Raw genomic sequence first — 82,418 nt, 5'->3', positions numbered from 1 at the left:
GCCGGCGCCTGGCTGCACGGGCACGCCGCGCGCATCGCCGCGGGGGTGGGGGAGGGTGGCACGGGCCACCCGATCGTCGCGCTGGACGTGGCGGAGGCGCTGCCCCTCGCGATCGCGGACGTCCTGTCGTGACCCGGCGCGTGCCCGCCCGGACGATCGCGCTGTGGGCCGCGTTCCTCCTGGTGCATCTGCTCACCGCGCTCGCGGGGTGGATCTACCCGAGCCAGCCGATGGGCGACGTCGTGCTGGTGTACGAGCCCTGGTCGTCGGCGGCGCTCGGTGGCGGCCCGGTCGTGGGCGTCACCGAACCGTGGGTGTACCCCCAGCTCGCGCTGCTGCCGATGCTGCTCGCCGGGCTCTTGGCCACCCCGCTCGTGCCCCTGCTCGGCGTCTCGTCCGCGTACCTCGTCGCCTGGGCGGTGCTGGTGGGCGTGCTCGACGCTGTCGCGTTCGCCGTGCTGGTCGGGCGTCGTCCGGGCCGGGCGCGCACGGCCGCGGCGTGGTTCTGGTGCGCCGCGCTCCTGCTGCTCGGACCCATCGCGCTGTACCGGATCGACGCGGTCACCGTGCCGATCGCGGTCGTCGCCGGCCTGTGGCTGCTGTCGCGGCCCGCGCTCGCCGCTGCCCTCCTGACGGTCGGCGCGTGGATCAAGATCTGGCCGGGCGCGCTGCTGCTCGCGGCGGTGGTGGCCGGGCGCCGGCGGTGGCGGCAGCTCCTGGCGGCGCTGGTGGTCACGGCCGTCGTGCTCGGGGGGCTCGTGCTGCTCGGTGCCCGGTCGGAGATCCTCGGGTTCCTCACCGCGCAGACCGGTCGCGGCCTGCAGATCGAGGCGGTCGCGGCGACGCCGTTCCTGTGGCTCGCGGTGGCCGGTGCCGCCCGCATCGAGTACAGCTTCGACATCCTCACGTTCCAGATCACCGCGCCGGGCGTCGATGCGGTCGCCGCGGTCCTCACGCCGCTGATGGCCGTGGCGGTCGTCGCGGTCACCGCCCTCGGGGCGGTCAAGGCCACGCGCGGTGCGGTGTTCGGCCGGTTGTTCCCGCCGCTCGCGCTCGCGCTCGTGACGGTGCTGATCGTCGGCAACAAGGTGGGGTCGCCGCAGTTCCAGACCTGGCTTCTCGCGCCCGTGATCCTCTGGATCGTGTGGGACAGGGCGCGCGCGACGGTGCCCGCCGTGCTGGTGCTGGCGCTGTGCCTGGTCACCTGCCTGATCTACCCGCTCACCTACGACGCGCTGCTGCGGGCCGAGCCCGTGCCCGTGCTGCTGCTCACGCTGCGCAACGTGCTGCTCATCGTCCTGACCGTCGTGAGCTTGCGCGCCGTCCTGCGTGTTCCCGCCGTCCGTCCCCCTCGAATCAAGGAGTGAACCCATGCTGATCGCCTTCTCCGTCGCCCCCAGCGGCACACCGGCCGACGGTGCCGTCGACCGCTCCGACGCCTCTGTCCACGACGCGGTGGCCGCCGCCGTGCGCGTGGTGCGCGCCTCCGGACTCCCGCACCGCACCACGAGCATGTTCACCGAGATCGAGGGCCCCGACTGGGACACCGTGATGGACGTGGTCAAGCGTGCGACCGAGGCGGTCATGCCGTTCGGCTCCCGCGTGTCCCTCGTGCTCAAGGCCGACATCCGTCCGGGGTACTCGGGCGAGCTCGACGCGAAGGTCGAGCGCCTGGAGGCGGCGATCGACGAGACCGACGACCGCTAAGCTGAACCGGTGAATCCCTCGACCGCATCGAGGGGTGCGGCGAAGAGGGCGCTCCTCTCTCTCGCCATCGGCAGCTTCGGCATCGGCATGACCGAATTCGTCGTGATGGGGCTGCTCCCGAACATCGCCGCCGACCTGCTGCCGTCCGTCTGGGCGACCAGCCAGGAGGAGGCGCTGAGCCAGGCCGGCTGGCTGATCTCGCTCTACGCGCTCGGCGTGGTGATCGGCGCGCCGACGATCGCGGGTTTCGTCGCCCGGTTCCCGCGCCACCGCGTGATGATCGTGCTGGCCCTCGCGCTCACCGTGTTCAACGCGCTGACCGTCGTGCTGCCCACGTTCGAGCTGGTCGGTGCATCGCGGTTCCTGGCGGGCCTGCCGCACGGCGCCTACTTCGGGATCGGCGCGCTCGTGGCCGCCGAGGTGATGGGTCCGGGCAACCGCGCGAAGGGCGTCGCCTTCATCCTCACCGGGCTCACGGTCGCGAACGTCGTGGGGGTGCCGCTGGGCACGTTCCTCGGGCAGCAGTGGGGCTGGCGTGCCGCGTTCGCCGTGGTCGCGCTGGTGTTCGCCCTCGCCACGCTCTGCATCGCCCTGTTCGTGCCCGCGCACCCGGGCGACCCCGGTCGCACGATGCGCGCGGAGCTCGGGGTGTTCCGCATCGGACAGGTGTGGTTCACGCTCGGCGTCGGCGCGATCGGCTTCGGCGGCTTCTTCGCCGTCTACAGCTACATCGCGCCGCTGGTCACCGAGGTCGCGGGGTCGCCCGAGTGGGCGGTGCCGATCGTGCTGGTGCTGATGGGGCTGGGTATGACCGCGGGCAACCTGGTCGGCGGGCACCTCGCCGACATCGACCTCCGGCGCACGCTGCTGGGCGGCCTGGCCGCGATGGGCGTCGTGTTCGCGCTGCTGGCGGTGCTGTCGTTCTGGATCGTGAGCCTCGGCCTGCTGGTGGTGCTGGTCGGCTTCGTCTCGTCCGTGCTCAGCCCCACCATCCAGACGCGGCTCATGGACGTCGCGGGCGACAACCAGTCGATCGCCGCGGCCATGAACCACTCCGCGCTGAACGTCGGCAACAGCCTCGGCGCGTTCCTGGGCGGCGTCGTGATCGCACTCGGCTGGGGCTTCACCGCTCCCGCGTGGACCGGCGCCGCGCTCGCGGTCGCCGGACTGCTCATCGCGCTGCTGTCGTACCGGGTGGAGGCGCGTCGCGCCCCAGCGGTCGTCGTACTCGCGTCGTAGAGTGACGGGGTGACGATCCCCGACGACGAGCTGCCGCTGGCGGGGACGGCCGTGCTGCTGCGACCCGCCGACGAGGGCTTCCGCGTGCTGCTGCTGCGGCGACCGGAGCGCGGCTCGTTCGCCGGAGCCTGGGTTTTCCCCGGCGGCAAGGTCGAGCAGGGCGACCGCCGCGACGGCGCCGAGCGCGTGGACGATGCGCGGCGGGCGGCGGTGCGCGAGACCGCGGAGGAGGTGGGCCTCGTGATCGACGGGCTCGTGCCCCTGTCGGAGTGGCGGCCGCCCGCGGAGGCTCCCGTCCGCATCCGCACCTGGTTCTTCCTCGCCGAGGCTCCGCGGGCCGAGGCCGTGCCGTCCGAGGCGGAGGTCGCGGAACTCGCCTGGGTCACCCCGGCGGAGGCCCTCGGCCGACACGCGTCGGGGGAGTGGACGCTGTTCCCGCCCACCTGGGTCACGCTGCACCGGCTGTCGATGCACGACCGGGTGTCCGCGGCGCTCGCGTCGGCCGGGGCGGCGGAGCTGTTCCAGACGCGTGTGCTCGACGGCGGGCGGGCCTTCGCGTGGGAGCAGGGCACGCTGCACGCCGCGGCACGTCCGTGGAGCTTCGCCCCGGCGTGAGCTCAGGCGTCGAGGAGGCGTCGCAGCTGCGTGCCGACCGCGTCGGTCTCGATCAGGAAGCCGTCGTGGCCGAAGTCGCTCACCACCACCACCGCGTCGTCGTCGAGCACGGTGGGGATGCTGCGGGCGATACGCTGCTGGCCGTCGACGGGGAACAACCGGTCGCTGTCGATGCCGAGCACGAGGGTCGTGGCCGTCACCGCGCGCAGCGCCTCCTCCACACCACCGCGACCGCGCCCCACGTCGTGAGAGTTCATGGCCTCGACCAGGGTGATGTAGCTGTTGGCGTCGAACCGGCGCGTGAACTTGTTGCCGTGGAAGTCGAGGTACGACTCCACTGCGAAGCGCCCGCCGTGCCCGAGCGGCGACACGTCGGACTGCCACGACCGCTGGAACCGCTGGTTGAGCTCGATCGGGCTGCGGTAATTCAGCAGGGCCATGCGCCGGGCGAGGGCGAGGCCGCGGTGGGGGCCGTCGCCGTCGGAGAGGTCGTAGTACTCGCCGCCCTGGAAGCGCGGGTCCATGCGGATGGTCTCGAGCTGCACCGTGTTCAGGGCGATCTGGTCGGCCGTCGTCACCGGTGGCGAGGACAGCACGGCGAGCCGCTCGACGCGGGCGGGATGGGTGACCGCCCACTCCAGCGCGTGCATGCCGCCCATCGAGCCGCCGATCACCGCCGCCCAGGTGTCGATGCCGAGCGCGTCGGCCAGGCGCACCTGCGCGGCCACCTGATCGCGGATCGTGAGGTAGGGGAAGCGCGACGCCCACTCGTAGCCGTCGGGGGCGATGCTCGCCGGTCCGGTCGAGCCCTGGCAGCCGCCGAGCATGTTCGGCGCGATCACGAACCACCGGTCGGTGTCGAGCGCCGCGCCCGGCCCGACGATGTCCTCCCACCAGCCGGCCGTGGGGTGTCCGGCTCCTGCCTCGCCGCGCACGTGGCTGTCGCCGGTGAGCGCGTGGAGCACGAGCACGGCGTTGTCCCGTGCGGCGTTCAGCTCGCCCCAGGTCTCGTACGCCAGCCGGATGCCGGGGAGCTCGGCCCCGCTCTCGGTGCGGAACGACCCGAAGGCGGCGAAGCGGCGCCCGCCCACGGGGTCTCCGTCGCGCCATGCGCCGGTCGCGGGCGGTCGGGCACGGAGCAGACGGACGTCGGCCTCCGTCACGGGTGCCGACGGCACCGTGTCCTCGGAGGTCGTCTGCCAGTCCATTCCCCCATTCTCGCCTGGCGGGCGGCGCTCCGGCGGCAGGTTACGCGGCGGGGACGACGGATGCCCCGGACCGCGTGGTCCGGGGCATCCGTGCGAGACGGTCCGCTCAGGCGCGGGCGGCCTCCGAGACGGCGCGCGCGGCGGCGAGCGCCTGGTCGAGGTCGGCCTTCAGGTCGTCGATGTTCTCGAGCCCCACCGACAGACGCACGAGGCCCGGCGTCACACCCGCCGTGAGCTGCTGCTCGGGCGTGAGCTGCGCGTGCGTCGTGGAGGCGGGGTGGATGACGAGCGAGCGCACGTCGCCGATGTTGGCGAGGTGGCTGAACAGCGACAGGCTGTTGACGAACTCGCGACCGGCCTCCACGCCGCCCTTGAGCTCGAACGACAGCACCGCGCCGACGCCCTTCGGCGCGTACTCGTTCGCCTTGGCGTACCACGGCGAGGAGGGCAGACCCGAGTAGTTGACCGACGCGACGTCGTCGCGGCCGTCCAGCCACTCGGCGATCTCCTGGGCGTTCTGCACGTGGCGCTCGATGCGCAGCGACAGGGTCTCCACGCCCTGGATGAGGTTCCAGGCGCTCTGCGGCGAGATGGAGGAGCCGAGGTCGCGCAGCAGCTGCACGCGGGCCTTGATGATGTAGGCGAGCGCGTCGCCGACCGCGGCCGTGTAGCTGGCGCCGTGGTACGAGGGGTCGGGCTCGGTGAGGCCGGGGAACTTCTCGACGTTCTCCGACCACGCGAAACGGCCGCCGTCGATCACGACGCCGCCGATGGTCGTGCCGTGGCCGCCGAGGAACTTGGTGATCGAGTGGACGACGATGTCGGCGCCGTGCTCGAACGGGCGGATGAGGTAGGGCGTCGCGATCGTGTTGTCGACGATCAGCGGGACGCCGTTCTCGTGCGCGATGTCGGCGACCGCGCGGATGTCGAGCACGTTGATCTGCGGGTTGCCGATGGTCTCGGCGAAGAACAGCTTGGTGTTCGGGCGGACGGCGCGGCGCCACTCCTCGGGGTCGTCCTGGTTCTCGACGAACGTGACCTCGATGCCGAGCTTGGCGAGCGTGTACTTGAAGAGGTTGTAGGTGCCGCCGTAGATCGAGCTGGAGGCGACGAAGTGGTCGCCGGCCTGGGCGATGTTGAGGATCGCGAAGGTCGAGGCGGCCTGGCCGCTGGACAGGACGAGGGCGCCGGTGCCCCCTTCGAGGGCCGCGAGGCGCTGCTCGAGCACATCCTGGGTCGGGTTCTGGATGCGGGTGTAGATGTTGCCGAACTCGGCCAGCGCGAACAGGTTCGCGGCGTGGTCGGCGTTGTCGAACACGTACGACGTGGTCTGGTAGATCGGCGTCGCACGCGCCTTCGTGACCGGGTCGGGTGCGGCGCCCGAGTGGATCTGCTTGGTCTCGAAACGCCAGGTCTCGGGTGCGGACATGTGTTCCCCCTGGAACGGTCGGAAGTCGGATGGCGTGTGCCCTTGCAGCGAGAGTACGGAACTTCCCCCGGTGTCAACAGCGGCCGGGAAATGTGACGTAACACAGCGCTCCTCACCTCGAGCGGAGGACGCAGGTCTTCCGCCCGGCCGCGGTGCCGGATACCGTACCTGCCAGGCGCGGCCGACGGGCCGGCGGACAGGAGACCCCATGGCTGTCGACGATCTCGGTGCGGGCGCACACGATGACGAACCCCGGGGCCTGCCCCGCCGGACCGTGCTGGCGGGCGCGGTCTGGTCCGTGCCGGTGATCGCGCTGGTGACCGCCGCGCCGGCCGCGGCGGCGTCGGCCGAAGGGCTGGGCCGATTCGTGATCGAGACCATGCAGGGCGGCACCTGGGTGGACCCGCAGTACTACGGCGCATCGATCCAGCTGCGCAACGACGACACGCAGGCGGCCACGATCCCGGTGGCGGACATCACCAGCGGCACGGTCACCGTCACCATGAATCGAGCCGACGTCGGCGCGCTGCAACCGGTCGTCATCGCGAACGCCGGCGGGTCGAGCCCGTCCGTTCCCGCGCTCCCGGCGACCGACCCGACCTGGACCGCGGGGGGCGTGACCGACAACGGCGACGGCACCGTGACGTACACACTGGCGTACGTGGGCAGCGTCGCGGGGCAGGGGGTCACCCACGTCACGTTCGGCATCCTCGGTCCGACGCCGCTGAACTCGGGTATCCCCGTGACGGTCACCTCGACCGGGAGCCCCAGCGACGGCACCGTGCACACGCGCACCGCCACGCTGTTCTGACGTTCGCGGCACCGCGGCGATCGTCGCTCGGGAATCGGGTGAGGACATCGTACGGTGGAGGGCATGGCGAACAGACGTGCAGTGGTGACAGGGGCGAGTTCCGGGATCGGCGCGGCGACGGTGCGCGCGCTGCGGGGGCGGGGATGGGACGTGGTCGGCGTCGCCCGCCGGGAGGACCGCCTGCGGGCCCTGGCCGCGGAGACCGGGGCCTCGGTGATCGCGTGCGACCTGACCGACGGTGCCGCCGTGTCGGCCCTGGTCGGAGAGCTCGAGCGTTCGGGTCCGCTGCACGCGCTGGTGCAGGTCGCCGGGGGCGCGCGCGGGACGGACCGCGTGGAGGATGCCGCGATCGACGACTGGCAGTGGATGTTCGACGCGAACGTGCTGGCCACGCAGCGCCTGGTCGCGGGGCTCCTGCCCCTCCTGCGGGCGACGGCCGAGGTGGACGGGCACGCGGACACGGTGTTCGTGACCTCGACCGCCGCGCAGACGGCGTATCCGGGCGGGGCGGGGTACAACGCGGCGAAGGCGGCCGAGGGCATGCTGGTGCGGGCCCTGCGCCAGGAGCTCAACGGCGAGCCCATCCGGGTCGTGGAGGTCGCGCCGGGGATGGTGCACACGGAGGAGTTCACGCTCAACCGTCTCGGCGGCGACGCGGTCGCGGCGGAGGCGGTGTACGCCGGGGTCGAGGCGCCCCTCCTGGCCGACGACGTCGCCGATGTGATCGCCTACGCGCTGGGGGCTCCCGCACACGTCAATCTCGACCTGATCACGATGCGCCCGGTGGCGCAGTCCGCCCAGCACCTGCTCGCGCGGGGTCCGCTGCGCGTGCGGACCGCGGAGTGATGGCGGGCCGCGGCCTCGCCGAGCTCGCGCGCGACGGACTGATCGATCCGGGCTGGGCGGAGGCTCTGGCTCCCGCGCAGGAGCGGATCACCGCGCTCGGCGAGCGGCTCCGTGCGGAACAGGCGGCCGGTCGCGGCTACCTTCCCGCGGGCGAGAACGTGCTGCGGGCGTTCCAGCGGCCGCTGTCGGAGGTGCGGGTGCTCATCACGGGGCAGGACCCGTACCCCACGCCGGGGCATCCGATCGGGCTGTCGTTCGCGGTGGACCGCCACGTGCGACCGCTGCCGCGGAGTCTGACGAACATCTACAAGGAGCGCGAGAGCGACCTCGGCCTCCCGCCCGCGCCGCACGGCGACCTCACCGCGTGGAGCGACCAGGGCGTGCTGCTGCTCAACCGGGTGCTCACCGTGCAGCCGGGCGCGGCGGGGTCGCACCGCCGCTGGGGCTGGGAGGAGGTGACAGAGCTCGCGATCCGTGCGCTCGTCGCGCGGGACCAGCCGCTCGTCGCCGTGCTGTGGGGCAGGGACGCCGCGAACCTCCGTCCGCTGCTCGGCGACACGCCGGTGATCGAATCCGCGCACCCGTCGCCGCTCTCGGCGAGCCGCGGCTTCTTCGGTTCGCGGCCCTTCTCCCGCGCCAACGCGCTGCTGGCGGAGGCGGGCGGCGACCCGGTGGACTGGCGGGTGGAGGGCGAGGCGGAGGCCTCCCTAAGCTGAGCGCATGCAGTTCGAGCCGGGGGACCGTCGCCGGGTGCTGCCGCGCCATCTGCGACCGGCACCGGCTCCCGAGGTCTTCGCGTATGCCATCCGGCCCGCGCGTCCCGCCGACCTCCCTCACGTGCGCGAGATCTACAACCACTTCGTGAGCAACTCGGCGGTCACGCTCGACGAGCGCCGCAGCACGATCCCGTCCTGGCGGGAGAAGTATGCGCTGCTCGACCGTCTCGGGCTCCCGTTCCTGGTGGCGGTGTCGCCATCGGGGGCCGTGCTGGGCTACGCGGTGGCGCAGCCGTGGGCGGGTAAGAACGCGTACCGCTACACGGTCGAGGACTCGATCTACCTCGGCCCGGGGGCGGGCGGGAAGGGGCTGGGGTCGGCGCTCCTGCAGGCGCTCATCGACGCGTGCGAGCAGCGCGGCATCCGCGAGATGGTCGCGGTGATCAGCGACCGTGGGGCCGAGGCGTCGATCCGGTTGCACGAGAAGCTCGGCTTCGTCGAGGCGGGGCGGATGGGACGCGTCGGACACAAGTTCGGCCGTGACCTCGGCACCGTGTATCTGCGCCGGGCGCTGCGCCCGTCCCGTCCGCGTCGCGGCGCGCTGTTCGGCCGCTCCCGCTGAGCCTCAGCCCTCCGCAGGCCCGGGGATGACCGGGATCGCCGCCAGCAGCGCCCGCGTGTAGTCGTGCGCGGGGTGCAGCAGCACGTCCGCCGTCGCACCGCGCTCGACGATGCGGCCGTCCTTCATCACCACGACCGTGTCGCACAGATTCTGCACCACGCCGATGTCGTGCGAGACGAGCAGCAGCGTCAGCTCGGAGGTCGCCTTGAGCTCGCGCAGCAGGTCGAGGATCTGCGCGCGCACCGTGACGTCGAGGGCGGACAGCGGCTCGTCGCCCACGAGGATGCGCGGACGATGCACGATCGCGCGGGCGAGGGCGATGCGCTGCCGCTGCCCGCCGGAGAACTCGTGCGGGTAGCGGTCGCCCATGTCCGGCTCGAGCCCGACCTGGGCGAGCACTTCCCGTACGCGTGCCCGGTGGTCGCCCTCGATGCCCAGGGCCCACAGGGGCTCCCGCACGATCTGGCCGGCGGTCATGCGGGGGTCGAGCGAGGCGTACGGGTCCTGGAACACGAGCCCGGTCTGCCGTCGCAGCCAGTGCAGCGCCCGGGCGGAAGCCGCGGCGTCGACCGCACGACCGTCCACCGCGACCGTTCCGGCGGTCGGGCGGTCTAGCCCGAGGAGCAGCCGCACCAGGGTGGACTTGCCCGACCCCGACTCGCCGATGATGCCGACCGACGACCCCTCGACCACGTCGAGGTCGGTGGGCTCCAGCGCGGTCTGCCGCCGCGTGCGCTCGAAGGTCGTGCGCTTCGGTACCACGAAGTCCCGCCGCAGGCCGCGCGCCTCGATCAGGCTCATGCCGCACCGCCTTCCGGCCGCCACAGGGTGGCGGTCGCATCGCGCAGCAGCCCCTGCGTCACGGGGGAGGCGGGGGTGCTGAGCAGGGTCGACACGGGTGCGGCCTCGACGACCCTGCCGTGTTCGAGCACCACGCCCTCGGTCGCCACCTGGGCCAGCACCGCGAGGTCGTGCGTGATGAACACGAGCGACATGCCCTCGTCTTCCACGAGCCCCAGCAGCAGGGACAGGATCTCCGCCTGGATCGTCACGTCGAGCGCCGTGGTGGGTTCGTCGGCGATGAGCAGCCGAGGGCGGCAGGCGAGGGCCATCGCGATCGCCACCCGCTGCCGCTGCCCGCCCGAGAGCTGGTGCGGGTAGCGGTCGACGATGGTCTCGGGGTCGGGGAGCCGCACGCGTGCTGCCTGGGCGATCGCGCGCTCCCTGGCCTCGCGCTTCCCGAGACCCTGGTGGATGCGGATCGACTCGGCGATCTGCCGCCCCACGGTGCGGATCGGGTTCAGGGCCGTACGCGGCTCCTGGAACACGATGCCGATGTCGTCGCCGCGCAGCCGCGCGAGCTCCCGGTCGGGAAGGCCGATCAGCTCGGTGCCGTCCCAGCGGATGCTGCCGTGCGCGGTCGCCCCGTCCGCGAGCAGCCCGAGCACTGCAAGCGCCGTGAGCGACTTTCCGGAGCCGGATTCGCCGATCAGCCCGACCCTGGCGCCATCGGGCACCTCGAACGACACGCCGTCGACCAGGCGTCGCCCGTCGAGCTCGACGACCAGGTCCTCCACCACCAGGCTCACGCGACCACCGCCGGGGTGTGCGTCTCGGCGGCGCGGTGCCGCAGGGTCGGGTCGGTCGCCTCGCGCAGTCCGTCGCCCAGCAGGTTGAGCGCCAGCACCGTGAGGGTGATGGTCAGTCCCGGCCAGATGACCGTGAGCGGGTGCACGCCGATGTAGCGCTGCAGATCGGCGAGCAGCAGGCCCCAGCTCGGCTCGACCACCGAGGCGCCGAAGCCGAGGTAGGACAGGCCGGCCTCGGCGAGCACGGCCACCGCCATCGACCACGACAGCTGCACGATGAACACCGGGGCCACGTTCGGCAGCAGGTGGCGCACGAGCGTCTGCGCCGGTGTCAGCCCCGAGGCGCGGGCGGCGAGGATGAAGTCGCTCTGCTGCACGCGGCGCAGCTCGGGGCGCGTGACCCGGGCGATGTTCACGCCGAACCCGATGCCGACCGCCCAGATGACGACCCACAGCGACCCGCCCCAGACCGACGAGATCATCATGGCGATGAGCAGCACCGGGAACGCGATCAGGATGTCGACGAGCACGGCCACGGTCTCGCGCACGAGCCGCGTGGTGAGCGCTCCGAGGGCCGCGAGCGCGATGCCGACGAGCGTGGCGATGAGGCCGGCGCCGACACTGACGAACACGGTCGTGCGGGCACCGGCCATCAGCAGACTGAGGATGTCGCGCCCGGTGTCGTCGGTGCCCAGCAGGTGGGGGAGGCCCGGCGGCAGCCAACGGTCGCCGATGTCGGAGGCGCGCGGGTCGAACGGCGTCCAGAACAGCGATACGAGGGCCGCGAGCGCGATGACGGCGACCACGATCAGGCCGAAGCGTCCGGTCGCCGTCTGCCACAGCCGGTGCAGCCAGCGGGGGGTCATGCGGCCTCCCGCTGTCTCGGGTCGATCGCGCGATGCAGCAGGTCGACCACGAAGCCCACGACCAGGACGAACCCGGTGAGCACGAGCAGCTCGCTCTGCACCTTGATCAGGTCGCGCGTGCCCACGTCGGCCACCAGCATCCGGCCGATGCCGGGCAGGGTGAACAGCTGCTCGATCACGACGGAGCCGACGATGATCCCGGCGACCTGGAGCCCGAGCACCGTCACGATCGACAGCCCGACCGCCGGGATGCCGTGCTGGATCAGGGCGCGCGTGCGGGTGAGCCCTTTGGCCGCGGCCGTGCGCACGAAATCCTGACCGGCGGCCTGGAGCGTGGCGCTGCGCACGAACCGCATGAGCATCGCGCCCTCCACGATCCCGATGGTCAGCGCGGGAAGCAGCAGCGCCTCGATGGCCCGGCCCGGTGTCGACCAGCCGGTGCGCGGAAAGCCCTGCGGCGGGAGCCAGCCGAGCCACACGGAGAACACCACGATCAGCATCATGCCCGCCCAGACCACCGGAACGGCCGCGAGCGCCTGCGCACCGACGCTGAGCGCCGTCCCGCCGCGCCGGCCGCGCAGAAGGGCCGCGAGGATCCCGAACGGCACGGCGATGAGCACCGCGATCAGCAGCGACAGCAGGCCGAGCGGCACCGTGACCTGCGCCTTGAGCAGCAGCTCCTCGCCGACGGACGCGCCGGAGAGGAGGGAGGTGCCGAGGTCGCCGCGGAAGATGCCGCCGATCCAGTCGGTGTACTGCGCGAGCAGGGGACGGTTCAGGCCGAGCGACTCCCGGAGGGCTTCGACCTCGGAGGGCGACGCCTGGGTCCCGGCGATGAGCTGGGCGACGTCACCGGGGAACACCCGGAGGGTCAGGAAGATGAGCGCGCTCGACACGAGGAGCCCTGCGATGAGCAGGGCCCCTCGGACGAGCGCGTAGCGCAGCACGGGGTCGGAACCGGGCGCTCAGTCGGCGCTGCTGACGGTGACGTCCGCCAGGTTGATGCGCGAGTTGATCGAGTCCTCCGGGAAGCCCGAGACGATCGGGCTGACCGCGGTGATGGTCTCGCCGTTGTACAGCCAGTCGGCCGCGTGGTCCTCCGACACGATGCGGGCGGCCTGGGCGAGCAGCTTCGCCGACGCGTCGGGGTCGACCTCGGCCAGCGCCTGGGCGTACAGGTCCTGCACCTCGGCGTTGTCGTAGCCGAAGTAGTAGTCCGGGTTGGCGAAGTTGCCGAAGTCGCGCGGCTCGACGTGCAGCACGAAGCTGAGGTCGTAGTCCTTGTTGGTGTAGACGTCTTCGAGCCAGGTCGGGAACTCCACCGAGTCGACCTCGAGGTTCACGCCGACCTTGTCGAAGTCGGAGATGAGCACCTTCGGGACGGTCGTGCCGTAGAACGAGGGGATCGTGAGCGTGAGGTCGAGGTCCTCCTGCCCCGCCTCGGCCAGCAGCTCCTTCGCGCGCTCCGGGTCGTAGGAGATCACGTCGGAGAGGTCCTCGTAGCCCGGGTCGAGCTCGGGGATCGGCCCGTACAGCGGGGTGCCGGCTCCGACGGCCTCGATCAGCGCCTCGTGGTCGATCGCCAGGCGCAGCGCCTCACGCACGCGCACGTCGTCGAGCGGCGCCTTCTTGTTGTTGAACGCGAGCGTGGCCTTGTCGGTCGTGCGGCCCTTCGTGAGGGTGAAGTCGCCGGAGTCCTCCAGCTGCGATGCGAGGTTCGGGTCGACGGCGGTGAGCACGTCGACGTCGCCGGCGAGCGCCGCGTTCACGCCGGCGGTGAAGTCGGGGATGTACTGGAACTCGACCTCGGCGACGCTCACCGGGTCGCCCCAGTACTCGTCGTTGCGCGCGAACGTGATGGTGCTGCCCTTGTTCCAGCGCGAGAGCGTGAACGGGCCGGTGCCGTTCTCCGCGGTCTTCAGATCGGTCGTGTCGCCGGTCTTGAACACGAGTCCGGCCGGGCCCGTGAGTGCGAACAGGAAGTTCTGGTTCGGCGCGGACAGCACGATCTGCACGGTGGTCGGGTCGGGGGCGGTGATCGAGGCGACCGACGCGAACTCGGCGTTGCCCTGCACGGTGGCGTCGGTGCGCACGGTCTCGTACGACGAGACGACGTCGGCGGAGGTCAGGGGAGTGCCGTCGTGGAAGACGACCCCGTCGTTCAGCGTGAACGTGTAGGTCAGCCCGTCGTCCGACACCTCGTAGTCCGAGGCCAGACGCCCCTCGATCTCGTTCTCCTGCGTGCGGCTGACGAGGCCCTCGTAGATGTTGTCGATGAGGATCTGCTCGAGGGCGGCGCCGCTCGTGTGGCGGATGTCGAGGTTGGTGGGCTCGAGCACGAGCCCCACGTGCAGCGTCGCGTTCGAATCGGGCTCGCCGGTCCCGGTGGAGGGTCCGGGCTCTGCGGAGCCGGAGCAGGCGCTGAGCACGACGGCGGTGGCCGCGAGTGCGGAGATCAGCGCGAGGCGTCGGTGACGAAAGAACATGGGTGTTTCCTCTCGGTGCGGCAGGTGCTGTGTGCCGGTGGGACGAGCCTAGGGTTGCGGGGAGGTGCGGGGGTCGGCGACGGAACGGAACGTCATATTCCGCCGGTCGCCGACGTGGTGCGCGAGGTCAGGAGCGCAGCCAGCTCGGCGGGCGCGGTCTCCTGCACGTTGTGGGTGGCGTCGAGTACCACCACGCGGGCGGCCGGGAGGCGGCGCTGCAGCTCGGCGGCGTCCTCGGCGCTCACGAAGCCCCGCTCCGCCCGGACCAGCGTCAGCGGGGAGCGCACGCCGGCGAGGTCGTCCCAGCCGGTCTCGTGCAGGACGGACGGGGCGGCGGGGGTGCCGGGGTCGTGCGCCGACAGCGCCTGCGCCGCGAGGTGGGCGAAGTGGTGCTTCCACTCGATCCGGCCGTCGTCGCGCACACGCGTGTTGAGGAAGACGCCGCGCTCGGTCTCGGGGCGGGTGCCGCCGAAGCCGAGCGCCATGGCCTTGTCGACCAGCTCGTCGCGGGTGGCGAAGTCGGTCGGGCCCTCGTAGAACGCCCGCAGCGCCGCGGGGCCGGCGGTCACGTCCACTCCCGGCGTGATGTCGACGACCACGAGTTCGGCCACGAGGTCGGGGCGGGCGGCGGTGAGGGCGGCGCCGGTGAGCCCGCCGAGGGACTGGCCGACGACCACCTGCGGCTGGGTCGTCCAGGCGTCGAGCGCGGCGGCCACGTCGGCGGCGAGCACGCGCGGGGTGTAGTCGGCGTCGTCGCGCCACGAGGAGTCGCCGTGACCGGCGAGGTCGATCGCGAGCACCGGCTGCTGCAGGGCCAGCGCGGTCGTGTCCCACGTGTGCGCGTTGAGCCCGGCCCCGTGCAGGAGCGTGATCCGGGGCTCGCCCGTGCCGAACCGGAGGGCGCTGAGGGTGCGGCCGTCCGCGAGCGGGAGTGTCAGGCGCTGCACCTCCGGGAGGGGGACGCCGAGCGCTTCGGCCTGTGCGGGAAGATAGGTGAACTCGCTGGTGTCGATCGCCACGGGGCTATTCTGCGCCCCTGCCACGCCGACGCGGAAATGCGAGAGCATTGTGACAAGAAGCTACGGTCGATTACTTCTTGTTTCGATGAGCATCATGGCGAGTAGCTTGGCCTTCTGCATTTCCGGGTGCGCGCGCTCGCCGGTCGCTGCGCCTCGACCGCGCCATATCATGGAGGCATGACCGAACAGCGCGTGCATCTCTCCAAGACCGAGCCGGCTGCGTATCAGGCCCTCGACGCGTTCTCCAAGACGGTCGGCTCCATCTGTGCGGCGAACGGGATCGATGACCGGCTCAAGGAGCTCGTCATGATCCACTGCTCGCAGTTGAACGGGTGCAGCTATTGCACGCGCATCCATGTCGATCGCGCGGCCGCCGCCGGGATCGACGCCGACACGCTCACGCAGATCCCCGTGTGGCGCGAGAGCGGGGTCTTCAGCGACCGGGAGCGGGCGGCGCTCGAGCTCGCCGAGGCGTTCACGTTCATCGCGGAGGACGGCATCTCCGACGAGGTGTACGACCTGGTCGGCAGCGTCTTCACCGAGAAGGAGTACGCCGCGCTGAGCTGGGCCTGCGTATCGATCAACGCGTTCAACCGCATCGTCATCGCCGGTCGCTACCCGGTGCCGTCGCGCACCGCACCGGCCGCGTCATGACCGTTCTCGACGTCGAGGGCGTCTCGAACGTCCGAGACGTGGGCGGGATGCCGGCCGAAGGTGGGCGCATCCGCTCGGGTGTGCTGCTGCGATCCGGTCAGCTCTCCACCGCGACGGCCGCCGGGGCCGCTGTCCTGCGGGACGCCGTGGCGCGCATCGTGGATCTGCGCGACGGGGAGGAGGTCGCCGCGGAGCCGAGCGAGATCGACGGGCCGGAGACGACGCACCTGCCGCTCTTCCTCGGGTCCGTCCGCTCCTTCTTCGAGTCGGACGTGAGCCTCGACGACCTGTACCTGCACCTGCTGGAGGAGAGCGGCGACCGGCTGGTGGAGGCCGTCCGCATCATCGCCGCCGGCGACCCGACCCTGGTGCACTGCACGGTGGGCAAGGACCGCACCGGGGTGACCGTCGCGCTCGCCCTGTCGGCCGTCGGCGCCGATCGGGAGGCGGTGATCGCGGATTACGCGCTCACCGAGTCGCAGCTGCCGCCGGAGCGCTCGCGGCGCATCGCGGAGTATCTGCGCTCACAGCACCCGGAGGCGGTGCACGCGGTGGCCCTTGCCACGCAGTCGCCCGCCGACGTCATGCGACGGCTGCTCGCGCAGGTCGATGAGCGCTGGGGCTCGGCGGCGGGATACCTGCGCGCCAACGGCATGACCGAGGGCGAGCTCGACGCCCTGCGTGCCGCCCTGGTCGAGCCCATCGACTGAGGTCGACGGGGAAGGTTAGGCAAGCCTTCACTTGGTGTAGCATGGAGCCATCATGACCACCTCGCTCGAGATCCGCGGAGCCCGCGCTGCACGTCGCGCCGCGCGTCGCCGCGCCCACCACCTGGTGACGGCCGATGAGCACTCCCTCGCGGAGCTCGAGGCCTTCCTGGCCACGCTGCCCCTGTGTGCCTCCGGTCGCATCTTCATCGAGGTGCCCGAGGTGTCCGACATCGGCGTGATCGAGGCACCCGGTCGCATGACCGTCACCTGGCTCGCGCGCGGACAGCGCTCTGGAGCCCCGGGCAGCGGTCGCGCCTGCACGGCGGGACAGGCGCTCGCCCGTGCCACCTGCGCCTGGGCCGACGAGATGATGTGCGACGACGAGGTGGAGACCCACGTCACGCTGCTGGGCGGCTACCTCGGCACGGCCGACATCGTCGAGCACCTCACCGGCGCCCTCGGCATCGCCCCCGGTCTGATCCACGCACCGGAGCGCTTCGGCCTCCTGCCGATCGCGCGCTGACTCAGCGCGGACGACGGACGTAGTTGCCGTCTTCCAGCCCCGCCTCGATCTCGAAGCGGTTGCGCAGCGGGTCGCGCCCCGCGAACAGGTACAGCACCGGCATCAGGAACCCGTAGCGCAGCCACTGCTCCTTGTGCACCGCCTCGTGTCGCAGGACCGCGTCGCTCGGCGGTTCGTCACCGGTGAGGAAGCAGCCACCGACGCACACACCGCCACGGTTGAACGTCCACGAGGGCATGCCGCGGAAGATCCACAGGCCGTTGCGTCGCTCGACCCGCCCCGTGCTCCACAGGGAGCCCCAGAGCCAGCCGACGGCTGTGCCCCAGGCGTAGCCCAGGCGGCTGATGGGGGAGCGCAGCAGGAACGCGGGGATGCGACGATCCGCACGCCGCCCGCGGCGCAGCCGTTCGGCGGCCTCGTCCTGCCAGCCCTCCGGCGGCGTCACGCGACCGCTCCGACCAGGCGCAGCAGCGCGCCCAGATCGTCGACCGCGTCGGCCGGGGACCGCGGCGCGAAGCCGGCGATCGTCGCCCCAGCCAGCGGGATGCTCTCCCGCAGGCGGCGGATGGCGGCGCTCAGGGCGGCGGGAGACACCCCGAACGGCACCGCGGAGGACACTCCGGCGAAGGCGGCGGGGTCGAGCACGTCGACGTCGATGTGCACCCACACGCGGCGGGCGCCCGTGGCCCGCACCGCGGCGGCCAGTGCGTCCGGATCGTCGAGATCGGCGACCGACAGACCGGTGAGCGCGGCGAGCGGATCGACCTCGGCGTCGTCGACGTTGCGGACACCGACGGTCACCACGCGCTCCCGCGGCACACCGGGGGAGAGCACGAGCTGCTGCTCGCCCTCGCCGAGCACCGCGCGCAGCGCCATGCCCGAGAAGGCACCGGACGGGGAGGTCTCCGGCGTGTGCAGGTCGGCATGCGCGTCGCACCACACGACCGCCACATCGTCCGTCCCCCCGCGGAGCGCGTCGAGTGCCGCGACCGTGATGCTGCAGTCGCCGCCGATCAGCACCGTGTCGGCCGTGAGGTGCTCGCGCACCAGCTCGCGCGTCCGCTGCAGGGCGCTGAGGCGTCGCACCCCCGTCCCGAGGGACTCGCCCGCCTCGACGGGCACCTCGAGCACGGTGGTCGCCGCGCGCGGGAGATCGCCGGCGATCGCCGACGCCCCGTCGACCAGGAGCATCGCCCGCGCGGCGGGCGAACCCTGCCACTGCGGCACGACGAGGAAGCGGACCATGGGAAGACCTCTCGACAGCGGAAGTGCTGATGCCCCGGGCACGCGGCCCGGGGCATCAGCGAGGGATCAGGAACCTTCGAGTGCCTGACGGGGAGCAGCGCCCCCGGCCTTGAGCTCGGCCAGGCGCGCCTCGACCTCGGTCAGCTCGCCGAGGTCCTCCAGGCTCTCGAACTGCGCATCGAGGCTCGACGCGGCCAGCTCGGCCTTGCCCTGCGCGATGGCCTCCTGGCGGCGGACCTTGTCCTCGAAGCGGCCCAGCTCGCTGGTCGGGTCGAGCACGTTGATCGAGCTCACCGCGTCCTGCACCTTGGTCTGCGCCTCGGCGACCTTGGCGCGGGCGAGCAGCTCGCTGCGCTTGTTCTTGAGCTCGTTGAGCTTGTCCTTCATGCCGTTGAGACCGGTCTTGAGCTTGTCGACGATCTCCGTCTGCGCGGCGATCTGCGGCTCGGCGCCGGTCGCCTCACGCTCGGCGCTGATCTGGCGCTGCAGGGCGATCTTGGCGAGGTTGTCGAACTTGTCGGCGTCGGCGGTGTTGCCGGCACCGCGCATCTCATCGGCCTTGCGGCTCGCGGCGAGGGCCTTGTTGCCCCACTCGGTGGCGGCCTGCACGTCTTCCTCGTGATCGCGCTCGAGCAGACGCAGGTTGCCGATGGTCTCCGCGATGGCGGACTCCGCGTCGGCGATGCTGTTGGTGTAGTCGCGGACGAGCTGGTCGAGCATCTTCTGCGGGTCTTCCGCAGAATCCAGGAGGGCGTTGATGTTCGCGCGGACGAGGGTGGAGATCCGTCCGAAGATGGACTGCTTGGCGGTCATGCGTGGTTCCTTTCAGAGGGTCGTCGTAAAGAGCGTGTCGTACGTGTCTGTGCGGGGGATCAGAAGCGTCGCCCCCCGGAGCGTCCGCGGCTGCCTCCGCCTCCGAAGCCGGAGCTGCGGAAACCGCCGCCGCCGGAGGAGCGCCAGCCGCTGCTGCTGCGACGCGAGGACCCGCCCCCGCCGCCCGCCAGCAGTCCGCCGATGATCCCGCCGAGGATGTCGCCGCCGATGCCGGAGCCGCCCGAGCCGGTCGAGCCGCCGAAGAGCCCGCCCCAGCTGTCGTCGGCGGCCACGGTCGGGCCGTACGAGCGCACGTCGGACTCGGCCGCCGCGGTCGCCTGTCTGGCGAGGTCGAGCGCCCTGGTCGCCTCGGCGAGTGCCCGCTCGACGTCGGTCGTGCGCAGGCTCAGCGCCTGCGTGAGTGCGGCCTCGGCGCTCGCGAGGCGCGTCCGCGCGGCGGAGCCGACCGTGCCGCGGCGGGTCTCGATGAACTCCCTCGTCGCGCGGATCTCGGAGTTCGCCTGGGCCAGCGTGGGCTCGAGCAGCTGTTGCGCACGGCGCGCGCGGTCGACGGCCTCGCGCCCCTGCGCGAGCGTGGCGTCGATCTGCGTGTTCGCGGCCGTGAGCGCGTCGAGTGCGCGCTGCGGATTCTTCGCCGTGCCGGTCAGATCGGCCTGCGCGACCTGCAGCTGCTGGGCGGTGGCGGAGGCCGCGGCGGCGATCGCGCCGGACGGGTCGGGCAGCTGCGCGGCGGCGGCGAGGTCGGACTGCAGCTCCGCGACCAGGGCGGTGGCGGCCCGCTGCGTGGCGGACAGCTCCGTGCCGAGCGCCACGATCGCCCGCACCAGTTGGCCGGCCTGCGCCACGGACTGCTCCGCGGTGCGGATCGCGAACGCCGCCTCGCCCGATCGCCCGGCGGCGATCGCCTGCTCGGCAGCCTGGATCGAGCGGTCGGCGAGGGCTGCACGCTCCTGCGCCTGCGTCGGGTTGTCGGCCACCGTGGCGAACGCGGCCGGATCGTACGCGGCCGAGAGCGCGGCGAGCGACGAGGCGGCGGTCGGCAGCAGCGGGGTCAGTGCGGCGCGCTCTCCGCGCACGCGCTCGAGCTCCTGCGGCGCGTTCTGCTCCAGCTGGCGCAGTGCGTCGAACGCCTCGGTGTTCTCATCGAGCACGCGGTCGATCTCGTCGGCGAGCTGGATGATGCGGATGTGCCACGCACGGCGGTCATGGACGGAGTCCTCGATCTCGTCGTCGAGCTTCTGCCGCAGGTCGAACGCCTCCGCGATCTTCGCCTTGGCCTCGTCGACCGCGCGCGTGAACTCGGCCGTCGCCCCGTCGCCGAACTGCGCCACCGCGAAGCCGAGCTCCTCGCGGCTGGACGTGATGGCGTCGTCGGCCTGCACGAGCGCGGCACCGGCCTGCTGCTCGACCTGCGCGTCGGTGAGCGTGGAGAACGGGTCGGCGGGGTCGGGGGTCTCGGGCATCGCGCCGCGCTCGCGGATGGCGGCGTTGCGCCGCGCACGGCGGACGAGCGAGACCACGAGCCAGATCAGCAGCAGCACGACGACGACCGCGACCACGATGAGCGTCACCCGCAGGGCACCCGCGCCGCCGTCGCCCTGGATCCGGTCGGCCGCGAGGGTGATCGCGCCCGCCCAGTCCCCGGCTCCCGCGAGCGGTGCGATGTCGTTCTCGATGCCGTCGAGCTGGCTGTTGCTCAGCGGACCGGAGGAGTCGGCGGAGATGTAGAGGCTGCGGCCGTCGACCGCGATCGCGAGCAGGTACTGCGACGGGCCGAGGTTGTTCGCCGACGCCACCGCGTCGGCCCAGTCCGCGCTGTCGGAGGGGTTGGTGAAGTCGTCGACGAGGACGACGAAGAGGTCGGCCGAGGAGTTGGCCGAGAGCTCCTGCAAGCGGGTCTCGACCGTGCTCTTCTCGGACGGGCTCAGGACCCCGGCCTGATCGGTGACGTACCCGGCGTCGAGCGTGAGCGGATCGGTGGCGGAGGCGGCGGACGTGCTGAACGTCCCGATCATCGCGGCCAGCAGAAGTGCGGCCAGCGCAAGCCACCGTTTCGTCATCGTGTTCCCTCCGACCGGCAGCCGAGCCCCATGTCACGAGTCTATGCACTGGGTACGACACGCGACAGCGCCGCGGGGCGCATCCCCGTTCGCCGTCAGCGGAGACACATACGCTGGAGGGCATGGACGACAGGTACGGATCGGATGTGCTGGCGTCGGGCTGGCGCGAACGCGGAGCGAAGCAGGTGCCGATCGTCCCGGCCGAGATCGACCTCGTGGTCGAGGTCGCCGCGGACGGCTACTGCGGCGCGGTGACGCGCGTGCAGGGCGGCACCGTCGAGCTCGAGGACTGGAAGGGGCGCAAGCGCCTCTTCCCGCTCGGCGGCGGCTTCCTGATTGACGGCGCGCCCGTGCGGCTGACCGTCCCCGCCGCGAAGGAGCAGGGACCGCGACGCACGGCCTCCGGCTCGTTCGCGGTCGCCGACCAGCGCGCCAGGACCGCGCTTCCCAGCCGCATCCTCGTCGAGGGACGCCACGATGCCGAGCTGGTCGAGAAGGTGTGGGGCGCCGACCTGCGGGTGGAGGGCGTCGTGGTGGAGTATCTGCAGGGCGTCGACCTGCTCGACGAGCTCCTCGGCGCCGAGCCGCCCAGCCGCGAGCGGCGCTACGGCGTGCTGGTGGACCACCTCGTGCCGGGATCGAAGGAGTCGCGCATCGCCGAGGCCGTGGCCCGCGGACCCCACGGTCGGCACGTGCGCATCGTCGGCCACCCGTTCGTCGACGTGTGGCAGTGCGTCACCCCGCGGGCGCTGGGCATCGCGGCGTGGCCCGAGATCCCGCGCGGCGTGGACTGGAAGACGGGCATCTGCCGGGCGTTCGGATGGCCGCACGAGACCCAGGCCGACACCGCGCGAGCCTGGCAGCACATCCTGTCCAAGGTCACCACGTATCGCGACCTCGAACCCGCGCTGCTCGGCCGTGTGGAGGAGTTGATCGACTTCGTCACGGAGCCGGCGGGCTAGCGCTCCGGTCCGGGCGGCGGAGCGCCGACGGCTACCCTGGAACCATGCCCGAACCCCGCACTTTCCGCGACGAACCGGTGTCTTTCGTGCGCCGCAGCGGCCGGATGTCCGACGCGCAGGAGCGCGCCTTCGCCGAGCTCGGCCCGCAGTACCTGCTGGACGTGCCGCGCGACGTGGCCTGGACCTCGGTGCACCCGGAAGCACGGCTCGACCCCGCGGCCGAGTACGGCAGGCACGCCGACCTGTACGTCGAGATCGGCTCGGGCCAGGGCCACGCGATCGTCGCCGCCGCGACCTCCCGCCCGGACGACGACTTCCTGGCGGTCGAGGTGTTCCGGGCGGGACTCGCGCGTACCATGCTCGATGCCGACCGGGAGGGCGCGCGCAATCTCCGCGTGGTCGAGGCCAACGCGCCGGAGGTGCTGTCGTCGTACCTGCCCGAGGGTGCCGCGCGCGAGGTGTGGATCTTCTTCCCCGACCCCTGGCACAAGAAGCGGCACACCAAGCGCCGCCTCGTCCGTGCGGGCTTCGGGGCGACCGCGGCCAGGGCGCTGCGCGACGGCGGTCTGCTGCGGCTCGCGACCGACTGGGAGGACTATGCGCTCCAGATGCGCGAGGTGCTCGACGAGGATCCGCTCTTCGAGCGCGCGTTCGACGGTGAGTGGGCGGAGCGCTTCGACGGGCGCGTGATGACGGCCTTCGAGCGGAAGGGCATCGCGAAGGGACGCGACATCCGCGACCTCGTGTACCGTCGGCGGGCGCGCGCGTGACCCTGCCCGCGACGGCCACCTCCCTCCGTGCGGGCGGCGTGGTGGCGGCCGCGCTCGTGTGCGCCGCGGCTCCGGCGTTCTTCGTGCTGGAACTGCCCTGGCTCGGGTTGCTGCTGCTCGCGGTCGGCGTCGCTGCGGCGTGGGTCGCGGAGCGCTCGGGGAACTCCCGACGGACGGACGCTGCGGAGGCGGGCGCGGTGCCGGAGGACGGGCGGCGACGGACCCCGTCGCTCACGCGCGACCTGTCGCTCATCGCGGTCGGCATGCTGATCGTGAGCGTCATCCCGCTCGCCGCGGAGCTGGACAACCTCGCGATGCTGCGGTTCACCCTCGCGCTGGGCGGCGCGGTCGCCGTGCCGTACCTGATCTCCCGCTTCGTGTACCGCGACCGGGCGATCTCGTTCCCGTGGCGCACGGGGCGGCGCTGGGGGCGGCTCCAGTGGGGCTGGCTGGTGGCGGTGCTCGTGCTGGGCTGGCTGATCCTGCCGTACTACTTCATCAGCAGCGGCGTGTATCAGAACTGGCCGGTGGTCGACACGCCCGACCTCATCGCCCGCCTGTTCGTCGGCGTCGGCGCGGTCGGCATCTGGGACGAGCTGTTCTTCATCTGCACCGTCTTCGCCCTGCTGCGGCGGCACTTCCCGGACGCCCTGGCGAACGTGCTCCAGTCGATCGTGTTCGTGTCGTTCCTGTGGGAGCTCGGCTATCGCGAGTGGGGGCCGCTGCTGACCATCCCGTTCGCGCTGCTGCAGGGCTTCATCTTCCTCCGCACGCACTCTCTCGCCTACGTGGTGACCGTCCACCTGCTGTTCGACGCCGTCGTGTTCGCGGTCCTCGTGCACGCTCACAACCCCGGGCTGCTTCCGGTCTTCCTCGTGTGAGCGGCTTGCCCCGCAGCGCCTCGCGACGGGACAATCGGGTGTGCTCATCGTCGGACTCGTCCTCGCCGCGGCCGCTGCGGCCTTCCACGTCTTCATCTTCGCGCTCGAGTCCCTGCGCTGGACCGAGCCGGAGACCCGCAAGATCTTCGGCGTCGCGAGCGAGGCCGACGCCGTGACCATGAAGCAGCTCGCGTTCAACCAGGGCTTCTACAACCTGTTCCTGGCGCTCACGACGCTGCTCGGCATCGGTCTCGTGATCGTCGGCGCGGCCACGGTGGGTGTGACGCTCGTGCTGGCCGGCACGGGAATGATGCTGGCCGCGGCCCTCGTCCTGGTGCTCTCCGATCGCTCGAAAGCACGCGCCGCGGCGATGCAGGGAACCCTGCCGCTGCTCGCCGTGCTCGCGACCGCGATCGGGCTCGGCCTGGGCTGAACCCCGGCGCGAGGGGTGACTTTCCCACGCACAGCCGCCACACTCGGTGCATGGCCGAGTGGGTGCTGCACGTGGACATGGACCAGTTCATCGCCGCCGTCGAGGTGCTGCGCCGCCCCGAGCTCGCCGGTCGACCCGTGATCGTCGGAGGGCGGGGCGACCCCACCGAGCGCGCGGTCGTCTCCACCGCCTCGTACGAGGCGAGGGCCTACGGGATCGGCTCGGGCATGCCGTTGAAGATCGCCGCGCGCAAGGCACCGGAGGACGCGGTGTTCCTTCCGGTCGACCACGAGGAGTATGAGCGGGCGTCGGATGCGGTGATGACGGCGCTGCGGGGGCTGCCGGGCGTGGTGGTGGAGGTGCTCGGTTGGGACGAGTGCTTCCTCGGTGTCTCGACCGACGACCCGGAAGGAGTCGCGCGGGCGGCGCAGGCGGCGGTGCGGGAGGCGACTGCACTGCACTGCTCGGTCGGCATCGGGGACAACAAGGTGCGCGCCAAGATCGCGACCGAGTTCGGAAAGCCGCGGGGGGTGTTCCGCCTCACGTCCGACAACTGGTTCGAGGTGATGGGGGAGCGCGGGACGAGAGAGCTGTGGGGGATCGGCCCCAAGGTGCAGAAGCGTCTGGCCGGGCACGGCATCACGACCGTGCGCGAGCTGGCCGACGCGGACGAGCAGGAGCTGATCGCCGAATTCGGGCCGCGGATGGGCGTGTGGTACCACGGCCTCGGCTCCGGGCTCGGGCCCACCGCGGTCGACGACACCCCCTGGGTCGCCCGCAGTCACAGCCGGGAGACCACCTACCAGCAGAACCTCACGACGCCCGAGCAGGTGGAGGCGGCGCTCCGGGAGCTCGCCGGACAGGCCTTCGACGACTGCGCGAAGGAGGGGCGGGCCGTCGTGCGTGTGCACCTCAAGGTGCGCTACGCCCCGTTCGACACCAAAACCTTCGGCCACAAGCTGCCCGCCCCCGCCACCTGCCGCGACGAGGTGGTGGCGGAGGCCCTGCGGCTCGGCGCCACCCTCGACCCCGCGCGGGAGGTGAGGCTGCTCGGCGTGCGGGCGGAGATGACGCCGCCGGACACCCCGGACACGGTGGAGCGTACCCCCGTGCGCGGCCGCCTCTGACCTCAGTCGCGGATGACCGCGGCGACCGCGCTCACCTCGATGAGGGCGCCGGGGACCCCGAGCCCTGCCACGAGGGCGGCTGTCACGAGCGGCGGCGCCCCCTCGCGCGCCAGCGTGGGTGCCACGGCACCGTACGCGGCGCGGAGATCGGCATCCTGATGGATCAGGATCGTCCAGCTGAGGACGTCGTCGAGCGACGCGCCCGCCGACTCGAGCGCCACCCGCGCGTTCTGCACCGCGCGCACGGACTGGTCCCCGACGTCGGTCGAGACGACGGCACCGGACTCGTCGACGCCGTTCTGGCCCCCGACGTAGATGGTCGTCGCCCCGGGAGGCACGACCGCGACATGGCTGAAGGCCGGGCTGGCCACGAGGCCGGCCGGCTGCGTGAGTGTGATCTGCATGCGCGCATCCTCCTCCCGGCCACCGACATCGGCATTCAGACCCGGGTCCGCTGCCACGTCGGCCGACGGTGGAGCGTGCGGATGGTCCACGGACCGTGAGGGCGCGCGGCGGGGTTCGCGCCCCCACGACCGTGCCCTTCGAGAGGGCCCCAGACGATCGCGAGATCGAGCACGTCGGTGCCGTCGGACTTCGGCGGCACGGTGGGACGATACTCGCGGTGGGAGCGCTGCCGCACCGGGTGGCGCGCGAGTTCACCCGGGTGATCGGCGGGGCGGCCCGGCCGGAAGCGCGCGGCGCGTCGGTCCACCGCAGTACGCTTCCCTCACGGTGGAGGGAGAACGGATGGGCGCGAGGCGCAGGCCGCCCTGGCTGCTCAGCACTCTCGACGGGTATCGACGCGGATGGGTGACGGGCGACGTCGTCGCCGGTCTCGCCGCGGGAGCCGTGGTCGTGCCGCAGGCGATGGCCTATGCGACGATCGCCAACCTCCCCGTGCAGGTGGGCCTCTACACGTGCATCGTGCCGATGCTGGTGTACGCGGTGCTGGGCGGCAGTCGCGCCATGAGCGTGTCGACCACGTCGACCATCGCCACGCTGACCGCCACGACCCTGGTCTCGGCCGGGGTCGCCGCGGGGTCGGACGACGCCCTCGGCTCGCTCATGATGCTCACGCTCCTCGTGGGCGCGATCCTGCTGCTGGCGCGGCTGTGCCGCCTCGGGAGCCTGGTGGAGAACATCAGCGGGGCGACCGTGCTGGGGCTCAAGATCGGGGTCGGTGCGACCGTGGCCGTCGGGCAGCTGCCGAAACTCCTGGGAGAGACGTTCGACTTCTCCGGACACGGCTTCCTGCGGTCGCTCGTCGCCGTGGGCGAGGCGGCGGCGAGTGTGAACCCGGCGACCGTGCTGCTGTCGACCGGATCGATCGCGGTGCTGCTGCTGTGCCGACGCTTCCTCCCCCGGGTCCCCGGCGCCCTGGTGGTCGTGCTCGGCGGCATCGTCCTGGTGGGCCTGGGCCACATCGACCGGCTCGGCGTCGATCTGATCGAACCGGTCCCCAGCGGCCTTCCCGTGCCCGGGGTGCCCGACTTCGCACAGGCTCCCGTCCTCGTTCCCGGTGCCCTCGCGATCGCCGTGATGGCGTTCCTCGAGTCGGCGGCGGTCGCCCGCAGCCTGCGACGGCCCGCCGAGCCTCCGATCGACAGCGACCAGGAGCTGCTCGCCACGGGCGCGGCCAACACGGTCGGCTCGTTCTTCGCCGCGATGCCGGCCGCCGGGGGCTTCTCCCAGAGCGCGGTGAACCAGGGCGCCGGGGCGCGCACCCAACTCGCGACGCTCGTCACCGTGGTCCTCGCGGTGCTCGTGGCGCTGTTCCTCGGCCCGGTCCTGAGCCTGCTGCCGGAGGCCACTCTCGCCGCGCTGGTGTTCATCGCGGTCGTCGGACTGGTCGACGTGCCGCAGCTCGTGCGCTGGTTCCGGATCAGCCGCACGGACTTCTGGATCGCGACCGCGGTCGCGGTGATCGGACTGACGGCCGGGCTGCTCCCGGCCGTCGCGATCGGGGTGGTCGTGACGCTGATCCTGGTGCTGCGCGAGCTGAACGTGCCGCGGGTGCGCGTGACGACGCGCGTGGGCCCCGTGGTCGCGATCGAGCTGGAGCGGGGACTGTACACCGCGAACGCCCTCGCGAACGAACGGCTCGTGCTCGACACCGTCGCGGGTCTGCAGCCCCCGGTGACCGCGGTGGTGCTCGGGATGCAGCAGCAGACGGCGGTGTCCATCACCGTGCTCGACGCGCTGGAGGAACTGGATCGCGAGCTTGCGCAGCGGGGGGTGACGATGCACGTCGCGGCCCTGCCTGACGGGGCGGCGGAGGTCGCCGGGCGGGTGCCCTGGTTCGCGGGACTGGAACGGCAGGGACGGGTGCACGCGACCGTCGACATCGGGGTGGGCAACGCCGGCGGCGTGCAGGGCGACGTGCACCCGGACGACGCCCGCGACGACCGCTGACCCGCGCGAGGGAGAGGCCGCGGCGGGCCGACACGGCGCGGCGCTGATCTGGCGGGGCCGCGGTCCCTCATCGCGGGCGTCGGCGGGTCGGGGCGTCGGCCCCGCCGTGAGCAGGGGCATGCCCTTGCGGAACCGCTCTCATCGGGGAATATACTGCCGCCGAGGGGGAGAGCCGCTTCAGGATCGGGGGGACCGATGACGGAAGATGCTCGACACGGAGGTGGGACGACCAGTCCCATCCCCACATCGATGAAGGGCGAGGTACGGAGGGAACGACTGCTGACCCGGCTCAGCGCCGCGATGGACGAGCCGTGGTCGCTCACGCTCGTGGGCGCGCCGGCCGGCGCCGGCAAGACGCGGCTGCTCGCGCAGTGGTCGCGTGAGCTGCGCGAGCACGCCGACGTCGAGGTCGTGTGGGTCGCGATGGAGCGCGGCGACGGCGTCGACGCCCTGATCGCGGGTCTCGAACGGATCCCCGATCCCGCACTGCAGCGCGGCTTCGCCCGCGTGCCCCGCGGTCACGGGGCGGCCACCATGCGCGGACTCGCCAGGGCGCTCGACGCGGCCCGCAGACGGATCGTGATCATCGTCGACGACGTGCACCACCTTCAGGACGACGAGTCCGCCCACCTGATGTCGGTGTTCGTGCAGACGGTCCCCGGCGACGTGCACGTCGTCCTGTCCGGTCGCGGCACGCGCATGATCCCGCTGGCCCGTCGTCGGCTCAGCGGCATCGCCCTCGAACTCGACGGTGCTGCCCTGGCGTTCCGTCCCGACGAGATCCAGGCGTTCTTCGCGCTCCGCGACCTGCACCTGAACCCGAGCGAGATCGCCGCGCTGCTGACCCGCACCGCGGGGTGGGCCGCGGCGCTGCAGCTCATGATGCTCAACGCCCCCGGCGGGGGCCCGGTCGGGGCCTACCCGCTCCGGGGAGACGACCCCGACGTGGTCGACTACTTCGTGGAGGAGGTCTTCGGAGACCTCAGTGACGAGCTGCGCGGCTTCCTGGAGACGACGGCCGTCCCCGAGTCGTTCACGACCGCACTCGCGACCGCCCTCTGCGGCAGCGCACGCGCGGGCGCTCTGATCGAGCGGTTGCTGCGGCTCAACGTGCTCGCCGGCCCGGACGGCGCCGACCCCCCGCGGTACCACTACCACCCGCTGCTGCGCGCTTTCCTGCTCGGGCGCCTGCGCGCCAGGGGCAGCAGCGAGCCCGCCCGGCTCGAGGGCATCGCGTCGGCGTGGTTCGACGGGCAGGGGGAGGCCCTTCCCGCACTGGTCCACGCCGTGCGCAGCGGAGAGGAGTTCTGCGTCTCGGCGATCCTCCGTCGCAGCGGCATGCAGCTCGTGCTCGACGGCCACCCCGACGAGGTCGTCGCGGCGACCGGGGAGCTGACCGCGCAGCGCCGCGCGGAGCCGGGGGTGCGGATGCTGATCGCGGCGGCCGAGCTCACCCGCGGGAACGCGTCCGCGGCGGTCGCGGCGCTGTCGTCGACGCCGGAGACGGACGAGTCGGACGTGCACCGGGCGTGGAGGCGGGGGCTCGCGCTGCACACGGCACTGCGCCGAGGGGGGATCGAGGACGCGCTCGCCGCGGTGGGCTCGGAGCTCCGCACGCCGACGGGCGAGGAGCGGATCGACGCCTACGCGACGCTGCAGCTCGCGATGGCCCAGCTCTTCACCGGTCGGCTGGAGCAGTCCGAGGTGTCGGCCAGACGGGCGGCCGACCTGGCGCGGGCGATCGGTGCCGTATCGGCGGAGCTGCAGGCGGAGACCGCGCTCCTCACGACAGCCCTGTTCCGCGGGCGGCTGCGCGAGGTGATGGACGCGAGTGCGGCCCTGGACGAGCGGTGGCACGAGCTCGGCGCACCGGACAACGCGTTCGTCGAGGTCGCCCGGGTGTGGCGATCGTGGGTGCCTTACGAGGCCATGAACCTGCTCGACGCGAGTCCGGCGCTGCTGCCGTCGGCGCGGGTCCTCGACGCGGGAGGGGAGACCGCGATCGCGCGGGGGCTGCACGGGTTGCAGGCACTGCTCGCCGCGGACACGGTCGACGACGCCCACGCCGCGGCCATGGCGCTGTTCGACTTCCTCGCGCCGCGGGAGGATCTCCCGTTGCCGGTGCACTGGTACCCCATGATGGCGCCGTTCGTGGTGCACGCGTTCCACCGTCTGAACGAGCCCACGATCCGCGACCGCTTCATCGACGAGGTGGAGGCGGCGCTCGGCGAGACCGGGGACGTGCTGGTCCTCCGTGCGCTCGCCGCGATGCACGACCGACGGCCCGGTGTCGCGCGCGGAGCCCTCGTCCCGGTGCTGGAGGGGGCCGCACGCTGCCTGCTGCCGGCGTCGATGATCGACGCCTGGCTGGTGGAGTCGCACCTCGACGTGGAGGACGCCGAGCCGGATCGGGCGCAGTTCGCCCTCGCCACCGCGCTGGCGCTCGCCGAGCCGGAGGACCACGTCCGCCGGGTCGCGGAGGCCGGGACGGTCGTGACGCAGCTGCTGGCGGCACGAGCGACCCCCGGTTCGCGCACCCGGTTCGCCGACCGCGTGCGCGAGCGGTTCACCGCCGCCGGCGTCCTGGCGGAGGAGGAGCTGACGCACCGCGAGCGCATCGTGCTGGCCGCCCTGTGCCGCAACGCCACGCTGCGGGAGATCGCCGCGCAGGAGTACATCTCCCCGAACACGGTCAAGACCCACGTGCGCAACATCTACCGCAAGCTCGGCGTGTCCGACCGCGAGGGGGTGACGGCGGCCGCCCACGCGCTCGGCATCGGGTGATCCCCGCTCGACGCGAGGTGGTCACAGCGGTCCCGCGTCGTTCCCGTTCCCGCGCGCCGGCTGCGGCGACTCAGAACGCGGCGATGCCCTTGCCGATCATCGACACGCCGATGACGAGGAGGAGCACGGCCATGATGACCGCGTTCTCCTGGGCGAGCCAGGCGCGCAGAGCGTCGAGCGGGCCCCGCAGCCGCTCGGCCGCGACCAGGTACCCCACCACCGGTACGAGGACCGTCGACGCGGCGATCAGCGTGAACACGCCGATCACCACGACCAGGGCCCCGCCGTCCAGGCCGGCCGCGCCGATGTCCACCCCCGCTCCCGCCGCCATCAGCAGGTTCTTCGGGTTCACGGCGGAGAGCAGGAATCCGAGCCCGAGTGCCATCGGGAACCGCATCGTGTCGATCGCCTTCATCCACGCCGGCATGCTGGCCGTGCGACCGGCGCCGGGGCGACGGCGCCACTGTCCCACCGCGAGCAGCAGCAGGCCGACGCCGAGCAGCAGCTGCACGGTGCCGCGGATGGGTCGCGAGGCGTCGGGGTCCTGCTCGGGGAGCACGGCGGACAGCAGCGTGAACACGCTCACGGCGACCACGATGCCCGCGATCCAGCCCAGGAGGAAGCCCACGCTCGTGACGCGCGCCTTGGGCGACAGCAGCATCAGGATCGCCGCGATGATGGGGATCGGGCTGATCGCGATGCCGAGCGCGAGGGGGAGGACACTTCCGATGGCGGCTCCCATGGGTCTACCTCTCGTCGGGCGCCGGCTCGGGGACCAACGCGGTGAGGGCGGCGATCGCCGCGCGGTTGGTGGCGTGCAGCGGCTCGCCGTCGAGCAGGTCCAGCTCGGACAGCCGCCGCCAGGTGTTCGCGCGGACGCGGCTGAACGACAGCGAGATCGAGCGGTCGGCGAGCCAGCGTTTGAGAGCGGCGAACGACTCGGCGCCCGTGACGTCGACGTCGGTCACGGCCTCCATGTCGACGACGAGGTGCTGCACCGCGCCGTCGCCCGCGGCCCGGATCGCCTCCTTCACCGCGGACGTGAACACCGTGCCGTTGGCGAAGAAGAGCGGCGCGGCCAGGCGCACCACGATGATGCCCGGTGCCGTCGTCGTTCCGGACGGCGCGTCCTCCAGCAGCGACTCCGCCGGATCGCCCGAGGCCTCCAGCACGTCGATCGCGGGGGAGGCCGCGCGCTTGGCGAGGTTGATGAGGGCCAGCACGAACGCGACGAGGATCCCGGGGATCGAACCGATCAGGAGCGTGACGAGGAAGCAGACCGCGCCGATCAGGAACTCGAACCGGTCCTTGCGCCACAGGTCGATGAACTCCCGCACGCCCAGCAGCGGAATGATGGCGACGCCCACGATCGCCCCGATCGCCGGCGAGGGGATGTCCTCCAGCAGCGCCGTCCCGAACAGCAGCAGGAGGAGGGTGCCGACGGCGAGCACGACCGCGGGCAGCTGCGTGCGCGAGCCCGCCTGGTCCATCGCGGCCGTGCGCGACGTGGACGAGCCGACCGCGAAGCTGCCCTGCGCGCCGGCTGCGACGTTCGCGACCCCGAACGCGAGCAGGTCGCGGTTGGCCCGAAACGGGTACCCGTGCTTCTCCGCGTACGACCGCGACACCAGCAGGCCCTCGGCCGTGGTGACCAGGGTGAGCGCGATCGCGGACGGCACGAGCGCCAGCCACGTGCCCCAGTCCAGCACGGGCCACGTCAGCGCGGGGGGACCGGCGGGGACGGCGCCCAGCACGTCGACCCCGCGGTCGTCGAGCCCAGCCAGCAGCACGAGCACGGTCGTCAGGATCAGGACGACGAGTGCCCACGGGACCGCGCGCAGGAAGGCCTTCCCGATCAGGAGGACCGCGACCGAGCCGGCGGCGATCAGCAGGGACCAGCCGTTGAGCGAGGGCAGTCCGCCGATCAGCGCAACTGTCTTCTCGGGGAACTCGGCACCGGAGTCGATCTTCACGCCCAGCATCTTGGCGATCTGGCTCACCATGATGTCCAGCGCGAGGCCGCCCACGAAGCCGACCAGGATCGGCTTCGACAGGAAGTCGGCGAGGAAGCCGAGCCGGAACACCGCCAGGAGCACGAACATCAGCCCGGACAGCACGGCCTGCGCGAGTGCGAGCGTGGCGTAGTCGGCGCTCCCGGCCACGGCCAGCCCGCCGACGGACGAGGCGACGAGCGCGGCCGCCGCCGCGTCGGGAGAGGCGACGAGCTGCCGCGACGACACGACCAGCGCGTACAGCACGGTGGGGACGATCAGCGCGTAGAGCCCGGCGGTCGCGGGCAGCCCGGCGATCTGGGCGTATCCGATGTTCAACGGGATGGCGATCGCGAGCAGGGTGACGCCCGCCGTCACCTCCGTGAGGGCGTTGCGCGCCGTCAGACCGGCGAGCGGTCGTTGCATCCCCGCCTCCTCTCGCCGCGGCACCGAGCGCCGCGCGTCCACCCTTCCACCGCGGCGCGTGCCCTCGCCAGCGGGATCGGTCAAGCTCCCCCTGGTGATTTCCGGTCGGGCTCTGCGGCGGGATCGGGCTCTGCGGCGGGGTCGGGCTCCGGTCGTGCGGGAACGGTCGGGGGCAGAGCGGCCGAGCGGTCGCCGGACAGCCAGCGCAGCCACGTGCTCCCCGGGTCGACCTCCAGCACCAGCGTGCGCACGAACAGCGTGAGCGGCACCGCGAGGATCGCCCCGAGCGGACCGATCACGAAGGTCCAGAACACCACCGAGAAGAAGCTCAGCGTCAGGCTCAGGTCGACCGCGTCGCTCACGAACTTCGGCTGCACGAGAACCTGCAGCACGACGTTGACGACGCAGTACACCGCGACGACGGCGAGAAGGAGGGGCCAGCCGCCCACCACGAGCGCCAGCACCGCGGGCGGGATGAGGCCGAGCACGAACCCGATGTTCGGCACGAAGTTCGTCACGAACGCGAGGATCGCCCAGACGAGCGGCGCTGGCACGCCCATCCACCACAGGGCGAGCCCGTCGATCACGGCGACGATCGCGCCGAAGATCGCGTTGACGACGAAGTAGCGGCGCACGCCGCGGTTCAGTCGGGTGATGCGCTCGATCGACGCCCGACGCGTCGTCCCGAACACCTCGCCCGCCCGCTGGTATCGGGCCGCGTCGACCGCGAGGAACACGATGTACGCGCACACGAAGAACAGTGCGGTCGCGACGCCGACCACGGTGCCGCCCACCCGGCTCGCGGCGGCCAGGAGCGTCTCGGGGTCGAGGACGGAAGCCGCGGTGTCGGTCGCGGCGTCCTCGAGCCCGAGCGACTGCAGCAGTGCGACCAGGTCGTCGGCCGTGCGACGGAGGCTGCCGTCCGTCGCGAGGTCGCCGATCAGCCCGGCGAACTGGATCCCGGCGAGCCACAGCAGGGCGCCCATCGCCACGAGGATCGCGATCGACACCACGATCACGGCGGTGGATCCCGTCCACGCCGGCCAGCCGCGCCGCCCGAAGGGACGGCGCACGGGATCGCACACCACGACGATGACGACGGCGAGGGCGAGGGGGCTGAACACGTCCCGCGCGACGGAGAGGCCCGCGAGCGCGATGGCGCCGGCGGCCAGGGCCAGCAGGACGCGCAGGGAGGGGGACAGGGAGCCGTCGATGACGCGTTCGGGGGAGGTGGGGGAGGTGGTCACGCGGTCAGCGTAGCCCCGCGCGGGGGCGTGCGCCGTGGCCCGTCCTTCTCATCCGGGTGAGAATCCTCGCGGTCCGCATGCGGTCGCGCGGCCGTCACTAGGGTGACTGCCATGTCGTCCCCCCTGCGTCAGACGAGTCCAGGGCCGACCATGCGGTTCCGGCCGCCGGGCCCGCAGCCCGGCGTGCTGCGACGCGACCGGGTGACCGAGGCACTGCACGCGGCGGTCGCCGGCGCGCCGGTCACCGTCGTGAGTGCTCCCTCCGGTTTCGGCAAGACCACGGCCGTGGCACAGTGGGCGACGAGCGTGGACCGGGTGGCGTGGCTCGCGCTGAGCCCGTTCGACGTCGACCCCGCGCGGCTGACCCGCGGCGTCGTCGAGGCGCTTCGGGCGACCAGCGGCGACGCCTCCGAGCGCGACCTGCCCGCCCTCACGAACCCGGAGCGTGCGTACGAGGAGATCTGCCGGGTCTTCGGCGACCGCGACGCGCGGGTGCACCTGGTGGTGGACGACGCGCACCGGGCGGGGGAGCGGTGGCGCCACGGCCTTCTCGGCATGCTCGCGGAGCAGCCGCCGGACGGTCTGCGGCTGGTGCTGGTGGGGACGACGCTGCTCGAGCTGACCCTGAGCCGCCAGCGCGTGACCGCCCCGGAGGGGTTCCTCGGGGCCGACCTTCTGAGCTTCACGCGCGAGGAGGTGGCGCGGCTCGCTCCCGCCGCGCGAGAGGGCCTCGGCGCGGACGCGATCGTGGAGGAGACGGGCGGGTGGCCGATCGCCGTCCGGCTCATGATGATCGGTGGTGCCCGCCCGGAGCGGAGCGCCCCGAGCGCGTCGAGCTTCCTCGGCGAGTACGTGCGCGAGCACGTGCTGGGTGCCCTGCCGCCGGAGGTCGCCCGTTTCGTGCTCGACGCCACCGTCTGCGCCGAGCTCACGCCCGAGCTCTCCGCGCAGGTGACGCAGCGCGAGGACGCCGCGGAGCTGCTGGAGGCATGCGTGCGACTGGGGCTGTTCCTCGACCGGTTCGACGGACCGCACGGCCCGGTCTATCGCTGGCACCGCACGTTCGCCCGCCGCTGTGGTGAGATCGCGGCGGCCGATCGCGACCGGCTCGCCGACGTGCACCGTCGAGCGGCCGCGACACTGGCCGAGTCCGATCCGGTCGCCGCAATCGGGCACGCCCTGCGGGGCGGTGAGCCCGACGTCGCGCGCACCATCCTCGATCGACACTGGCTCGGGCTCGTCGTGGGCGGGAGCGCCGCCGAGGTCGAGCACGCGGTGACGGAGCTACGGCGGCACGACCCCGACGACCCCGATCTCCTCCTCGTGCAGGCGTGCGCGTGCGATGCGCTCGGCGAGCGCCACGTGGCACGCGAGCTGTTCCAGCGGGCGCACGCGCTGCGGGACCGCGACGGGGTGCCGGCGTCGACGGTCGTGCCGGTCGCGCGGCTGCTGCTCGCGGACGACAGCGCCGACGTGGTGGAGGCCAGCGCGCAGGTGCACGCGCTGCTGCACGACGCCACGGCGGTGGAGGTCGCAGACCGCACCGCGCTCGACTACCTGCTGGGCTGGAGCGAGATCCGTCATCGCGGCGACCCCGCACTGCCGGTCGAGTACTTCGCCGCCGCGGCGCGGGAGGCCGAGCGCTCGGCCGACCCCGAGCGCGTGCGTTGGTCGCTCGCCCAACTCGCGTTCGGACAGGTCTGGGCCGGTCGCGTGGTCGACGCTCGCGACACGCTCGCCCGCATCGCCCCGCACGTCTCCGACGAACGGCATCGGGGAGGGACCGAGGCTGCCGCGGCCGGGTTCGTCGCCTACTGGTCGGGCGACAGCGCGGACGCGACGGAGTCGTTCTCCGCGGTCCTCGACGGCGGAGAAGCCGATCGGGTGGTCGCCGGGCTGTCGAGGATGATGATCGCCTACGCGGCGGCCGAGACCGGCGACGTGGCCGCGTGCCGTCGCGCGGCGATCGCGGTGCAGGAGATCCCGCTGGAGGTGATCCGCGGGTTCAGCTGGGCGGCGCTGCGGGAATCGGCCGTGGCGCTGCTCGACGAGGCCGTAGGCAATGGCGAGCGCGCCCGCCGGATCGCGGCACGCTCGGTGCAGCGTCCCGACCTTCCGCTGGTGAACGTCGCGCTCGCCGGCGTGCTTCGTCGCGCGGAGGAGTACCCCGCGGCGCTGGAGTCGCTGCGCTCGCTGCGGGGGTACGCCGAGGTGTCGTACGTCAAGGCGTCGACGCTGATCACGGCCGCCGTGATGCGGCGGCACGCGGGGCGGCACGAGGAGGCGCACGAGCTGTGCGAGGCGGCCGTCGCTGTCGCGTCCGGCGAGGGGATCCGCGTGCTGTTCGGGCCGCGCGAGGTGGCCGTGCGGCGGCTGCTGCACGAGCACGTGCACTTCGGCACGCAGTTCGAGGACTTCATCGGCCGCTGCCTCGCGATGGACGCGGCGGGCTCGCTCGCGGATCGGCTGTCCGAGCGGGAGCGCGAGGTGTTCCAGCAGTTGCAGACCGCACGGACGCTGCCCGAGATCGCACGGGAGCTGTCGGTGTCCGTCAACACGGTCAAGACGCATCAGCGGGCGATCTACCGCAAGCTCGGGGTGTCGTCGCGCCGGGAGGCCGTGCGCTCGACGGTGTGAACGGGGGCGCCGCGTTCGACGGCCCCGTCCACCCGGGTCAGGCGAGGGCGCGCGCCTTGATCGCGGCGAACTCGGCGTCGGTGATGGTGCCGGCCGCGAGCAGTTTCGAGGCCTTCTCGATCTCGTCGGTCGCGCTGGTCCCTGCGACGCTGCGGATGTACGTATCGGCGGCGTCCTGCTGCTGTCGGTAGGAGGCGGCCGCACGTTCGGCCATTCCCCGCCCGCGCGCGATCAGGTAGATGAGCGCGGTGAGGAAGGGCACGAAGATCAGGAAGATGATCCACACGGCCTTCCACCAGCCGTTCAGCGCGTGGTCGCGGAACAGGTCGGCGACGATGTTGAACAGCACCATGAGGTAGGAGACGAATACGAACACCCAGAAGAACCACCAGATGATGTCCCAGAAGCTTTCCCAGAACGACACGTCGGACCCCTTTCGTCGATGAGCAGGTGAGGTGATCGTGGCAGCGACCACGGTGCCGGCCGTGGCGGTGGTCACCCGATCCGGGCGAGTCGCCGTCGTCGCAGCTCACCCCGCCCGGGTGATCCCCTCGTGAGGGCCACGCGACGATGGTGCGAGCATGACGCCGTTGATCCGCGCGAGGAAGGCGGTGCCATGAACGATTTCCGGTTCGGCCCGGTCGAGCTCTATCTGGTGGGGTTCGAGGGCGATCGACCCGACCCCGGCACCTTCCGTGCTCTCGCCGACGTCGCCGAGAGCGGCGTCGTCCGGATCCTGGACATCGTGCTCGTCGGCAAGACGACCGACGGGGACATCGAGATCCTGGAGTTGGAGGACGACGCCGAGCAGCTCGGGCTCGCCGGGTTCGCCCCCATCGTCTCCGGTCTCGCGGGGGAGGAAGACGTGGAGCTGTTGGCCGGCGAGCTCGATCCTGGTCGTTCGGCGGCGGTCGTGGTCCTGGAACTCGCGTTCGCCCGCGTGCTCGCGCACGACCTCGCGGCCGCGGGTGGACGGGTGCTGCGCACGGAGCGCGTCCCCGCACCCGTGGTGAATGCGCTCATCGACATCCTCGACCAGGAGGGGGACTGACATGCCTCTGCGGAGATTCGGACGGCCGGGACTGCTGGGCCTCGCCGCGCGCACGGCCGTGGTCGCCGGCACGGCGACGGCCGTCACCGGGGCGGCGCAGCGGCACCAGGCCCGCCGGGCGCAGGAGGAGTACGAGCAGCAGCAGTACGAGGCCGCGCAGCAGCAGGCGCAGGTCGAGGCGACCGTGCGCGACGCCACGGCCCCCGCCACGCCACCCGCGCCACCGACGGCTCCCGCCGGCGACGACCTGATCGCGAAGTTGCAGCAGCTCGCGGCGATGCAGCAGGCCGGCGTGCTGTCGGCGGAGGAGTTCGCGGCGGCGAAGCAGCGGCTGCTCGGCACCTAGCCGCCGGTGCACCACGACGACGATCGAGGAGGACCGATGGGCGAGCTCGACGAGCTGCGGGCGCGGGTCGAGCTGCTCGAGCGCGAGAACGAGGCCCTGCGCACGCCGCGCCGTCGGCCCGCCGCGCGCAGCATCCTCGCCGGGGTCGTGCTCGCGGTGGCGGTGCTGCTCGCGCCCGTCGCCGTGCTCGGAACCTGGGCCCGCCTCCAGCTCGTGGACGCGGACCGCTTCGTCGCCACGTTCGGGCCGCTCGCAGACGACCCCGACGTGCAGGACTTCGTCGCCGACCAGGTGAGCGCCGCGATCGACGAGCAGGTCGACCTCGACGCCGTCGTCGGCGAGCTGTTCGACGGGCTGCGCTCGCTCGACCTGCCGCCCCGCGCCGAGTCCGCGCTCACGCTCCTCCAGGCTCCGGCGGCGTCGGGGCTGTCGTCCCTGATCGACGGCGTGGTGCACGACGTCGTGTCGTCCGCGCAGTTCGCCGACATCTGGGCGCAGTCGCTGCGGGTCGCGCACGAGCGTGCGGTCGCCGTGCTGCAGGACGAGCCGGGGACCGCGCTGCAGCTGGCCGACGACGGGGTGCTGTCGCTCGACCTCGGTGTGGTGATCGAGCGCGTGAAAGATGCACTGGCGGAGCGCGGTGTCGGCGTGGCAGACCTGATCCCGGTGATCGACCGCTCCATCCCGATCGCCCAGGCCGATGCCCTCGTGCTCGTCCGGGCGCTGTACCAGGTCGCGGTCGCGGCGGGTTTCTGGTTGCCGTGGGTGTTGGCGGGGCTCGTGGTGCTGGGGGTGCTGCTGGCCCGCGACCGACCACGGGCGCTGCTGTGGACGAGTGTCGCGCTCGCCGCGGCCTTCCTGTTGCTGGCTGCCGGCCTGGGCATCGGCCGCTCGTTCTTCCTGGGCGCGGTGAGCCCGTCGATCATGACCGCTGCGGCGGCGGCGTCGCTGTTCGATGAGGTGACGGCGCTGCTGTCCTCGACGGTCGCGGCGCTCGCCCTGTCGGCGGTGCTGGTCGCGCTGTGGGCCTGGGTCGCCGGGTCGTCCCGCGCCGCGGTGCGCACGCGGACGGCCGTGGAGAGCGGTGTCGCCGCGCTCCGGGGCGCCGCGGAGCGTCACGGTGTCTCCACGGGGCGGTTCGGTGTGGCGGTTGACCGGTACCGCGGGCCGATCCTGGTCGCGGGGCTCGTCGTCGCGCTCCTCCTGCTGATCGTCCTGCGGCCGGTGTCGTTCGGTGCCGTGGTGGGCGTCGCGGCGGGCGTACTGGTGCTCGTCGTGCTGGTGGAGCTGCTGCGTCGCCCGCCCATCGCGCCGACGGTACCGGAGGAAAACCCATGAGAGAAGGAGTGGACATGTCGGACTTCAACGCGGACTTCACCGGAGAGATCCGGCTCGATGTGCGGGACTCGACGCCGGACTGGTCGCCGTACGAGCTGCGGACCGCACCGGACGGCGCGCCGAACGTGCTGGTGGTGCTGTACGACGACACGGGCCTCGCGTCCTGGTCGCCGTACGGCGGACGCATCAGCATGCCGACCATGGACCGGCTCGCGCAGAACGGACTCACCTATACGCAGTGGCACACCACGGCGCTGTGCTCGCCGACGCGGTCGACCATGCTTACCGGCCGCAACCATCACGTCAACCGCGCCGGGGTGATCATGGAGGGCACCACGGGGTTCCCGGGCTTCGCGGGACGGCTGCCCGCCGAGTGCGCGACGATCGGGCAGGTGCTGCAGGACAACGGCTACTCCACGTTCTGGGTCGGCAAGAACCACAACGTGCCGGAGGAGGACATCGCCCCGGGTGGCAACCGCTCGATGTGGCCGCTGCAGCTCGGCTTCGACCGGTTCTACGGCTTCCTCGGCGGCGAGACGAACAACTGGTACCCCGATCTCGTCGAGGACAACCATTTCATCGACGCCCCCGCGACGCCGGAGGAGGGGTACCACCTGTCGAAGGACCTCGCCGACCAGGCGCTCACGATGATCCGCAACCAGCAGGCGTCGAACCCGTCGAAGCCCTGGTACCTCTGGTTCTGTCCCGGTGCGAACCACGCCCCGCATCACGCGCCGCAGGAGTACATCGACAAGTACAGGGGGATGTTCGATGACGGCTACGACGCGTACCGGGAGTGGGTGCTCGCGCGCATGATCGACAGGGGCGTGCTGCCCGAGGGCACCGCGCTCACCCCGTTCAACCCGATGCCGGACGACGTCGCGAACCCGGCCGATCACGTGCGGCCGTGGTCGGAGCTGAACGACGACGAGCGGCGCCTGTTCTCCCGCATGGCCGAGGTGTTCGCCGGGTTCAGCGAGTACACCGATGCGCAGGTCGGCCGCATCATCGACTATCTGGAGGAGACCGGACAGCTCGACAACACCCTCGTGTTCTACTGTGCCGACAACGGCGCATCGGGGGAGGGCTCGCCCGACGGCTCGGTCAACGAGAACAAGTTCTTCAACGGCTTCCCCGACGACCTCGCCGAGAACCTGGCGATGATCGACCACCTCGGCTCCGCGGACACCTACAACCACTATCCGACCGGGTGGGCCGCGGCGTTCTCGACGCCCTTCCCGATGTTCAAGCGCTACTCCCAGTACTCGGGCGGCACGTGCGACCCGATGGTGATCCACTGGCCCCAGGGCATCGCGGCGAAGGGAGAGCTGCGCCACCAGTACCACCACTCGGTCGACATCGTGGCGACCGTGCTCGACGTGATCGGCGTCGAGATGCCGGAGACGTACCGCGGGGTGACGCAGCGTCCGCTCGACGGCGTCTCGATGAGGTACAGCTTCGACGCGGCTCCCGACGGCCCGAGCGAGAAGCACGTCCAGTACTACGCGATGCTCGGCACGCGCGGCATCTGGAAGGACGGGTGGAAGGCCGCCGCCGTGCACGCACCGCTCACGGGCACGGGGCACTTCGAGGACGACGCGTGGGAGCTGTTCCACGTGGCCGAGGACCGCGCGGAGGCGCACGACCTCGCCGCCACGCATCCGGAGAAGCTCCGCGAGCTCATCGACGCGTGGTTCGCGGAGGCCGAGGCGAACTTCGCGCTGCCGCTGGACGACCGGTCCGCCAGGGAACTGCTGACCGTGCAGCGCCCGCAGGCCGAACGGCCCCGCGAGCGGTACGTGTACTACCCGGGCACGGCCGCGGTGCCCGAGAGCGTCGCGGTGAACGTGCGCGGCCGGTCGTTCAAGATCATCGCCGACGCGGTGCTCGAGGACGGGGCGCAGGGCGTGCTGTTCGCGCACGGCTCCCGGTTCGGCGGGCACTCGCTGTTCGTGAAGGACGGCCGGCTCACCTACGTGTACAACTTCCTGGGCATCCCGCCCGAGCAGACCTTCACGTCGGAGCCGCTCACGCCGGGCCCGCACACGCTCGGCGTGGAGTTCGTGCGGGAGGGGGCGGGTGAGCACGGGGAGTCCGTGGGCACCGCGACGCTGTACGTCGACGACCGGGCGGTGGCGTCCGGGCCGATGCGGGCGCAGGTGGGCAAGTTCACCCTGTGCGGGGACGGCCTCTGCGTCGGCTGGGACAGCGCCGACCCGGTGAGCCGCCAGTACGGCAGTGACTTCCCGTTCACGGGCGGCAAGCTGCTGGGCGTGGGGATCGACGTGAGCGCCGAGCAGTACCTCGACCTGGAGCTGGAGGCGGCCGCGATGCTCTCCCGCGAGTAGCGGCCGCCGGAGTCGCCCGGCACGGCCCGGCCCCGCGGACGGCCCCTACGATGAAGGCATGGTGGCGATGATCGAGGTTCCCGGTGGCACGCTGCGCATGGGTTCCGACGAGTTCTACCCCGAGGAGGGCCCGGTTCACGAGCGCGAGGTGGCGTCGTTCCGTCTCGACGAGCACCCGGTGACCAACCGCGACTATGCGGTGTTCGTCGACGAGACCGGTTATGTGACGGTCGCCGAGCAGCCGATGGATCCGGCCGACTATCCCGGCGTGCACCCCGACGACCTCGTTCCCGGCGCCATGGTGTTCACACCGACGTCGGGCCCGGTCGACCTGCGCGACTGGCGGCAGTGGTGGCGGTGGGAGCCTGGTGCGTTCTGGCGGCGTCCGTTCGGGCCGGACTCGTCGATCGACGACCGTCTCGACCACCCGGTGGTGCACATCGCCTATCCGGATGCGGCCGCGTTCGCCGCGTGGGCGGGCAAGCGGCTGCCCACCGAGGCCGAGTGGGAGTGGGCGGCGCGCGGCGGACTGGTCGGCGCGCGCTTCGCCTGGGGCGACGAGACGAAGCCGGACGGCGTGCTGATGGCCGACACCTGGCAGGGTGCCTTCCCCTACCGCAACGACGGGGCGGACGGCTGGGTGGGCACGGCTCCCGTGCGCAGCTTCGCCGCCAACGGCTACGGCCTGTTCGACATGATCGGCAACGTGTGGGAGTGGACGGCGGACTACTGGACCCACCGGCACGTGCCGCCCGGCACGGTCGCGGTGGATCCCGGTCGCCGGGCGAGCCTGCTGTCGGCCGAGCCGGGTTCGCCCATCCCGCGGCGCGTGCTCAAGGGCGGCTCGCACCTGTGCGCCCCCGAGTACTGCCTGCGGTATCGCCCGGCCGCGCGGTCGGCACAGGCGGAGGACACCGCCATGACCCACATCGGCTTCCGCTGCGCCCTGTGAGTGCCGCGGGCTGAGCGGTCAGGAGGGCGCGGGGAACACGCTCGCCCAGTCGTCGCGCACGCTCACGACCGTGTACCCGCGCTCGCGTGCGGCGGCCAGGGCCTTGTCGGCGCCCGCGTCGTACGGGGCGTCGTCGCGGTCGTGGTCGTCGTGGTGGATCAGCAGCGCGAGACCCTGGCGGGGGCCGCGCCGTGCGTGGTCGAGCATCGGCATGTCCCCGTTGGAGTTGCCCGCGGCGAGGAGAGGGCGCCGGCCGATGCGGCTCCAGATGCGCACCGGCTTCTCGGGTCCGTCGTCGAAGAACGCGAGCGCGGGGGAGTAGCGCACCGATCCGGTCGCCTCGTCGTACGTGAGCCCCAGCGCCGAACCCACGACGCGTTCGGGCGGGATGCCGTAGATGGACTGCGTCAGGGGGCGCAGGAAGTCGCGCTCGCCGCCCGAGACGATGTAGCACGTGAAGCCGTGCCGTTCGAGGTAGCGCAGCAGCTCGACCATCGGCTGGTACACGAGCTCGGTGTAGGGGCGGTGGAGCACGGGGTGGCGCGCGGTGCGGAAGAACGCCGACACGGCGGCGGCGTACTGCTCGACGTCGAGTCCGTCGGTGAGGCCGACGAGGGCGGCGATGATGGTGCCGAGGTCGGAGTCGTCCCCGGCGTAGTGCTTCTCGACGGCCGCGCCGAGCCACGCCAGGTCGCCCGTGACGGCCGCGCGGTAGGGCTGCGTGTCGGCCAGGGAGGGATCCGCCAGGGCCACCTCCCGCCAACGCTCCACCACGTAGTGGAGCTGCGTGGGCATCGGCTTCTCGGTCCACAGCGTTCCGTCGTTGTCGAACACGGCGACGCGCTCCTCCGCGGGCACCGCATCCGGTCCGGTCGCCACGCCCGTCACGAACGCCTCGATGGCGCGTCGGGTGGGGGTGTCCCTCCAGGAGGGGAGCGTCGCGTCGTCCATCTGTTCAGGGTGCCAGGCGGGCCGGGCGCCGGGGGCGGACGCTCACCCCGCCGGGGCGAGCGTGGTCCGAGCGGGGCGTTCGGCGGTGTCGGGAATACCCGTGATGGGTATAGGGTTGTCGCCAGGGAGTACCCCAGGGGGGTATCCTGAGAGCGGAGAGGAACGACGATGAACACGAGCGAGTACCAGGTGACCGGGATGACGTGCGGGCACTGCGAGATGGCCGTCCGCGGCGAGGTCTCCCGCATCCCCGGGGTCGACGGCGTCGACGTCAGCGCGCAGACCGGACGCCTGGTGGTCCACAGCTCCGCCCCGGTCGATGACGCCGCGGTGCTGGCCGCCGTCGACGAGGCGGGCTACGAGGCGGTGCGGTCATGACCGATACGCGATCCGTGCCCGACGAGACCAGCGTCGAGCTGGAGATCGGGGGCATGACCTGCGCGTCGTGCGCGATGCGGATCGAGAAGAAGCTCAACCGCATCGACGGCGTGACCGCGAGCGTCAACTACGCGACCGAGAAGGCCACGGTCATCGCGCCGGCCGGCCTCGACACGGCGGTGCTCATCGCCGAGGTCGAGAAGACGGGCTACACCGCCGCCTTCCCCGCGCCTCCGGCCCCGACCGCCGAGGACGCGACGCCGGAACAGGCGGACGACGGGCTGGCCGCACTGCGCCAGCGGCTGATCGTGTCGATCGTGCTCACCGTCCCGGTGATCGCGATGGCGATGATCCCGGCGCTCCAGTTCACGTACTGGCAGTGGCTGTCGCTCGCGCTCGCCGGACCGGTGATCGTGTGGGCGGCGTGGCCGTTCCACCGCGCCGCGTGGACCAACCTGCGCCACGGGGCGGCGACCATGGACACGCTCATCTCGATGGGCACGCTCGCTGCGCTGCTCTGGTCGCTCTACGCCCTCTTCTTCGGCACGGCCGGGATGCCGGGCATGACGCACCCGTTCGAGCTGACCGTGGCACCGAGCGACGGGGCGGGCAACATCTACCTGGAGGTGGGCGCCGGGGTGACGACGTTCATCCTCGCCGGACGCTACTTCGAGAAGCGCTCCAAGCGGCAGGCGGGGGCGGCGCTGCGGGCGCTGCTCGAGCTCGGCGCAAAGGAGGTCGCGGTGCTGCGCGGCGGCGTGGAGACCCGGATCCCCACGGCCGAGCTGGCGGTGGGCGACGAGTTCGTCGTCCGTCCCGGGGAGAAGATCGCCACGGACGGCGTCGTCGTCTCGGGCACCTCCGCCGTCGACGCCTCCCTGCTCACGGGCGAGTCCGTCCCGGTGGAGGTGCGCGAGGGCGACGCCGTGACCGGCGCGACCGTGAACGCGGGCGGGCGTCTCCTGGTGCGCGCGACCCGCGTCGGCTCCGACACGCAGCTGGCGCAGATGGCCCGGCTCGTGGAGCAGGCGCAGACGGGGAAGGCCGAGGTACAGCGCCTCGCCGACCGGGTGTCCGGCATCTTCGTGCCGATCGTGATCGTGGTGGCTCTCGGCACGCTGGGCGTGTGGCTCGGCCTGGGGTTCCCGGCCGCCGCGGCCTTCACCGCCGCCGTCGCCGTGCTCATCATCGCCTGCCCGTGCGCGCTCGGACTCGCCACGCCCACCGCGCTGCTCGTCGGCACGGGTCGCGGCGCTCAGCTCGGCATCCTCATCAAGGGGCCCGAGATCCTGGAGTCCACGCGCCGGGTCGACACGGTCGTGCTCGACAAGACCGGCACCGTCACCACGGGGCGCATGACTCTCACGGCCGTGCACACGGCGGACGGCGTGGAGCGCGCCGACCTGCTGCGCCTCGCGGGAGCGCTGGAGGACGCCTCGGAGCACCCGATCGCCCAGGCCGTCGCCACCGCGGCGACGAGGGAGCTGGGCGCGCTGCCCGCGCCGGAGGACTTCACGAACATCGAGGGCCGTGGCGTGCAGGGCGTGGTCGACGGTCACGCCGTGATCGTGGGTCGTGCGTCCCTGCTGGCGGACTGGTCGCAGCATCTGCCGTCCGCGCTCGCCGAGGCGAAGGCGGAGGCGGAGCGCCAGGGCAAGACCGCGATCGCTGTCGGCTGGGACGGCGCGGCGCGTGGCGTGCTCGTGGTGGCCGATACGGTCAAGGCGACGAGCGCACAGGCCGTGGCCCAGCTCGTCGGGCTCGGGCTCACCCCCGTCCTGCTCACGGGCGACAACCGCGCGGTCGCGGAGCAGATCGCCGCGGAGGTCGGCATCGACGAGGTGATCGCCGAGGTGCTTCCGGCCGACAAGGTCGCGGTGGTGCGCCGGCTGCAAAACGAGGGCCGGGTGGTCGCGATGGTGGGCGACGGCGTGAACGACGCCGCGGCCCTCGCGCAGGCCGACCTGGGGCTCGCGATGGGAACAGGGACCGATGCGGCGATCGAGGCGAGCGACATCACCCTCGTGCGCGGCGACCTGCGCAGCGCGGCCGACGCGATCCGTCTCTCCCGACGCACGCTCGGCACCATCAAGGGCAACCTGTTCTGGGCGTTCGCGTACAACGTCGCGGCCATCCCGCTCGCGGCGCTCGGCCTGCTCAACCCCATGCTCGCCGGCGCGGCGATGGCGTTCTCCAGCGTCTTCGTGGTCGGCAACAGCCTCCGCCTGCGGTCGTTCCGCAGCACGGCGGTGGACGCCCAGTGACCCCGAGAAAGAGGAGTACCGACATGTCCGATTCCCCCGCAGGATCCTGCTGCAGCGTCCCGGCCGCCGGCGGTGTCGCCGCCGAGGGGCGCCCCGACCTGCTGGCGTCGAACGCCGAGGGCATGACCACGTGCCCGGTGATGGCCGGCAGTCCCGTGGTCATCGCGCAGGCCGAGGCCGCCGGGCTGTTCCGCGACTACGAGGGCACCCGCTATCACTTCTGCTGCGCGGGCTGCGGTCCGGCGTTCGACGCCGACCCCGCGAAGTACATCGCGGCCGCCTGAGCGGCCGCACCGTGCGGGGCTGCCCGACGGCGGCCCCGCACGGCATCATCGACGTTGGAGGGAACACCATGAGCACCCCGCACCACGACCCCGCCCCCGCGGACGCCCGTCACGACGCGCACGATGAGCACGCACGTCACGACGCGCACGCGGCTCACGAGGCCAATACCGGTCACGACGCCCACGGCGGTCAGGATGCGCACGCGGGTCACGACGCGCACGAGGCCCATGCGGGTCACGAGGCCCACGGCGGTCAGGATGCGCACGCGGGTCACGAGGCCCACGCCGGTCACGACGCGCACGCGGGTCACGGCGGTCACGGCGGCCACGGGGACCACGTCGGGCAGTTCCGGCGGCTGTTCTGGATCATGCTCGTGCTGGCGGTGCCGACGGTTGCGCTGTCCGGCATGTTCGCGATGATCCTCGGCTACTCGCTGCCGGAGGTCCCGGGTCTGGCGTGGGTGTCTCCCGTGCTCGGCACCGTCATGTACGTGTGGGGCGGGCGGCCGTTCCTGGTGGGCGCCGTCAGCGAGCTGCGGGCGCGCAAGCCCGGGATGATGCTGCTGATCGCGCTCGCGATCACGGTGGCCTTCGTGGCGTCGTGGGGTGCGAGCCTGGGACTGCTGCACCACGAGCTCGACTTCTGGTGGGAGCTCGCGCTGCTGATCGTGATCATGCTGCTCGGGCACTGGATCGAGATGCGGTCGCTCGCGCAGACGACGTCCGCGCTCGACTCGCTGGCGGCCCTGCTGCCGGACGAGGCCGAGCGCGTGGAGGGCGACCAGGTGGTGCGGGTGTCGCCGGCCGACCTGCGGGTGGGCGACGTGGTGGTGGTGCGGCCGGGCGGCAGCATCCCCGCCGATGGCCGCATCGTCGACGGTCGTGCCTCGATGGACGAGTCGATGGTGACGGGGGAGTCGCGGACGGTGTCGCGCGGTGCGGGCGACCCGGTCACGGCGGGCACCGTGGCGACCGACTCGGGGCTGCGCGTCGAGATCACCGCGACCGGAGACGACACGACCCTCGCGGGGATCCAGCGGCTCGTGACGGAAGCGCAGAACTCGTCCTCGCGGGCGCAGCGCCTCGCCGACACGGCCGCGGGCTGGCTGTTCTGGTTCGCGCTCGGAGCGGCGGCGATCACCGCGGTCGTGTGGACGCTGGTCGGTCTGCCCGACGACGCGGTCGTCCGCACCATCACGGTGCTCGTGATCGCCTGCCCGCACGCGCTGGGGCTCGCGATCCCGCTGGTGGTGTCGATCGCCACCGAGCGCGCGGCCCGCGGCGGCGTGCTGGTGAAGGACCGCCTGGCCCTGGAGAGCATGCGCACGGTCGACACGGTCCTTTTCGACAAGACGGGCACGCTCACGAAGGGCGAGCCGGTGGTGTCGGAGGTGTCGACGGTCGGCGGGGACGACGCCGATGCGGTGCTCGCCCTGGCTGCTGCGGCCGAGGCGGACAGCGAGCACCCGCTGGCGAAGGCGATCGTGCGGGCCGCGCGCGACCGTGGGCTGACGGTGCCGGCGAGCCGCGACTTCTCGTCGTCGCCCGCGGTGGGCGTCACAGCGACGGTCGACGGTGCCACGGTGCGCGTCGGCGGCCCGCACCTGCTGACCGAGGAAGGCGCGGAGGAGCTGCCGGCGGCCGAGGGGTGGCGCGCGCACGGCGCGATCATCCTGCACGTGCTGCGCGACGGCCGTGTGATCGGTGCGCTGGCGCTCGCCGACGAGGTGCGGCCGGAGTCGCGGGAGGCGGTCGACGCGCTGCACGCCCGCGGGGTGCAGGTCGTGATGATCACGGGCGACGCGGAGGCGGTGGCGCAGACCGTCGCGTCCGACCTCGGCATCGACCGGGTGTTCGCCGGGGTGCGACCCGAGGACAAGGCCGCGAAGGTGCAGGAGTTGCAGCGCGAGGGTCGCCGGGTGGCGATGGTGGGCGACGGCGTGAACGATGCCCCCGCCCTGGCGCAGGCCGACGTGGGGCTCGCGATCGGCGCGGGCACCGACGTCGCGATCGCATCGGCCGGGGTGATCCTGGCGGGCGACGATCCGCGGTCGGTGCTGTCGGTGATCGAGCTGTCGCGGGCGTCGTATCGCAAGATGAAGCAGAACCTGTGGTGGGCCGCCGGCTACAACCTGCTGTCGGTGCCGCTGGCCGCCGGGGTGCTCGCCCCGATCGGCTTCGTGCTGCCGATGTCGGTCGGCGCGGTGCTCATGTCGCTGTCGACGATCGTGGTCGCCCTCAACGCGCAGCTGCTGCGCCGACTCGACCTGCGCCCCGAGGTCACGACCCGCGAGATCCTCGACCGCTGACCGCCCGCAGACCCCGGCCCGACGCCCGTGCGCTCAGGCCGGGGTCTGCTGGTGCACGGCGAGCAGCCACCGTCCGCCCTCGCGCACGTACGTCGACACCATGTCCGCCGTGTAGGTCTGTGCGCCGCGGCGTCCCTCGAAGCGATACGCGATGGCGGCGGCGTCGGTGCCGAGCTCGCGCACCTGCACCGCGCTCAGGTCGAACGAGTCCCACGGGTCGGCGTGCTCGAGTCCGGCGATCGCCTCCTCCCGTGTCGCGACCATGCCCGGCATCACGAACAGGGCGTCGTCGCGGCAGATGTCCCGGTAGTACGCGAGGTCGCCCCGGGAGAGTCGTTCCTCGCTCGTGCGCAGGTCCTCGATCAGCGTCATGCCCCGCACCCTACTCCGGCGTCGCTTCCCGCGGAATGCCCTGGCTCACGGCTCGGATGGCGAGCCCGTCGCCCTCTCGGACGTTCCGCAACCCCGTATGGTTGCCCTTGTGCCTCTGCAGCCCCCCACGCTGAAGCCCATCGTCGGCGACCCGAGCCGTATGCGGGTCGAGCGCTTCCCCGTCACGATCCTGCTGGGTATCCAGCTGGCGGCGATGGTGGTCATTCCCGCTGCCCTGAAGGGGACACAGCCGTTCGGGCTGATCCTCGCGATCTGTGCCGTCACGATCGCCGTCGCCCTGTTCATCGAGCTGATGGTGCAACCGCTGAAGATGCCGGAAGCCACCGCGAAGCCGATCACCGCTCGCGCGGCGTTCACCGTATTCGCCGTGGGCGTGGCCGCCACCGTGATCTCCACGCTCGGGGGGCGCGGCTCGTATGCGGTGCAGATCGGTGTCGCCTCCGAATCGCCGATCGTCTCGATCGCAGCGCCCTTCACGCTCTGGGTGCTGTTCGGAGTGTCTCTCGTCCTCTGGCTCTTCCGGCAGGGGCAGGTGACGCGCGCGACCGCGCTCTGGGTGTGTGCGATCGCCGCGGTGGTGTTCCTGTGGGAGGGGCTCATGCGGGCCATCCTCGGGCAGTCCGCAGCGCTGATCCTCACGGTGGTGATCCTGGCCCTGTTCGCCAAGCTGATCCGCCTGCGGACGCTCGTGATCGTGCTCGCAGCCATCCCGATCCTCTGGCCGCCGATCTACGACTTCCGTGACTCCCTGCGTCGAGCATCCGTCTCGGGCCCGGGCGCGGTGAGTGCGGATGCGCCTCTGGAGCGCCTTCAACTGGACACGCAGATGGCTCTCATCGCCCGATTCGTCCCCAGGCCGGCAGGTCTTGAGGTCCTCGACATCCCGACGCTGTTCCGCATTGGTCTGATTCCTGGGTTCCTCGACCCGGATCGCCCACCACTGGACACGGGCTCGCAGATGAGCATCGCGCTCGGCGGTGCGCCGACCAGCTCGCAGTCGGCCACCATGCTCGGCAACGTCTACATCTTCGAGGGCTGGATAGGGATCGTCGTGTTCGCCGTGGTGCTGACGCTCGTCATGGGCTTCCTCACCCGCCGGGACAACCCGTGGGCGCTCGCGGGAATCGGCCTCGTGTACTCCTACGGCATCTCGTTCAACGCGTCGTATCCGGACGTGATCCCGCGCATGCTGCAAGCGCTGATCTCGCTCGCCGTCGCCTACGTCCTGGTGCGGATCCTGTCGGGCCCGAAGGCCCGCGCCGCGTCCGAGGCGCGGGTGCTTCGGCGCGCGGAGGAGCGTCAGCGGAAGCAGCCGAAACGCCCCGGACGCGCCTCCGCCCGCCGCTAGGCCGTCATACCTCCGCTCGCCGCGAGGCCGTCATGCCTCCGCCCGGTCCCGCGCAGCGCTCCGGGCTCGCCGACCGCGCAGCGCCAGGACCACACCGCCGAGCACCGCCGCGACGAGGGACCCGACCAGCACCCCGATCTTCACGTGATCGTCGGCGACGCTGCTGCTGCCGTAAGCCAGCTCGCCGACCAGGAGAGACACGGTGAAGCCGATCCCGGCGAGCAGCGACATGCCGGCCAGGTCGGGCCAGCGCAGCGTCTCGTCGAGACGCAGCGCCCGAACGCGGCTGAGGAGGAAGGTCGTCAGCAGGATGCCCACCGGCTTGCCGACGACGAGTCCCACGACGATGCCGACCGTGATCGGGTCGGTCAGCGCGGAGACGAGGCCGTCGATTCCACCGATGTCGACTCCCGCGGCGAAGAACGCGAACACGGGCACGGCGAACAGCGTGGCCACGACACCCCAGCGGTCGGCGAAGTGCGCCGCCAGCCCGTCGTACACCGGGGCGCCGTCCGCATCGGTACCGGTCTGCACGCGCGTGCGTGCGGTGGCTCGCACGGGCACGAGGAACCCGAGCAGCACACCGGCGACCGTGGCGTGCACCCCCGACGCGTGCACGCACACCCACACGGCCACCGCGAGGGGGAGCAGCAGCCACCAGGAGCGCACGCCGTTCTGCACCGCGAGCGCGAACCCGGCGAGCGGCAGCAGCGCGAGGATGAGCCACGGCGCCTGGATCGTCTCGGTGTAGAACGTCGCGATGATCGTGATGGCGATGAGGTCGTCGATGATGGCGAGGGTCAGCAGGAACACGCGCAGCGCCGGAGGGAGGAACCGGCCGACGACGGCGAGCACGGCCACCGCGAACGCGATGTCGGTCGCGGTGGGGATCGCCCAGCCGCGCAGCACCTCGGGGCCGGCCGCGGCGTTGACCGCGAGGAACAGCAGCGCGGGCACGACCACCCCGCCGACGGCCGCCGCGATGGGCAGCGCGGCGCGGCGCGGGTCACGGAGTCGCCCGGCGACGAACTCCTCCTTGAGCTCCAGCCCGACGACGAAGAAGAACACGGCGAGCAGCCCGTCGGCGGCCCACGCGCCGACGCTCAGCTCCAGGTGGAGCTCGGGGATGCCGAAGCGCACGTCGCGCACGGCCTCGTACCAGGGCGCGGCGGGGGAGTTGGCGAGGATCAGGGCCGCGACGGTCGCCGCGAGCAGCAGCGCACCACCGAGCACCTCGCTGCGGGCGGTGGAGCGGATACCGCGCCACAGCTCATGCGGCGCGAGACGGAAACGGGCAGGGGACGACGAAGACACAGGGGTACCTCACGGGAGAGATGGGCGGTCGATGCGAACAGGCCGCGCCATCCGGCGCGGCTAGCCGCGTGGCGGCGGGCAGCCCGCGATCTCACCGTGCGAGAGGGTGCCCCACACGCTCGTCCACCCGTTCGTCCCCGGGTGCAGCACGACGCGCATCCACTCCGTCATCGGCGTCGCCGACGACAGGCGCTGCGGGGCGCGCGTCGAACCGGCGGAGACGAGGGAGGGCACCCGTCCAGGCTACCGTCTGTCATCCGTGCTGCCCCGAGACGTCTCGCCTGAGGTGTCGCCGGAAGGCCTCAGCTGTCGGATTCGATGGCGAGCGTGTTCCCGTCCGGGTCCTCGACCCAGGCGATCCGCCCACCGCCCGCCCGAGGGCCGATGCCGGCCGCGTTCTGGCCGAAACCGTCGTAGCGGACGAACTCGGCTCCCGCAGCCGTCAGCTCCGCCACGACCGCATCGAGGTCGTCGACGTACCACGTGGCGACTGTCGAGCGCGTCGAGCCCGCGGTCGGCGTCTCGAACACGTTGAGCATGGTCCCGTCGCCGCAGGCGTAGAACCGAGCGCCCTCCGCGATGCCGGCGCTCGGTCCGCTCCGCTCGGCGGCGAGGCCCAGCACCCCTTCATAGAAGGCGGCCGCTCGTCCGATATCGGTGACGCCGATGGAAGCCCTCACCGGGTAGTCCGCTAATCCCATGTCAGACATCGTGCTCTCGAACCGCCGGCACGGCAATCGCCGACGTCCGCGCGACGCAGGCCGGCGAGCTCTCGCCGACCAACGACGAAGGCCGCTCCGAAGAGCGGCCTTCTGCTGATGTGCCCCCGACAGGAGTCGAACCTGCGACCTACGGTACCGGAAACCGGTGCTTGAGCACTTCTGACTTGCGCGTTTCCAAATATGGCCATTAGACTACCCAATGTAGCCAACAGAGCCAACGAGAACCATTGACGTTGGCTACACGAATGGCTACACCAACCTTGGCCGGAAGGAGCAGTGATGATCCGCTCGCGGAACATCCGTAGAAGACAAACGCATGTAGGACTGATCAATCAGCAGATGTGGTCGGCTCACGGGAGAAGAGGGACTAGATGGGCGCTCGAAAGAAGAGCAGGGGGCGGCAAGGCGACGGGGCGATCTACAAGGAAGCACGTACCGGTCTTTGGGCGGTCGCTATCGAGCTTCCACCTGTTCGATGGAAAGACACAGGTGAGCCGTTTCGAAACCGGAAGGTGCAGCGCTTCGAGACGCGCTCCGCGGCCAATGCCGCCCTCCGCGACCTCCGTCAACAGAAGCATCACCTAGGCGGGGTTCCAACGGCATCGCCCACAGTGAGGGAGTGGTTCGACAAGTGGATGAGGATCGCGATCGTCCCGAGGAAGCGGCCTCGCACTGCGGACACCTACCGAACGTACATCGAGCAGTACATCGTTCCAGCGCTCGGCCCGACCACGCGCATCGCGCGGCTTGACCCTGACCGAATTCGGCGCATCGAGACGTACGTGCGAGGTAAGGGGCTCTCGGCCACGACGTCGAGGAACGCGTTTCACTACGCGTCATCCGCGCTCGAGTTCGCGGTCCGGGAAGGCGTACTGCTGATCAATCCGGCGAGTCGTGTCGAACCGCCCCTCGCCGGAGTGCCAGACCTCGACGTGTTCACACTGGATGACGCGGTCCTGCTCTTGCGGCACCTCATGAACCATCCAGACAGGGCGCTCTGGCTGACCTACCTGCTCACCGCGGCCCGCCGAGGAGAGATCGCAGGCCTGGAAATTGACCGCGTCGGCGAGGTCCTCGACCTGTCCTGGCAGATTCAGCGCCTTGCCTACTCGCATGGCTGCACGAAGCCATGCGGATTTGCGCGCGCGGGGAACTGCCCGTTCCGCAAGTTGCAGATGCCCAACAACTATGAGGCAAGGCAGATCTCGGGTGGGCTGCACATGACCCGCCCGAAATCGAAGGCGGGGTGGCGCGTGATCCCACTGGTAGAACCCCTTCGAACGGTACTGCTTGAGCACATGGATTCGATGGAGCCGAACGAGTGGGGGCTGCTGTTCGCCGGCCGGCATGGCCGTTACGGCTACGCGACTCCGCCCGACCCAGACCGTATCTCTGTCGAATGGCCCAAGTTGCGCGATGAGGTCTTCGGTGCCGGGCGGCGCGTGCGCTTGCACGACGTTCGACACTCGACAGTCGATCTCCTGTACCTGGCAGGAGTGTCTGAGGATCTCATCCAAGAGATCGTCGGCCACTCAACGCGCTCGATGACTCGCGCCTACAAGTCCCGTTCGGACGCGGTGCGCCTTCAAGATGCGATGCACAAGCTGTCGGGGATCCTCACGCAACCGGCGCCAGGACGAAAGCTCGAAATAGACGGGTAGTCACCCCAAGCTCATGAACGATCTTCTGTTCGTCAGGGCACCACTTGTACAGGTCGGCCAGTTCCTCCGGATCAATGAGATTCCGGGCCGCAAACTGGTCGGCCTGCTTTTCGTGCTTCGGGCGATCGTCGGGATGCATGAGGGCGCCATGCCCGATCTCATGAGCGAGAACCAGACGCTGTTGTCCCACCCGGAGCTTGTCGCTGATGAGGATCTGACCGTACTCCGGGAACCATCGACCGTTTGCGGTCCGAAGACGTCGAACGATGACCTCGATTCCGAGCAACTCTGCGTGCTCCCAGGGGTCATATGACCGCCCTCTAGGTGTGGTCAGGTTCGTCCTCGAGGTGCTCAGGGTCGGTACTCGCTGCACTGCGCTCCGCCTCCAACTCATCGTCGGTCATCTCTGCCGGCGTCTTCTTTTTCCGCTGAGCGTCGAGACTAGCGGGCGGCTCGGACACCAGTTCGATGCGCTCTTGCGCGATCAGTTTCCGAAGGCCGTCTTCCTTCGAGCCTCCTCCGAAGTTGCGGAGAGCCTGGTCGATGATCTCTTCTGGGGTGCTGTTGATCGCAGGAGCGATGACCTGCAGCTCCTTGACTGTGAATCCGTGCGATCCGGAAACTCGCCGGTGAACGGTCTGCATTGACCAGTCAAGGAGGCTCGCGAGGAACGGGCGGCCGCCGTGGGAACGGGCGAGACCACCGACCACGCTGCCAACGTGCTCGTCGAACGTCTGGGGCTTCTTAACTGGAGGCATGAATCCATCCTAGAGGCGTGATTTCTCATAGTTGGCAAAATCATTGTCACATTGGCTTGCATTAACCAAATATGAGTACTACCGTCTCATACATGACAAACAGAAGACTCGCCGCGCAGGCGGTGAACGTATCGAAGGCCATCAGTCTCACGCATCAGCAGGCGCAGGACATCTTCAACAGCGAGGATGTCCCGCTCCGGCTGCACGTGGCGGTTGGTGGCCTTCTTGCGCTCCAGGAGGTGCCCAATTGAAGGCGATTCTGAAAGTCGAGCGGCTTGCCTACACGGTGCCGCAGCTCGCTGCAGCCATCGGTGTTTCTGACCAGCAGATCTACAACCACATCAAGCGCGGCCACCTGACTCCGAAGTACTCAGGCACCAAGGCGATCATCCCCGTGTCTGAAGCAACGCGGTTCATTAACGAACTGCCAGAGGAAGACATGGGGGCGCTCTGATGGCGACCATCAACCTGAGCGCACAGCTCGACGACCTCAAGATCATCACCCTCACCGATGGTGAGATGTGGTCCGCTCGTGACCTCATGCCTTTCGCCGGCTACGAGCGTTGGGAGAACTGGTCGAAGGCGATCAACCGGGCGATCTCCTCCGTCGACGCATCTGGCCTGCACGCCGCGGATCATTTTCGTGGGGTCACGAAGATGATCGCAACAGGGAAGGGCGCACGCCGCGAGATCGAAGACCTGCAGCTGACCCGGTACGCCTGCTACATCCTGTTCCAGAACGCGGATGGGTCGAAGCCTGAGATCGCGGCCTTGCAGCAGTACTTCGCGGTGCAGACTCGCAAGCAGGAGGTGTCGGCGCCGATCTCGGATGACGAGATCGTTGCGCGTGCCCTGCAGATCACGTCGAACCGGGTGAAGGAACTCGAGGCGAAGGTCGCGGAGGACGCTCCGAAGGTCGAGTACGTGGAGCAGTTCGTCGACCGCGACGACGTGGCCACGTTCCGGTCCGCGGCGTCCGAGCTCGGCGTGAAGGAGTCCGAGCTGCGGGATCGTCTCATCGCGGCTGGCTGGGTGTACCGGCACAAGATCGGTCGCCGCTGGTCGGAGTCCCAGAACCGAATGGTCGACGAGGTCGAGTATCGGGCCGCCGCTGCTCACGGCGAGAAGTTCGCACTCCGGCCACAGCACAACGCCCCACGCCACCACAACGGCCAGGTGCGACAGACCCTCTACATCCGCCAGCCCGCGCTCCCCGCAATCCGCAGGTTCCTAGCGCGACACCTCGAGGCGGTGGCGTCGTGAGCGTCGAAGAGATTGTCGGCTTGGCGATCGTGTCAGTCAGCACCGTGTTGGCGCTCGTCGGAGGCGTGGTCGTAAATCGCGAACCCAATGTTCGCCAGGGTCAAGGCGAGGGCGCTGGTGTTGGCGGCGATGGGGATGGAAGCCCCCAGCGAGTCGTCGAGGGTGACGTCGTACATCACGAACAGACAGTCAGCGAAGACGACGGCGAGGACGAAGCACAGCAGGAAGATCCTGACCTTGGCGTACTTGCCCACGGCGGCGCGACGTCGGGTAGGGACACGGTGGTACTCCCCGTTCTCGTCTCGAATGGTGCGCATTGCGAGCTGTCCGCGGTATGCCGGCGCGAATGCGGTAGCGAGCAGGAGGACGGCGAGGACCTGGGCCATGATGCCCGCCACATCCGGAGTGAAGGTCATGACCCGATCGTAGGGGGTGCCTGATGGACACCATGCCGATCTGGTTCGCGGTCCCGGCAACCATAGCCGCGATCTTCGGCTACCTGGTTTTGGAGTTTCGTGCGTCGGCCCGGTATTGGGCTGAGCGTGAAGCACAGGACCCGGTTGTGGTGACTGGTTCTAGTCGTCGTGACAACCGCCCGTACTCATGCAAGAGCGCTGGAGGTGTGCGATGAACCTCGCTGAATGCCCGTGTGGCCTCGTCTTCGTCGATCGAAACGGGTCGCGTTGGTGCCGACACTGTGACGAGGTGTGCTCGATCAAGCCGGGGCGCTGCCCATACTGCCGCGAGCTCAACAAGGTGAAGGGCTGAGTGACGTCGTGACTCAGTTCGCTTCGACCCGGTGCCCGCAGACGAACCCCACGAACGTCACTTTGGTGGCTCTGTCCGGCTGATCCCCGCCACAGGATCCGGCTCTACTCCCGTCGCTGGGGGTAGCGCTACTCGGCGTACCCGGAAACGGGGAGCGCTTGCACCATCACAATTCCACACGAGAGACACGCTGATATGTCTTCCCGACGTCACGGCCCGGTAGATCCCGGCACCGAACGTCAGCAACCCATGAACCCCACAGGGGACTACCTACGGGGAAGACAAGCACGCACGCTACGGGGCCATCGGGTAGGTGGAGATGCCGGGGTGCAGGAACGAGCGAGTGGACCCCCATCGTGTGGGGTCGAAGGGAAAGACGCACCCAAGGGTGCGCGAACAGTTTGGTTCGAGAGCTACGGGGAACACGCTTCGTCATGCCCGCGAGGGATGGCGTGTTCGCTACACGACCGTGAGCTGCGTAGACGCGCAGCGACGACCGGTTAGGAACGGCTCGAACCCGCGCGACGCAGCAGACACCGGGGGAGCGAGTCCCCGGCGCGCCCAAGGGGATCGGTTCTGAGTCTGTAGGCGGTTTGGAGTACCGCCGTGACTCCCGAGAGACCCCCAGGGGCTGGTGCATCACACGCCAGCCCCTCTTCTCTTCCCGCACTGGGGTGCGGGGATGCAGCGACGCATGGGGATGCGGTCGCTCACGGCATCTGGGGTGCCAGCGGTTCTGGGGAACCGCGTACGGGAGGAAGCAGGCCCGGACGAGTGGGAATCGTCCGGGCCTCTCTTGCGACATCAAGCGAAGGAGCTGGCAATGGTCGAAGCGATTCTGACTCGGGGCATCCCCGGTTCGGGGAAGAGCACATGGGCGCGGTCATGGGTGGCTGAGCGTCCCGACGAGCGCGGGAGGGTGAACCGGGACGACATCCGAATGGCGGTCTTCGGTCGGCCACATGGAGTCGATGAGCGTGTGGTGACGCGAGTGCAGAACGCAACCATTCGCGCGCTGATCGAAGCAGGCAAGGACATCGTCGTAGACAACACCAACCTCAACCCGGTCTACAACGAGAAGCTGATCAACTTCGTGCGGTCGCTCGGTGCGAACGTCAGGATCAGGGACTTCGAGGTCGATGTCGACGAAGCGATCCGACGCGATTCGGAGCGGCCGAATCCTGTCGGCGCGGGCGTCATCCGCGGTTTCCACCGCACCTACCTTTCTCCGGCGGTGCGCAGTGGGATCTGAGTACTTCAAGCACGCGGCAAAGCGTCTCGACCGAGAGTTCCGCGCCATGGGCGCCGTGCGAGTACAGCGCACGTCAGCGACCGTAGCGTACCAGTTCCCTGATGGGGCTCGGCGCGAGGTGCCGACGAATATCACCGCGGGTAAGGCGAGGCTCATGCTTCAGTCGATGCAGGACCGGTACGGCGCCGCGAGCATCGACCCGCTCGGATACACCGAACGGCGGCCGGGAGCGCCGGTCATCGATCTCGAGCGGCTGTCCACTTCAGAGCACGCGAGAGAGCGCTTCGACCTGATGAGACGTCAGGCGGGCCTCACCTTCCAGGAGGTGCTCATCGCTCTCCGCGCACCGGCACGAGTGCTGTGGGCGACAAACCACGCCGCCTGGCTGTACGTGGGTGACCGCATCGCGGTGTCGGCGGTGACTGACAGCACCGGACACGTGTGCATCCGCACCGTCCTCTGGACGTCGCAGGAGCTCTGGGATCAGAACCCGCGACCCGAGAAAGTCCGCGCATGAGCCGCCGACCCAACCCAGATATCCACGACTACTGCCGTCCCTGCTTCGGGTGGGGAGCCACAACGGTCAAGGGCAGTGACTACGAAGACGAGATCGAGTGCGTCGATTGCGCCGGCACAGGCCGCCGCTCGCACGTGAACGAGAAGCTGCGGAGGCATCCATGAACAGCATGTGGTCCAGGTGGGCGAGGAGGAGACGAATCGCCGGCCTGACATTCCTCGCGGGAGCAGCGATCGCTATCGCGCTGGCCGTTCTCGCATTCACCATCGAACTCGCGCCCGTCAGCGGCGCCCTGGCTGCGTTCGCTGCGGCGCTGATCGTTCACGCAGGATTCGAGTTCATCGATGCTGCGAAGTACGAACGGCTGGCCCGCTGATGCTGAAAGACATCCAGTGGAGCGACCTGACTCGACTGCAGCATCAAGCGGTGTTCGATGCGCTCGCCCAAGTACACGACGAGGTCGTGTCCCGCGTCGACGTCGAGAACGGGACGCACAACGCGACGTTGCTCACCCTCGCCGTCGACCTCAACGCAGCCATGCGCGCGGGGGACGACGACCTCGTGCGACGCGAACACGCAGCGATGAGCGGTGATCCCCGTGCCCACCAGTAACTGCGCCCTCTGCCACAACGTCGGGCACGTCGTTATCAGCCACCACCCAACGGTGTGGATGACCTGCCCCCACATCATCTGGAAGGAGTCATCGTGACCGACTACGACGGCTTGGTCTACGGGCTCGAAGAGACGATCTACCACCGCCTGCCCGGGCTCAGCTCGACCGGGGCGAAGAAGATCCTCAAGTCTCCCGCCCACTACAAGCACTACGCGTCCCAGCCGGAGGAACCGAAGGCCGAGTTCGACCTCGGGTCCGCCGTCCACTCCAAGGTCCTCGGCGTCGGCGCACAGATCGCCGTCTACCCAGACGGCAACGGGCCCGAACTGTTCGAGTTCGAGGGCAAGGAGCTCGACAACGTCCTGGCATCGAACGGTGCGATCAGCACAAAAGCAGCGAAGGCCTTCGAGGCCGACGCGCGAGATCACGGACTGATCCCCGTAAAGAGGGCCACTGCTCGAGTGGTGAACATCATGGTCGAATCGGTCCTCGCGAACGACACCGCCCGTGCCCTATTCGAGCGCGGGAAGCCGGAGGTGTCGATGTTCGCCACCGACCCCGATACAGGCGTGCGGATGCGCGGCCGGCTCGACTCCGAGGGCCCCGAGCTTGGAGACCTCAAGACGATGTCGGGCGAAGCGTCCGAGAGTGGCTTCGCGAAGCAGGTGTTCAACCTCGGATACGAGGTTCAGTACGGCTGGTACGACCACCTCTACGAACTCATCACCGGCGAGCGGAAGCCGTGGCTGTTCGTCGTCGTGGAAGCCAACGCGCCCTACCTCACGAACGTTCACGTCCTCAGCGAGGACGCCAGACGTATCGGAATCGAGAAGGCGAAGGCGGCGCGCGAGAGGTACGCCGAGTGCGTGCAGTCGGGCGTCTGGCCCGGCTACCACAACCGCAACGGCGGCCCCATCGGGATCATCGACGTCCCGATGTACGCGATCTACGACTTCCAAGACAACTACGACACCACCGCGTGATGGTCAGAAAGAACGGACATGAGCATCATCGAGCTCCCCGAAGACAACCGCAGATCCAAGCTGCAGCGCACACCCAAGCCCGAGACGTTCGAGGACGTCGCAACGGCGATGGAACGGGTCGAAGCGTTCTGGGCGAAGTACCCGGAGGGCAGCATCCTTCCCGAGGTTGAGAGTCGTGTCATCGACGACGGACAGAGCCTCCCATTCCAGGTCTTCACTGTCCGCGCGTACGTGCGGAAGAACAGCGCGTCGGAACGCCCCGACGCCGTCGCGCACGCCACGCGAGGGGAGAACGACGAAGACGAACTGGTCCGACTTCGCCCACAGGAATCAGCCGAGACGGCCGCGATCTCCCGCGCCATCCGCAACCTCGGCATCCTCGTCGCCCCGACCAAGACGGTAACGCCGGCAACGATCAGCGCACCCCAGTCCGACTCGGAAATCGGCGCCGACGTGACAGCCGCCCGCGAACGTTCCGAGAAGTCACAACGGGACCTCGCCGCCGCGATGACTCGACGCGGGTTCAAGTGGTCGCAGGCCACCGTCTCGCAGATCGAGAAGGGCACACGGCCGCTGCGGCTCAGCGAAGCCCAACACCTCGCCGAGCTCCTCGGGTTCGGGGGCGTGCGATGAAGCCCCACGTCTGGCGGGGCAAGTCCACGGGGCGTTGGTGGGTGGACACCTGCCGCGACTCCGGTGAGGCATACCCGGGCACCCTCAACCAGGGGTATGAGACCTGGCGTGAAGCGTACGACGCGACCTGCCTCGCGATCGCGGCTGATCCGGCGTGAGCGCGATCCCCGCGAAGGTGCGCGCCGCCGTGCGCGAGCGCGCGGCCGGCCGGTGCGAGGGGTGCGGCAAGGTCGCACCCCTCGAGCTGCATCACCGGAAGTACCGATCCCGTGGCGGGAAGCACACGGCGGCGAACATCGTCGCGCTGTGCGGGTGGGGCAACCACACCGGATGCCACGGCCTCGCACACGGACCCAACCCGCCGCAGGGATGGTCGCTCCCGTCAGGGCAGAGCGACCCCACCAAGGAGATGTTCCTCCACCACTGGGGGCTCATCTACCTCGAAGACTGACCCGGGGGTGCCCGGAGAAGGGCATCCCCATGGTCGACATCAAGCGCATGATTCAGGCGTAGGAGCGGCGCGCGGAGGTCTTCGCGGACACGGATCTCCCGGAGCACTTGAAGCTGTTCGTCCTCGCCGGTCTGCACATCTGGGAGACCGCACCGGACGCGGTGAAGGTGAAGACCTTCACGCGCGAGCACTGGGCGTACCGGGCGCTCCGGATGATGGGGTATTCCGGCACGGCCGAAGAGCTCTCGCCGACGCTGCGCTACACGATTCTGAGCAAGGACGTCCCGAAATACCGGATGTCGGAAGATCGCAGCGCGTGCATCGGCACGATGCTTCGCCCCTCGGGCGGGCCGTGCAAGCAGAAGCCGACGATCACCACCACCATCCCGAATCCCCTCACGGGCGAACGGGAGTGGTTCGCGTCGTGTTCACGCCCCATCCACCGCGCCGACTTCGACGCGCAACGAGCCGCCGCGTGGCAGGCGTGGCGCGACAACGGCGAGCCCAAGCCCAAGCCGAACAGCGGCGGCCTGCTGCTGCGCTACTTCGGTCCCCGGATCGAAGCGCTCTACGCGTGGGCCGACGACGACTACCAGCGCGGCGACAAGGTGCCCGAGCCTCCTGCACAGAACCTCGCGATCGTGACCAGCCTGGCCGATCGCCGACCCCGAAAGGACACGTGACTATGGACGTCGACAGAGAGATCGCTGCCGCCAACCGGCGCGTTCAGCGTCAGATCGACGCGTCGGCCCGAGAGGCGCTCATCCGGCTCGGGTTCGACCCCGACAAGGAAGCCCTCGCCGCACAGGCCGAAGCCTGGTCCGCCGCCGTCGCCGGGTTCGTCCAGCTCATGTTCCACCTCGGAGAAGCCGCGGCCGCCATCCTGACGGCGTTCGCCGAAGCGGCGCACGCGCTGGGGGAGGGCGAGTCGTGAGCTTCCGTGCGCAGTACAACGGCACGTGTGCCGCGAACTGCGGCTTCCGCATCCACGAGGGCGACGAGATCGAGCGGGATGACGACGGACGGTTCCGCCACGTCGACTGCGTTCCGAAGCCCGACCCGACCACCCTCGGACCGAAAGAGGTCGTCTGCGGCATCTGCTGGCTGGTGAAGCCATGCCGATGCGACGAGTGAACCCGGCGACCGCCGCCTACCGTGAAAGGAGATCGGTGATGCGACATGGCACGTGACAGAGCGAACATCAGCATCGACATCTGGTCTGATGCTGATTTCCGAGACCTGACGCCCCAAGCGCAGGCGCTGTACTTCAAGCTCGTGTCTCACCCCAAGCTGGATTACTGCGGCTGCGTCGAGTTCCACCCTGGGCGTCTCGCTGCGATGTCTCGAGAGATGACATCCGGTGATGTGATGGTCGCCGCGCAGGAGCTCGCCGACAAGTGGTTCTGCGTCTTTGATCAAACCACCGACGAGGTGTTGGTCCGCTCATGGGTCAGACACGACGGACTGATGAAACAGCCCCGCCTCGCCGTGTCGATGGCGAAGGCATACGGGGCGATCGCGTCGAACAAGATACGGGCCGTCGTGGTGCATGAACTGCAGCGCTACAAAAAGGAGAACAAGGAGCTCCCCGCGTGGGAGAAACCTCAGGTGATGACGGTCCTCAAGCAACCGGCCGTCGCTGTTCGCGAGACGAAGACGGAACTCACGTGGGACTTCCCGGGGTTTCTGCCGTTCACCGACATGGCTACGACCAACGCTACGGGCAACGTTTGACCCAAAGCGCGGTCGAGCCTACGACCGGCGCTACTACATCTACAGCTACATCTACACCTACAGCTACATCTTCTATCGAAGATGCGCTCCCAGGAGCGATGAGTTATCCACAGGCCACTACCTCACAGCAACACGGGTAGTGGCCTTTCCCATTGAAGGAGTGAAGCGATGCCAACCGAGTTCGACTGGCTGACGCTCATCGACAAGCGGGCGGCGCTCCGCGAGCAATTTCCACCGCTATCGCGTCTCCGAAGCGAACGGCCAGGGTCCGCTTCGGACAACCGACGCAAGGAATTGATAGCCGCCGACAACCAGCTGTCGAAGGCGCGAGCGGAGCAAGCGAGGTGGCAGGAGGCCGCCGACAGAAACGCGCGCCGCCAAGAACGGATCGAGAACGAGAAACGCCGCCGGGAGTACAAGGGCTACCAGGCGGCCAAGCACCAGCTGAAGGAGAGCGCATGAGCGCCGACATCCTGTCCGATCCCACCCACCCGCACGGCACGTCCGAGGGCTACCAGCGCGGATGCCGCGGTAGCCACTGCCCGGCACCGATCACGTGCCGCGACTTCCGCATCCGCTACCAGGGCGACTACGCCTTCCGGAAGCAGATCGACGCCGGCGTCAGCGCGGCCAACATCATCGCCGGGGAACGGGAGCGTGCGGCGCAGCTCACGGAAGCAGAGCGGCAGGCGCGGCGAGCTCGCGGCGGGCCCAGATCCGGCGCCTCAGTCGGTGACCGCCGCGCAGCCGCCAACCGCGCCCGAGCTGGCGAGGCCGTCCTCATCGCGCGCGACACCCTCCGGGCGATGCTGAAGGAGGGACTCACTGATCGGCAGATCGCGGACCGTCTCGGCCTCCTCCGACGCCAGGTCACCGGAACCCGCAACGCGGCCAGTCTCCCACGAAACCCCGACCAGAACCGACGACCCGTCCCCACCGAAGCCCCCGTCCCCGCGGGGGCTTCGGCGTTGAAGGAGAGCGCATGACATCCGCAATACTCACCCCCGACTTCTTCCGCATGCCGACGATGTCCCACGAAGAGTTCCTGCGCGAGAAGGTCGCATTCGATCGCTCGTTCGGGTTCCCTGTCCACAGCGACGACCTGCACCAAGTCCTGCTCCCGCACCAGCGCGACATTGTCCAGTGGGCGATCCTCGGCGGCCGACGTGCGATCTTCGCCAAGTTCGGCCTGGGGAAGTCGATCATGCAGATGGAGACACTGCGCCAGATCCTCACCCACCCGGCCTCACCCGTCGTCGACGGTAGGGCGCTGATCATCGCCCCGCTCGGTGTTCGCGGTGAGTTCGTCCGGGACGGCCGTGAGCTCCTCGGCATTGAGATCCGCTTCATCCGCCGCACGGCAGAGATCGACCCGGGTTGGTCGGGGATCTACGTCACGAACTACGAGAGCGTGCGTGATGGCCGTCTCTCGGTCGACGGGTTCGACGCGGTGAGCCTGGACGAGGCCTCCGTGCTGCGCTCGTTCGGATCGAAGACGTACCAGGAGTTCCTTGGGCTGTTCGACGAGATCCCGTACCGGTTCGTTGCGACCGCGACGCCGTCGCCGAACCGACACAAGGAGCTGATCCACTACGCCGGGTTCCTCGGGATCATGGACACTGGCCAGGCGCTGACACGGTTCTTCCAGCGAGACTCGTCGAAGGCCGGGAACCTGAAGCTGTACCCGCACAAGGAGCGTGAGTTCTGGCTCTGGCTGAACACCTGGGCATGCTTCGTGCAGCGACCGTCCGACCTCGGTCATTCTGACGCTGGGTACGACCTTCCCGTGCTCTCCGTCGAATGGGACTCGGTCGAGGTGGAGATCCGCTCCGACCAGATCGACCGTGACGGCCAGGGTGTCCTCGTCCGAGCCGGCGCGAAGTCGCTGATCGACACGGCGCGGGAGAAGCGCGAGACGATCACGCCTCGGGTGGCGCGGATGCTGACGCTCGTTCGCGAACACGTGGAGAACCACGGTACCGAGGACCAGATCATCCTCTGGTGCGACCTCAACGCTGAACAGGAGCTCATCGAGAAGATGCTCACCGCGGAGGGCCTCACATTCTCATCGGTCCACGGCGGTCTCGACGATGAAGAGAGCGAGCGACGCCTCGACGCATGGCGCAACCAGGAGACATTCGCGCTGATCGGGAAGCCCGTGCAGCTGGGGCAGGGGATGAACCTGCAGCAGTCGAATCGAGCGATCTACGTCGGCGTCACGCACAAGTTCAATGACACCATCCAGTCGGTGCACCGTATCCAGCGGTTCGGGCAGAAGCGCGCATGCTCGGTGACGCTGATCTACGCGGAGACTGAGTCCGAGGTTCGCGACAGCCTCCTCGCGAAGTGGGAGGAACACGACCGTCTCACCGAGACGATGTCGGACGTGATCCGTGAGTTCGGACTCAACCCCGCTGCGATCTCCGTTGAGCTGACCAGAGCGATGGGCGTGGAGCGCGTCGAGAAGTCCGGGCCCGGATGGAAGCTCGCGCTGAACGACTGCATCGTCGAGACCCGCGATCACATGAAGGATGACTCGGTCGACCTGATCGTCACCTCGATCCCGTTCTCCAACCACTACGAGTACACGCCGAGCTACAACGACTTCGGGCACACAGACGACAACCTCCACTTCTGGCAGCAGATGGACTACCTCACCCCGGAGCTCCTGCGCGTGCTCCGCCCGGGGCGGATCTACGCCTGCCACGTGAAGGACCGAATCCAGTTCGGCAACGTCACTGGTGCAGGCATCCCCACCGTCTCGCCGTTCCACGCCGAAGCGCTCGCGCACGGCCTCAAGCACGGCTTCGACTACATGGGGATGATCACTGTCACCACCGATGTCGTGCGGGAGAACAACCAGACGTATCGCCTCGGCTACACGGAGATGCGCAAGGACGGCACGAAGATGGGCGTCGGCTCACCGGAGTACATCCTGATCTTCCACAAGCCGCAGTCGGACCGCTCTAAGGGGTACGCCGACGATCGGGTGACGAAGGAGATCCCGGACTACTCACTCGCACGCTGGCAGATCGACGCAGCTGCGGACTGGCGCTCGTCCGGCAACCGACTTCTCACACCTGAAGAGCTCGCGGCGGTCGAACCGAAGCACCGCTCGAGGTTGTTCAAGGATCAGTCGCGCGCGAACGTCTACAACTTCGACACGCACGTCGCGACGGGCGAGGCGCTGGCAGAGAAGAACGCGCTGCCGTCGACGTTCAAGAGCCTCGACCCGGGGTCGTGGCGGCCCGACGTGTGGGACGACGTGAACCGCATGCTCACCCTGAACGGTGAGCAGTCACGTCGGGCGCTCGAGTTCCACATCTGCCCACTGCAGTTCGACATCGTCGACCGGCTCATCGAGCGCTACTCCAACAAGGGTGACCTCGTGTACGACCCGTTCGGCGGCCTCGGCACGGTCCCGCTGCGCGCCCGGAAGCTCGGCCGCGAGGGACGCGCGTCCGAACTCAACCCGACGTCGTTCCGCGACGCCGTCATGTACCAGCAGGAGCTAGATCGAGAGCAGGCGACACCATCGCTCTTCGATCTTCTCGACATCGAAGGGAGCGCCGCGTGACAAACGTGGGCTACAAGAAGCCGGACATCCCGTGGAACGGCCTGACCGTTACTGACCTGTTCTGCGGCGCCGGCGGTTCGTCCTCTGGCCTTGTCGAAGCGGGATACAAGGTCGTCATCGCGGCAAACCACTGGGCGCTCGCGATCGAGTCGCACCAGATGAACCACCCCGAAACGGATCACTCGCAGGCGGACATCTCGCAGGTCGACCCGCGCTACTTCCCGCGCACGCACGTCCTGTGGGGGTCTCCGGAGTGCACGAACCACTCGATCGCGAAGGGCATCAAGCGCCAGCGCCAGCAGGACCTCGCGCTGTTCGAGCTCGACGGTACCGCGCCGCTGCCCGACGAGGCTGCGAACCGGTCCCGCGCGACGATGTGGGACATCCCGCGCTTCGCCGAGCACCACCGGTACATGGCGATCATCCTTGAGAACGTCGTCGACGCGTACCGCTGGGACCAGTTCCCGGCGTGGCAGCTCGCGATGGAGAAGCTCGGCTATCGGATGCAGTTCGTGTGGCTGAACAGCATGCACGCGCAGATCGGCGGCCTGCCTGCCCCGCAGTCCCGCGACCGCATGTACATCGTGATGTGGCGCGAAGACCTCGCCTCGAAGAAGAAGGGGCTCACGGGCCCGAACGTCCGGAAGTGGACCAGCCCGATGGCGCTGTGCATGGAGCATGGCGAAATCCAGGCCGTGCAAGCGTTCAAGAAGACCGAGCAATGGGGACGCTACCGCGCCCAGTACCTCTACCGGTGCCCGAAGTGCTGGCAGGTCGTAGAGCCCGGCTGGCTCCCCGCTGCGTCGATCATCGACTGGTCGCTCCCAGCGCCGCGCATCGGCGACCGCACCAAGCCGCTCGCCGCGAAGACGGTTGAGCGCATCCGCCGCGGCATCGAGCGTCACTGGGCGCCGATCGTCGCGAAGGCGGCCGGGAACACGTACGACGGCGTGACCACCGGGTCGAACTACCTGCGGGTGTCTGAGCTCGACGCGCCCATGCCGGTGCAGACCGGCAGCGCCGAGCACGGCCTCGCGATCCCGCCACTGCTCATGACGAACAACCACACGAACCGCGCGCGGACCGTCGACGAGGAGCTTCCCACGGTGACCACCGCGACGAACCATGCGCTCATCGTCAACAACCTCTCGGGTGCGGACGACTCGCGGTCGCGACCAATCTCTGAGGCACTGCCGTCGCTCGTCGCTGGCGGGAACCATGCGTCGTTGCTCGTACCCGTCGAGGGCCGCGAGGGCAAGAGCGCCGCATCCGCCGCTGACCCGCTGCGCACGCAGTCGACGCGCAACGAGACCGGGCTGCTCGTCCCGCTGCGAAACCACGGCGTCGCGAAGCCCGCGACGCACCCGATCGACACGGTCAGCGCGGAGGGCAACCACCACGCCCTCGTCATGCGGAACAACCTCGGCGGAGCTGAGATGTCGACGCCGGTCATCGAGCCGATCCGCACGCTCACGACAGGCGGCCACCAGTCGCTCATCAAGCCGAGCGAGCCGATCAGCCTCGACGTCGAGGACGCCGGGTTCCGGATGCTCGAACCGCACGAGATCCAGGCGGGCATGGGCTTCGCTCCCGACTACCTGCTGCTCGGATCGAAGCGCGATAAGGTCAAGCAGGCCGGGAACGCCGTCACGCCGCCCGCCGCACGCGACCTCGGACATGCGGTCGCCGAGTTCCTTCTAGCTGTCGCTTCGTGAGCGCGTAGCCCCTACACGGCGATCATTCTTTGAGCGTTCGGCCGGTCGAGATCATCCCGCCACGTGATTTCGATCACCGTTGCAGGGGGGCTTGCCATCGACTTCCAGATCGAGAAAGGCACGGCTGTGTATGGAGGGGCGTCGACAGGGTCGGGATAAGGGATCATCAGGTCCTGAGTGTCCTGTTCTGTTAGCCCCCGGATGGCGACGCCGAACGCGGTTGCCGTGCCGATGTTCCGGATCAACCATCCGTTCTTCACTGCAGTGTCCCGCTCGAGAAGCCATTTCACGTCCGTCGCGGGGAGATCGCCTTCTACAGAGCCTGGAGACGGTTCGGGAGATGGCGTCGCTGCGCCCGGCTGTGACTTCGAGACAAGATCGGCGAGCACCCGGAGTTGCTCACGGGCGGCCGCCTGGCTCTCGTTGAACTGAAGCGCGTTCCGCTCAAGGAGCTCGATTTGGACGCGCTCCGCAACGGCCCGTGAGGCATCGGCTCGCTTGTTCGCACGCAACGTCAGAAGGGCAATGATCAGTGTCGCGATGATGCCAGCCATAGTCAGCCAAACCATCCACCAGTCCGCTTCGTGCGGACCGAAAGAGACAGGCAGGGGAACAGGGAACGTCGGCGGCGGCGTCGGCATGCCCGAACTCTACCGGGAAGGAACAGATGAGCTGGGTACTACAGCTCCCGTACGAGCGCCCGCCCAAGGGGCTGCATTCCAACGACCGGAACCACTGGCGCGTCAAGGCGAAGTCGGCAAAGGACCTCCGCGAACTCGTGTCTGCGCTATGTCGACAGCAACGCATCCCAAAGATGCAGCGCATCTCTGTGCAGGTTGTGTGGGTTGTCCCGACGCGTCACAAGCGCGACGCGGATGGCCCTGATCCGCTCTGCAAGGTCATCTACGACGCGATCGGCTCAGATCGCGGCATCGGCGCCCAGTTAGTCGCCGACGATACGCCGGAGTTCATGGACAAGCCTCGGCTGGTCATCGAACACCAGCCCGGTGTGACCGCCCACTTCAGGGTGGAGCTCACTGACATCTCAAACCCATTCCGACCCGACACCGTCGACCAGATCTCAGAAAGGCTCTGACATGAGCATCGATTACGCCAACGACGCTGAACGCCGCCGCTTTGCCGCACTCGACTTCTCCGTGAGGCTCGCCTCCGCCCAGCAGGTCGGGAAGTACGACGGCGACATCGTCGTCAACATCGCCAAGAAGTTCGAGGGTTACCTAGAAGGTCCGGCCCGGGCACTTTCTGAGGCGGAGCGTGCTGAGGTCGACCGGTTCGGTATCCACGACAAAGATGAGGTCGCGAATGCCTGACGAGCACGAGACATGCGTCACGAACCACGAGGCCACAAGGGCGATCCACAGAGCGGATCGCCCTTTCCCTTGCCGCAGGCGGGGGATGACCCCGGCGGGGGAGCGCATCGCCGAGGCGCACTACGCCGAGTGCGAGAACCAGGCGTGCCGTGGGTGCATCCCACGCTCTGCGCAGCACGGGTACCTCTGCGGCGTCTGCTACCGGCGCGTGGTCGACGCGCTCGGGCGCCTCGCGTGGCTGATCGCTCACCTGCGGTCGATCGAGAAGCCGGCACAGGCGATCGGGGAGCGGGTCGACACCTCGATGGAGAAGTCGATCCTCATGCCGGACCCGTGGATCGCCGCCGACGAGCTCATGACCGCGCTCGGCGCCCGTGTCATCCCGTCGACCGCATCCATCGACGACGCCATCCGTCTCGCGCACGACGCCGTCACCATCGACGTCGACGCCTGGGTGAACACACTCGACGGGGCGACATCGGCCGTCGTCCTCCTCAAGAGGATGGGCGTCGCGCTGCGCCGATGGCCCGACTCGGAGGCACAGTTCCGCGCGATCCCGTACCTGCAGTGCCCGAACTGCACCCACCCGCACCTGTGGCGTGCGGCGCCCGAGCGCGCCGGCGACGAGCTCCGCGTGGTGTGTGGCACCCCGGAGTGCGGGTACGCGGTCGCATGGGAGACGTGGGTGAAGCAGTACGCGCCCGCATTCGCCGCGATCGAAGCCGACATGAAGCGCCGCGCGAGAGCGGCCGACAAGGAGAAGACGGGATGAGCATCTACGCATCCAAACCGGAGATCGGCATGACCTCCCACGGCGTGCTCGACGGCACAGTGCGCGCGTACGCGGGTTCCGGCGTCTGGCCCGGCCGAGTCGACGGTAACGCTTGGGTCGGCCTCGCCGTCATCCCCGGATACTGCGTCCCTGGCGCGCCCGAGGATGCAGAGTGCACGTCAACGGTGGGGGAGTACCTCCGCCTAGACGTCGCCGACCGTGGCGACCCGATCCGCACGACTGTCGTTCTCACGGTCGCGTCTGCGACCGTGCTCCGCGACCAGCTCTCCGAATGGATCGCCCGACCGAAGGAACCTACTCAGATTCGGGAGCCCGGGTGACCACGTCCCGACCATGCCGCTGAGCCTTTGCGAACGCCGCCGCGAAGGCACGTTTTCTCGGCTTCTGCGGGGCGCCGCGGAGTTCGGCGCGGAACGTGTTCTGCACCTGGAAGAACGCGTTCCGGTAGAGCTCAAGCATGCGTCTGGCGCGAAGGTACTCGTTGACCTCGTCACGAAACGGTGTGTCGTCTGCGAGGTTGCCACCGATCGGGTCGAGAGCCGCTGCGAGATGACCGCCTTCATTCCAGTCTTCAAGGAGCGGGGGCTCGGTCGTCATCGGGTAGGGCGCGTACTTGGGGTTCACGTTCCCGAGCGACCAAATGCGCCACAGGAGGGCTTCGGTGATCTCGCTAGTGGGTGACGCGCCGCCGTGCCTGCGCACATGGCCGAGCACGGTGTCCGCGGCAACTTCGAGGCGGTCGAACGCGTCCACGACCCCGACGACCCACTCGTAGCCGATCACGGGCTTGGTGGGCTCGCCGCGGGGAACGGAGCGCACGATATCGCGCAGTCGGTCCATGTTGCTGGTGTCTGGCAGCAGTTCTGGCATCGGCCCCGGCGGGTAGGAGAACCCGCTCCGAAGCAACGAGTTACCCGCATCCACCGCGCGTTGCTGCTGTCCCATGACGAGCTCGCTGAGAGTGCGGCTCTGCGCGTTGCGGCCGGCGACTGACACGATCCCGGCGACGATCAGGCCGGTCCCGATACCGATTAGCGCGTCGGGTCCGAACGATGACCAGTCCCACCAACCCGCCCACCAGTCCGTCTCCACGCCATCCGGCTGTGCGCCGGGCGTCACCGAAGGAATCTGCATGCATGAACACAACCACAGAACGGACACGACCATGAACGGGGAGGGAAATCGCGTGTTTGAGCGCATCCAGCTCTCCCGCCGGCGCGGGTACAGGAAGCCCGAGGGGACGGTCGTCGTTGCACGGCCGTCCGGGTGGGGCAATCCGTTTCGCGTGAACGGGAGGACCGTGTTCGGCCTGCCGTGGGGTGAGATCCGCGACTATCCGATCGGTACGAAGCAGGAAGGAGCAAAGTGATGTCCGCGGTACCCGCGCTACTACTGAACGCCGCTCTTCCGGTTCACGTCGCGAACGACCTCCGGGATGAAGATCAGGTCGACCAGCACCCAGACGACGAGAACCGCAATAGTTCCCCACCCGATAGCGGCCGAACCCGGATGCTGGTCGTCCAGGCGGAACGGGAGACTCAACAGCGACGCGATGAGCATCACCCAACCGGTTCCAATCCTGCGGAGGTAGAACCTGTGCACACCGAGAGTGCCGAACAAGATAGCGAGAACGTATGCGGTGCTCTTGGTCTTGAGCTTCACGTTCCGGACCATCACAACGCCTGGTTGGACGGTCGGCGCGATGTGAGCGGCATCCACCGGCCCCCACGCAGAACCATCCCACCACTGCCGCTGCCCGTTCGCGTTCAGGTGCCAGCCGGGTTCGGGGGCGGGCGCAGGAGAAGTCATGACAGCACCGTATCGGACATCCTCAGCCCCGATTGCCGAGACGGAAAGTGCGCCGCCTGCATCGGCGACGCATGGGACGACACCACCGACGAACCGACCGAGTGCCAGCACGCCTGCCACGGACAGGACGACTCGTGAGCGCCGATCCCGACCTTCCCGCCGACGCGAGGTTCGTTCCCGCGCCGACGGTCGTCGAGGTCGGCGGGATGCTCGCCAACGTCATCCCGAAGCCGCTCGACGAGCAACGCGCCATCCACCACAACCAGGCCCGATACGCCGAGCTGCAGAAGCTCCGGCTCGGGCAACCGAACCGATACGAGGAGACGAGATACCGATGAGCGCCGACACCCTCGAGAAGCCGGACACGGTCACGACCGACGCAGGCGACCACGATCTCTTCTCGCACTACGCCCTCAAGAAGGACATCGAACGGTCGATGTTCGAGGGCATCGAGATCACCGCGCTCTGCGGCAAGAAGTGGCGGCCGTCTCGGGACTTCACGAAGTTCCCCGTGTGCGGCACCTGCAAGGACATCTACGACGAGAGGTACCCCGAGTGACCACCAGAGCCGACCACGTCCGCACGGACCAACTCGACGATGCGGCCGTCCGCGTCAGCGACCTCCCGAAGCTGTTCGGCGTCAGCCGCTCCACGATCGACGCGTGGATCGCGAAGGACAGTATTCGCACCTTCGAGCACCCGGTCGCCGAGGCAACGGGACGGCCGCCGCTTGCTGTCCGCTTCGGCGACCTGCCGATCAACGAACCGGGCGCGACACGGTGGCGCGCGAAAGGGAGCCGGAAGAACTCCTGATAGAGTCTCTATGGTTGGACTCGTCCATACCCCACACCCTCGGAACCTCTTCCGGGGGTTTCGTCGTTAAGACCCCCTCCCGGCATGCCGGTGGAGCTTCCCCAGAGCTCCCGGCTGGCTCGGTTGAGGGGTGCCGCACAGCAACGCGGCAATCAGCCCCGAAGAGCCGGACTACACCGCCGGAGCGCACCAAGTGGCGTGCATAGGGGCAACAACTCAACAGGCCCGAGCCAGTTCGGCTGCGGCGGGCCGATCCGGGATAGCTCAGTTGGCAGAGCAGCGCACTGTTCATGCGCACGTCGCAGGTTCGAACCCTGCTCCCGGAGCCGTGGAGGTGCGGGCCTTTCGACAACTTCGGGTGCGCGGTAACCAACCCGCCAAGGCACCCCGAGCCGGACTCGCACCTCCCACATACCTCACTTTCCCTTCGACCCAATCGGGTAACCGCATCACGGCACACGCGCACCTAATCGCATAGCCGAATGACGCATTAACCCACCGATATTCACGGAGGCGGAATGCGCACCCTGATCGGCATCGCCGCCGGAATCAGCCTCAGCATCCTGGTCCACATCATCTGGAAACCCGCCCTCGGATGGGCACTCTCTCGAGGAGACCAATGATCGACACCACATCTGGGCGTACGCCGGACGAGCGACCCGCGAACGGCCAGGTCGAGACTCGCGACTGGCACCCTGACGAGCAGCCGAAGGACGAGGGCAAGCAGAACACGCACTTCTCGCCCGACGAGGCGGACGCGATCCAGCTGTACATCAATCAGCTGAAGGACCTGCTCGGGCTCGGACAGTGGGACGTGTTCCTGTCGCTCGCGTCGGCCGATACCAACACCAACGCGAGCGTGCATCCTGTGTACGGTCGCCGTGTCGTCCCCCTCGCGGTGAACAAGGACTGGTGGTCCTACTCGCCAGAGAATCAGCGCAACACGCTCGTGCATGAACTGCTCCACGTAGTGCACAACGCCCAGACCGAAGTCGTCCGCACGACGCCCACCTCGGTGTGGATGTGGCGCACCTTCGAGCGGGAGACCGAACTCATGGTCGATCACCTCGCCGGCGTCCTCGACCAGTACATGCCGTGGCCCATCACACCCGCCGAGGTCGCCGAGATGCGCGCGAAGAGGATCGGGCCCTTCGAGGAAGAAGCGAGTAGTGAGTGACGTACGCGAAGTGCACCGCGCCCACCAGGACGCCACCATCGCAGTGAAGACCGACCTGCAGCGCCGCCGCGAACTCAAGGCCATGACGAAGCCTGAGCTGATCGATTACATCGTCCGCGTCGAGAACAGCCTCGCCGCACTCTCCGACCGCATCGACCACGCGTACGGAGACGAACCATGACCGAAGACGACTGATGCCCACGCAGAACCCGGACATCACATTCACGGTGACGGCCGACAACCTCGACGAAGCCGCACAGTTCGCGATCGACCAGCTCAAGGCCCTCACCGAGCAGCACGGGCACCGCGGCTTCATGCTCCCCGAACTCAACGCCGAGTTCATCCTCGCCGACCCGTGGCGCCACTGCTTCGAGTTCACCGCAGAGTTCCTACCCCAGGGGTAGACCTCAAACCCCAGGGGGTGCAGTACACATGCCCAGGGCCCCTCGCCAATGCCCGTCCTCCGGGTGCGACAACCGCATCACCACCACCCGGTACTGCGAAGAGCACACCGTCCACCACTGGACAGGACGCTCACACGCCACAGGAACCGAACACGCACAGTGGCGGAAGACCGTCCTCGCCCGCGCCAAAGGCACATGCGAGATCCGCGGCCCACGCTGCACACACCGCGCCACAGATGCAGACCACCGTGTCCCCGTAGCCGAAGGCGGCGCACGCTACGACCCAGACAACGGCCAAGCAGCATGCACACCATGCCACAAGGCCAAGACGCAGCAGGAAGCAGCACGAGGTCGAGCACGACGACGAGGGTAGGGCCTCACCCCCCTCCCCACCCCTCCCACGACCGCCGGGGAGATGCTGTTGAAAATGTCCTGTACGGGTCTGGGAGATTCTGGTCCACCCGCAGTTCTGCCCGACATGGGCGCTTCTCTTCCCGACATGGGGGTTCGCGATGCCCGGTAAAGGCCCACTTCCGAAGGACGCCGCTACACGCGTTCGGCGCAACAAGACTGGCGCAGCCCTCCGCGTCATCGAGGTCCAGCCGACGGCGCAGCCGGAACTTCCGACCCGTTACAAGAGCGTCGATAGTGAAGAGGGCAAGTTCACGGACATCGTTGACTGGCCGACCGCGACGATCGAGTGGTGGTCGATGTGGGCGACGTCCCCGCTCTCCGCAGAGTTCACGGACTCGGACTGGGAAGAGCTGAAAATGGCCGCGCTGCTACACGCTCAGTTCGTCGAGGGGGACTATAAGCTCGCCGGCGAGCTACGCCTCCGCACCGCAAAGTTCGGCACGACGCCCGAGGACCGCGCTCGGCTCAAGATCCAGTTCGCCCTTGCCGATGAGGCTGAAGAGCGCACGGAGCGCCGCAAGTCGTCGAAGCAGCCGAAGCCTGGCGAGGACCCTCGCTTGAAGATGAAGCTGGCGTAGACGGCCATGGCGGTTCTGATCGTTCCGCCGCTCGACCTTTCGTACCCGACACTCGGCCCCGAGCTTGCGCAGTTCATCACGGAGCGCGCTGTGTTCGGCCCGGGCTCGCTCGCAGGGCAGCCCGCGGTCCTCGATGACGAGAAGCTCGCCGCGCTGTACCGCCTCTACGAGGTCTACCCGCAGGGACATCGCCTCGCAGGTCGACGCCGGTTCCAGCGGGGCAGTATCGAGTGGCGAAAGGGAATGGCGAAGACCGAGTTCGCGGCGTGGGTCGCGCTGGCGGAGCTGCACCCAGAGGCGCCGGCGCGGTGCGATGGGTTCGATGCTGACGGTGATCCCGTCGGGCGACCCGTTGTTCAGCCGTACATCCCGATGATGGCGGTCACCGAAGAGCAGGTGTCGGAGCTTGCCTACGGCGTCCTCAAGTACGTCGTAGAGGAAGGCCCCGACGCTGACCTGTTCGATGCGTCGCTCGACAGGATCGTGCGGCTCGACTTTCGCGGCCGGGCCGACGGCAAGGTCGTCCCCGTATCGAACTCGCCTGGCTCCCGTGACGGTGCCCTGACGACGTTCCAGCACTTCGACGAGCCCCACCGTCTGTACCTCCCTTCGGCCAAGCACGCGCACGAAACGATGGCGGCGAACCTCACGAAGCGTCCGCTCGAGGACCCGTGGGCGCTCTACACGTCGACCGCCGGGCAGCCGGGGCAGAACTCGATCCAGGAGGACGTCCGCGCAGAGGCCGAGGCGATTGCTCGTGGCGAGATCGACGAGCCCGCGCTGATGTTCTTCGCCCGCTGGGCAGGAGATGAGCACAAGGACCTCACGACCATCGAGGCGCGCATCGCGGCCATCGCGGACGCGACAGGCCCTGCGGGGGAGTACGGTCCTGGTCAGTTCGAGTCGATCGCGAAGCAGTGGGATCGACCGAAGGCAGACAAGGCATACCTCGAGCGGGTGTGGCTGAACCGGTGGCGGAAGTCCGACTCGACGTTCTTCGACAGGACGCAACTGAACGGTCTACTCAGCCCGGGGGAGTGCATCCCACGCGGTGCGTTCGTCGCCCTCGGGTTCGACGGTGCCCGATTCCGCGATGCGACGGCGCTCGTCGCGACCGACATCAAGACGGGCCTGCAGGAGCTCATCGGGCTCTGGGAACGCCCGGACGATGCTGACGAATGGGAAGTTCCCGAGGACGAAGTCACGGCCACGTTCGAGGACGCCATGAGGCGGTACCGGGTGTTCAAGCTGTATGCGGACCCGCCGCACTGGACCGAGACCATCGGATCCTGGTACGCGAAATACCCCGGTCAAGTTGAGGAGTGGTACACGAAGCGTCACAGCCAGATGGCATATGCGCTTCGCGAATATCAGGAAGCGATCGACGCCGGGTCTATTCGATTCGGTGGTCGCGTCAATCCAGACTTCATCATCGGGCGGGTCCTGTCGCCCCACGACGACCTGATCCGTCACCTCGGCAACGCCGGGAAGAAGGAACTCCGTCTCCGCGACGACCACGGAGAGCCGCTGTACGTCATGCAGAAGCAGGACGGGCAGATGGGGCTGAAGTTCGACGCCGGTATGGCTGCGGTCCTGTCGTGGAAAGCGCGCCTCGACGCCCTCAAGGGTGGGGCGAAACCAGTCCAGAAGAAGCGAGCTGTGATCCGGCGTATCGGGTCGCGATGACACATGAGGGGGTCGCATGGCTGTCGCTACGAAGACTCCCTACACGCCGGGTTGGTGGCTGGAGCGTGCGTTCGAGAAGCGTGACGCGCAGCGTCCGCGACTCCTTGAGCTCGCCGCCTGGCACGACGGCAATCCGCCGGCGCCAGCGGCAGTGAAGAACGCACGCGAGGCGTTCAAGGAGTTCGAGGAAGAGTCCACGACGAACTTCGCCGAACTCATCACCGGGTCCCTGCGGGAGCGGATGTCCGTTCGGGACATCCGTACCGCAGTGTCCGGTGATGTCCTCGATGAGAAGGCGTGGGAGCACTGGCGGGACAACAACCTCGATGTGGAGCTCGCGTCGATCATCGAGACGATGCTCTGGGCCGGTGACTCCTACGGGATCGTCGGGACGGACGCAGACACGGACGAGATCACCGTCACCGCCGAGGATCCGCGCGACGTGGTGACGTTTCACGATCCCGCGCGACAGTCCCGCATCGTGTGCGCAGTGAAGTTCCTTCGCGACCAGTTCGATGGCTTCGACTATGCGGTCATCATGCTCCCCGGCTCCATCTCCGGGGGTACTCGCGCGCGATCCTTCGTCGCGAAGCGCCCTGTCAGCGGTGAAGCCGGATTCGACCCGAAGGCGTGGTCTTGGGACAACACCCAGGGCGGCAAGGACGGGATGGAGCTCAAGCACCACCTCGTCCCGGTCGTCCGTTTCAGGAACCGGAACGGCAAGGGCGAGTTCGAGCCGCACCTCCGACTGCTGCGCCGTATCGACCGTCTGGTGTTCCAGATGACTGTGATCGTCATGTACCAGGCGTTCCGCCAGCGCGCGATCCAGATGAACGCCGAAGAAGACGAAGTCGACATCCAGAACGACTTCAAGACGTCAATCGGCGTCGATGACCTCGACGACATCCTCACGTCCGATCCTGGCCAATGGTTCCTCCTGCCATCTGGCGCGAAGGTGTGGGAATCCACCCAGGCGGACATCAACGGCATCCTCTCCGCGATCAAGGACGAGGTCATGCGGCTTGCTGCGGTGACGCGCCGGCCCATGTCGATTTTCGCGCCCGACAACCAGGCGGCCGAAGGTGCGAAGTTCACTCGCGAGGGTCTGACGTTCGCCGTGGAGGACAAGATCACCCGCGCCACGCAGGGGATCGTCGACCTCTACCACCTGATCTTCCTCACCGCCGGTGACGCGGACCGCGCGGTGAAGTCGAAGATCACCGTTGGGTGGAAGCCCACCGAACGGTTCTCCCTCGCGGACAAGGGTTCCGCGACCTCGCAGGCATCCACGTCGCTGCCGCTGAAGACCATCCTCCGCGTCATCTGGCAGATGACCCCGGATGAGATCGCTCAGGTCATGGCCGAGCAGGCCGACCAGGCGCTCATCCTTCAGACGGTGGCGGACGCGGCAACAGCCCAGTAGGGGGAGGCATGGTCACTCGCCTCGATCGCGCATACGACGTTCAGGTGAACCAGCTTCGGCTGACGATCCAGAACTTCGCCATGCGCTACTGGAACAGCATGGGATCGTGGCGGGACGACGACATCGCTCGTCTTCTCGCCACGGTCGCACCCAGGGTGCAGGCAGGGCAGCAGCGGATCTCGGACATCACTGACGCATACATGGCACGGGTCGCGGCCGAACAGGGTTTCACCGTCACCGGACGCACCTTCGAGGCCACTACCCACAATCTGCGTGGCATCAGTGATGAGACGCTCTACGCCCGGCCGTTCGCGACGATGCACGACTCCCTCTCGAAGGGCCAGTCGGTTACGGCGGCTGTTTCGGCAGGCAAGACGCGGCTGCAGTCGATCGTCACGACGAACCTGCAGCTCGCGAAGACCCACTCTGCGCGGCGCGCGATGCAGTCGGGCGGCGTCAGCATGACGGAACGTGTTCTAACCGGTCGCGAGAACTGCACCATGTGCGTGATCGCGTCAACCCAGCGGTATTGGGCGCGCGACCTGCAGCCCATTCATCCCGGATGCGATTGCGGACAGCGCCCTCACAAGGGCGACCCGGACGTTCAGATCATTCATCCCGACCGGCTCGAGATGATCCATTCCACGATCGAGAGCCAGTTCGGCTCCAGCGACCGTGGCGCCCGTCTCATAGACGGGAAGAACAGCATCTCCGATTACCTCGACCTGATCGCGGTCCGCGAGCACGGCGAACTCGGCGCTGTACTGACCTGGCGCGACCAGCACTTCACTTCGGCGTCGGAGATCGACGCCATCTAGACCGCCGCACAACTCGTGCGGTTTCCCCGGCATGGGGCCACCACCAAGTACCCGACATGGGAGATAGATCATGCTCGCACGCACGCCCACCTTCGCTCGTCGTGGCCTCGACGGTCTGGCGCAGATCGGCCCCTCGAAGTTCGACCTTCGAGGAATCCGGTTCATGGCAGACAACGAGGGTGACGACGGAGCCGGGTTCCCGGCCAACACCCCCGTCAAGGAGATGACGCCGGAACAGCAGGCTGCCTACTGGCAGGACAAGGCGCGGAAGCACGAGGACCGCGTCAAGGCGTTCGGGGGTAAGACCCCGGAGGAGATCGCGCAGCTCCAGGCGGAGCTCGACGCCGCTCGCACCGCATCCCAGACCGCCGAGGAGAAGGCAATCCAGGACGCGAAGCAGGAGGGGCGCAGCGAGGTGCTCGGCATTCTCGCGAACGAGCGTGTCACCACGGCGATCGAGCGTGCCCTTCAGGGCCGCGAGGTCGACCCGGCGACGCTCCTCACCCTGGACCGCTCCCAGTTCATCGACGGCGACAAGGCCGACATGGCCAAGATCACCGCCTGGGTGAACGAGAACACCAAGGAGAAGGCGAAGCAGACCGCGAACCTGTCCCGCTTCCAGGGCCAGCACGAGCAGATCGAAACCACAGGCCGGGCAACCGGCGAGGCCGAGGCGGAACGCCGCTTCGGGAAGAAGAAGAACTGAGAGGAAACACCGATGTCTGACATCACCGTTCGCCGCTCTACGTTCCAGTCGGAGAACCGTTCGTGGCTTCGTGGCCCCGACGGAACCCTGCCGGGTGACAACCCGAGCATCGTCCTGGACGTGAGCGCATTCACCGCCGGCACCCACTACCCGAACGGGTTCATCCCGTCCGGGACGGTGCTCGGCAAGATCACCACGTCGGGCCTGTACGCACCGTACGACCCCGCTGCCACCAACGGCACCGAGACCGCCGTGGAGATCCTGTTCTCGTCCGTGGCTGTCGGTGCTGGCGCAACTCGCGTCGGCGGTGCCGGCCTCCACAAGGGCGAGGTCATCCCGTCCAAGCTTCCGTTCCAGACGGGCAAGGGGTCGCTCGACGCCGACGCCCGCACGGACCTGAAGCTCGTCAACTTCTCGGAAGGAGCGTGAGCTAGATGGCTATCGTCTTCGACGCCCCCGTCAGCCCCGACGCCCTCTCGGCGTTCGTTCGCGCAGTCCCGGTCCCCAGCGACCTGGCCCTGCTCAACGCGTTCCCGTCGCGGAACAACCAGACCAACACGGTCAACTTCGCGGAGATCGTGAAGCGCAACCGCACGGCCCGGTACCGCACCTACGACGGACGCATCCACGTGTCCGACCGTGACACCGGCTCCACCGGCTCGGTCGGCATGATCCCCCTCTCGGACTCGCGCAACAAGGGCGAGTACGAGCGGCTGCAGCTGGAGTTCGCCCGCGTGAACGGCACCAACACCGCCGCCCTCGCCGACGCGATCTACAACGACGCCGAGGACCTCGTCGGGAACATCTTCCGACGCCTCGAGCTCGCGTGGGGTGACGTCCTCACGGACGGCAAGCTCACCGTGTCCGAGATCAACGGCGGCTTCGAGGCAGACTTCGGTGTGCCCGGGTCCCACCTGGTCACCGCGGGCACGCTGTGGACGAACCTCGCGACAGCGACGGTCCTCACCAACCTGATCACCTGGCACGACGTCTACGTCGCGACCAACGGTGCCCCGGCTGGTGCGATCCGCACCTCGCAGACGGTCCTCCGACTGGTGCAGCGGAACAAGGAGATCATCGACGCGATCTACGGCGCCGCCGCCGGCCGCACGTACGCGAGCTTCGAGGACGTCAACACCCTCCTCGCCTCGTACGGCCTCCCGCCGTTCGTCGCCCCGTACGACACGCAGGTCGAGTCGGTCACCACCGACCAGCTCGCCCGGGTGATCCCCGCGAACCGTGTCCTGTTCACCCCGGCCGAGCTGGGCGACCTGGGGCGCACCGAGTGGGGCGTCACGGCGACCGCACTCGAACTGGTCAACAGCAACCTCGCGGAGATGTCGTTCCAGGAGGCGCCCGGCATCGCCGGTGTCGTCGAGAAGGTCGGTCCGCCGTACCGCGAGTTCACGTTCGTGGACGCGGTCGCGTTCCCCGTCCTCTCGGACGCGAAGCGCCTGTTCGTCGCGACGGTCGCCGCCTGACCATGAGTCTCATGGCGTGCAACGTGTACGTCCTCACCGAGGAGGGGGAGGCACTGCTGCTCGAAGCAGGGTCGACCCCTCCGAAGTGGGCACTCCCGCAGCTCGGCGAGCACACGCTCACCGGATCGGGAGAGTCGGAGTCGCCGGAAGGCGACGACGACGAGTCCGACGACGAGTCCGACGACGAGTCCGACGACGAGTCCGACGACGAGT

At 69.5% G+C, this 82,418-nt stretch carries 99 protein-coding genes and 1 tRNA gene; 70 read left to right on the top strand and 30 right to left on the bottom strand.

Annotation, left to right across the window (positions count from 1 at the left end; genetic code table 11):
* The first annotated feature begins 140 nt into the window (after positions 1 to 140).
* The 4 genes from DW297_RS11920 to DW297_RS11905 are packed head-to-tail and all read left to right on the top strand — an operon-like array spanning position 141 to position 3,561.
* A complete protein-coding gene (locus DW297_RS11920; protein WP_240744605.1) occupies positions 141 to 1,367 on the top strand; it encodes a hypothetical protein in 1,227 nt (408 codons plus the stop codon).
* 4 nt (positions 1,368 to 1,371) lie between these two features.
* Complete coding sequence (locus DW297_RS11915) at positions 1,372 to 1,707, top strand: thiamine-binding protein (RefSeq protein WP_136032630.1); 336 nt, start codon at positions 1,372 to 1,374, stop codon at positions 1,705 to 1,707.
* A 9-nt stretch (positions 1,708 to 1,716) separates the two neighbouring features.
* The gene (locus tag DW297_RS11910; RefSeq protein WP_136032628.1) at positions 1,717 to 2,946 is read left to right on the top strand and encodes an MFS transporter; all 1,230 of its coding nucleotides are present in this window, start codon (positions 1,717 to 1,719) and stop codon (positions 2,944 to 2,946) included.
* A gap of 9 nt (positions 2,947 to 2,955) precedes the next feature.
* Positions 2,956 to 3,561, top strand: coding sequence for an NUDIX hydrolase (locus tag DW297_RS11905; protein ID WP_136032625.1), 606 nt, complete (start codon positions 2,956 to 2,958; stop codon positions 3,559 to 3,561).
* Between the two features lie 2 nt (positions 3,562 to 3,563).
* Here the strand turns inward: DW297_RS11905 and metX are convergent, their stop codons facing one another.
* Together metX and DW297_RS11895 are read right to left on the bottom strand one after the other, a co-directional pair.
* Entirely contained in the window at positions 3,564 to 4,769 is a 1,206-nt protein-coding gene (gene metX, locus DW297_RS11900) for a homoserine O-acetyltransferase MetX (protein WP_136032623.1), read from the bottom strand.
* Between the two features lie 106 nt (positions 4,770 to 4,875).
* Complete coding sequence (locus DW297_RS11895) at positions 4,876 to 6,198, bottom strand: bifunctional o-acetylhomoserine/o-acetylserine sulfhydrylase (protein ID WP_136032621.1); 1,323 nt, start codon at positions 6,196 to 6,198, stop codon at positions 4,876 to 4,878.
* A gap of 208 nt (positions 6,199 to 6,406) precedes the next feature.
* Here DW297_RS11895 and DW297_RS11890 point away from each other — a divergent pair, with 208 nt between their 5' ends.
* From DW297_RS11890 to DW297_RS11875, 4 genes are all read left to right on the top strand, one after another.
* Entirely contained in the window at positions 6,407 to 7,009 is a 603-nt protein-coding gene (locus DW297_RS11890; protein ID WP_136032618.1) for a hypothetical protein, read from the top strand.
* Positions 7,010 to 7,072: 63 nt separating this feature from the next.
* On the top strand, positions 7,073 to 7,855 hold the full coding sequence (locus tag DW297_RS11885; protein WP_168442850.1) for an SDR family oxidoreductase: 783 nt from the start codon (positions 7,073 to 7,075) through the stop codon (positions 7,853 to 7,855).
* Positions 7,855 to 8,571, top strand: coding sequence for a uracil-DNA glycosylase (locus DW297_RS11880; protein WP_136032616.1), 717 nt, complete (start codon positions 7,855 to 7,857; stop codon positions 8,569 to 8,571). The genes DW297_RS11885 and DW297_RS11880 overlap by 1 nt, the downstream gene beginning before the upstream one ends.
* A 4-nt stretch (positions 8,572 to 8,575) precedes the next feature.
* Positions 8,576 to 9,193, top strand: a complete 618-nt coding sequence (locus DW297_RS11875) for a GNAT family N-acetyltransferase (protein ID WP_136032614.1) — start codon at positions 8,576 to 8,578, stop codon at positions 9,191 to 9,193.
* Positions 9,194 to 9,196: 3 nt separating this feature from the next.
* Here DW297_RS11875 and DW297_RS11870 read toward each other — a convergent pair whose 3' ends face one another.
* The 6 genes from DW297_RS11870 to DW297_RS11845 all read right to left on the bottom strand — a co-directional run bounded on the left by DW297_RS11870 (position 9,197) and on the right by DW297_RS11845 (position 15,153).
* Positions 9,197 to 9,994: an ABC transporter ATP-binding protein gene (locus tag DW297_RS11870; protein WP_136032612.1), complete on the bottom strand. Its 798-nt coding sequence runs from the start codon at positions 9,992 to 9,994 to the stop codon at positions 9,197 to 9,199.
* Positions 9,991 to 10,782 carry an ABC transporter ATP-binding protein gene (locus DW297_RS11865; protein ID WP_136032610.1) on the bottom strand — a complete coding sequence of 264 codons (792 nt, stop codon included), beginning with the start codon at positions 10,780 to 10,782 and terminating at the stop codon, positions 9,991 to 9,993. The genes DW297_RS11870 and DW297_RS11865 overlap by 4 nt, the downstream gene beginning before the upstream one ends.
* Entirely contained in the window at positions 10,779 to 11,648 is an 870-nt protein-coding gene (locus tag DW297_RS11860; RefSeq protein WP_136032608.1) for an ABC transporter permease, read from the bottom strand. Before DW297_RS11860 ends, DW297_RS11865 begins: the two co-directional genes overlap by 4 nt.
* Positions 11,645 to 12,595: an ABC transporter permease gene (locus DW297_RS11855; protein WP_136032606.1), complete on the bottom strand. Its 951-nt coding sequence runs from the start codon at positions 12,593 to 12,595 to the stop codon at positions 11,645 to 11,647. Before DW297_RS11855 ends, DW297_RS11860 begins: the two co-directional genes overlap by 4 nt.
* Before the next feature lie 18 nt (positions 12,596 to 12,613).
* A complete protein-coding gene (locus tag DW297_RS11850) occupies positions 12,614 to 14,134 on the bottom strand; it encodes an ABC transporter substrate-binding protein (protein WP_136032604.1) in 1,521 nt (506 codons plus the stop codon).
* 92 nt (positions 14,135 to 14,226) lie between these two features.
* On the bottom strand, positions 14,227 to 15,153 hold the full coding sequence (locus DW297_RS11845; protein ID WP_240744604.1) for an alpha/beta fold hydrolase: 927 nt from the start codon (positions 15,151 to 15,153) through the stop codon (positions 14,227 to 14,229).
* Between the two features lie 177 nt (positions 15,154 to 15,330).
* Between DW297_RS11845 and DW297_RS11840 the strand changes: the two genes are divergently transcribed.
* Genes DW297_RS11840 through DW297_RS11830 form a run of 3 tightly spaced genes read left to right on the top strand, consistent with a single transcriptional unit; the run spans position 15,331 to position 17,040 of the window.
* Positions 15,331 to 15,807, top strand: coding sequence for a carboxymuconolactone decarboxylase family protein (locus DW297_RS11840; RefSeq protein WP_136032600.1), 477 nt, complete (start codon positions 15,331 to 15,333; stop codon positions 15,805 to 15,807).
* The gene (locus DW297_RS11835) at positions 15,804 to 16,517 is read left to right on the top strand and encodes a tyrosine-protein phosphatase (RefSeq protein WP_136032598.1); all 714 of its coding nucleotides are present in this window, start codon (positions 15,804 to 15,806) and stop codon (positions 16,515 to 16,517) included. The genes DW297_RS11840 and DW297_RS11835 overlap by 4 nt, the downstream gene beginning before the upstream one ends.
* A gap of 52 nt (positions 16,518 to 16,569) precedes the next feature.
* On the top strand, positions 16,570 to 17,040 hold the full coding sequence (locus DW297_RS11830; RefSeq protein ID WP_136032596.1) for an SIP domain-containing protein: 471 nt from the start codon (positions 16,570 to 16,572) through the stop codon (positions 17,038 to 17,040).
* Between the two features lies 1 nt (position 17,041).
* On the opposite strand, the gene DW297_RS11825 is transcribed toward DW297_RS11830, so the two are convergent.
* The 4 genes from DW297_RS11825 to DW297_RS11810 all read right to left on the bottom strand — a co-directional run bounded on the left by DW297_RS11825 (position 17,042) and on the right by DW297_RS11810 (position 21,179).
* Complete coding sequence (locus DW297_RS11825) at positions 17,042 to 17,485, bottom strand: Fe-S oxidoreductase (RefSeq protein WP_240744603.1); 444 nt, start codon at positions 17,483 to 17,485, stop codon at positions 17,042 to 17,044.
* Positions 17,482 to 18,285, bottom strand: coding sequence for an arginase family protein (locus DW297_RS11820; protein ID WP_136032594.1), 804 nt, complete (start codon positions 18,283 to 18,285; stop codon positions 17,482 to 17,484). The genes DW297_RS11825 and DW297_RS11820 overlap by 4 nt, the downstream gene beginning before the upstream one ends.
* Before the next feature lie 66 nt (positions 18,286 to 18,351).
* Positions 18,352 to 19,098 carry a PspA/IM30 family protein gene (locus tag DW297_RS11815; RefSeq protein ID WP_136032592.1) on the bottom strand — a complete coding sequence of 249 codons (747 nt, stop codon included), beginning with the start codon at positions 19,096 to 19,098 and terminating at the stop codon, positions 18,352 to 18,354.
* Between the two features lie 59 nt (positions 19,099 to 19,157).
* A complete protein-coding gene (locus DW297_RS11810) occupies positions 19,158 to 21,179 on the bottom strand; it encodes a TPM domain-containing protein (RefSeq protein WP_136032590.1) in 2,022 nt (673 codons plus the stop codon).
* A 122-nt stretch (positions 21,180 to 21,301) separates the two neighbouring features.
* On the opposite strand from DW297_RS11810, the gene DW297_RS11805 reads away from it, so the two are divergent.
* The 5 genes from DW297_RS11805 to DW297_RS11785 are packed head-to-tail and all read left to right on the top strand — an operon-like array spanning position 21,302 to position 25,352.
* The gene (locus DW297_RS11805; RefSeq protein ID WP_136032588.1) at positions 21,302 to 22,141 is read left to right on the top strand and encodes a DUF3097 domain-containing protein; all 840 of its coding nucleotides are present in this window, start codon (positions 21,302 to 21,304) and stop codon (positions 22,139 to 22,141) included.
* A 44-nt stretch (positions 22,142 to 22,185) separates the two neighbouring features.
* Complete coding sequence (gene trmB / locus DW297_RS11800) at positions 22,186 to 22,911, top strand: tRNA (guanosine(46)-N7)-methyltransferase TrmB (RefSeq protein WP_136032587.1); 726 nt, start codon at positions 22,186 to 22,188, stop codon at positions 22,909 to 22,911.
* On the top strand, positions 22,908 to 23,792 hold the full coding sequence (locus tag DW297_RS11795; RefSeq protein ID WP_136032585.1) for a CPBP family intramembrane glutamic endopeptidase: 885 nt from the start codon (positions 22,908 to 22,910) through the stop codon (positions 23,790 to 23,792). The genes trmB and DW297_RS11795 overlap by 4 nt, the downstream gene beginning before the upstream one ends.
* A 40-nt stretch (positions 23,793 to 23,832) precedes the next feature.
* Complete coding sequence (locus DW297_RS11790; protein WP_136032583.1) at positions 23,833 to 24,225, top strand: DUF1304 domain-containing protein; 393 nt, start codon at positions 23,833 to 23,835, stop codon at positions 24,223 to 24,225.
* Positions 24,226 to 24,275: 50 nt separating this feature from the next.
* Positions 24,276 to 25,352, top strand: a complete 1,077-nt coding sequence (locus DW297_RS11785; protein ID WP_205828282.1) for a DNA polymerase IV — start codon at positions 24,276 to 24,278, stop codon at positions 25,350 to 25,352.
* Positions 25,353 to 25,354: 2 nt separating this feature from the next.
* On the opposite strand, the gene DW297_RS11780 is transcribed toward DW297_RS11785, so the two are convergent.
* Together DW297_RS11780 and DW297_RS18950 are read right to left on the bottom strand one after the other, a co-directional pair.
* Positions 25,355 to 25,756, bottom strand: a complete 402-nt coding sequence (locus DW297_RS11780) for a RidA family protein (RefSeq protein WP_136032581.1) — start codon at positions 25,754 to 25,756, stop codon at positions 25,355 to 25,357.
* A gap of 35 nt (positions 25,757 to 25,791) precedes the next feature.
* Positions 25,792 to 25,956 (bottom strand): hypothetical protein, encoded by a 165-nt coding sequence (locus DW297_RS18950; RefSeq protein ID WP_168442849.1) that lies wholly within the window; start codon positions 25,954 to 25,956, stop codon positions 25,792 to 25,794.
* Positions 25,957 to 26,099: 143 nt separating this feature from the next.
* On the opposite strand from DW297_RS18950, the gene DW297_RS11775 reads away from it, so the two are divergent.
* Positions 26,100 to 27,764 (top strand): SulP family inorganic anion transporter, encoded by a 1,665-nt coding sequence (locus DW297_RS11775; RefSeq protein WP_168442848.1) that lies wholly within the window; start codon positions 26,100 to 26,102, stop codon positions 27,762 to 27,764.
* Between the two features lie 249 nt (positions 27,765 to 28,013).
* Entirely contained in the window at positions 28,014 to 30,548 is a 2,535-nt protein-coding gene (locus tag DW297_RS11770) for a LuxR C-terminal-related transcriptional regulator (RefSeq protein ID WP_168442847.1), read from the top strand.
* Positions 30,549 to 30,618: 70 nt separating this feature from the next.
* On the opposite strand, the gene DW297_RS11765 is transcribed toward DW297_RS11770, so the two are convergent.
* The 3 genes from DW297_RS11765 to DW297_RS11755 form a co-directional block, all read right to left on the bottom strand.
* On the bottom strand, positions 30,619 to 31,290 hold the full coding sequence (locus tag DW297_RS11765; RefSeq protein WP_136032577.1) for a GAP family protein: 672 nt from the start codon (positions 31,288 to 31,290) through the stop codon (positions 30,619 to 30,621).
* 4 nt (positions 31,291 to 31,294) lie between these two features.
* A complete protein-coding gene (locus DW297_RS11760) occupies positions 31,295 to 32,965 on the bottom strand; it encodes a SulP family inorganic anion transporter (RefSeq protein WP_136032575.1) in 1,671 nt (556 codons plus the stop codon).
* Positions 32,966 to 33,045: 80 nt separating this feature from the next.
* Positions 33,046 to 34,212 (bottom strand): AI-2E family transporter, encoded by a 1,167-nt coding sequence (locus DW297_RS11755; protein ID WP_240744602.1) that lies wholly within the window; start codon positions 34,210 to 34,212, stop codon positions 33,046 to 33,048.
* 111 nt (positions 34,213 to 34,323) lie between these two features.
* Here DW297_RS11755 and DW297_RS11750 point away from each other — a divergent pair, with 111 nt between their 5' ends.
* Positions 34,324 to 36,849 (top strand): LuxR C-terminal-related transcriptional regulator, encoded by a 2,526-nt coding sequence (locus tag DW297_RS11750; protein WP_240744601.1) that lies wholly within the window; start codon positions 34,324 to 34,326, stop codon positions 36,847 to 36,849.
* Between the two features lie 37 nt (positions 36,850 to 36,886).
* Here the strand turns inward: DW297_RS11750 and DW297_RS11745 are convergent, their stop codons facing one another.
* Positions 36,887 to 37,273: an SHOCT domain-containing protein gene (locus DW297_RS11745; protein ID WP_136032573.1), complete on the bottom strand. Its 387-nt coding sequence runs from the start codon at positions 37,271 to 37,273 to the stop codon at positions 36,887 to 36,889.
* Positions 37,274 to 37,465: 192 nt separating this feature from the next.
* Between DW297_RS11745 and DW297_RS11740 the strand changes: the two genes are divergently transcribed.
* From DW297_RS11740 to DW297_RS11720, 5 genes are all read left to right on the top strand, one after another.
* Entirely contained in the window at positions 37,466 to 37,900 is a 435-nt protein-coding gene (locus tag DW297_RS11740) for a DUF6325 family protein (protein WP_136032571.1), read from the top strand.
* A 1-nt stretch (position 37,901) separates the two neighbouring features.
* Positions 37,902 to 38,246 carry an SHOCT domain-containing protein gene (locus tag DW297_RS11735; RefSeq protein WP_136032569.1) on the top strand — a complete coding sequence of 115 codons (345 nt, stop codon included), beginning with the start codon at positions 37,902 to 37,904 and terminating at the stop codon, positions 38,244 to 38,246.
* Between the two features lie 36 nt (positions 38,247 to 38,282).
* On the top strand, positions 38,283 to 39,584 hold the full coding sequence (locus tag DW297_RS11730; RefSeq protein WP_136032567.1) for a hypothetical protein: 1,302 nt from the start codon (positions 38,283 to 38,285) through the stop codon (positions 39,582 to 39,584).
* Between the two features lie 14 nt (positions 39,585 to 39,598).
* Positions 39,599 to 41,932, top strand: a complete 2,334-nt coding sequence (locus tag DW297_RS11725) for a sulfatase-like hydrolase/transferase (protein ID WP_136032564.1) — start codon at positions 39,599 to 39,601, stop codon at positions 41,930 to 41,932.
* A gap of 67 nt (positions 41,933 to 41,999) precedes the next feature.
* A complete protein-coding gene (locus DW297_RS11720; protein WP_205828285.1) occupies positions 42,000 to 42,884 on the top strand; it encodes a formylglycine-generating enzyme family protein in 885 nt (294 codons plus the stop codon).
* Positions 42,885 to 42,902: 18 nt separating this feature from the next.
* Here the strand turns inward: DW297_RS11720 and DW297_RS11715 are convergent, their stop codons facing one another.
* On the bottom strand, positions 42,903 to 43,835 hold the full coding sequence (locus DW297_RS11715; RefSeq protein WP_136032560.1) for an HAD family hydrolase: 933 nt from the start codon (positions 43,833 to 43,835) through the stop codon (positions 42,903 to 42,905).
* Positions 43,836 to 44,003: 168 nt separating this feature from the next.
* Between DW297_RS11715 and DW297_RS11710 the strand changes: the two genes are divergently transcribed.
* The 3 genes from DW297_RS11710 to DW297_RS11700 are packed head-to-tail and all read left to right on the top strand — an operon-like array spanning position 44,004 to position 46,761.
* Positions 44,004 to 44,213, top strand: a complete 210-nt coding sequence (locus tag DW297_RS11710; protein ID WP_136032558.1) for a heavy-metal-associated domain-containing protein — start codon at positions 44,004 to 44,006, stop codon at positions 44,211 to 44,213.
* Positions 44,210 to 46,477: a heavy metal translocating P-type ATPase gene (locus DW297_RS11705; protein ID WP_136032557.1), complete on the top strand. Its 2,268-nt coding sequence runs from the start codon at positions 44,210 to 44,212 to the stop codon at positions 46,475 to 46,477. Before DW297_RS11710 ends, DW297_RS11705 begins: the two co-directional genes overlap by 4 nt.
* A gap of 23 nt (positions 46,478 to 46,500) precedes the next feature.
* The gene (locus DW297_RS11700) at positions 46,501 to 46,761 is read left to right on the top strand and encodes a YHS domain-containing protein (RefSeq protein ID WP_136032554.1); all 261 of its coding nucleotides are present in this window, start codon (positions 46,501 to 46,503) and stop codon (positions 46,759 to 46,761) included.
* Here the strand turns inward: DW297_RS11700 and DW297_RS19265 are convergent.
* Entirely contained in the window at positions 46,692 to 47,090 is a 399-nt protein-coding gene (locus DW297_RS19265; RefSeq protein ID WP_240744600.1) for a hypothetical protein, read from the bottom strand. The genes DW297_RS11700 and DW297_RS19265 overlap by 70 nt on opposite strands.
* A gap of 39 nt (positions 47,091 to 47,129) precedes the next feature.
* On the opposite strand from DW297_RS19265, the gene DW297_RS11695 reads away from it, so the two are divergent.
* Positions 47,130 to 49,070, top strand: coding sequence for a heavy metal translocating P-type ATPase (locus DW297_RS11695; protein WP_240744599.1), 1,941 nt, complete (start codon positions 47,130 to 47,132; stop codon positions 49,068 to 49,070).
* Positions 49,071 to 49,103: 33 nt separating this feature from the next.
* Here the strand turns inward: DW297_RS11695 and DW297_RS11690 are convergent, their stop codons facing one another.
* Entirely contained in the window at positions 49,104 to 49,442 is a 339-nt protein-coding gene (locus DW297_RS11690) for a nuclear transport factor 2 family protein (RefSeq protein ID WP_136032551.1), read from the bottom strand.
* A 109-nt stretch (positions 49,443 to 49,551) separates the two neighbouring features.
* Between DW297_RS11690 and DW297_RS11685 the strand changes: the two genes are divergently transcribed.
* A complete protein-coding gene (locus DW297_RS11685; RefSeq protein ID WP_136032549.1) occupies positions 49,552 to 50,811 on the top strand; it encodes a hypothetical protein in 1,260 nt (419 codons plus the stop codon).
* 30 nt (positions 50,812 to 50,841) lie between these two features.
* Here the strand turns inward: DW297_RS11685 and nhaA are convergent, their stop codons facing one another.
* The 3 genes from nhaA to DW297_RS11675 form a co-directional block, all read right to left on the bottom strand.
* The gene (nhaA, locus tag DW297_RS11680; RefSeq protein WP_136032547.1) at positions 50,842 to 52,125 is read right to left on the bottom strand and encodes a Na+/H+ antiporter NhaA; all 1,284 of its coding nucleotides are present in this window, start codon (positions 52,123 to 52,125) and stop codon (positions 50,842 to 50,844) included.
* A 60-nt stretch (positions 52,126 to 52,185) separates the two neighbouring features.
* Entirely contained in the window at positions 52,186 to 52,359 is a 174-nt protein-coding gene (locus tag DW297_RS18945) for a hypothetical protein (RefSeq protein ID WP_168387297.1), read from the bottom strand.
* Positions 52,360 to 52,427: 68 nt separating this feature from the next.
* The gene (locus DW297_RS11675; protein WP_240744598.1) at positions 52,428 to 52,805 is read right to left on the bottom strand and encodes a VOC family protein; all 378 of its coding nucleotides are present in this window, start codon (positions 52,803 to 52,805) and stop codon (positions 52,428 to 52,430) included.
* Between the two features lie 554 nt (positions 52,806 to 53,359).
* Here DW297_RS11675 and DW297_RS11670 point away from each other — a divergent pair.
* Positions 53,360 to 54,508 (top strand): tyrosine-type recombinase/integrase, encoded by a 1,149-nt coding sequence (locus tag DW297_RS11670; protein WP_168442846.1) that lies wholly within the window; start codon positions 53,360 to 53,362, stop codon positions 54,506 to 54,508.
* Here DW297_RS11670 and DW297_RS19485 read toward each other — a convergent pair.
* Both DW297_RS19485 and DW297_RS11660 read right to left on the bottom strand, forming a co-directional pair.
* On the bottom strand, positions 54,465 to 54,902 hold the full coding sequence (locus DW297_RS19485; protein ID WP_136032541.1) for an ImmA/IrrE family metallo-endopeptidase: 438 nt from the start codon (positions 54,900 to 54,902) through the stop codon (positions 54,465 to 54,467). The genes DW297_RS11670 and DW297_RS19485 overlap by 44 nt on opposite strands.
* On the bottom strand, positions 54,829 to 55,266 hold the full coding sequence (locus tag DW297_RS11660) for a hypothetical protein (RefSeq protein WP_136032539.1): 438 nt from the start codon (positions 55,264 to 55,266) through the stop codon (positions 54,829 to 54,831). Before DW297_RS11660 ends, DW297_RS19485 begins: the two co-directional genes overlap by 74 nt.
* 92 nt (positions 55,267 to 55,358) lie before the next feature.
* Here DW297_RS11660 and DW297_RS18940 point away from each other — a divergent pair, with 92 nt between their 5' ends.
* From DW297_RS18940 to DW297_RS11650, 3 genes are read left to right on the top strand one after another with little or no spacing between them, the layout of a single operon-like run.
* Positions 55,359 to 55,517: a hypothetical protein gene (locus DW297_RS18940; RefSeq protein ID WP_168442845.1), complete on the top strand. Its 159-nt coding sequence runs from the start codon at positions 55,359 to 55,361 to the stop codon at positions 55,515 to 55,517.
* Positions 55,514 to 55,720, top strand: a complete 207-nt coding sequence (locus DW297_RS11655; RefSeq protein WP_136032537.1) for a helix-turn-helix domain-containing protein — start codon at positions 55,514 to 55,516, stop codon at positions 55,718 to 55,720. Before DW297_RS18940 ends, DW297_RS11655 begins: the two co-directional genes overlap by 4 nt.
* Positions 55,720 to 56,529 carry a phage antirepressor KilAC domain-containing protein gene (locus tag DW297_RS11650; protein ID WP_136032535.1) on the top strand — a complete coding sequence of 270 codons (810 nt, stop codon included), beginning with the start codon at positions 55,720 to 55,722 and terminating at the stop codon, positions 56,527 to 56,529. The genes DW297_RS11655 and DW297_RS11650 overlap by 1 nt, the downstream gene beginning before the upstream one ends.
* 32 nt (positions 56,530 to 56,561) lie before the next feature.
* Here the strand turns inward: DW297_RS11650 and DW297_RS11645 are convergent, their stop codons facing one another.
* Positions 56,562 to 56,945 carry a hypothetical protein gene (locus tag DW297_RS11645; protein ID WP_136032532.1) on the bottom strand — a complete coding sequence of 128 codons (384 nt, stop codon included), beginning with the start codon at positions 56,943 to 56,945 and terminating at the stop codon, positions 56,562 to 56,564.
* 1,175 nt (positions 56,946 to 58,120) lie between these two features.
* On the opposite strand from DW297_RS11645, the gene DW297_RS11640 reads away from it, so the two are divergent.
* The 16 genes from DW297_RS11640 (at position 58,121) to DW297_RS11570 (ending at position 68,772) form a co-directional block, all read left to right on the top strand.
* Positions 58,121 to 58,549 (top strand): AAA family ATPase, encoded by a 429-nt coding sequence (locus DW297_RS11640; protein ID WP_168442844.1) that lies wholly within the window; start codon positions 58,121 to 58,123, stop codon positions 58,547 to 58,549.
* 154 nt (positions 58,550 to 58,703) lie between these two features.
* Positions 58,704 to 59,066, top strand: coding sequence for a hypothetical protein (locus tag DW297_RS11635; RefSeq protein WP_136032528.1), 363 nt, complete (start codon positions 58,704 to 58,706; stop codon positions 59,064 to 59,066).
* 160 nt (positions 59,067 to 59,226) lie between these two features.
* Entirely contained in the window at positions 59,227 to 59,442 is a 216-nt protein-coding gene (locus DW297_RS11630; protein ID WP_136032525.1) for a hypothetical protein, read from the top strand.
* Positions 59,442 to 59,678, top strand: coding sequence for a hypothetical protein (locus DW297_RS11625; protein WP_136032523.1), 237 nt, complete (start codon positions 59,442 to 59,444; stop codon positions 59,676 to 59,678). Before DW297_RS11630 ends, DW297_RS11625 begins: the two co-directional genes overlap by 1 nt.
* Positions 59,679 to 59,771: 93 nt before the next feature.
* Positions 59,772 to 60,662, top strand: a complete 891-nt coding sequence (locus tag DW297_RS11620; protein ID WP_168442843.1) for a PD-(D/E)XK nuclease-like domain-containing protein — start codon at positions 59,772 to 59,774, stop codon at positions 60,660 to 60,662.
* Between the two features lie 18 nt (positions 60,663 to 60,680).
* Complete coding sequence (locus tag DW297_RS11615; protein ID WP_136032519.1) at positions 60,681 to 61,295, top strand: helix-turn-helix domain-containing protein; 615 nt, start codon at positions 60,681 to 60,683, stop codon at positions 61,293 to 61,295.
* Complete coding sequence (locus DW297_RS18935; RefSeq protein ID WP_168442842.1) at positions 61,292 to 61,453, top strand: hypothetical protein; 162 nt, start codon at positions 61,292 to 61,294, stop codon at positions 61,451 to 61,453. The genes DW297_RS11615 and DW297_RS18935 overlap by 4 nt, the downstream gene beginning before the upstream one ends.
* Positions 61,450 to 61,746 (top strand): HNH endonuclease, encoded by a 297-nt coding sequence (locus DW297_RS11610; protein WP_136032518.1) that lies wholly within the window; start codon positions 61,450 to 61,452, stop codon positions 61,744 to 61,746. Before DW297_RS18935 ends, DW297_RS11610 begins: the two co-directional genes overlap by 4 nt.
* A gap of 167 nt (positions 61,747 to 61,913) precedes the next feature.
* The gene (locus tag DW297_RS11605; RefSeq protein ID WP_136032515.1) at positions 61,914 to 62,429 is read left to right on the top strand and encodes a hypothetical protein; all 516 of its coding nucleotides are present in this window, start codon (positions 61,914 to 61,916) and stop codon (positions 62,427 to 62,429) included.
* A gap of 2 nt (positions 62,430 to 62,431) precedes the next feature.
* Positions 62,432 to 62,680, top strand: a complete 249-nt coding sequence (locus tag DW297_RS11600) for a hypothetical protein (RefSeq protein ID WP_136032513.1) — start codon at positions 62,432 to 62,434, stop codon at positions 62,678 to 62,680.
* Positions 62,677 to 62,880 (top strand): hypothetical protein, encoded by a 204-nt coding sequence (locus DW297_RS11595; protein WP_136032511.1) that lies wholly within the window; start codon positions 62,677 to 62,679, stop codon positions 62,878 to 62,880. The genes DW297_RS11600 and DW297_RS11595 overlap by 4 nt, the downstream gene beginning before the upstream one ends.
* 45 nt (positions 62,881 to 62,925) lie before the next feature.
* Positions 62,926 to 63,480, top strand: coding sequence for a hypothetical protein (locus DW297_RS11590; protein ID WP_136032509.1), 555 nt, complete (start codon positions 62,926 to 62,928; stop codon positions 63,478 to 63,480).
* Positions 63,481 to 63,648: 168 nt separating this feature from the next.
* Positions 63,649 to 63,942, top strand: coding sequence for a hypothetical protein (locus DW297_RS11585; RefSeq protein ID WP_136032507.1), 294 nt, complete (start codon positions 63,649 to 63,651; stop codon positions 63,940 to 63,942).
* Positions 63,939 to 64,466, top strand: a complete 528-nt coding sequence (locus DW297_RS11580; RefSeq protein WP_136032505.1) for a hypothetical protein — start codon at positions 63,939 to 63,941, stop codon at positions 64,464 to 64,466. Before DW297_RS11585 ends, DW297_RS11580 begins: the two co-directional genes overlap by 4 nt.
* Positions 64,463 to 67,057 carry a DNA methyltransferase gene (locus tag DW297_RS11575; RefSeq protein WP_205828280.1) on the top strand — a complete coding sequence of 865 codons (2,595 nt, stop codon included), beginning with the start codon at positions 64,463 to 64,465 and terminating at the stop codon, positions 67,055 to 67,057. The genes DW297_RS11580 and DW297_RS11575 overlap by 4 nt, the downstream gene beginning before the upstream one ends.
* Positions 67,054 to 68,772 (top strand): DNA cytosine methyltransferase, encoded by a 1,719-nt coding sequence (locus DW297_RS11570; protein WP_136032503.1) that lies wholly within the window; start codon positions 67,054 to 67,056, stop codon positions 68,770 to 68,772. The genes DW297_RS11575 and DW297_RS11570 overlap by 4 nt, the downstream gene beginning before the upstream one ends.
* Positions 68,773 to 68,783: 11 nt before the next feature.
* Here DW297_RS11570 and DW297_RS11565 read toward each other — a convergent pair whose 3' ends face one another.
* Complete coding sequence (locus DW297_RS11565) at positions 68,784 to 69,413, bottom strand: hypothetical protein (RefSeq protein WP_136032501.1); 630 nt, start codon at positions 69,411 to 69,413, stop codon at positions 68,784 to 68,786.
* A gap of 26 nt (positions 69,414 to 69,439) precedes the next feature.
* Here DW297_RS11565 and DW297_RS11560 point away from each other — a divergent pair, with 26 nt between their 5' ends.
* From DW297_RS11560 to DW297_RS11545, 4 genes are all read left to right on the top strand, one after another.
* Positions 69,440 to 69,868 carry a hypothetical protein gene (locus DW297_RS11560; protein WP_136032499.1) on the top strand — a complete coding sequence of 143 codons (429 nt, stop codon included), beginning with the start codon at positions 69,440 to 69,442 and terminating at the stop codon, positions 69,866 to 69,868.
* A 1-nt stretch (position 69,869) separates the two neighbouring features.
* Positions 69,870 to 70,103, top strand: a complete 234-nt coding sequence (locus tag DW297_RS11555) for a hypothetical protein (RefSeq protein ID WP_136032497.1) — start codon at positions 69,870 to 69,872, stop codon at positions 70,101 to 70,103.
* 85 nt (positions 70,104 to 70,188) lie between these two features.
* Positions 70,189 to 70,875: a hypothetical protein gene (locus tag DW297_RS11550; protein ID WP_136032495.1), complete on the top strand. Its 687-nt coding sequence runs from the start codon at positions 70,189 to 70,191 to the stop codon at positions 70,873 to 70,875.
* Entirely contained in the window at positions 70,872 to 71,216 is a 345-nt protein-coding gene (locus tag DW297_RS11545; RefSeq protein WP_136032493.1) for a hypothetical protein, read from the top strand. The genes DW297_RS11550 and DW297_RS11545 overlap by 4 nt, the downstream gene beginning before the upstream one ends.
* On the opposite strand, the gene DW297_RS11540 is transcribed toward DW297_RS11545, so the two are convergent.
* A complete protein-coding gene (locus tag DW297_RS11540) occupies positions 71,191 to 72,030 on the bottom strand; it encodes a hypothetical protein (RefSeq protein WP_136032491.1) in 840 nt (279 codons plus the stop codon). The two genes, DW297_RS11545 and DW297_RS11540, sit on opposite strands and share 26 nt — an antisense overlap.
* Between DW297_RS11540 and DW297_RS11535 the strand changes: the two genes are divergently transcribed.
* Positions 72,029 to 72,265: a DUF4326 domain-containing protein gene (locus tag DW297_RS11535; RefSeq protein ID WP_136032489.1), complete on the top strand. Its 237-nt coding sequence runs from the start codon at positions 72,029 to 72,031 to the stop codon at positions 72,263 to 72,265. The two genes, DW297_RS11540 and DW297_RS11535, sit on opposite strands and share 2 nt — an antisense overlap.
* 20 nt (positions 72,266 to 72,285) lie before the next feature.
* Here the strand turns inward: DW297_RS11535 and DW297_RS11530 are convergent, their stop codons facing one another.
* Positions 72,286 to 72,705, bottom strand: coding sequence for a TM2 domain-containing protein (locus DW297_RS11530; RefSeq protein WP_136032487.1), 420 nt, complete (start codon positions 72,703 to 72,705; stop codon positions 72,286 to 72,288).
* 134 nt (positions 72,706 to 72,839) lie between these two features.
* Between DW297_RS11530 and DW297_RS11525 the strand changes: the two genes are divergently transcribed.
* From DW297_RS11525 to DW297_RS11450, 16 genes are all read left to right on the top strand, one after another.
* The gene (locus DW297_RS11525; RefSeq protein WP_136032484.1) at positions 72,840 to 73,043 is read left to right on the top strand and encodes a hypothetical protein; all 204 of its coding nucleotides are present in this window, start codon (positions 72,840 to 72,842) and stop codon (positions 73,041 to 73,043) included.
* On the top strand, positions 73,040 to 73,264 hold the full coding sequence (locus DW297_RS11520) for a DUF3039 domain-containing protein (RefSeq protein ID WP_136032482.1): 225 nt from the start codon (positions 73,040 to 73,042) through the stop codon (positions 73,262 to 73,264). Before DW297_RS11525 ends, DW297_RS11520 begins: the two co-directional genes overlap by 4 nt.
* Complete coding sequence (locus DW297_RS11515; protein WP_136032480.1) at positions 73,261 to 73,518, top strand: hypothetical protein; 258 nt, start codon at positions 73,261 to 73,263, stop codon at positions 73,516 to 73,518. The genes DW297_RS11520 and DW297_RS11515 overlap by 4 nt, the downstream gene beginning before the upstream one ends.
* 253 nt (positions 73,519 to 73,771) lie before the next feature.
* Positions 73,772 to 73,844 (top strand) — tRNA-Asn (locus DW297_RS11510).
* A 293-nt stretch (positions 73,845 to 74,137) separates the two neighbouring features.
* Positions 74,138 to 74,695: a hypothetical protein gene (locus DW297_RS11505; protein ID WP_136032478.1), complete on the top strand. Its 558-nt coding sequence runs from the start codon at positions 74,138 to 74,140 to the stop codon at positions 74,693 to 74,695.
* Positions 74,688 to 74,876, top strand: coding sequence for a hypothetical protein (locus tag DW297_RS11500; protein ID WP_136032476.1), 189 nt, complete (start codon positions 74,688 to 74,690; stop codon positions 74,874 to 74,876). Before DW297_RS11505 ends, DW297_RS11500 begins: the two co-directional genes overlap by 8 nt.
* 13 nt (positions 74,877 to 74,889) lie before the next feature.
* Complete coding sequence (locus tag DW297_RS11495) at positions 74,890 to 75,099, top strand: hypothetical protein (RefSeq protein WP_136032474.1); 210 nt, start codon at positions 74,890 to 74,892, stop codon at positions 75,097 to 75,099.
* Positions 75,100 to 75,127: 28 nt separating this feature from the next.
* Positions 75,128 to 75,472 carry an HNH endonuclease signature motif containing protein gene (locus DW297_RS19480; RefSeq protein ID WP_136032472.1) on the top strand — a complete coding sequence of 115 codons (345 nt, stop codon included), beginning with the start codon at positions 75,128 to 75,130 and terminating at the stop codon, positions 75,470 to 75,472.
* A gap of 139 nt (positions 75,473 to 75,611) precedes the next feature.
* The gene (locus DW297_RS11485; RefSeq protein ID WP_136032470.1) at positions 75,612 to 76,091 is read left to right on the top strand and encodes a phage terminase small subunit; all 480 of its coding nucleotides are present in this window, start codon (positions 75,612 to 75,614) and stop codon (positions 76,089 to 76,091) included.
* A gap of 6 nt (positions 76,092 to 76,097) precedes the next feature.
* Positions 76,098 to 77,777, top strand: coding sequence for a large terminase (locus DW297_RS11480; RefSeq protein WP_136032468.1), 1,680 nt, complete (start codon positions 76,098 to 76,100; stop codon positions 77,775 to 77,777).
* Between the two features lie 16 nt (positions 77,778 to 77,793).
* Positions 77,794 to 79,200: a phage portal protein gene (locus tag DW297_RS11475; protein WP_136032466.1), complete on the top strand. Its 1,407-nt coding sequence runs from the start codon at positions 77,794 to 77,796 to the stop codon at positions 79,198 to 79,200.
* An 8-nt stretch (positions 79,201 to 79,208) separates the two neighbouring features.
* Positions 79,209 to 80,018, top strand: coding sequence for a hypothetical protein (locus DW297_RS11470; protein ID WP_136032464.1), 810 nt, complete (start codon positions 79,209 to 79,211; stop codon positions 80,016 to 80,018).
* Between the two features lie 70 nt (positions 80,019 to 80,088).
* Positions 80,089 to 80,724, top strand: coding sequence for a hypothetical protein (locus DW297_RS11465; protein ID WP_136032462.1), 636 nt, complete (start codon positions 80,089 to 80,091; stop codon positions 80,722 to 80,724).
* Positions 80,725 to 80,736: 12 nt separating this feature from the next.
* Positions 80,737 to 81,153: a head decoration protein gene (locus DW297_RS11460; protein WP_136032459.1), complete on the top strand. Its 417-nt coding sequence runs from the start codon at positions 80,737 to 80,739 to the stop codon at positions 81,151 to 81,153.
* Between the two features lie 5 nt (positions 81,154 to 81,158).
* Positions 81,159 to 82,205, top strand: a complete 1,047-nt coding sequence (locus tag DW297_RS11455; protein ID WP_136032458.1) for a major capsid protein — start codon at positions 81,159 to 81,161, stop codon at positions 82,203 to 82,205.
* Positions 82,206 to 82,207: 2 nt separating this feature from the next.
* The coding region (locus DW297_RS11450) for a hypothetical protein (protein ID WP_205828279.1) at positions 82,208 to 82,418 on the top strand (211 nt) is incomplete at its 3' end.

Source organism: Microbacterium sp. PF5 (assembly GCF_004794315.1).
GTDB classification, from domain to species: domain Bacteria; phylum Actinomycetota; class Actinomycetes; order Actinomycetales; family Microbacteriaceae; genus Microbacterium; species Microbacterium sufflavum.
The sequence above is the reverse complement of the archived record's forward strand: the minus strand, read 5'-3'. Positions and strand labels throughout refer to the sequence as shown.

Excerpts from the sequence above, each read along its gene's own strand:
- DW297_RS11915 (WP_136032630.1), top strand. The coding sequence starts at position 1,372 with ATGCTGATCGCCTTCTCCGTCGCCCCCAGCGGCACACCGGCCGACGGT.
- metX (WP_136032623.1), bottom strand. The coding sequence starts at position 4,769 with ATGGACTGGCAGACGACCTCCGAGGACACGGTGCCGTCGGCACCCGTG.
- DW297_RS11895 (WP_136032621.1), bottom strand. The coding sequence starts at position 6,198 with ATGTCCGCACCCGAGACCTGGCGTTTCGAGACCAAGCAGATCCACTCG.
- DW297_RS11890 (WP_136032618.1), top strand. The coding sequence starts at position 6,407 with ATGGCTGTCGACGATCTCGGTGCGGGCGCACACGATGACGAACCCCGG.
- DW297_RS11885 (WP_168442850.1), top strand. The coding sequence starts at position 7,073 with ATGGCGAACAGACGTGCAGTGGTGACAGGGGCGAGTTCCGGGATCGGC.
- DW297_RS11880 (WP_136032616.1), top strand. The coding sequence starts at position 7,855 with ATGGCGGGCCGCGGCCTCGCCGAGCTCGCGCGCGACGGACTGATCGAT.
- DW297_RS11875 (WP_136032614.1), top strand. The coding sequence starts at position 8,576 with ATGCAGTTCGAGCCGGGGGACCGTCGCCGGGTGCTGCCGCGCCATCTG.
- DW297_RS11870 (WP_136032612.1), bottom strand. The coding sequence starts at position 9,994 with ATGAGCCTGATCGAGGCGCGCGGCCTGCGGCGGGACTTCGTGGTACCG.
- DW297_RS11860 (WP_136032608.1), bottom strand. The coding sequence starts at position 11,648 with ATGACCCCCCGCTGGCTGCACCGGCTGTGGCAGACGGCGACCGGACGC.
- DW297_RS11850 (WP_136032604.1), bottom strand. The coding sequence starts at position 14,134 with ATGTTCTTTCGTCACCGACGCCTCGCGCTGATCTCCGCACTCGCGGCC.
- DW297_RS11840 (WP_136032600.1), top strand. The coding sequence starts at position 15,331 with ATGACCGAACAGCGCGTGCATCTCTCCAAGACCGAGCCGGCTGCGTAT.
- DW297_RS11835 (WP_136032598.1), top strand. The coding sequence starts at position 15,804 with ATGACCGTTCTCGACGTCGAGGGCGTCTCGAACGTCCGAGACGTGGGC.
- DW297_RS11830 (WP_136032596.1), top strand. The coding sequence starts at position 16,570 with ATGACCACCTCGCTCGAGATCCGCGGAGCCCGCGCTGCACGTCGCGCC.
- DW297_RS11820 (WP_136032594.1), bottom strand. The coding sequence starts at position 18,285 with ATGGTCCGCTTCCTCGTCGTGCCGCAGTGGCAGGGTTCGCCCGCCGCG.
- DW297_RS11815 (WP_136032592.1), bottom strand. The coding sequence starts at position 19,098 with ATGACCGCCAAGCAGTCCATCTTCGGACGGATCTCCACCCTCGTCCGC.
- DW297_RS11810 (WP_136032590.1), bottom strand. The coding sequence starts at position 21,179 with ATGACGAAACGGTGGCTTGCGCTGGCCGCACTTCTGCTGGCCGCGATG.
- DW297_RS11805 (WP_136032588.1), top strand. The coding sequence starts at position 21,302 with ATGGACGACAGGTACGGATCGGATGTGCTGGCGTCGGGCTGGCGCGAA.
- trmB (WP_136032587.1), top strand. The coding sequence starts at position 22,186 with ATGCCCGAACCCCGCACTTTCCGCGACGAACCGGTGTCTTTCGTGCGC.
- DW297_RS11785 (WP_205828282.1), top strand. The coding sequence starts at position 24,276 with ATGGCCGAGTGGGTGCTGCACGTGGACATGGACCAGTTCATCGCCGCC.
- DW297_RS11780 (WP_136032581.1), bottom strand. The coding sequence starts at position 25,756 with ATGCAGATCACACTCACGCAGCCGGCCGGCCTCGTGGCCAGCCCGGCC.
- DW297_RS11775 (WP_168442848.1), top strand. The coding sequence starts at position 26,100 with ATGGGCGCGAGGCGCAGGCCGCCCTGGCTGCTCAGCACTCTCGACGGG.
- DW297_RS11770 (WP_168442847.1), top strand. The coding sequence starts at position 28,014 with ATGAAGGGCGAGGTACGGAGGGAACGACTGCTGACCCGGCTCAGCGCC.
- DW297_RS11765 (WP_136032577.1), bottom strand. The coding sequence starts at position 31,290 with ATGGGAGCCGCCATCGGAAGTGTCCTCCCCCTCGCGCTCGGCATCGCG.
- DW297_RS11760 (WP_136032575.1), bottom strand. The coding sequence starts at position 32,965 with ATGCAACGACCGCTCGCCGGTCTGACGGCGCGCAACGCCCTCACGGAG.
- DW297_RS11750 (WP_240744601.1), top strand. The coding sequence starts at position 34,324 with ATGTCGTCCCCCCTGCGTCAGACGAGTCCAGGGCCGACCATGCGGTTC.
- DW297_RS11740 (WP_136032571.1), top strand. The coding sequence starts at position 37,466 with ATGAACGATTTCCGGTTCGGCCCGGTCGAGCTCTATCTGGTGGGGTTC.
- DW297_RS11735 (WP_136032569.1), top strand. The coding sequence starts at position 37,902 with ATGCCTCTGCGGAGATTCGGACGGCCGGGACTGCTGGGCCTCGCCGCG.
- DW297_RS11730 (WP_136032567.1), top strand. The coding sequence starts at position 38,283 with ATGGGCGAGCTCGACGAGCTGCGGGCGCGGGTCGAGCTGCTCGAGCGC.
- DW297_RS11725 (WP_136032564.1), top strand. The coding sequence starts at position 39,599 with ATGTCGGACTTCAACGCGGACTTCACCGGAGAGATCCGGCTCGATGTG.
- DW297_RS11720 (WP_205828285.1), top strand. The coding sequence starts at position 42,000 with ATGATCGAGGTTCCCGGTGGCACGCTGCGCATGGGTTCCGACGAGTTC.
- DW297_RS11715 (WP_136032560.1), bottom strand. The coding sequence starts at position 43,835 with ATGGACGACGCGACGCTCCCCTCCTGGAGGGACACCCCCACCCGACGC.
- DW297_RS11710 (WP_136032558.1), top strand. The coding sequence starts at position 44,004 with ATGAACACGAGCGAGTACCAGGTGACCGGGATGACGTGCGGGCACTGC.
- DW297_RS11705 (WP_136032557.1), top strand. The coding sequence starts at position 44,210 with ATGACCGATACGCGATCCGTGCCCGACGAGACCAGCGTCGAGCTGGAG.
- DW297_RS11700 (WP_136032554.1), top strand. The coding sequence starts at position 46,501 with ATGTCCGATTCCCCCGCAGGATCCTGCTGCAGCGTCCCGGCCGCCGGC.
- DW297_RS11695 (WP_240744599.1), top strand. The coding sequence starts at position 47,130 with ATGCTCGTGCTGGCGGTGCCGACGGTTGCGCTGTCCGGCATGTTCGCG.
- DW297_RS11690 (WP_136032551.1), bottom strand. The coding sequence starts at position 49,442 with ATGACGCTGATCGAGGACCTGCGCACGAGCGAGGAACGACTCTCCCGG.
- DW297_RS19485 (WP_136032541.1), bottom strand. The coding sequence starts at position 54,902 with ATGAGTTGGAGGCGGAGCGCAGTGCAGCGAGTACCGACCCTGAGCACC.
- DW297_RS11660 (WP_136032539.1), bottom strand. The coding sequence starts at position 55,266 with ATGCCTCCAGTTAAGAAGCCCCAGACGTTCGACGAGCACGTTGGCAGC.
- DW297_RS18940 (WP_168442845.1), top strand. The coding sequence starts at position 55,359 with ATGACAAACAGAAGACTCGCCGCGCAGGCGGTGAACGTATCGAAGGCC.
- DW297_RS11650 (WP_136032535.1), top strand. The coding sequence starts at position 55,720 with ATGGCGACCATCAACCTGAGCGCACAGCTCGACGACCTCAAGATCATC.
- DW297_RS11645 (WP_136032532.1), bottom strand. The coding sequence starts at position 56,945 with ATGACCTTCACTCCGGATGTGGCGGGCATCATGGCCCAGGTCCTCGCC.
- DW297_RS11640 (WP_168442844.1), top strand. The coding sequence starts at position 58,121 with ATGGTCGAAGCGATTCTGACTCGGGGCATCCCCGGTTCGGGGAAGAGC.
- DW297_RS11635 (WP_136032528.1), top strand. The coding sequence starts at position 58,704 with ATGCTTCAGTCGATGCAGGACCGGTACGGCGCCGCGAGCATCGACCCG.
- DW297_RS11630 (WP_136032525.1), top strand. The coding sequence starts at position 59,227 with ATGAACAGCATGTGGTCCAGGTGGGCGAGGAGGAGACGAATCGCCGGC.
- DW297_RS11625 (WP_136032523.1), top strand. The coding sequence starts at position 59,442 with ATGCTGAAAGACATCCAGTGGAGCGACCTGACTCGACTGCAGCATCAA.
- DW297_RS11615 (WP_136032519.1), top strand. The coding sequence starts at position 60,681 with ATGAGCATCATCGAGCTCCCCGAAGACAACCGCAGATCCAAGCTGCAG.
- DW297_RS18935 (WP_168442842.1), top strand. The coding sequence starts at position 61,292 with ATGAAGCCCCACGTCTGGCGGGGCAAGTCCACGGGGCGTTGGTGGGTG.
- DW297_RS11600 (WP_136032513.1), top strand. The coding sequence starts at position 62,432 with ATGGACGTCGACAGAGAGATCGCTGCCGCCAACCGGCGCGTTCAGCGT.
- DW297_RS11590 (WP_136032509.1), top strand. The coding sequence starts at position 62,926 with ATGGCACGTGACAGAGCGAACATCAGCATCGACATCTGGTCTGATGCT.
- DW297_RS11585 (WP_136032507.1), top strand. The coding sequence starts at position 63,649 with ATGCCAACCGAGTTCGACTGGCTGACGCTCATCGACAAGCGGGCGGCG.
- DW297_RS11580 (WP_136032505.1), top strand. The coding sequence starts at position 63,939 with ATGAGCGCCGACATCCTGTCCGATCCCACCCACCCGCACGGCACGTCC.
- DW297_RS11575 (WP_205828280.1), top strand. The coding sequence starts at position 64,463 with ATGACATCCGCAATACTCACCCCCGACTTCTTCCGCATGCCGACGATG.
- DW297_RS11565 (WP_136032501.1), bottom strand. The coding sequence starts at position 69,413 with ATGCCGACGCCGCCGCCGACGTTCCCTGTTCCCCTGCCTGTCTCTTTC.
- DW297_RS11560 (WP_136032499.1), top strand. The coding sequence starts at position 69,440 with ATGAGCTGGGTACTACAGCTCCCGTACGAGCGCCCGCCCAAGGGGCTG.
- DW297_RS11555 (WP_136032497.1), top strand. The coding sequence starts at position 69,870 with ATGAGCATCGATTACGCCAACGACGCTGAACGCCGCCGCTTTGCCGCA.
- DW297_RS11550 (WP_136032495.1), top strand. The coding sequence starts at position 70,189 with ATGACCCCGGCGGGGGAGCGCATCGCCGAGGCGCACTACGCCGAGTGC.
- DW297_RS11545 (WP_136032493.1), top strand. The coding sequence starts at position 70,872 with ATGAGCATCTACGCATCCAAACCGGAGATCGGCATGACCTCCCACGGC.
- DW297_RS11535 (WP_136032489.1), top strand. The coding sequence starts at position 72,029 with ATGCATGAACACAACCACAGAACGGACACGACCATGAACGGGGAGGGA.
- DW297_RS11540 (WP_136032491.1), bottom strand. The coding sequence starts at position 72,030 with ATGCAGATTCCTTCGGTGACGCCCGGCGCACAGCCGGATGGCGTGGAG.
- DW297_RS11530 (WP_136032487.1), bottom strand. The coding sequence starts at position 72,705 with ATGACTTCTCCTGCGCCCGCCCCCGAACCCGGCTGGCACCTGAACGCG.
- DW297_RS11520 (WP_136032482.1), top strand. The coding sequence starts at position 73,040 with ATGAGCGCCGACACCCTCGAGAAGCCGGACACGGTCACGACCGACGCA.
- DW297_RS11505 (WP_136032478.1), top strand. The coding sequence starts at position 74,138 with ATGATCGACACCACATCTGGGCGTACGCCGGACGAGCGACCCGCGAAC.
- DW297_RS11495 (WP_136032474.1), top strand. The coding sequence starts at position 74,890 with ATGCCCACGCAGAACCCGGACATCACATTCACGGTGACGGCCGACAAC.
- DW297_RS19480 (WP_136032472.1), top strand. The coding sequence starts at position 75,128 with ATGCCCAGGGCCCCTCGCCAATGCCCGTCCTCCGGGTGCGACAACCGC.
- DW297_RS11485 (WP_136032470.1), top strand. The coding sequence starts at position 75,612 with ATGCCCGGTAAAGGCCCACTTCCGAAGGACGCCGCTACACGCGTTCGG.
- DW297_RS11480 (WP_136032468.1), top strand. The coding sequence starts at position 76,098 with ATGGCGGTTCTGATCGTTCCGCCGCTCGACCTTTCGTACCCGACACTC.
- DW297_RS11475 (WP_136032466.1), top strand. The coding sequence starts at position 77,794 with ATGGCTGTCGCTACGAAGACTCCCTACACGCCGGGTTGGTGGCTGGAG.
- DW297_RS11470 (WP_136032464.1), top strand. The coding sequence starts at position 79,209 with ATGGTCACTCGCCTCGATCGCGCATACGACGTTCAGGTGAACCAGCTT.
- DW297_RS11465 (WP_136032462.1), top strand. The coding sequence starts at position 80,089 with ATGCTCGCACGCACGCCCACCTTCGCTCGTCGTGGCCTCGACGGTCTG.
- DW297_RS11460 (WP_136032459.1), top strand. The coding sequence starts at position 80,737 with ATGTCTGACATCACCGTTCGCCGCTCTACGTTCCAGTCGGAGAACCGT.
- DW297_RS11455 (WP_136032458.1), top strand. The coding sequence starts at position 81,159 with ATGGCTATCGTCTTCGACGCCCCCGTCAGCCCCGACGCCCTCTCGGCG.